Origin of the sequence: Citrobacter braakii (genome assembly GCF_002075345.1) — a bacterium.
Lineage (GTDB): Bacteria > Pseudomonadota > Gammaproteobacteria > Enterobacterales > Enterobacteriaceae > Citrobacter > Citrobacter braakii.
Window position 1 is genome coordinate 1 of the sequence record NZ_NAEW01000011.1, and the last position, 115,343, is coordinate 115,343.

106 protein-coding genes and 1 riboswitch (1 of these 107 running past the window's edge) are annotated in these 115,343 nt (G+C 52.8%); of the genes, 50 read left to right on the forward strand and 56 right to left on the reverse strand.

The window, feature by feature from the left end:
• The coding region (locus BZK42_RS19615; protein ID WP_046275486.1) for an IS3 family transposase at window positions 1-95 on the forward strand (95 nt) is incomplete at its 5' end.
• 62 nt (window positions 96-157) lie between these two features.
• On the opposite strand, the gene ompL is transcribed toward BZK42_RS19615, so the two are convergent.
• The 8 genes from ompL to yihU all read right to left on the reverse strand — a co-directional run bounded on the left by ompL (window position 158) and on the right by yihU (window position 9,835).
• Complete coding sequence (ompL, locus tag BZK42_RS19620; RefSeq protein WP_019077945.1) at window positions 158-850, reverse strand: porin OmpL; 693 nt, start codon at window positions 848-850, stop codon at window positions 158-160.
• Between the two features lie 66 nt (window positions 851-916).
• Complete coding sequence (locus tag BZK42_RS19625) at window positions 917-2,338, reverse strand: MFS transporter (protein WP_046275264.1); 1,422 nt, start codon at window positions 2,336-2,338, stop codon at window positions 917-919.
• Window positions 2,339-2,384: 46 nt separating this feature from the next.
• Window positions 2,385-3,767: an MFS transporter gene (locus BZK42_RS19630; RefSeq protein ID WP_016155166.1), complete on the reverse strand. Its 1,383-nt coding sequence runs from the start codon at window positions 3,765-3,767 to the stop codon at window positions 2,385-2,387.
• Window positions 3,768-3,812: 45 nt separating this feature from the next.
• Window positions 3,813-5,849 (reverse strand): alpha-glucosidase, encoded by a 2,037-nt coding sequence (locus tag BZK42_RS19635; protein ID WP_016155167.1) that lies wholly within the window; start codon window positions 5,847-5,849, stop codon window positions 3,813-3,815.
• A 52-nt stretch (window positions 5,850-5,901) separates the two neighbouring features.
• Window positions 5,902-6,777, reverse strand: a complete 876-nt coding sequence (locus BZK42_RS19640; RefSeq protein ID WP_080859873.1) for an aldose-1-epimerase — start codon at window positions 6,775-6,777, stop codon at window positions 5,902-5,904.
• 18 nt (window positions 6,778-6,795) lie between these two features.
• Window positions 6,796-8,037, reverse strand: a complete 1,242-nt coding sequence (gene yihS, locus BZK42_RS19645) for a sulfoquinovose isomerase (protein WP_080859875.1) — start codon at window positions 8,035-8,037, stop codon at window positions 6,796-6,798.
• Between the two features lie 12 nt (window positions 8,038-8,049).
• A complete protein-coding gene (gene yihT / locus BZK42_RS19650) occupies window positions 8,050-8,925 on the reverse strand; it encodes a sulfofructosephosphate aldolase (RefSeq protein ID WP_016155170.1) in 876 nt (291 codons plus the stop codon).
• A gap of 19 nt (window positions 8,926-8,944) precedes the next feature.
• Window positions 8,945-9,835 (reverse strand): sulfolactaldehyde 3-reductase, encoded by an 891-nt coding sequence (gene yihU / locus BZK42_RS19655; protein WP_047415632.1) that lies wholly within the window; start codon window positions 9,833-9,835, stop codon window positions 8,945-8,947.
• 166 nt (window positions 9,836-10,001) lie between these two features.
• Here yihU and BZK42_RS19660 point away from each other — a divergent pair, with 166 nt between their 5' ends.
• The 6 genes from BZK42_RS19660 to fabY all read left to right on the forward strand — a co-directional run bounded on the left by BZK42_RS19660 (window position 10,002) and on the right by fabY (window position 14,725).
• A complete protein-coding gene (locus tag BZK42_RS19660; protein WP_080859876.1) occupies window positions 10,002-10,898 on the forward strand; it encodes a sugar kinase in 897 nt (298 codons plus the stop codon).
• A 33-nt stretch (window positions 10,899-10,931) separates the two neighbouring features.
• A complete protein-coding gene (locus BZK42_RS19665) occupies window positions 10,932-11,735 on the forward strand; it encodes a DeoR/GlpR family DNA-binding transcription regulator (RefSeq protein WP_016155173.1) in 804 nt (267 codons plus the stop codon).
• Window positions 11,736-11,839: 104 nt separating this feature from the next.
• Complete coding sequence (gene yihX / locus BZK42_RS19670; protein ID WP_016157873.1) at window positions 11,840-12,439, forward strand: glucose-1-phosphatase; 600 nt, start codon at window positions 11,840-11,842, stop codon at window positions 12,437-12,439.
• Complete coding sequence (locus BZK42_RS19675; protein ID WP_019077938.1) at window positions 12,433-13,305, forward strand: virulence factor BrkB family protein; 873 nt, start codon at window positions 12,433-12,435, stop codon at window positions 13,303-13,305. Before yihX ends, BZK42_RS19675 begins: the two co-directional genes overlap by 7 nt.
• Window positions 13,302-13,739 (forward strand): D-aminoacyl-tRNA deacylase, encoded by a 438-nt coding sequence (dtd, locus tag BZK42_RS19680; RefSeq protein ID WP_016157874.1) that lies wholly within the window; start codon window positions 13,302-13,304, stop codon window positions 13,737-13,739. The genes BZK42_RS19675 and dtd overlap by 4 nt, the downstream gene beginning before the upstream one ends.
• A 44-nt stretch (window positions 13,740-13,783) precedes the next feature.
• Window positions 13,784-14,725, forward strand: coding sequence for a fatty acid biosynthesis protein FabY (gene fabY / locus BZK42_RS19685; RefSeq protein WP_003825286.1), 942 nt, complete (start codon window positions 13,784-13,786; stop codon window positions 14,723-14,725).
• 17 nt (window positions 14,726-14,742) lie between these two features.
• Here fabY and BZK42_RS19690 read toward each other — a convergent pair whose 3' ends face one another.
• From BZK42_RS19690 to BZK42_RS19700, 3 genes are all read right to left on the reverse strand, one after another.
• Window positions 14,743-15,195, reverse strand: a complete 453-nt coding sequence (locus BZK42_RS19690; protein WP_080859878.1) for a helix-turn-helix domain-containing protein — start codon at window positions 15,193-15,195, stop codon at window positions 14,743-14,745.
• The gene (locus tag BZK42_RS19695; protein WP_019077936.1) at window positions 15,192-15,503 is read right to left on the reverse strand and encodes a type II toxin-antitoxin system HigB family toxin; all 312 of its coding nucleotides are present in this window, start codon (window positions 15,501-15,503) and stop codon (window positions 15,192-15,194) included. The genes BZK42_RS19690 and BZK42_RS19695 overlap by 4 nt, the downstream gene beginning before the upstream one ends.
• A gap of 84 nt (window positions 15,504-15,587) precedes the next feature.
• On the reverse strand, window positions 15,588-16,517 hold the full coding sequence (locus BZK42_RS19700) for an alpha/beta hydrolase (protein ID WP_080859881.1): 930 nt from the start codon (window positions 16,515-16,517) through the stop codon (window positions 15,588-15,590).
• Between the two features lie 204 nt (window positions 16,518-16,721).
• On the opposite strand from BZK42_RS19700, the gene BZK42_RS19705 reads away from it, so the two are divergent.
• Together BZK42_RS19705 and BZK42_RS19710 are read left to right on the forward strand one after the other, a co-directional pair.
• Complete coding sequence (locus tag BZK42_RS19705) at window positions 16,722-16,964, forward strand: ribbon-helix-helix domain-containing protein (protein WP_016155181.1); 243 nt, start codon at window positions 16,722-16,724, stop codon at window positions 16,962-16,964.
• Window positions 16,964-17,338 (forward strand): type II toxin-antitoxin system VapC family toxin, encoded by a 375-nt coding sequence (locus BZK42_RS19710; RefSeq protein ID WP_016155182.1) that lies wholly within the window; start codon window positions 16,964-16,966, stop codon window positions 17,336-17,338. Before BZK42_RS19705 ends, BZK42_RS19710 begins: the two co-directional genes overlap by 1 nt.
• Window positions 17,339-17,374: 36 nt before the next feature.
• Here BZK42_RS19710 and fdhE read toward each other — a convergent pair whose 3' ends face one another.
• Genes fdhE through fdnG form a run of 4 tightly spaced genes read right to left on the reverse strand, consistent with a single transcriptional unit; the run spans window position 17,375 to window position 22,898 of the window.
• A complete protein-coding gene (fdhE, locus tag BZK42_RS19715; protein WP_003028685.1) occupies window positions 17,375-18,304 on the reverse strand; it encodes a formate dehydrogenase accessory protein FdhE in 930 nt (309 codons plus the stop codon).
• Window positions 18,301-18,936 carry a formate dehydrogenase cytochrome b556 subunit gene (gene fdoI / locus BZK42_RS19720; protein WP_003028686.1) on the reverse strand — a complete coding sequence of 212 codons (636 nt, stop codon included), beginning with the start codon at window positions 18,934-18,936 and terminating at the stop codon, window positions 18,301-18,303. Before fdoI ends, fdhE begins: the two co-directional genes overlap by 4 nt.
• A complete protein-coding gene (gene fdoH / locus BZK42_RS19725; RefSeq protein WP_003028691.1) occupies window positions 18,933-19,835 on the reverse strand; it encodes a formate dehydrogenase O subunit beta in 903 nt (300 codons plus the stop codon). The genes fdoI and fdoH overlap by 4 nt, the downstream gene beginning before the upstream one ends.
• 12 nt (window positions 19,836-19,847) lie before the next feature.
• Window positions 19,848-22,898: a formate dehydrogenase-N subunit alpha gene (fdnG, locus tag BZK42_RS19730; RefSeq protein WP_131405487.1), complete on the reverse strand. Its 3,051-nt coding sequence runs from the start codon at window positions 22,896-22,898 to the stop codon at window positions 19,848-19,850.
• Between the two features lie 194 nt (window positions 22,899-23,092).
• Here fdnG and fdhD point away from each other — a divergent pair, with 194 nt between their 5' ends.
• Both fdhD and BZK42_RS19745 read left to right on the forward strand, forming a co-directional pair.
• A complete protein-coding gene (gene fdhD, locus BZK42_RS19740; RefSeq protein WP_080859883.1) occupies window positions 23,093-23,929 on the forward strand; it encodes a formate dehydrogenase accessory sulfurtransferase FdhD in 837 nt (278 codons plus the stop codon).
• Window positions 23,930-24,057: 128 nt separating this feature from the next.
• Window positions 24,058-24,270: a YdgH/BhsA/McbA family protein gene (locus tag BZK42_RS19745; protein WP_003825262.1), complete on the forward strand. Its 213-nt coding sequence runs from the start codon at window positions 24,058-24,060 to the stop codon at window positions 24,268-24,270.
• 56 nt (window positions 24,271-24,326) lie between these two features.
• Here the strand turns inward: BZK42_RS19745 and BZK42_RS19750 are convergent, their stop codons facing one another.
• The 6 genes from BZK42_RS19750 to BZK42_RS19775 all read right to left on the reverse strand — a co-directional run bounded on the left by BZK42_RS19750 (window position 24,327) and on the right by BZK42_RS19775 (window position 30,199).
• Window positions 24,327-26,072, reverse strand: a complete 1,746-nt coding sequence (locus BZK42_RS19750) for a putative frv operon regulatory protein (RefSeq protein WP_080859885.1) — start codon at window positions 26,070-26,072, stop codon at window positions 24,327-24,329.
• A complete protein-coding gene (locus BZK42_RS19755; RefSeq protein ID WP_080859887.1) occupies window positions 26,072-27,142 on the reverse strand; it encodes an aminopeptidase in 1,071 nt (356 codons plus the stop codon). The genes BZK42_RS19750 and BZK42_RS19755 overlap by 1 nt, the downstream gene beginning before the upstream one ends.
• Window positions 27,132-28,577 carry a PTS fructose-like transporter subunit IIBC gene (locus BZK42_RS19760; RefSeq protein ID WP_047357775.1) on the reverse strand — a complete coding sequence of 482 codons (1,446 nt, stop codon included), beginning with the start codon at window positions 28,575-28,577 and terminating at the stop codon, window positions 27,132-27,134. The genes BZK42_RS19755 and BZK42_RS19760 overlap by 11 nt, the downstream gene beginning before the upstream one ends.
• 10 nt (window positions 28,578-28,587) lie before the next feature.
• The gene (locus BZK42_RS19765) at window positions 28,588-29,034 is read right to left on the reverse strand and encodes a PTS fructose transporter subunit IIA (RefSeq protein ID WP_080859889.1); all 447 of its coding nucleotides are present in this window, start codon (window positions 29,032-29,034) and stop codon (window positions 28,588-28,590) included.
• A gap of 182 nt (window positions 29,035-29,216) precedes the next feature.
• Window positions 29,217-29,540, reverse strand: a complete 324-nt coding sequence (locus tag BZK42_RS19770; RefSeq protein WP_016155190.1) for an AzlD domain-containing protein — start codon at window positions 29,538-29,540, stop codon at window positions 29,217-29,219.
• Window positions 29,540-30,199 carry an AzlC family ABC transporter permease gene (locus tag BZK42_RS19775; protein ID WP_016155191.1) on the reverse strand — a complete coding sequence of 220 codons (660 nt, stop codon included), beginning with the start codon at window positions 30,197-30,199 and terminating at the stop codon, window positions 29,540-29,542. The genes BZK42_RS19770 and BZK42_RS19775 overlap by 1 nt, the downstream gene beginning before the upstream one ends.
• Window positions 30,200-30,300: 101 nt before the next feature.
• Here BZK42_RS19775 and BZK42_RS19780 point away from each other — a divergent pair, with 101 nt between their 5' ends.
• Both BZK42_RS19780 and BZK42_RS19785 read left to right on the forward strand, forming a co-directional pair.
• Window positions 30,301-30,849, forward strand: a complete 549-nt coding sequence (locus BZK42_RS19780) for a helix-turn-helix domain-containing protein (RefSeq protein WP_016155192.1) — start codon at window positions 30,301-30,303, stop codon at window positions 30,847-30,849.
• Between the two features lie 336 nt (window positions 30,850-31,185).
• The gene (locus BZK42_RS19785) at window positions 31,186-32,586 is read left to right on the forward strand and encodes a carbohydrate porin (RefSeq protein WP_080859891.1); all 1,401 of its coding nucleotides are present in this window, start codon (window positions 31,186-31,188) and stop codon (window positions 32,584-32,586) included.
• A 292-nt stretch (window positions 32,587-32,878) separates the two neighbouring features.
• Here BZK42_RS19785 and rhaM read toward each other — a convergent pair whose 3' ends face one another.
• The 5 genes from rhaM to rhaB all read right to left on the reverse strand — a co-directional run bounded on the left by rhaM (window position 32,879) and on the right by rhaB (window position 38,161).
• The gene (rhaM, locus tag BZK42_RS19790; protein WP_080859893.1) at window positions 32,879-33,193 is read right to left on the reverse strand and encodes an L-rhamnose mutarotase; all 315 of its coding nucleotides are present in this window, start codon (window positions 33,191-33,193) and stop codon (window positions 32,879-32,881) included.
• Window positions 33,190-34,338: a lactaldehyde reductase gene (gene fucO, locus BZK42_RS19795; RefSeq protein WP_016155196.1), complete on the reverse strand. Its 1,149-nt coding sequence runs from the start codon at window positions 34,336-34,338 to the stop codon at window positions 33,190-33,192. Before fucO ends, rhaM begins: the two co-directional genes overlap by 4 nt.
• A gap of 126 nt (window positions 34,339-34,464) precedes the next feature.
• The gene (gene rhaD / locus BZK42_RS19800; protein WP_016155197.1) at window positions 34,465-35,292 is read right to left on the reverse strand and encodes a rhamnulose-1-phosphate aldolase; all 828 of its coding nucleotides are present in this window, start codon (window positions 35,290-35,292) and stop codon (window positions 34,465-34,467) included.
• Window positions 35,293-35,435: 143 nt separating this feature from the next.
• A complete protein-coding gene (gene rhaA / locus BZK42_RS19805) occupies window positions 35,436-36,695 on the reverse strand; it encodes an L-rhamnose isomerase (protein WP_049269666.1) in 1,260 nt (419 codons plus the stop codon).
• A complete protein-coding gene (rhaB, locus tag BZK42_RS19810; RefSeq protein ID WP_016155199.1) occupies window positions 36,692-38,161 on the reverse strand; it encodes a rhamnulokinase in 1,470 nt (489 codons plus the stop codon). The genes rhaA and rhaB overlap by 4 nt, the downstream gene beginning before the upstream one ends.
• Window positions 38,162-38,461: 300 nt before the next feature.
• Here rhaB and rhaS point away from each other — a divergent pair, with 300 nt between their 5' ends.
• Together rhaS and rhaR are read left to right on the forward strand one after the other, a co-directional pair.
• On the forward strand, window positions 38,462-39,310 hold the full coding sequence (rhaS, locus tag BZK42_RS19820) for an HTH-type transcriptional activator RhaS (protein ID WP_016157890.1): 849 nt from the start codon (window positions 38,462-38,464) through the stop codon (window positions 39,308-39,310).
• Between the two features lie 105 nt (window positions 39,311-39,415).
• Window positions 39,416-40,264 (forward strand): HTH-type transcriptional activator RhaR, encoded by an 849-nt coding sequence (rhaR, locus tag BZK42_RS19825; RefSeq protein WP_016155201.1) that lies wholly within the window; start codon window positions 39,416-39,418, stop codon window positions 40,262-40,264.
• Here the strand turns inward: rhaR and rhaT are convergent.
• Window positions 40,261-41,295: an L-rhamnose/proton symporter RhaT gene (gene rhaT / locus BZK42_RS19830; RefSeq protein WP_046276208.1), complete on the reverse strand. Its 1,035-nt coding sequence runs from the start codon at window positions 41,293-41,295 to the stop codon at window positions 40,261-40,263. The genes rhaR and rhaT overlap by 4 nt on opposite strands.
• Before the next feature lie 289 nt (window positions 41,296-41,584).
• Between rhaT and sodA the strand changes: the two genes are divergently transcribed.
• Window positions 41,585-42,205, forward strand: coding sequence for a superoxide dismutase [Mn] (gene sodA / locus BZK42_RS19835; protein ID WP_049269681.1), 621 nt, complete (start codon window positions 41,585-41,587; stop codon window positions 42,203-42,205).
• A 235-nt stretch (window positions 42,206-42,440) separates the two neighbouring features.
• Window positions 42,441-43,424: a 2-keto-3-deoxygluconate transporter gene (gene kdgT, locus BZK42_RS19840; RefSeq protein WP_016155204.1), complete on the forward strand. Its 984-nt coding sequence runs from the start codon at window positions 42,441-42,443 to the stop codon at window positions 43,422-43,424.
• 41 nt (window positions 43,425-43,465) lie between these two features.
• On the opposite strand, the gene BZK42_RS19845 is transcribed toward kdgT, so the two are convergent.
• On the reverse strand, window positions 43,466-44,362 hold the full coding sequence (locus BZK42_RS19845; protein ID WP_049269685.1) for a dihydrodipicolinate synthase family protein: 897 nt from the start codon (window positions 44,360-44,362) through the stop codon (window positions 43,466-43,468).
• A 152-nt stretch (window positions 44,363-44,514) separates the two neighbouring features.
• On the opposite strand from BZK42_RS19845, the gene yiiM reads away from it, so the two are divergent.
• From yiiM to BZK42_RS19865, 4 genes are all read left to right on the forward strand, one after another.
• On the forward strand, window positions 44,515-45,189 hold the full coding sequence (gene yiiM, locus BZK42_RS19850) for a 6-hydroxyaminopurine reductase (protein ID WP_080859896.1): 675 nt from the start codon (window positions 44,515-44,517) through the stop codon (window positions 45,187-45,189).
• 229 nt (window positions 45,190-45,418) lie between these two features.
• Window positions 45,419-46,123, forward strand: a complete 705-nt coding sequence (locus BZK42_RS19855; RefSeq protein ID WP_019077919.1) for a GntR family transcriptional regulator — start codon at window positions 45,419-45,421, stop codon at window positions 46,121-46,123.
• 8 nt (window positions 46,124-46,131) lie between these two features.
• Complete coding sequence (locus BZK42_RS19860) at window positions 46,132-47,088, forward strand: sugar phosphate isomerase/epimerase family protein (RefSeq protein WP_080859899.1); 957 nt, start codon at window positions 46,132-46,134, stop codon at window positions 47,086-47,088.
• A gap of 118 nt (window positions 47,089-47,206) precedes the next feature.
• Window positions 47,207-48,457 carry an MFS transporter gene (locus BZK42_RS19865; protein WP_094761768.1) on the forward strand — a complete coding sequence of 417 codons (1,251 nt, stop codon included), beginning with the start codon at window positions 47,207-47,209 and terminating at the stop codon, window positions 48,455-48,457.
• A 40-nt stretch (window positions 48,458-48,497) separates the two neighbouring features.
• Here the strand turns inward: BZK42_RS19865 and cpxA are convergent, their stop codons facing one another.
• A complete protein-coding gene (gene cpxA / locus BZK42_RS19870) occupies window positions 48,498-49,871 on the reverse strand; it encodes an envelope stress sensor histidine kinase CpxA (RefSeq protein ID WP_016155210.1) in 1,374 nt (457 codons plus the stop codon).
• Window positions 49,868-50,566, reverse strand: a complete 699-nt coding sequence (gene cpxR, locus BZK42_RS19875) for an envelope stress response regulator transcription factor CpxR (protein ID WP_006686193.1) — start codon at window positions 50,564-50,566, stop codon at window positions 49,868-49,870. Before cpxR ends, cpxA begins: the two co-directional genes overlap by 4 nt.
• Before the next feature lie 150 nt (window positions 50,567-50,716).
• Between cpxR and cpxP the strand changes: the two genes are divergently transcribed.
• The 6 genes from cpxP (at window position 50,717) to BZK42_RS19905 (ending at window position 56,843) form a co-directional block, all read left to right on the forward strand.
• A complete protein-coding gene (gene cpxP / locus BZK42_RS19880; RefSeq protein ID WP_016155211.1) occupies window positions 50,717-51,217 on the forward strand; it encodes a cell-envelope stress modulator CpxP in 501 nt (166 codons plus the stop codon).
• A gap of 147 nt (window positions 51,218-51,364) precedes the next feature.
• Window positions 51,365-52,267 carry a CDF family cation-efflux transporter FieF gene (gene fieF, locus BZK42_RS19885; protein ID WP_016155246.1) on the forward strand — a complete coding sequence of 301 codons (903 nt, stop codon included), beginning with the start codon at window positions 51,365-51,367 and terminating at the stop codon, window positions 52,265-52,267.
• Between the two features lie 185 nt (window positions 52,268-52,452).
• Complete coding sequence (gene pfkA, locus BZK42_RS19890; protein WP_003028778.1) at window positions 52,453-53,415, forward strand: 6-phosphofructokinase; 963 nt, start codon at window positions 52,453-52,455, stop codon at window positions 53,413-53,415.
• A 206-nt stretch (window positions 53,416-53,621) separates the two neighbouring features.
• Entirely contained in the window at window positions 53,622-54,611 is a 990-nt protein-coding gene (sbp, locus tag BZK42_RS19895; RefSeq protein WP_016155247.1) for a sulfate/thiosulfate ABC transporter substrate-binding protein Sbp, read from the forward strand.
• A 104-nt stretch (window positions 54,612-54,715) separates the two neighbouring features.
• A complete protein-coding gene (locus BZK42_RS19900) occupies window positions 54,716-55,465 on the forward strand; it encodes a CDP-diacylglycerol diphosphatase (RefSeq protein ID WP_080859901.1) in 750 nt (249 codons plus the stop codon).
• 73 nt (window positions 55,466-55,538) lie between these two features.
• The gene (locus BZK42_RS19905; protein WP_080859904.1) at window positions 55,539-56,843 is read left to right on the forward strand and encodes an SLC13 family permease; all 1,305 of its coding nucleotides are present in this window, start codon (window positions 55,539-55,541) and stop codon (window positions 56,841-56,843) included.
• A gap of 81 nt (window positions 56,844-56,924) precedes the next feature.
• Here BZK42_RS19905 and tpiA read toward each other — a convergent pair whose 3' ends face one another.
• Together tpiA and BZK42_RS19915 are read right to left on the reverse strand one after the other, a co-directional pair.
• Window positions 56,925-57,692 (reverse strand): triose-phosphate isomerase, encoded by a 768-nt coding sequence (tpiA, locus tag BZK42_RS19910; RefSeq protein WP_003028783.1) that lies wholly within the window; start codon window positions 57,690-57,692, stop codon window positions 56,925-56,927.
• A 111-nt stretch (window positions 57,693-57,803) separates the two neighbouring features.
• Entirely contained in the window at window positions 57,804-58,400 is a 597-nt protein-coding gene (locus BZK42_RS19915; protein ID WP_016155250.1) for a YiiQ family protein, read from the reverse strand.
• Window positions 58,401-58,500: 100 nt separating this feature from the next.
• On the opposite strand from BZK42_RS19915, the gene BZK42_RS19920 reads away from it, so the two are divergent.
• On the forward strand, window positions 58,501-58,932 hold the full coding sequence (locus tag BZK42_RS19920; protein WP_046276397.1) for a DUF805 domain-containing protein: 432 nt from the start codon (window positions 58,501-58,503) through the stop codon (window positions 58,930-58,932).
• 38 nt (window positions 58,933-58,970) lie between these two features.
• On the opposite strand, the gene fpr is transcribed toward BZK42_RS19920, so the two are convergent.
• From fpr to BZK42_RS19940, 4 genes are all read right to left on the reverse strand, one after another.
• Window positions 58,971-59,717, reverse strand: coding sequence for a ferredoxin--NADP(+) reductase (fpr, locus tag BZK42_RS19925; protein ID WP_016157907.1), 747 nt, complete (start codon window positions 59,715-59,717; stop codon window positions 58,971-58,973).
• Between the two features lie 95 nt (window positions 59,718-59,812).
• Entirely contained in the window at window positions 59,813-60,823 is a 1,011-nt protein-coding gene (glpX, locus tag BZK42_RS19930) for a class II fructose-bisphosphatase (RefSeq protein WP_016155253.1), read from the reverse strand.
• Between the two features lie 135 nt (window positions 60,824-60,958).
• Complete coding sequence (glpK, locus tag BZK42_RS19935; protein ID WP_016155254.1) at window positions 60,959-62,467, reverse strand: glycerol kinase GlpK; 1,509 nt, start codon at window positions 62,465-62,467, stop codon at window positions 60,959-60,961.
• Window positions 62,468-62,489: 22 nt separating this feature from the next.
• Window positions 62,490-63,335 carry an MIP/aquaporin family protein gene (locus BZK42_RS19940; protein ID WP_016155255.1) on the reverse strand — a complete coding sequence of 282 codons (846 nt, stop codon included), beginning with the start codon at window positions 63,333-63,335 and terminating at the stop codon, window positions 62,490-62,492.
• Between the two features lie 428 nt (window positions 63,336-63,763).
• Between BZK42_RS19940 and zapB the strand changes: the two genes are divergently transcribed.
• Window positions 63,764-64,009, forward strand: a complete 246-nt coding sequence (gene zapB / locus BZK42_RS19945; protein ID WP_019077914.1) for a septal ring assembly protein ZapB — start codon at window positions 63,764-63,766, stop codon at window positions 64,007-64,009.
• Between the two features lie 220 nt (window positions 64,010-64,229).
• Here the strand turns inward: zapB and rraA are convergent, their stop codons facing one another.
• The 7 genes from rraA to priA all read right to left on the reverse strand — a co-directional run bounded on the left by rraA (window position 64,230) and on the right by priA (window position 72,216).
• Window positions 64,230-64,715 (reverse strand): ribonuclease E activity regulator RraA, encoded by a 486-nt coding sequence (rraA, locus tag BZK42_RS19950; RefSeq protein WP_008787034.1) that lies wholly within the window; start codon window positions 64,713-64,715, stop codon window positions 64,230-64,232.
• Window positions 64,716-64,807: 92 nt separating this feature from the next.
• On the reverse strand, window positions 64,808-65,737 hold the full coding sequence (menA, locus tag BZK42_RS19955) for a 1,4-dihydroxy-2-naphthoate polyprenyltransferase (RefSeq protein WP_016157915.1): 930 nt from the start codon (window positions 65,735-65,737) through the stop codon (window positions 64,808-64,810).
• 67 nt (window positions 65,738-65,804) lie between these two features.
• On the reverse strand, window positions 65,805-67,136 hold the full coding sequence (hslU, locus tag BZK42_RS19960) for an ATP-dependent protease ATPase subunit HslU (protein WP_003028803.1): 1,332 nt from the start codon (window positions 67,134-67,136) through the stop codon (window positions 65,805-65,807).
• A gap of 9 nt (window positions 67,137-67,145) precedes the next feature.
• Window positions 67,146-67,676, reverse strand: a complete 531-nt coding sequence (gene hslV / locus BZK42_RS19965; protein ID WP_003028805.1) for an ATP-dependent protease subunit HslV — start codon at window positions 67,674-67,676, stop codon at window positions 67,146-67,148.
• Between the two features lie 91 nt (window positions 67,677-67,767).
• A complete protein-coding gene (gene ftsN / locus BZK42_RS19970; protein ID WP_072034356.1) occupies window positions 67,768-68,742 on the reverse strand; it encodes a cell division protein FtsN in 975 nt (324 codons plus the stop codon).
• A 93-nt stretch (window positions 68,743-68,835) separates the two neighbouring features.
• On the reverse strand, window positions 68,836-69,861 hold the full coding sequence (gene cytR / locus BZK42_RS19980; RefSeq protein WP_016157916.1) for a DNA-binding transcriptional regulator CytR: 1,026 nt from the start codon (window positions 69,859-69,861) through the stop codon (window positions 68,836-68,838).
• Window positions 69,862-70,017: 156 nt separating this feature from the next.
• On the reverse strand, window positions 70,018-72,216 hold the full coding sequence (priA, locus tag BZK42_RS19985) for a primosomal protein N' (protein WP_016155264.1): 2,199 nt from the start codon (window positions 72,214-72,216) through the stop codon (window positions 70,018-70,020).
• 257 nt (window positions 72,217-72,473) lie between these two features.
• Between priA and rpmE the strand changes: the two genes are divergently transcribed.
• The 3 genes from rpmE to BZK42_RS20000 all read left to right on the forward strand — a co-directional run bounded on the left by rpmE (window position 72,474) and on the right by BZK42_RS20000 (window position 75,218).
• Window positions 72,474-72,686, forward strand: coding sequence for a 50S ribosomal protein L31 (gene rpmE / locus BZK42_RS19990; RefSeq protein WP_008787040.1), 213 nt, complete (start codon window positions 72,474-72,476; stop codon window positions 72,684-72,686).
• A 339-nt stretch (window positions 72,687-73,025) separates the two neighbouring features.
• Window positions 73,026-73,706 (forward strand): oligogalacturonate-specific porin KdgM family protein, encoded by a 681-nt coding sequence (locus BZK42_RS19995; RefSeq protein ID WP_046276401.1) that lies wholly within the window; start codon window positions 73,026-73,028, stop codon window positions 73,704-73,706.
• 87 nt (window positions 73,707-73,793) lie between these two features.
• Window positions 73,794-75,218 (forward strand): MFS transporter, encoded by a 1,425-nt coding sequence (locus tag BZK42_RS20000; RefSeq protein WP_053388904.1) that lies wholly within the window; start codon window positions 73,794-73,796, stop codon window positions 75,216-75,218.
• 53 nt (window positions 75,219-75,271) lie between these two features.
• Here the strand turns inward: BZK42_RS20000 and metJ are convergent, their stop codons facing one another.
• Window positions 75,272-75,589 carry a met regulon transcriptional regulator MetJ gene (gene metJ / locus BZK42_RS20005; protein WP_003825168.1) on the reverse strand — a complete coding sequence of 106 codons (318 nt, stop codon included), beginning with the start codon at window positions 75,587-75,589 and terminating at the stop codon, window positions 75,272-75,274.
• Between the two features lie 265 nt (window positions 75,590-75,854).
• On the opposite strand from metJ, the gene metB reads away from it, so the two are divergent.
• Both metB and metL read left to right on the forward strand, forming a co-directional pair.
• Entirely contained in the window at window positions 75,855-77,015 is a 1,161-nt protein-coding gene (gene metB / locus BZK42_RS20010; protein WP_016155267.1) for a cystathionine gamma-synthase, read from the forward strand.
• 2 nt (window positions 77,016-77,017) lie between these two features.
• A complete protein-coding gene (gene metL / locus BZK42_RS20015) occupies window positions 77,018-79,450 on the forward strand; it encodes a bifunctional aspartate kinase/homoserine dehydrogenase II (RefSeq protein WP_080859906.1) in 2,433 nt (810 codons plus the stop codon).
• Here metL and BZK42_RS20020 read toward each other — a convergent pair.
• A complete protein-coding gene (locus tag BZK42_RS20020; RefSeq protein ID WP_080859908.1) occupies window positions 79,425-80,600 on the reverse strand; it encodes a cytoplasmic protein in 1,176 nt (391 codons plus the stop codon). The two genes, metL and BZK42_RS20020, sit on opposite strands and share 26 nt — an antisense overlap.
• Window positions 80,601-80,733: 133 nt before the next feature.
• Here BZK42_RS20020 and BZK42_RS20025 point away from each other — a divergent pair, with 133 nt between their 5' ends.
• The gene (locus BZK42_RS20025) at window positions 80,734-82,290 is read left to right on the forward strand and encodes a bifunctional metallophosphatase/5'-nucleotidase (protein WP_080859910.1); all 1,557 of its coding nucleotides are present in this window, start codon (window positions 80,734-80,736) and stop codon (window positions 82,288-82,290) included.
• A 37-nt stretch (window positions 82,291-82,327) separates the two neighbouring features.
• Here the strand turns inward: BZK42_RS20025 and BZK42_RS20030 are convergent, their stop codons facing one another.
• Entirely contained in the window at window positions 82,328-82,705 is a 378-nt protein-coding gene (locus BZK42_RS20030) for a carboxymuconolactone decarboxylase family protein (RefSeq protein WP_016157923.1), read from the reverse strand.
• 88 nt (window positions 82,706-82,793) lie between these two features.
• Between BZK42_RS20030 and BZK42_RS20035 the strand changes: the two genes are divergently transcribed.
• The 3 genes from BZK42_RS20035 to katG all read left to right on the forward strand — a co-directional run bounded on the left by BZK42_RS20035 (window position 82,794) and on the right by katG (window position 87,096).
• Window positions 82,794-83,702 (forward strand): LysR family transcriptional regulator, encoded by a 909-nt coding sequence (locus BZK42_RS20035; protein WP_080859912.1) that lies wholly within the window; start codon window positions 82,794-82,796, stop codon window positions 83,700-83,702.
• Between the two features lie 157 nt (window positions 83,703-83,859).
• Window positions 83,860-84,747 carry a methylenetetrahydrofolate reductase gene (gene metF, locus BZK42_RS20040; RefSeq protein ID WP_016155273.1) on the forward strand — a complete coding sequence of 296 codons (888 nt, stop codon included), beginning with the start codon at window positions 83,860-83,862 and terminating at the stop codon, window positions 84,745-84,747.
• 168 nt (window positions 84,748-84,915) lie between these two features.
• Complete coding sequence (gene katG, locus BZK42_RS20045; RefSeq protein WP_016155274.1) at window positions 84,916-87,096, forward strand: catalase/peroxidase HPI; 2,181 nt, start codon at window positions 84,916-84,918, stop codon at window positions 87,094-87,096.
• 84 nt (window positions 87,097-87,180) lie between these two features.
• Here katG and gldA read toward each other — a convergent pair whose 3' ends face one another.
• From gldA to ptsP, 3 genes are read right to left on the reverse strand one after another with little or no spacing between them, the layout of a single operon-like run.
• Entirely contained in the window at window positions 87,181-88,284 is a 1,104-nt protein-coding gene (gldA, locus tag BZK42_RS28410; protein WP_049040568.1) for a bifunctional L-1,2-propanediol dehydrogenase/glycerol dehydrogenase, read from the reverse strand.
• Window positions 88,285-88,296: 12 nt separating this feature from the next.
• Window positions 88,297-88,959 carry a fructose-6-phosphate aldolase gene (fsa, locus tag BZK42_RS28415; protein ID WP_016157926.1) on the reverse strand — a complete coding sequence of 221 codons (663 nt, stop codon included), beginning with the start codon at window positions 88,957-88,959 and terminating at the stop codon, window positions 88,297-88,299.
• Window positions 88,960-88,974: 15 nt separating this feature from the next.
• Window positions 88,975-91,476, reverse strand: a complete 2,502-nt coding sequence (gene ptsP / locus BZK42_RS20055) for a phosphoenolpyruvate--protein phosphotransferase (protein ID WP_080859922.1) — start codon at window positions 91,474-91,476, stop codon at window positions 88,975-88,977.
• Between the two features lie 308 nt (window positions 91,477-91,784).
• Between ptsP and BZK42_RS20060 the strand changes: the two genes are divergently transcribed.
• The 5 genes from BZK42_RS20060 (at window position 91,785) to BZK42_RS20080 (ending at window position 96,802) form a co-directional block, all read left to right on the forward strand.
• A complete protein-coding gene (locus tag BZK42_RS20060; RefSeq protein ID WP_003825153.1) occupies window positions 91,785-92,864 on the forward strand; it encodes a PTS fructose transporter subunit EIIC in 1,080 nt (359 codons plus the stop codon).
• A gap of 14 nt (window positions 92,865-92,878) precedes the next feature.
• Entirely contained in the window at window positions 92,879-93,199 is a 321-nt protein-coding gene (locus BZK42_RS20065) for a PTS fructose-like transporter subunit IIB (RefSeq protein WP_016155279.1), read from the forward strand.
• 103 nt (window positions 93,200-93,302) lie between these two features.
• Complete coding sequence (locus tag BZK42_RS20070; protein ID WP_016157928.1) at window positions 93,303-95,600, forward strand: formate C-acetyltransferase; 2,298 nt, start codon at window positions 93,303-93,305, stop codon at window positions 95,598-95,600.
• Complete coding sequence (locus tag BZK42_RS20075) at window positions 95,566-96,444, forward strand: [formate-C-acetyltransferase]-activating enzyme (protein WP_075848799.1); 879 nt, start codon at window positions 95,566-95,568, stop codon at window positions 96,442-96,444. Before BZK42_RS20070 ends, BZK42_RS20075 begins: the two co-directional genes overlap by 35 nt.
• A 1-nt stretch (window position 96,445) precedes the next feature.
• The gene (locus BZK42_RS20080) at window positions 96,446-96,802 is read left to right on the forward strand and encodes a PTS fructose-like transporter subunit IIB (RefSeq protein ID WP_016155282.1); all 357 of its coding nucleotides are present in this window, start codon (window positions 96,446-96,448) and stop codon (window positions 96,800-96,802) included.
• Here BZK42_RS20080 and BZK42_RS20085 read toward each other — a convergent pair.
• The 4 genes from BZK42_RS20085 to argE all read right to left on the reverse strand — a co-directional run bounded on the left by BZK42_RS20085 (window position 96,789) and on the right by argE (window position 103,823).
• Window positions 96,789-97,649, reverse strand: a complete 861-nt coding sequence (locus tag BZK42_RS20085) for a helix-turn-helix transcriptional regulator (RefSeq protein ID WP_032932217.1) — start codon at window positions 97,647-97,649, stop codon at window positions 96,789-96,791. The two genes, BZK42_RS20080 and BZK42_RS20085, sit on opposite strands and share 14 nt — an antisense overlap.
• Window positions 97,650-97,735: 86 nt before the next feature.
• Window positions 97,736-99,469, reverse strand: coding sequence for a phosphoethanolamine transferase CptA (locus tag BZK42_RS20090; RefSeq protein WP_080859914.1), 1,734 nt, complete (start codon window positions 99,467-99,469; stop codon window positions 97,736-97,738).
• Window positions 99,470-99,678: 209 nt separating this feature from the next.
• A complete protein-coding gene (ppc, locus tag BZK42_RS20095; protein WP_016157932.1) occupies window positions 99,679-102,330 on the reverse strand; it encodes a phosphoenolpyruvate carboxylase in 2,652 nt (883 codons plus the stop codon).
• A gap of 341 nt (window positions 102,331-102,671) precedes the next feature.
• Window positions 102,672-103,823, reverse strand: coding sequence for an acetylornithine deacetylase (gene argE / locus BZK42_RS20100; RefSeq protein WP_080859915.1), 1,152 nt, complete (start codon window positions 103,821-103,823; stop codon window positions 102,672-102,674).
• A gap of 155 nt (window positions 103,824-103,978) precedes the next feature.
• On the opposite strand from argE, the gene argC reads away from it, so the two are divergent.
• From argC to argH, 3 genes are all read left to right on the forward strand, one after another.
• Window positions 103,979-104,983: an N-acetyl-gamma-glutamyl-phosphate reductase gene (argC, locus tag BZK42_RS20105; protein WP_080859917.1), complete on the forward strand. Its 1,005-nt coding sequence runs from the start codon at window positions 103,979-103,981 to the stop codon at window positions 104,981-104,983.
• A 10-nt stretch (window positions 104,984-104,993) separates the two neighbouring features.
• A complete protein-coding gene (gene argB, locus BZK42_RS20110; protein WP_016155288.1) occupies window positions 104,994-105,767 on the forward strand; it encodes an acetylglutamate kinase in 774 nt (257 codons plus the stop codon).
• Between the two features lie 116 nt (window positions 105,768-105,883).
• Window positions 105,884-107,257, forward strand: a complete 1,374-nt coding sequence (gene argH / locus BZK42_RS20115) for an argininosuccinate lyase (RefSeq protein WP_046276416.1) — start codon at window positions 105,884-105,886, stop codon at window positions 107,255-107,257.
• A 64-nt stretch (window positions 107,258-107,321) separates the two neighbouring features.
• Here argH and BZK42_RS20120 read toward each other — a convergent pair whose 3' ends face one another.
• The gene (locus BZK42_RS20120; protein ID WP_080859920.1) at window positions 107,322-109,493 is read right to left on the reverse strand and encodes a ricin-type beta-trefoil lectin domain protein; all 2,172 of its coding nucleotides are present in this window, start codon (window positions 109,491-109,493) and stop codon (window positions 107,322-107,324) included.
• Between the two features lie 489 nt (window positions 109,494-109,982).
• On the opposite strand from BZK42_RS20120, the gene oxyR reads away from it, so the two are divergent.
• Entirely contained in the window at window positions 109,983-110,900 is a 918-nt protein-coding gene (gene oxyR / locus BZK42_RS20130; protein WP_003028858.1) for a DNA-binding transcriptional regulator OxyR, read from the forward strand.
• Here the strand turns inward: oxyR and sthA are convergent.
• A complete protein-coding gene (sthA, locus tag BZK42_RS20135) occupies window positions 110,883-112,283 on the reverse strand; it encodes a Si-specific NAD(P)(+) transhydrogenase (RefSeq protein ID WP_016155291.1) in 1,401 nt (466 codons plus the stop codon). The genes oxyR and sthA overlap by 18 nt on opposite strands.
• Window positions 112,284-112,474: 191 nt before the next feature.
• Between sthA and fabR the strand changes: the two genes are divergently transcribed.
• Both fabR and BZK42_RS20145 read left to right on the forward strand, forming a co-directional pair.
• Window positions 112,475-113,110 (forward strand): HTH-type transcriptional repressor FabR, encoded by a 636-nt coding sequence (fabR, locus tag BZK42_RS20140; RefSeq protein ID WP_003028862.1) that lies wholly within the window; start codon window positions 112,475-112,477, stop codon window positions 113,108-113,110.
• Window positions 113,111-113,125: 15 nt separating this feature from the next.
• On the forward strand, window positions 113,126-113,485 hold the full coding sequence (locus tag BZK42_RS20145) for a YijD family membrane protein (protein ID WP_016155292.1): 360 nt from the start codon (window positions 113,126-113,128) through the stop codon (window positions 113,483-113,485).
• Between the two features lie 45 nt (window positions 113,486-113,530).
• On the opposite strand, the gene trmA is transcribed toward BZK42_RS20145, so the two are convergent.
• The gene (gene trmA / locus BZK42_RS20150; protein WP_019077891.1) at window positions 113,531-114,631 is read right to left on the reverse strand and encodes a tRNA (uridine(54)-C5)-methyltransferase TrmA; all 1,101 of its coding nucleotides are present in this window, start codon (window positions 114,629-114,631) and stop codon (window positions 113,531-113,533) included.
• Between the two features lie 115 nt (window positions 114,632-114,746).
• Window positions 114,747-114,933: riboswitch (cobalamin riboswitch) on the forward strand.
• A gap of 65 nt (window positions 114,934-114,998) precedes the next feature.
• Between trmA and btuB the strand changes: the two genes are divergently transcribed.
• Window positions 114,999-115,343, forward strand: the beginning of a protein-coding gene (btuB, locus tag BZK42_RS20155) for a TonB-dependent vitamin B12 receptor BtuB (protein ID WP_080859921.1). Its footprint extends 1,494 nt past the window's final position; the window shows 345 of its 1,839 coding nt (coding positions 1-345); it begins with the start codon at window positions 114,999-115,001; its stop codon lies off the right edge, out of view.

The window sequence follows — 115,343 nt, forward strand, 5'->3', positions numbered from 1 at the left end:
ACTATATCCATTATTATAACAACGAGCGGATCAGCCTGAAATTAAAAGGCCTGAGTCCGGTAGAATACCGAACCCAGGCCCTGAAAGCCGCTTAATATGAACTGTCCAACTTTATGGGGTCAGTCCATTTCAGCGGCTTTTTTTATCATCAGGAGAATTAGAAGAAATACTTTGCCCCAACACGAATCTGGTTTTGTTCGCGATGATAGGGTTCAACATTGCGATCTAACCAGCGTAATTCAAGGTAGGGTAACCAGTGTTCATTGATACGATACTTAAAGGTATTGGTAATTTCCCAGTGATGATCTTTTCCATTGCTGCTATTGAAGTCATTGACTCGCATAAAATAGTGCGGTTCAAAGGTATAGGAAAATTTATCGGTAATGGTAAAGTTCCAGTAGTTGCCTATTTCATAGGTATCATTATTATCCAGCTCACCGTTTAGGTCGGTTGAACTGTAGTTATTATGGTTATATCGATTACGCACGGTAAGATTAAACCACGGAGTAAATTTATAGTTAACATCCAGATAAACAGCACCACCTGAGCCAATACTCTTATCGTTTATTAACCCTCCAGGCTGGATTGTTAATTTATCTGTCGGTTTAAATAACGGGTACCAACCCTCTATTTCGTTATAGCCGTGTTTTAACTCATCCTTGCGCTGCATAGTGTAGGTATTCGTGAGCATGATACCTGCGCCCATATCGGAGTTATAGCCAACGCGCAGCATGACCTCCATTTGGTCGGAGGCCAGGTTATATGCTTCGCGGTTTTCTACATAGGCTCCAGCGAAAGCAGAGGTTGATACCACAGAGGATAAGAGAATTATTGTCGTTAATTTTTTCATGATAAATCCATTTTTTACGCGTAGGGAGGCCGCCATCCATTGGGATGGAATAGGCGGCAATTATTTTTATACGTTTACAGCAGAGGTGTTCTTTTTATTAGTAATAGGGTCCGGTTGGATGTTGTTTTTCTTCCGTTGGCTGATTTCCTCAATAATAAAAGCAAAACGAGTTTCGTTGAGCTTATAAAAGAAGCCCATCGTGAGTGCTGCAATAATTGCAAGTCCGCAAGGCCAGAGGAAAATAAGCTGACGTAAACCGAGCAGTGTGGCATCACTCTGGACTATGTTGGGGATATAACCGATTTGCGTCAGCATGATGCCCGGCAGGAAGCCTGCGAGCGCAGCAGAAATTTTGCGAGAAAAGGTATAACCCGTATACACCGAACCTTCTGCACGGATCCCCGTTTTCCATTCGCCATAATCGACCGTATCCGGAACCAGTGCCCAGTTTAGACTGTTAACAAAAGCGGTTCCGAAGAAGGCCATGCAAGAGAACGTGACGAATAAAAATGACGTACTGCCCCAGAAAAAGTTCAGCACATCACCGATAGCCCATAGCGCCAGGCCACCGAGGTAAACCTGCTTTTTACCGAAGCGTTTTACAGCTGTGGGAACCAGCAGTACCCCAACCAGAATGCATCCCATGCTGAAGAAACCCATCCACGACAGCAGATGAATATCGTTGAGCACGTACTGGGTGTAATACACCTGGATCGCCAGCTTGATGTTGAATGCCGCCAACGTGCACAGATTGGCGACACACAGCACCAGCAGTGGAGGGTTACGGAAAATGGCGCAGAACGACTTGAGAATGCTGGGCTTATGGTGATCCGGCACGATTTCGATATAGCGTTCCTTCACACCGCTAAAGCACCACCACATGCTGAACAGTCCGCAGACGGAGAAGATCAGTGCGGCAATCAGATAACCCAGCGAAGGTGAACTAACAAATAGCGCCTGAATAGGCATAAAGCCAACAGTACACAGTAACAGGCCTACGGTAGCGCCGCCCTGACGCCAGGCGGCGAGCTGAGCTCGTTCATGCGGGTTCTTCGTGATCGCGGGCACCATCGCGCCGTAGGAGCAGTTCATCAGGCTATAGAACAGCCCGAACAGCATAAACAACACTGTCGCCAGTCCGGTTTTCACCGTTAGCGTAAAATCTGTCGCTAAAAACTGCGCGCTGGCAACGACAGCAACAGGAAATGATGCATACAAAATAAAGGGCCTGAATTTCCCTTTTGCGCCAATATTACGCCTTGAGTCCAGCAACACACCGGTCAACATATCAGTGAAAGCGGTGAAGAACTTCGCCACCAAAAATATAATCCCACCGTAATACGCCGGCATCCCTAGTTCATCGGTATAAAATTTAAGTAGATACAGCGTGCCGATACACAGCATCAAATTTGAGCCGAAGTCACCCACTCCGTAGGAGAATTTTTCACGCAGGCTCAGTTTTAGCGTTAGCGGATCATGAAAAGACATAATCGCTCCTCAATAGCGCCCCGTAGAGCGCTATTCATTATTATTATCAAACGGGTTGTTTACGTGCTTCTATCTCTTCAACGATGCGGACATACATCTTCTCGTTAAGGTTGTAGAAACAGCCCATAGCTACAATGGTGATCACCGCCAAGGCGCAGGGATAAATAAAGATCAACTGACGCAATCCTTCGACCGTACTTGCAGATTGCACCACATTGGGGACGTAGCCGATTTGCGTCAGCATCCAGCCCGGGAAGAATCCTGCCAGCGCTTGTGACACTTTACGGAAGAAGGTGAAACCGGTGTATACCGTACCTTCAGAGCGTACGCCGGTACGCCATTCGCCATATTCCACGGTATCGGAGACCAGCGCCCAGTTCAGGCTGTTGACGAATGCCGAGCCGAAGAACGCCAGGCAGGAGAAGGCGACAAAGCTGACGGAGCCGCCGCCAAAGAAGTAGTTAAGCAGATCGCCCGCCACCCAAATCAGCAAACCGCCGATGTAGACTTTTTTCTTGCCGAAACGTCTGACCATGCCAGGCATCAGGAAGACGCCGATGAAGATACAACCCATGCTAAAAAAGCCCATCCAGGAAAGGAGGATCGGGTCATTAAGAACGTACTGGGTGTAGTAGACCTGAATCGCCAGCTTGACGTTAAACGCGCCAAGCGTGCAAAGGTTGGCAATGCACAGAATAAACAGCGGGCGATTACCGGCGATGGCGCGAAAGGATTGCAGCAATCCCGGTTTTTGCGCGGCATCAACGGGTTTCACTTCCACGTAACGTTCTTTTACCCCGGCATAGCAGAGCCACATAAACAGCAGGCCAAACAGAGAAAACAACGTGGCAGCGAAGATATAACCCAGCTGCGAGTTGCCTTCGATCAGGTTCATTACGGGAACAAAACCGACGGTACACAGCAACAGACCAAGGGTTGCGCCACCTTGCCGCCAGGCGGCAAGCGACGCGCGTTCGTCAGGATTTTTCGTAATCGCGGGAACCATCGCACCATAAGAACAGTTCATCATGCTGAAAAACAATCCGTACAGCATAAACAGCACTGTTGCCATGACCGTTTTACCGGTTACTTCAAACGGTGTACCGACAAAGTTTGCAATCGCCAGCAAGGTAACCGGAAATGCGGCATAAAGAACGAACGGACGGAATTTTCCCTTCGGGCCGATTTTGCGGCGGGAATCAAGCATAATCCCGGTGCCCATATCGGTAAACGCGGTAAAAAACTTGGCGATGAGGAAAATGATACCGCCATAAGTTCCAGGTAAACCAAGGACATCGGTATAAAACTTGAGTAAATAGAGCGTACCAATATCCAGCAGGATATTGGAGCCTAAATCACCCATCCCATAGGCGAGTTTTTCTTTGAACGGCAAGCGTAGGGTTGCCGGATTAGAGGAAGTCTGACTCATTATTATTCTCCATGTGCCCGCGAGTTTCCCCACGGGCGAGCCGCATTAGATGTTGCGTAAAGTGGCAAACAGTGACGCCCATTCACTCTTCGCGCGATAAAACACCGGAGGCTTGCCAATAGGCGCATCCACGGTAATTTCACCGCCCTGGTAAGTTTCCCCGGTCCAGATGTTGACCCAGCTATCCTCCGGCAGATACAGAGTCCAGTTTTGCTGGCCTTGTTCGTGAACCGGCGCAACCAGCACATCCTGTCCCAGCAGGTACTGATATTTCAGGGTGTAGGTCCGCGCATCGTCTTCGTAATGTAGGAATAGCGGACGCATCACCGGCAGACCGGTGGCGCTGTTTTGCGCGACCGCCTGTTTCAGATACGGTTTAAGGGTGGTAAAGACGGTGGTCATACGAGCAAAGTGAGCGATGGTTTCAGCATCACCATCAAACTGCCAGTTATCGCCAGGGCGGTTACCTTCGTGGGTGCGCATCATCGGCGTGAAGGCGCTAAAGTCACACCAGCGCAGCAGCAGCTCTTTGCTGCGTTTCATTTCAAATAGGGTGGTGTAGCCGCCGATATCGCTGTGGTGCAGACCATGGCCGCTCATCGCCAGTGACAGCGCAGCAGGCACGACCGAGGCCAGACCGTCGTCAAGGCTCCAGTCAACGTTCTGATCGCCTGCCCACATCATGGTGGAGTATTTCTGGCTGCCGGTGTAACCCGCACGCATAAAGAACAGGATCTCGCCGAGCTTGCCAGTCTCCTGTAACGCTTCGTAGTTACATTTCGCCCACAGCGCAGGCCAGGCGTTATGCATAATTTCAGCGCTAATGCCATTGTGCAGGTAAGTGTCGGTTGGCAGGTATTCGCCAAAGTCGGCCATCCAACCGCCGCATCCCAGCTCAATCATGTTCTTTTTGATGACTTCTTTGAACCAGGCGTAGGCTTCAGGGTTGGTCAGGTCCACCACGCCGCCGTAAAACTCGCCAAACTCAACCAGATAGTCAGCGCCAGAAGCATCTTTCGCCAGATAACCGTGCGCAGCCGCTTCGGCGCAGAGATCTTTATCGCTGGCGACGTACGGGTTGATGTAGGAGAGGAATTGCACGCCTTCTTCTTTCCACTGCTTAATACGGCTATCCAACTGAGGATAGTTGTCGCTGTTCCACTTCCAGTTCCACATCACGCGTTTGCCAAAGGAGGTCATGCGGATCCCGGACCAGTCCTGCGCCCAGATGCCGTTTACTTTCACGCCTGCGTTACGCATGGTGTCCAGTTTGTTCTGGCAAACCTCAGTACCGCCTTGAATACCGAGCGTGACGCCATCGTAGATCCAGTCCGGCAGCTCCGGCTGGCGTCCTAACAGCGCGGTCAGTTTTTCCAGTAAAGAGATGTAGGTGTCAGCGCATTCAAATCGTAGGGTGGTTTTGTCCTCCCACAATGCCAGTTCGTGATACTCCGGCGCGCTGAAGTCGAAATTCATATAGCAGCTGTTATCAACGTGGCAGTAGTACTTCTGCGTGCTGACGAAGGTCGGCTGCGGGAAAAAGGTCCAGTAGTAGTCACCACCGGCATTTTCTTTGCAGTCTGCCTGCCAGGTGACATAGCTATTTTTGTTACGGCCCACGCCCTGTTCGCTGGTCCACAGTGGGAACGGTTTACCGCGTAAGTCGAAATAAGAGAACTGTTCACCGCAGCCGTAAATATGATCGTCCGGGTTGGCAGCCAGACGCAGCCAGATGCGGTTATGGCTGAGGTCATCGTTGTGCAGATCCAGCTTCAGGCGACCCTGTTCATCGGTGGAGATGTGCAGCGTGGCGTTGATGGTGTTACCGCGACTGAAATGCACCTGCCAGCCGTCAGGCGACTCGCTGACCGTGGCGTCGGTCAGGGCAATCTTCTCATTGAGTTTGTCTTTAATGCTGAAGTTGCCGCGGAACATATCAATATCGGCAACGCCAGCGCCGATCCACAGGCAAGGTGTTTCTGTGCTGTGACGTAAAATCAGGCGCTGGTGGTATGTCAGCGTAAAGCCATTCTGTAACGTCGTTAGTTCTAAAGCGGTTGACCGTTGTTGTAGCGAATTCATTATCGTCTCCGTAAAAATAGGGTAATTCGGTAATTTTTGTTTTGGGATAAGGTTATTCGGCACCGATTAAAAAATGCATCCGATGCATCTCGCCGGGTGCCAGAGAGATAAGACTGATGCCTGAATTAAAGGCATCTGGCGGGCAGGTCATGGGTTCTACGGCAATCCCCAGACGGTGTAATTTCTCGCCGCTGTAAATCTGTAGCCACGGCTGGTCGCAACGTAAGTACGTCGTCATATTTTTCGTTGCACTGAACATGCTGACTTCCCATTCACGCCCGGACACAGGGGTTTTAAAGGTGTGATCGATCTGCGTTGCAGCGACAGGGCGCGGCGTGGTGAAATTCAGCGCGGTATTCTCAACGCGATGCGTTTCCAGGGGATCAATGTCAAAGACCTCATCTGTCGGAAGAGTGAGCGTACAGCTATCTATCTTCTCAAGACCACAGGTCAAATAGGGATGAGCGCCAGAACCATAAGGCGCTGATTCATCACCAATATTCAGCGTAGTAATAAAAATGTGCAGACCGCTTATTGCATCAAGGCGATATGTTGTTTCAACCAGTAATGAAAAGGGATAACCATAAGAGGGCGGCAGAAAAATCATCAGCGACACTTCCGATGCCGACTGCTGGTTAATCTGCCAGTCCCGCCAGGCCAACAGCCCGTGAATGGCGGTATGCGAAATAGGGTCGTTAACGGCAAGCTGGAAGGTCTTGCCGTTATGTTGATAGCTGCCGTCTGCAACGCGGTTTGGCCATGGGACTAACACTTTTCCTAAATGCGCCTGCGGCATCTCTTCCGGCTTATGTGGAATAACGATGTGACGCCCACAATGCATCAATTCTGCCAGCCCAGCGCCAACCGTGACGATTTTCGCCTCGTAGTGTCCGGCCTGAAGATGAATGGTTTTTCCACCACTATGCATGGCTGCTATCCTTGTGACTTATTTGGCGTTGATATCCAGAAGACCGGCAGCAACCGCCGGAGCAAGGCCCGGAGCCAGCGGTAGACGCGGGATTACCAGGCAGTGCAGCAGGTGATAAATGTCCTGCTTACCGTCCCAGACTTTGGTGGTCACTTTGTTATCGGTGTCCAACTCCTGCCACCATGAACCGGTCTCGTAGTCCATCAGATAGGTGATGCAGTAATCCCACCACTTCTGGTACCAGGCTTCGTACTGGCTGTCGCCGGTGAGGGTATACAAGGCATAGGCGGTACCCATGGCTTCGACTATCGGCCAACGCACTCTTTCGCGAACGATTGGTTTACCGTCCCAGTCCACCGAATAGACAAAACCATCCGCACCGTCCGGTGCCCAGGCATCACGGATGGTGGCGTGGAACAAGCCTTTGGCATCTTCCAGCAGCCAGGCGGGAGGCGTTTCGAAGCGGGCTTCCAACGCGGCATGCAGATGCAGCATCAGACGGCCCCATTCGATCCAGTGGCCCGGCGTGCCGCCGTATGCGCGGAAACGGTGAGCAGGGTTATCCTTGTTGTAATCGCGGATTGGGTTCCACTGTGAATCGAAGTGCTCGTTGACGCGATACTCCCCGCTGCGGGCCACGTCGTGAATAATCACCGAAGCAATTCGCAGTGCGCGATCGAGCCATTTACGGTCATGGGTAACGTCATAAACGATCAGGAAAGCCTCGACCGCGTGCATGTTGGCGTTACCGCCACGGTAATCTTCCGTCTGGCTGAAGGCTTCGTCCCAGGACTCCAGGCACATCTGCTCGTCTTCGCTCCAGAAGTACTTTTCAATCACCTCGATGGCATCATCCAACAATTGTCTGGCCTGTGGATGACCGGTAGTGACCGCGCTTGCCGCGCCGAGCAAGACGAAGAAATGCTGATAACCCTGCTTGGAGGCGTCCATCACGCCTTCGTCATTTACGCAGGCGTACCAACCGCCGAAGCGTGTGTCGCGTAGCGCACCGTTCAGCGCTTTAATGCCGTGATCGACGAGTTGGTATGCGCCAGGCCGACCCATCGACGCGGCAACGGAGTAGACGTGCAGCATGCGGGCGGTGATCCACAGATGTGTCCCCATATCTGCTCTGACCTGACCACTGTTTCCCAGCCAGCCAAATCCGGTAGGTACCGCAGCGTTCTTACCAAAGTTAAAGATGCGGTCTGTTTCCTGCTCCAGCCAGCGGTTGTGGCTTAGGGTGTTAAACCATTTCATTCTGAGATCCTCTTAGCGCCGGGCCATCATTTCATCGACGATATCGCCCAGACGCTGCAACTTAGGTGCGGAAACATCACGCAGCATCAGTTCGGTATCCGGCAGGCCAACCACGGATGACCAGACCGCACGTCCGGCCAGGAAGCCGGATGCGCCAGCGGTCATTGCTACGCTGACCGCGCGTGGGAACAGTTTTTCATCCACACCGGAGGAGAGAATGACCCACGGCATGTTGATGTTTTCATTCAGGCGCTGAGAGGCGCTAAGCAGCTCTTGTTGGGTTCCTTTGCCGTACAGAGGCATTTCGACCTTGTAGAGATCGGCACCGCTATCACCCAGTTCTTTCGCGGCATCGATAATGGCCTGTTCACGATCGAACTTATCGCCACGACGTGGCGGGCGAACAACCGGCTCGATGATGCTCAGCAGACCATTGGAATGGCATAGTTCATTGAATTCTCCCACCATATCAAGACGTTGTTGGGCATCTTCATCGCTACGCCACAGCACCAGCAGTTTGAGGGCCTTGGCACCATCTTGCTTCACGGTCTGCGGGTCGATTTTTTTATCAATCACCACGCTATCGACCGGAATACCGTTACCCGGAATGAACTCATCAGCGGCCACAATCATGGCGCAGTTTTTGGCGACCGCGTTTTGCTCTACAACCTGGCGGTAGCAGAACTGCTGATCGACCAGAATGGCGGAGGCATAGGGGGAAAGGATCTTCGCCGCATTGACTTTGAAATCGGTCAGCACGCTGTCATTGACCGGGGATTTTGCACCCGCGGCGGCAAACATTAAGCGCATGGCTTCGCGCTGATCGACCGCCAGCATGGCAAACCCGCCGGAAGCTCGGGTGATATCTTTCAGGGTGTACTTGGTCATTGTTCAGTCCTTTTACTTATCAAAGTTGGGAATTCAGTCCGGCAGATGTCCGAACCTGCTCGAGTATTGCGGTCCAGTCTTCCCGGCCACGGCCAGCGGCGCGTGCCTGGTTATAGACTTCGCGGGAAGCGGCGCCGAGCGGCATCGGCACGTGCAATTGGTTGGCAACGTCCAGGGCGATGCCAAGATCCTTGTGAGCTAAATCGATCATGAAAGCCGGGGAAAGATCGCCTTTCAGCACTTTGTTCGGCCAGGAGGTAGTGAAGTGGCCCTTTCCGGCGGGGGTGCCGCTCATGACTTGCAAAGCCACATCGAAGGAGAGACCAAGTGCCTCGCACAACACGGCGGCTTCGGCAGAGAGGGCGTTTAGCGCGATACTCATGTAGTTGTTGATGAGCTTCACGCGGATCCCCATGCCGGGACCACCTGCATTGATCAATTCATTACCCATCGCCATCAGAACCGGTGTGGCGCGTTCTACCTGCTGTGCCGTTCCACCTGCCAGCAGCAACAGCGTTCCCGCTATGGCGTGATCGGAGGTGCGTCCAACCGGGCAATCCATCATATCGAAGCCTTTGGCACGCATATCGGCGATGAGTTTATCGGTTTGCAGTGGGTGAATAGTCGACATATCAATTACTAACGCCTGCAGGGAGAGGCTTTCGCAAATACCCTGCTCGCCGAACAATACGCTGCGCACCAGATCGCCGTTTGGCAGCATGGTGATGACAAATTCTGCACCTTTTGCTGCCTGAGCCGGGCTACTGGCAGGCTGTGCTCCTTTTTCCACCAGGCGCTGAACGGCATCCGGGTTAACGTCAAAGACGCTGAGTTGATGACCCTGCTTCAGCAAGTTGCTCGCCATGGGTGAACCCATCTGACCTAATCCGATAAATGCTATAACTGCCATAACGTTCTCCTGAGACGTGGATGTCATTTTTTGTCATTTAAGGTCGTTTGTTTCTGTCTGTTTTTGATCGTATTTGTAATTTATGGTCAAAAAATTGACAGCCGTCACTTTTTAAACATTTTGTGAAATTAAAATGATCCCATCTTGAAACGCCTAAGGAACAACCATGATTCGTATTGCTTGTGTAGGTATTGCCGTGATGGATCGCATCTATTACGTGGAAGGTTTACCGACTGAAGGAGGTAAGTATGTAGCGAAGCGTTATACGGAAGTGGGCGGCGGGCCTGCTGCAACGGCCGCAGTGGCTGCAGCGAAGCTGGGCGCGCAGGTGGACTTTATTGGCCGTGTGGGCGATGACGACACCGGAAATAGCTTGCTGGCGGAGCTGGAGTCCCTGGGGGTAAATACCCGCTATTCCCGGCGCTACGCGGGGGCGAAGTCTTCACAATCGGCAATTATGGTTGATGCGCAAGGGGAAAGGATTATCGTTAACTATCCCAGCCCGGATTTACTGCATGATGCTGACTGGCTCAATGAGATCGATTTTACCCAGTGGGATGTGGTGTTGGCGGATGTTCGCTGGCACGAAGGGGCCAGGCAGGCGTTCACATTGGCACGTCGGGCGGGAGTGATGACGGTACTGGATGGTGACGTAACGCCACAAGATATCCGCGAGCTGGTGGCGTTAAGCGATCATGCTGCGTTTTCTGAACCCGGTCTGGCGCGTTTAACCGGGATAAACGATCCTGAAGCCGGACTGAAAAGAGCGCAAACGCTCACAAATGGTCACGTGTATGTAACGCGGGGCAGTGCAGGCTGCGACTGGATAAAAAATAATACGTTGCAGCATCAATCTGGATTTAAAGTCAACGTTGTTGATACAACGGGGGCGGGGGATGTTTTCCATGGTGCGCTCGCGTTTAGCCTGGCCGGGGGCGACCTCCCGGAAGAGGCCGTCAGGTTCGCCAGCGGGGTTGCTGCGCTAAAATGTACGCGTCCGGGAGGAAGGGCCGGAATCCCTGACTGTGATCAAACCCGATCTTTTCTGTCACTTTTTGTATAAAATGCCAGGGCAATGGTTTTTCGAGGAAATTTCATGAGTCTTACCGAACTGACCGGTAACCCGCGACACGATCAACTGCTTATGCTGATTAGCGAGCGCGGTTATATGAATATCGACGAGCTGGCCAGCCTGCTGGACGTGTCCACGCAGACCGTGCGTCGTGATATTCGTAAACTCAGCGAGCAGGGATTAATTACGCGTCATCATGGTGGCGCGGGCAGAGCCTCCAGCGTGGTGAATACGGCGTTTGAGCAGCGTGAAGTCTCCTGGACGGAGGAGAAAAAAGCCATCGCGGAAGCGGTGGCGGACTACATTCCCGATGGGTCAACGGTGTTTATTACCATTGGCACTACCGTTGAGCAGGTGGCCCGCTCGCTGTTAAACCATAATCATTTGCGCATTATCACCAACAGTCTGCGCGTGGCGCACATTCTTTATAACAATCCACGTTTTGAAGTCATGGTGCCGGGGGGAACGTTACGCCCGCACAACAGTGGCATCATTGGTCCTTCTGCCTCGGCATTTGTCGCTGATTTTCGGGCCGACTACCTGGTAACCAGCGTTGGCGCGATCGAAAGTGATGGCGCGCTGCTGGAGTTTGATGTCAATGAAGCCAGCGTAGTGAAAACGATGATGTCGCACTCAAGACACATTCTGCTGGCAGCGGATCATACGAAATATACGGCTTCTGCCGCGGTAGAAATTGGTAACGTCTCTCAGGTGACAGCGCTGTTTACCGATGAATACCCAGGTCCCGCATTGCATAATTTACTCCAGTCACAACAGGTTGAAATTGTGCAGGTGAGTCCTTCACAAGATGATGCTCTGGCCGTGTAATTCCTCAGATGATGGCTCGATAAGTTCGAAGCCATCACTCTCACATAGTCAAACTTCTCCTTTCCCGCTACAGTTATTCATCCACGGCGAATAAGGAGAAGGGCATGCTCTATATCTTTGATTTAGGTAATGTGATTGTCGATATCGACTTCAACCGCGTGTTGGGCACATGGAGCGATCTGAGCCGTGTACCGCTGGCCTCGCTGAAGCAAAGTTTCACCATGGGGGAGGCTTTTCACCAGCACGAGCGAGGTGAAATAACGGATGAAGCCTTTGCCGAGGCGCTATGTCATGACATGGCGCTGCCGCTAAGTTACGAGCAGTTCTCTCACGGCTGGCAGGCCGTTTTTGTGGCATTGCGCCCTGAAGTCATCGACATCATGCATAAGCTGCGTGAGCAGGGGCATCGGGTGGTCGTCTTGTCGAATACTAACCGTCTGCACACAACATTTTGGCCGGATGAATATCCTGAAATTCGTCAGGCTGCTGACCATATTTATCTTTCCCAGGATCTGGGCATGCGAAAACCGGAAGCGCGGATTTACCAGCATGTCCTGCAGTCTGAAGGTTTTTCTGCGGACGATGCGGTCTTTTTTGACGACAACGCCGATAATATTGAAGGAGCTAACCGGTTAGGGATTACCAGTATCCAGGTCGTCGATAAAACGACCATTCCTGACTATTTCGCGAAGTTGTTATGCTAAAAAATGTTCAGCAACAAGCCAGGCACCATACGCGTCCTGTACGGGCCTGGCTGAAGCTACTATGGCAGCGGATTGATGAGGACAACATGACGACGCTGGCAGGGAATCTTGCCTACGTTTCACTGCTCTCATTAGTGCCGCTTATCGCCGTTGTGTTTGCTCTTTTCGCCGCATTTCCGATGTTTTCCGACGTCAGTGCCCAGCTACGTCATTTTATTTTTGCAAACTTTATCCCGGCGACGGGAGACGTCATCCAGCGTTATATCGAACAGTTTGTCGCCAACTCGAACAAAATGACGGCCGTTGGGGCATGTGGGCTGATTGTCACGGCGTTATTGCTGATGTATGCCATTGATAATGCTCTGAATACTATCTGGCGCAGTAAGCGCACTCGTCCCAAAGTTTACTCTTTCGCCGTCTATTGGATGATTTTAACGCTGGGGCCGCTGCTGGCGGGGGCCAGTCTGGCGATCAGCTCTTATTTGTTGTCATTGCGCTGGGCCAGCGATCTCAACTCGGTGATTGATGACGTCTTGCGTATTTTCCCTCTGGTGCTTTCCTGGCTCTCGTTCTGGCTGCTTTACAGCATTGTGCCAACTACGCGTGTGCCCAATCGTGATGCTGTTATTGGCGCCTTTGTGGCCGCCGTGTTGTTCGAGGCCGGAAAGAAAGGATTTGCACTCTACATCACGATGTTCCCGTCGTATCAGCTCATTTACGGTGTCCTGGCGGTGATCCCCATTTTATTTGTCTGGGTATACTGGACGTGGTGTATCGTCTTGCTTGGCGCGGAAATAACTGTCACTCTCGGGGAATACCGCAAACTTAAACAAGCCGCAGAACAAGAAGAAGCAGATCAACCATGATTGCATTAATTCAGCGCGTAACCCGTGCCAGCGTCACCGTGGAGGGCGAGGTGACGGGTGAAATTGGCCCAGGACTTTTGGTCCTGTTAGGTGTCGAAAGGGATGATGACGAACAGAAAGCGAACCGTCTGTGCGAGCGCGTACTCGGCTATCGAATCTTTAGCGATGCCGAAGGAAAAATGAACCTCAACGTGCAGCAATCAGGTGGCAGTGTGCTGGTGGTTTCACAGTTCACGCTGGCGGCAGATACCGAACGTGGCATGCGCCCGGGGTTTTCGAAAGGCGCTTCGCCCGAGCGGGCAGAAGCGCTGTATGAATACTTTGTTGAGCGTTGCCGCCAACAGGAAATGAATACGCAAACCGGTCGATTCGCTGCGGATATGCAGGTTTCACTGGTTAATGATGGCCCCGTGACGTTCTGGTTACAAGTATGAACCAGCTACCGGTGTGGCCGCGGGCAACAAGAGAGAATACGACTATGTATCACCTTCGAGTACCGCAAACAGAAGAAGAGTTGGAGCGTTACTACCAGTTTCGCTGGGAGATGTTGCGTAAACCGTTGCACCAGCCCAAAGGCTCCGAACGGGATGCCTGGGACGCGATGGCGCATCACCAGATGGTGGTGGACGAAGAGGGAAATCTGGTCGCGGTTGGGCGTTTGTATATCAATGCGGATAACGAAGCCTCCATACGTTTTATGGCCGTTGACCCCTCTGTGCAGGAGAAAGGGTTGGGCACGCTGATGGCGATGACCCTGGAGTCTGTGGCGCGTCAGGAAGGGGTAAAACGCGTAACCTGTAGCGCCCGTGAAGATGCGGTCGAATTTTTCGCCAAACTGGGGTTTGTGAGTCAGGGCGAAATTACCACGCCGCAAACCACGCCGGTGCGCCATTTTTTGATGATTAAACCCATCGCAACGCTGGACGACATTCTCCATCGCGGGGACTGGTGCGGACAGCTACAGCAAGCCTGGTACGAACATATTCCATTGAGTGAGAAAATGGGCGTGCGCATTCAGCAGTACACCGGGCAGAAATTTATTACGACGATGCCAGAGACTGGCAATCAGAACCCGCACCATACGCTGTTTGCCGGAAGCCTGTTTTCACTGGCGACGTTAACGGGCTGGGGGCTTATCTGGCTGATGCTGCGCGAGCGCCATCTGGGGGGGACGATAATCCTCGCCGACGCGCATATCCGATACAGCAGGCCAATTACCGGGAAACCTACCGCTATTGCCGATCTGGGCTCGCTGAGCGGTGACCTGGACCGTCTGGCAAGAGGCCGCAAGGCGCGCGTTCAGATGCAAGTCGGGGTGTTTGGCGATGACACGCCGGGCGTCGTGTTTGAAGGTACCTACATTGTGCTACCCGCGAAACCGTTTGGCGCATATGAAGAGGGCGGGAATGAGGAAGAGTAGGTCAGAGGGGATCCTCTTTACTCGATGAATGCGTCTGCCGGAAGGTTAAAGCGTTCTGCGAGCATTTTAATATGACTTACAGTCAGTGCTCTGCGACCATTCAAGATGTTGCTGACATTGGATTTTGAACCAAGTTCGTTGGCAAGATCTGCTGCTTTGAGACCATATTGATCCATGAGCGTACGCAGTAACGCAACGCCATGAGGAGTATGTTCCAGTTGTTGGTTGAGGGCACTGAACTCAGGCGCATGTTTTTCGTAGTCGCGGATCCGAGCTGAAAGCAGCTCAAACAACGGGTTTTCCAGGTCGTTACGATCAACCAGAAACTCCACCAAAGCGAGTGCTTTTCGGTACTCTGCCTCATTTTGTTCTTTGCCTAACAGGGGGATTTTTTTCACTGCATCGGTAAAGGTATCGATCATCAATTTTACACTGGCTGTGTCTATCTGATGGCTTTCATGCGTTCTCATTCTTTGTGACCCCGATAGTATGTGGTTAGTCTGTCATACTCGGCATGGTGAACGATATGCTTCACAAATACCTTTTGCAGTTTGAAATCAATATAGGCAATAAGTCTCAAGCAGTTACCTGAAACATTAATCACCCACCATTTATTTCTGTATTTAAAATTATCCAGTGAAGGTATGTACTGCTTCATCTCTTCAGGAGTGTGGAACATTTTTTTCTCTAAAATATTCAGCAAATCAACGAGTGCTGCCATGTGGTTTGGAAAACGGAGTATTGCCTCGTTGAAAGGTTTTCGGCTGATAACATGCATGGTGTAGTTCCATTACAAGGTTTTCAACCTGAAAACAAAATAACGCAAGGTAATTAAGTTTTCAAGATGAAAGCAAAATATTAATCAAGCATGTCTTCCTGATACAGGATTTACGACGCGCCAGGCCACATCTCGCATAACATTTCGTGCCGCCTGGCTCACTCCTGCCAGCTGGAAAAATCCGTGGATAACGCCAAGATAGCGTTGGCAGGTACACTCCACGCCCTGCTCCTGGAACCGTTGATACAGGGCCTCACCCTCATCGCGCAGTGGGTCGAATTCGGCTGTAATGATGTGCGTGGGCGGCAGACCGTTGAAGTCTTCACGCCAGACAGGGCTGGCTTCAGGATGCCGCAGGTCGGTTTGCGGCAAATACATCTCGTAGCCCGAAAGCAACGTGTCACGCGTGATAATGTAATCCTGCCCATTTCGATCGTAGCTCTCAAACCTGGCGGTTGCGTCCAGCATCGGGTAAATCAGTATTAGCTGCGCAGGTTGCCATTGATTGGCAGCTTTCAGGCGCAGTGCGGTGACCAGCGCCAGATGCCCGCCCGCACTGTCGCCAGCAAGCGTAATCCTGCCGCGGTCGACACCCAGTTTCTGGGCATATTTCCAGATAATATTGGCTCCCGTTTCAGCGTCGTTATGTGCAGCCGGGAAAGTATGCTCTGGTGCAAGGCGATACTGCACCGCAATGACTCGACAGCCGCTGTACCAGGCGAGCTGCCTTAGCTGGTTATCATGCGTCGCGAATCCGCCACTGACAAAGCAGCCGCCGTGATAATAGATAACGCAGGGTAGATTTCCCGTGGCGCCCCGCGGCGAAACAACGCGAAATGTCATTGCATCGAGTTCAATATCTTCAACCTGTACGCGGGTTTCAGTTTCTCCTGCCAGTACCGTGCTGGCAATGTAGCCAGCTCTCCGGTCATCAATATTTTGCTCGCGCGAAGAAGGGCGTCCCGCCGCGATAAATGCCTCAACCAACTGTGCAATCCCGATTTCCAGTGCCATTTATTATTTTCCTTATCTGTATGGATATACAGTTTTATAACCTGGATAGCCACGAATGAGAATGGGAAAAGTGACGGGTGTACGATTCTGGAAAGCGGCTCGCAAAAGTAAAAATCGTTCGCGTGAAGGCTATTTTCTCGCTTTTCTCGGGTGTATGTTGTGTGGAAATTAATCGCCAATGATATACTGGAGGTATATGTGAGTATGATGGCTGGGATGGATATGGGCAGAATTTTACTCGATTTATCAGACGAAGTGATCAAACGTCTTGATGATCTCAAGGTGCAGCGTAATCTGCCGCGGGCCGAGCTTTTGCGGGAGGCTGTTGAACAGTATCTTGAGAGGCAGGATCAAGCTGAAACGACAATTTCACGTGCTCTTGGGCTATGGCAAGGTTGTGAGGAAGATGGCGTTGATTATCAGCGTAAACTCCGTGAGGAATGGTAATGGTCACAGGATCTGCGCTTTTTGATACCAACATCCTCATCGACCTGTTTAGCGGGCGAAGTGAAGCAAAACTAGCGATAGAAACATGGCCGCCGCAGAACGCAATCAGCCTCATTACATGGATGGAGTTGATGGTGGGCGCAAAAAAATATCATCAGGAATCTCGCACACGCGTTGCGCTAGGCGCTTTTAATGTGATCGGTGTTTCACAGGATATTGCTGAACGAAGCGTGAGTATCAGGCAGGAATATGGGATGAAATTGCCGGATGCCATCATTTTGGCCACTGCGCAGATTCATCGTCTTACACTGGTTACGCGTAATACCAGGGATTTTGCAGGCATATCCGGCGTGGTCACACCGTATACGTTATAACCCGGGCGACCTGCGCCGCCCGGTAGTGCGAAGAACTTACTCCCCTTCACCCGGGAACAGGAACGGGTTGATGGAGCTGCGGGCAAAGCCCTCTTGCTCCATGTGTGCGTCCAGCATCAGTGAAGCGAGATCGTCGGCTACGGCCTCGACTTTCGGGTCTTTTTCCTGATAGAGAATCTTCAGGTAAGTCCCGCAATCGCCGCAGCTTTCAGCTTTAATGGCCGCCTGTTCGTTATCCAACGACCAGTAGTTCAAATCACGGCTCTGCTCGCAGTTGCTGCACTTCACGCGCACCACGTGCCACTCGGTTTCGCACAGGTTGCAGTGCAAATAGCGCAGCCCCTGAGTGGTACCGATTTGCACCATGCTGGAGACCGGCATTGAACCACACACCGGGCAGTACTGACGCTGTTCGCCGTATTCCGCACGGGCTTTGCCGGGGATCAGGCTCGCCATCTGCGCCCAGTAGAGCGACAGGGCAGCCCAAATGAACGGTGCTTTGTCGCTGCTGACGGAGGCGAAATCGGAGGCAAACAGCGCGCTGGCCATCAGTTCCAGCTCCTGCTCCGAGGCTTTTTCCAGATTCTCGATCACGGCCAGCGCAGGGCCGCTCATTTCCGGCTTCAGCTCAGCAATTAGCGATTGCAGCAGTTTTTGCCAGTGCTTGTCGCGTGGCAGAACGTGGATATCCAGTGGCGGTTTGCCCTGATCGTTCGCTTCTTTGATGCGAGCGGTCAGATCCATCTGCAGCGGATGGTCGTACAACACCACTTCCTGCGCGTGAGCGATCAGCGCGGCAAAACGCAGGTAATCACCCAGCGGGTTGTTCTCGGCCAGCTCGCGCAGACGTTCAGCGCGGCGGTTATACAAATTTTTGAGTCTGGGGAATAATAACGGCGGAATCATATCCGCCGTGCGTTTCTCGCTCTTCTCCAGCTCATCTTGCGGGATTATGCGAATACTCATTCAGATGACTTTTCCTGTTTCTGGCGGACTTCACGGTACCAGCGCGGGTGATGTTTCTTCGCCCATGAGCTGGTAACCCATCCTTCCACCATCGCGGTAATGGTGCCTTTCACCCAAAGGGCGGCGTAAATGTGCACCATGATAACCACAATTAACGCTACTGCGGCAAATGAATGCAGCATTAACGCGAATCGGATCACCGGGATTGAGAAAGCAGGCGCAAAATACGGACGCCAGATGACCACTCCGCTCACCAGCAACAGGACCAGGAAGATAATCGCCGCCCAGAATACGCATTTCTGGCCGAAGTTATAACGTCCAGTGTCACCTACTTCCTCGTTGACGACAATCTTACGAATATTCTTCGCCCAAAAGATATCATCCCGATTGATTAGATTGTGGTGCCAGTAACGGAAAAACATGATGATAAACGAGGCAAACATGATCACGCCGACAAACGGGTGCACAATTCGCGCCAGTTGCGGCGTGCCCATGATGTGCATCAGCCAGTTAAACGACGGGAAGAGAAAACCCATCCCGCTCACTGCCGCCAGAATGAAGCAGAAGGCGGTGATCCAGTGGTTGATGCGTTCCGGCGCCGTGTAGCGCACGATGGTGTCACGTCGTTTCATTTGCGCACCTCGTCTTTTTCTTCATGCAGATTGTCTTCTTCCTCTTCCGCACGGTTCGGGCCTACGCCGACGTAGTGGAAGATACTGGCCGCAAATGTCGCTGCAAAGCCGACGGCTGCGAGAGGTTTCCAGATGCCTTTCCAGAACTTCACGGTGGCGCTGATTTCCGGGTTCTCCGGCAGACCGTGGTACAGATTCGGCTTGTCCGCATGGTGCAATACGTACATCACGTGCGTACCGCCAACGCCTGCCGGATCGTACAGACCCGCGTTTTCGTAACCACGCGTTTTCAGCTCCGCCACGCGCTCACCGGCCAGCGTTTTCATCGACTCTTTGGTGCCGAAATGAATAGCGCCGGTTGGACACGTTTTCACGCAGGCTGGTTCTTGTCCGACCACTACACGGTCAACGCACAGCGTACATTTGTAAACGCGATTGTCTTCCGGGTTGAGGCGCGGCACGTCGAACGGGCAGCCCGCGATACAGTAGCCACAGCCGATGCACTGCTCGGACTGGAAGTCGACGATACCGTTGGCATACTGAATGATTGCTCCTTCGGCCGGACACGCTTTCAGGCAGCCCGGATCGGCGCAGTGCATACAGCCATCCTTGCGGATTAGCCACTCCAGTTTGTCGTTTTGTTCCACTTCCGAGAAGCGCATTACCGTCCAGGATTTAGCGGTCAAATCAGCCGGGTTGTCGTACACCCCAACGTTGTTGCCCACTTCATCACGGATGTCGTTCCATTCTGAACACGCCACCTGACACGCTTTACAGCCGATACAGGTGGTGACGTCGATAAGCTTCGCCACCTCTTCCTGATGGTCCCGCGCCTGAGGCGCGGGGGTGAAACCGTTAGTGGCGGAACGACGAATGATGTCTTGCGATTGATAAGCCATAGGTCGTCTCCGTTACACCTTTTCCACGTTCACGAGGAAGGACTTAAATTCCGGCGTCTGCGTGTTTGCATCACCGACGAATGGCGTTAACGTGTTAGCGATAAAGCCTTTTTTCGCCACACCTTCGTAGCCCCAGTGAATCGGGATTCCGATAGTGTCGATATCCTGACCGTTGGCCTTCAACGTGCGAATACGTTTAGTCACCACCGCTTTGGCTTTAATGTAGCCACGGTTAGAGGAGACTTTGACGGTATCGCCATGAGAGATACCGAGCTTATTCGCCAGCTTCTCGCCAATTTCCACAAACTGCTCCGGCTGGGCGATAGCGTTAAGCAGCGCATGCTTAGTCCAGTAGTGGAAGTGCTCGGTCAGACGGTAGGTCGTACCGACGTACGGGAACTTATCCGCTTTACCCAGTGCTTCCGCGTCACCTTTAAAGATACGTGCGGCAGGGTTAGAGATAACGTTCGGGTGCAGCGGGTTAGTCCCCAGCGGCGTTTCAAACGGCTCGTAGTGTTCCGGGAACGGACCTTCTGCCATCTTATCGATAGCAAACAGACGTCCCATCCCTTCCGGCTGCATGATGAACGGCCCAACGTTGCTGCCCGGCGCGGCGGCACTGTAGTCTGGAATATCCATCCCGCTCCATTTCGCCCCGTCCCATTTCAGGATCTGACGTTTTGGATCCCACGGATTCCCCTGCGGGTCTGCGGAGGCGCGGTTATACAGAATGCGGCGGTTGAGCGGCCACGCCCATGCCCAGCCCAGCGTATTGCCAAGGCCTGACGGATCGGCGTTATCGCGACGTGCCATCTGGTTGCCTTCCGGCGTCCAGCTACCGGCAAAAATCCAGCAGCCGCTGGAGGTGGTACCGTCGTCACGCAGTTGGGCGAACGAGCTAAGCTGTTGGCCTTTCTTGACGATAACGGCACCGGTGGCCGGGTCGATAATGTCGGCCAGGGCTTTTCCGTTGCTCTCCATCGCCACTTCTTCCGAAGCCGGTTCGTGCGGTGTGGAGTAGTTCCAGGTCATGCTCAGTACCTGTTCCGGGTTCGCGCCACCCTGTTCGGCATACATCTTGCGCAGACGCAGGAAGATACCGGCGAGGATTTCACCATCGGTAACGGCAATCCCCGGGGCATCCGCACCTTTCCAGTGCCACTGCAGCCAGCGACCGGAGTTGACGATAGAACCGTTCTCTTCGGCGAAGCAGGTGGACGGCAGACGGAATACTTCGGTCTGGATTTTCGTCGGGTCAACATCGTTCGACTCACCGTGGTTCTGCCAGAAGGTGGAGGTCTCTGTGTTGAGCGGGTCGATGGTAACCAGGAACTTCAGTTTGGACAGTGAAGCCACAACCTTGTTTTTATTCGGGAATGATGCGACCGGGTTAAAGCCCTGGCAGATATAGCCATTCACTTTGCCCTGGTTCATCATCTCGAAGTACTGCAGGACGTCGTACCCTTTATCCCACTTCGGCAGCCAGTCGAAGCCCCAGCTGTTTTCCGCTGTCGCTTTATCGCCAAAGAAGGCTTTCATCATCGAAACGAAGAATTTCGGGTAGTTGCCCCAGTAGTTCACCTGGCCTTCCAGCAACGGTTTTGGCGTGTTGGCGGCAAGGTAAGTTTGCAGGTCAGTTTGTTTCTCGCTTGGCAGCGTCATGTAGCCCGGCAGGCTTTGTGACAGCAGACCTAAGTCGGTCAGACCCTGAATGTTAGAGTGTCCGCGCAGGGCGTTAACGCCGCCGCCTGCCATCCCCATATTGCCAAGCAGCAACTGGATCATCGCCATGGTACGGATGTTCTGCGCACCAACGGAGTGTTGCGTCCAGCCCAGTGCGTACAGGAACGACGCGGTTTTATCTGGGCGGCTTGTTTCTGCGATGTACTCACAGACCTTCAGGAAGTCGGCCTTTGGCGTACCGCAGATATTTTCTACGACGTCCGGCGTGTAGCGGGAGACGTGCTGTTTCAGCAGGTTCCATACGCAGCGCGGGTGTTGCAGGGTGACATCGCGTTTGGCGAAGCCTTTTTCATCCAGTTCGTAGTTCCAACTGGTTTTGTCATACTTGCGTTTGTCCGCGTCGTAGCCGGTAAACAGGCCATCTTCGAAACCGTAATCCTCACGCACGATCAGGCTGGCGTTGGTATAGGCTTCAGTGTATTCGCGGTTGAATTTTTCGTTGTTCAGCAGGTACAGCAAAACGCCTGACAGGAAAGCAATGTCAGTACCGGAACGAATCGGAGCATAGAAATCAGCCACCGCCGCGGTTCGCGTAAAGCGCGGATCGATAACAATCAGCTTCGCGCCGTTGTGAATTTTGGCTTCCATCGCCCAGCGGAACCCGACCGGGTGAGCTTCAGCGGCGTTACCGCCCATTACCACAACGAGGTTGGCGTTTTTAATGTCGACCCAGTGGTTGGTCATCGCACCGCGACCAAATGTTGGAGCAAGACTTGCTACCGTTGGTCCGTGTCAGACGCGTGCCTGGTTGTCGACCGCGAGCATACCAAGCGCGCGGGAGAATTTTTGTGTTAAATAGCCGGTTTCGTTACTGGAAGCGGAAGCACACAGCATCCCGGTGGAAAGCCAGCGGTTAACGGTTACGCCTTCGGCGTTTTGTGCAACGTAGTTAGCGTCGCGATCTTCTTTCATCAGCTTAGCGATGCGGTCAAATGCCTCATCCCAGCTAATCTGTTGCCACTTATCAGAGCCAGGTGCGCGGTATTCCGGGAATTTCAGGCGGCTTTCAGAGTGGATGAAGTCCACAAGTCCTGCCCCTTTCGGGCACAGTGCGCCACGGTTCACCGGGTGATCCGGGTCCCCTTCGATATGGAAGATGGATGCTTTGGCGTTTTTTGCTCCGTCACCGAGACTGTACATTAACAGTCCACAGCCAACGGAACAGTAAGTGCAGGTGTTACGGGTTTCGCGGGTGCGCAGCAATTTATATTGCCGTGTTTCCGCTAGCGCTACGCCGGGTGCAAAGCCCAGTGCCGCTGCCGTGGTGCCTGCCATACCGCCAGCGCAGATCTTAAAGAACTGCCTTCTGCTGACCTGCATGGTTCGCTCCTTGTTTCGACATTGTCACGTTCCCTTCGTTTTCCTATAACGCGAACGCGAGGGAAGTGGTTGTTATTTTTCTTTGCGGACGGGACCGCAAAGGTCCAGAATTGGGTGAATTTCCCTCCGTCCAGGAGGGATTTGTAAAGAATACCACAATGTTGGTATGCGTGTTCCAATACGGTTAAAAGAAAGTGAATAAGATTATTCAAGAAAACATCAAGAATGTGACATCTCCGACAGGATCTCGTCAGTTGACCCTCTGGAAGCGCGAGGACTTGCAACATCCTCAGCCAGATGAGGTAGCTGAAGAAGTGCCTGTGGCACTGGTATACAACGGGATTTCACACGTGGTGATGATGGCATCCCCGAAAGATCTTGAGCACTTCGCGATGGGTTTTTCACTTTCTGAAGGCATTATTGAGTCCTCGCAAGATATTTACGGGATGGACGTGGTGCCTTCCTGCAACGGATTAGAAGTGCAGGTTGAGCTGTCCAGCCGGCGCTTTATGGGGCTGAAAGCGCGTCGTCGCGCACTGGCCGGTCGGACTGGCTGCGGTGTTTGTGGCGTGGAGCAACTTAATGATATTGGCAAACCGGTCCAGCCGCTGCCGTTTACCCAGACATTCAATCTGGCGCATCTTGATAACGCCTTAAGGCATCTCCCTGATTTCCAGCCTGTTGGGCAACTGACAGGCTGCACGCACGCGGCTGCCTGGGTACAGCCGTCAGGTCATCTGGCGGGCGGGCATGAAGATGTTGGACGTCATGTTGCGCTGGATAAACTGCTGGGACGACGTGCGATCGAAGGGGAAACCTGGCAGCAGGGCGCGGTATTAGTCTCCAGCCGCGCCAGCTACGAGATGGTGCAGAAGTCGGCAATGTGCGGCGTGGAAATCCTGTTTGCTGTTTCTGCGGCGACAACGCTCGCTGTGGAAGTTGCCGAACGCTGTAACCTGACGCTGGTGGGTTTTTGCAAACCGGGCCGGGCGACGATTTATACACATCCCGAGCGTCTGATAACTGAGTAACCAGTATTCAATTAATTTGAATAAGACTGGCAAATCCTTCCGCTTTTAGTTGTGCGATGAGATGGCTATTATTTATCACATCAAGGCACGGTGCCTTAATCAAACAACTAAGTTAAAGGGTTTATATCATGAAAAGCATCAAAACTTTTGTCGCAGTTATCGCTCTGGCTACTTCTTTCGGTTCTTTCGCTGCTCAGACAGTTACCGCAACTGGTTCTACACTGGAAAGCGCTGAAGCAAAAATTGCCGCTCAGGCTGAACGTGCAGGTGCCAGCGATTATAAAATCACTCAGGCATACACTGGCAACCGCGTGCACATGACCGCTGAACTGCTGAAATAAAATACCTCAGTACTGTCGAAAGAGCGCCCTTGAGGCGCTTTTTTCATTTCCGGCATTCACTGCCTGAGCAATGCGATAAACGCGTTATAGTCTTTCAATCCCGCAATAGTTTCTGCCGGATGGCTGCTCAGCACGCTGGATAAATAACTGAAGATTTTTAGCTCATGCCGCGCCTCGGCGGCGGCACAGGCGATCAGGACATGGCTGACCGGTTCGTTATTCACCAGAATAGGGTGTGCGAGGGTAATAAAGAAACCACGAAAGCGGCGCTCCTGTTCGCTCCAGCAATGAGGAATCGCCAGGCGATTCACGATCAGGTTTTCACCTTCATGCTCCCGGGCGCAAATGCGCAGCGCTTCGTCCTCGGTGATATGGCTCTGTGCCACAAGCTGGCCGCAGATCCGGCCGATGATACTCTGCCAGCTTTCGGCCTTCATATTGGCGTAATGGAAGCTGCCCGGCTGTAAAAAGAAACGTTCGGGCTGCTGGCGGATAAAGGCCGTCGCGAGGAAGTGTTTAATCTGCTCGGTACCCGCAGCGGTGATGATGTTCTTGATGGTTAAGGTATTTTTTATAGATTCATCAAGTAAATAGTGACTATTGTTGATGATTAACAGTGGGGTGATTTCTTCACTGATGGCGCTGACTTCACTCGTATTTCGCGCAATGATCACCCGACAATTCAGAACATCTCGCTCAATGGCCTGTTGGTTGATGGTGGCGATAGCATTCTGGTCGGATAACAAAATGACCGGCTGGCGCTCGTTTTGATGGCGCTCCAGTGCGCAGGCGAAGTAAAGCCCGATGAGGTCGCTATCGAACAGTGGGATATCCAGTTTTTCACGCAACAGGGCAATAAAACGCAGACTCAAATCGAAGGCGGCAGGCCAGGTCGATTTCAGGTTGTGCATACTGCTCTGGCGATGTTCTGGTACCCAAACTGGGGCAGAGACGCATCTCAGCAGGTGGCCGGTAATATTATCAACCAGTTGGGTATCGATAACGTTCAACGCAGCGATGCCGGGAACGCTTTTTAACAACAAGGTCACCGCATCTGCAGAGATTGTCATTGCCTGCCGTTGTCTGATTTCCAGAAGGCCGGTCAGTGTTCTGAAGGCGTTCTCGCCCAGGTAGACTCCTCCTTGTTCCACCGCATTTTTCAGTGATACATACCGACACTCCGGCCATGACCCGGAGAGTTGGTTACGCAGGGCATAGACGGCCAGCACCAGACTTGCCAGGTACTCTCCCGAGATGAGCGGGAATTCATTAAGTTTTTCACATGCTGCATTGAGCCTGTCGATATTGTCCCGGGTAATACCCGGCAGTGGAATTAAGAGGGGATCTTTTTTAAGCAGATTCGCCAACAGGATAATGCGCTTTTCTTCCGGTTCATCAATGAAATGACCGACGCCCGGGCGGCTGGCAAGACAAAAGGCGCGCTCATAGCGCTGCTTCAACCGTGGGAGACGATCGGCCACCCAGGTTTCAGGTAAATTGAGCGCCGAAGCCAGCTGTACACGCGGTGTAAAGGTATTGAGCAGAAGAAAGGCCAGCAACCGGTCATCATTATCATGGCGTTGCAGAAGCTGAAAATAACCGCGTCTGTCGACAATTTCCAACTGATAGCCCGCACTGCCGCCGGGCTGAATGCGGGCCTTACCGCTGAGGGTAAAATTGAGGTAGTCAATATCGCGCAGGATGGTTCTGCCTGAAACGCCAGTTTGCCGCGCCAGGTCGCCCAGCAAACACGGCTGCTGTTCAAGAAGATCCACCAATTTTAACTGGCGTTCCGAAAGCATTAACTCTCCCGGCGAAAGTCAGTAAACGCGCGGACCTTTTCGGTCGACAGCGAGGTGAGCAGTTCGTGCACCAGCGTAAACAGCGCGTTGTAATCCGATGCGGAAATCATGCCGCTGTTGGCGTGGAGATAGCGAGTCGGCAGGCATAGCGCCGCCACAGGACGACCGCCGCCCATAACGTTATAGCGTCCACCGTCCGTCGCCCCGGTTTTCATGGTGCAAAACTGCAATGACGCGCCGCTGCTTTCTGCACACGCTTTTAATGTGGCAACCAACTGCTGATTAGGGAAATAGCGCTTATCGAACAGCATCAGCCCTGGGCCCTCGCCAAGCTTGAGTGGGTATTTAATGCTGTCGATTCCGGGCACATCGCCCGCAACCGCAGTATCCAGCACGATCACCACATCGGGCTTGATATGCTCCGCTGAGGTTTGCGCCCCGCGTAGACCCACTTCTTCTTCCACGCTGCCCACGCCGTACAGGGTAATTTCAGGGTTATTCACGGTTTGTAAAAGCTCGGCCATCAGGGCGCAGCCGACGCGATTATCCAGCGCTTTGCCGACGATCTTATCTTCGCCCCAGCGAGCGAAATTGGCTTCCGGGCTAACGAAATCACCGATCGCAATTCCGCGGTTTTCTACTTCTTCGCGGCTGTTGGCACCAATATCGATGAACATTTCGTCAAATGTCAGAGGTTGCTGTTTCTGCTTTTCCGTTAAGGCGTGCGGTGCTACGGAGCCGATTATGCCAGGGATTTTAACGCCCTTGCGGGTACGGATGGCGACCCGGTGGTTCAGCATCGACTGGCTCCACCAACCGCCAATGGTGGTGAAGCGCAAAAAGCCGCTTTCGTCGATATGCGTGACCATAAAGCCCACTTCATCCATGTGACCGACGATGGCAACCTTCGGCCCACGGTTGCCCTTGCGTGCGACAAAGCTGCCGAGGCCGTCAAAAGTGATTTCATCGACGCTGGAATCCAGCGCATTAATGAGAAGAGTGCGAACTTCCTGCTCATCACCGCTGACGGCGCTGGCTTCGCATAACTGCTGAAGTAACTCAATGTTCATGGGCAAGCTCCTGCTGTGCGGCTTTACGTTTCAGCCACAATCCTTTCAGGATGATAATTAACGAAATGTTCAGCGCCAGACCGATAGCCAGCACCAGGTAAAATGACCCCACCGGGGACATCAGGCCAATCAGCGGATCAAAGATACCTAAACCCGGCGCGAGACGTTTGATTCCAAAGGCGATGACCAGCATGCCGGTAATACCACCGGAGAGCGTATTGGCGGTAATCATCGGCAGCGGCGCGGCCAGCGCATAGGGGATTGCCGGTTCGGTGGCGACGGTGGCACCCACCACAATCGCACTGCTGGCGGCGGCCTTCTCCTGCTGGGTAAACAGTTTTGGCGCTAAATAGGTAGCGATACCTGCCGCGACGGGCGGCATCAGCGCCACCACGCCGACGATGGCGTACCAGTCATAGATATGTTTTTCCAGCAGTGAGAAGCAGAAGAACCAGGCCGTTTTATTGATTGGCCCGCCCATATCAAATGCCAGCATTGCGCCAACGAGGAAGGCTGCGCCCATTTTCATTGATGGCGGAATGGTGTTCAGGAAGTGCAGCAGCCCCCCCATGATGTCGGACATCACCGGGCCGATGACGTAATAAGTCAGTACGCCAAACACCAGCAAAGTGACAAACGGGATCAGCATGGAGCCGAGCAGCGGCTGCAACGCTTTGCCGAGCCGAACCTTGCGAAACCAAAGCACAAAGTAGCCAATTGCCAGCCCGAGTACGACCGCGCCGAGAAACCCCGCGCCGGACTGGGTGCCGAGAAGACCTTTATCGTTCGCCAGGTAACACACCAGAAACGCCGGGGCAAAAGCGGGCTTATCGGCAATCGACCACGCGATGTATGCCCCCATTATGGGGATCATAAAGGTGAAGCCCAGATAGCCGATGGATTCAACAACCCAGGTGAACGATGGCGCACCTTTCGACATATCGGCATAGGGCAAACCGAACTGCACCAGCATATTAGCGATGGCGACCAGAATACCGCCGCCAATAACAAACGGCAGCGCGGCGGAAACGCCAGCCATCAGGTGGCTCATCACGCTACCGTGCTGGACCTCCTGTTTTCCCAGCTTCACGCTGCTATCAGTGGCAAAAAGTTGTGAGTGAGTCGGTAACTGCGTAAAAATCAGGTCGATATTTTTCAGCGCCTGGGAAATGGCTATTTCATAGACTTTTTTCCCGGCGAAACGCGCCCGGTCTTCACCGCTCAGGCCGCGACCTGTAGCCAGAATAACGTAATCGGCAGCGGCAATTTCTTCACTGGTCAGTCGGTTTTCGACGCCGCTTGAGCCCTGGGTTTCGACTTTAATCGTATGGCCGAGCGAGCGCGCTTTTTGCTCCAGCGCTTCTGCCACCATATAAGTGTGGGCGATACCCGCCGGACAGTTGGTAATCGCCACTAAACGCAAGGATGACTCCATAGCCGCTTCCTTATGAGGTTAAGGTCTGATTGAGCAGGGTGAGCACCTGGTTGGTGTCGCCTTGCTTCAGTTGGTTGATGAAATCTTGATGGATAATTTTGCGGCACAGGGTGCCGATAATTTTGACCTGATCGTCCTCGCCCGTTTGTGGCACGCCGAGGCAGATCCAGCAGTTAACGTCCTCGCCGTCGCTGGCTTTCCAGTCCACTTTTTTTGATTTGCGCGCGAACAAGACGAAGGGGCGTGTGATACAGGCGCTTTTACCGTGTGGGACGGCAATGCCCGAACCAAAGCCGGTGGAATGCAGCTTTTCGCGTATCAGCAGCGTTTGCAGGAAGGCGCTGCGGTCAGAGACGTAGCCATTTTGAAGCGCCATATTCGCCAGTTGCTTGAGGATGGCATAAACGCTATTCCCCTGAATATTCAGGTCAATGCAGTTAGCTGTAAGGGCTGTCATGGTGGGACTCCGTTAAAAACTGTTTGATTTGATTTTAACGGTGAGATGGTGAAGAGATGAGCAGCAATATGCCAGCGGGAAGTGACAATTTGAGGCAGAGTTAGCGCCTGGTTTTGTGGGGTAAAACACATAACGCTACAGGTGATTACCCTGATGAATATTGCGCCAGGGTAATTATATTCTTAGTGTATACCCACCATTCGTAACAGCGCGGTTACCACCGCAGCGGCAACGATCACCACGATCAGCGGCATCTTACGCCAGGCGAGAAATACCGCAAAAGCCACGCCGAGTACGCGCGCCATCCCGGCAAAGTGTTCGCCCTCGTAAAAGGTGGTCGCCAGCGCAACGGAGAACAGTAATACCGTTGCGGCGTCGGAAAGCAGCGCCTGCGAGCGTTCTGAGAACGCTAAACGGCTTCCAAGCTTGGCTCCCCCTAAACGCATTAAATACGTTCCCAGAGATAACATGGCGATACCGACGATAAACAGCGTCATGTTGCCCATTATTTTTTCCTCGTCAGTAAGCCAAAGAGTGAGAGCAAAACCGGTAAACCGACCGGCGCAAAGGGAATGGCGGCAAGCGACAACGTGGCGCCGCTACAGGCACGAATCAGCGTAGTGCGGTTTTTGAATGCCGGGACGACCAGAGCCAGCAGAATGGCAGGGAAGACGGCATCCAGACCGATGGTTTCCGGGGCAGGGAGCAGTTTGCCGACGCCTGCGCCGATCAGGGTGCCAACAGGCCAGAAAATTGCGACGCCCAGACCGCACAGCCAGTAGGCGGCTTTACGTTGCTCAGGCGTTTTTTGCGACAGGCCAAAGACCACGCTTTCGTCGTTCATAATATGACAGCCGAGGAAACTGGCAGCCCGGGTGCCTACCAAATCGCGCACGGTGACGCCGAACGGCACGTGTCGGGCGTTAACCAGTAAACCCGCAGCCGCAGCCGCCAGTGGATTACCACCGCTGGCGATAATGCCGATAAACATAAACTCGGACGCGCCCGCCAGCACAGTAATAGAGAGTACAAACGGTACCCACAGCGGGAAGCCGTACGCCATCGCCAGCGAGCCGTATGACATGCCGACTACACCGACGGCCAGACAGACTAAAAATATTGCTTTTATCGTGTCGCCTTTGAGACTGGAAAAATAATGTTTCATACCGTTTTAGCCATATCGAACGAGTTTCCATTATAATGAACGCGACCAATTGGCTTTACAAGTCGAACAATTCGTTCGATATAAAAAACATGGAGTCGTGAATGACCCAGCCCATCAGTATGATCGCGAAAAGTCTGGTGCGTGAACGTCAGCGCACCGGTTTGTCGCTGGCGGAGATTGCCCGTCGCGCGGGGATTGCAAAATCGACACTCTCGCAATTGGAAGCGGGCAATGGAAATCCTAGCCTGGAAACGCTCTGGTCGCTGTGTGTGGCGTTAGATATTCCCTTTGCGCGCCTGCTGGAACCGCAGGAGCAAAAAACGCAGGTGATTCGCCGCGGCGAAGGGACAAAAGTCGTGGCTGAGCAGGCCCACTATCAGGCCATTTTACTGGCCGCCTGCCCACCAGGCGCGCGGCGGGATATCTATCTGCTGCTGACGCAGCCGGGCGCGGATCGTATTTCACAACCGCATCCACCGGGATCGGTTGAACATATTATCGTAACGCAGGGTAAGGCGATGGTGGGATTGACGGAAGCGCCGGAGGAGTTAGGTGAGGGCGATTATATTTGTTACCCTGCCGATCAAGCGCATATCTTTAAAGCACTGGAGCCTGACACTCAGGCGATTCTGGTTTCTGAGCAGAGTTAATTGAACGCTTATTAAATAAAGGCGCGGCGATTGTCGTTCGCGCCTTTATTATTTTTAATTATATTTTATTGTTATTTATATAAAATTGTTTTTATTATTTTTCGTTAATTTCAGCACTATTGTTATATCCCTCACATTCTTAATTATATCTACGTTACACATAATAAAATCAGTATAATAATAAATATTAGCCTGCACTGGTGCCACGTTTTAATGTTCTGAGTTTATTTCAGTCATCGGTATCGTATTACCTATAAAAATATTTTTTGGATTTGCATGTTGCGCGTCTTCCGGTCGGAAGACGTTGGACGATCTTTATTTCAAGGAAAGCAAATAATGAAGAAATCGACGTTAGCTTTAGCAATAGGTCTATTATTAGTGGCAAATAATGGCTTTGCTAAAACGCAAAAAATGACTCTGGAACAGCGGCTCGAACAGCTGGAGGCTCGGCTGGAAGCTGCGGAAAACCGCGCGGCAAAAGCGGAAAATCAGGTGCAGCAATTGCAGGTACAGCAGGCTGCGGAGATCCAGGAAATTAAAGTTGCTCAGGGGAATACGCCAGTCAACGGCACTACGCCCGCGCAAGAGACCAAAAAGAACGCCACCACCCCTAACCTGGTGCTCTCCGGCTATGGCGATCTGAAAATCTACGGCGACGTGGAATTCAACATGGATGCGGAAAGCAACAAAGGCGTGCTGGCGGCAACCAATTCGAATGTGGGCGACCCAACCAATGAACGCTGGGATCTGAACGGACGTATCCTGCTGGGCTTTGACGGTATGCGTAAGCTGGATAACGGCTATTTCGCCGGTTTTTCAGCGCAACCGCTGGCTGACATGACGGGTTCGGTCAATCTTGATGACGCCGCTTTCTTCTTCGGTCAGGAAAATGACTGGAAAGTAAAAGTCGGTCGTTTCGAAGCTTACGATATGTTCCCGCTGAATCAGGATACCTTTGTTGAGCATTCAGGGCATACCGCCAACGATTTGTATGATGACGGTAGCGGCTATATCTACATGATGAAAGAAGGTCGTGGCCGTTCAGATTCCGGCGGCAGCTTCCTGATGAGCAAACAGCTCGATAACTGGTATTTCGAGTTAAATACCCTGCTGGAAGATGGTACCTCGCTTTATCAGGATAGCCGCTATCATGGTCGTGAAATGTCGCAGGAGAAAAACGTGGCTTATCTGCGCCCGGTCGTAGCCTGGACGCCGGTGGATGCGCTGACGATTTCTGCGGCCATGGAATCGAACGTTATCAATAACGCCTATGGATATACCGATCCGCTATCAGGCAAGTTTGTCGATCAGTCCGATCGTACCGGTTACGGTATGACGATGACCTGGAACGGTCTGAAAGCCGATCCGGAAAATGGCCTGGTGTTTAACCTGAACACCGCTTATCTCGATGCGGATAACGAAAAAGATTTTACGGCGGCGGCCAACGCTCTGTGGAAGCGCTTTGAACTGGGCTATATCTATGCTCATAACAAGATCGACGAATTTAACGGTCTGATCGATCACGATGATAATGACTGGTTCTACAATGAGGGCACTTACGATATTCATACCATTCACGCGTCTTATTTAATTCCGAACGTGATGGATATGCAGAACTTTAATATTTATCTCGGCGCTTATTATTCGATGATTAACAGCGATAACAGCAATCCGGAGAATTATACCGACGACGACGACCGTTACGGCGCGCGTCTCCGTTTCAAATACTTCTTCTGATTTTCCGTTCTCAGGCGCCTGGATTCAGGCGCTTTTTTCTTAGAGCCTGGTCATCAGGCTTTTATTTTCCCACCCAGTTATTTTTGATTTTGAACTTGTCGGCGCGGTTGTAGCTACACGAGTAGTTAAATGCCGTCCCGTCTTCCAGTTTGGTGACGCCCGGAGACTTTCAGCATCGGTATGCCTGAGCAGGTGCCGGGTTGTGGGGAAAAGGCGTGGATGACAAAACGAACGCAATGCTGCTGACGGGAGAAAAAGGTTTCCTCCCCCGTCAGGGGAGGAAACAGAGCGTTTAAGGCAGATAAAACACTTCTTTTAGCTCAGCGCTGACCGGGCTGTTGTCCAGGTTTGCCGGCATTACATCACGCATATGCTTCCACCAACGCTGGCAAACATCGGTGCTGGCAACGGCGTTCCAGCGCTCTTCTGACTCAATCTCGACGGTGGCGAACAGCAGGTTGCGTTCCTGATCGAGATAAATCGCGTAGTGATGGGCACCGTGCTCTTTCAGCACCGCTTCCAGTTCTGGCCAGATGGGATTGTGCCGACGTTGATACTCAACGTGCGCGTCGGCATTCACCTGCATCACAAAGGCCTTGCGGATCATAACGCCTCCAGATACAGCTCGCGGACTTCGTCGCGGCTGGCGGTGCGTGGGTTACACGGCGCGCATGGATCGGCCAACGCTTTATCCAGCCAGCCTTCAATATCCTCTTTCGTCACGCCAAGGGAACTAAAACCAGCCGGAATACCTACACGCTTGCTCAGGGCACGAATCGCGGTGATGGCCTCCATGCTTGCCGCTTCGTCGCTCATCCCGCGGGTGTCCACTCCCATCGCCTGCGCCACTCGGGCAAAACGCGCCACGGCGTTAGGGCGGTTAAAGTTTTCGATGATCGGCAGCAGGATAGCATTGCAGACGCCGTGCGGCAGGTTGTGGGTCGCGCCTGGCTGGTGTGCCAGCGCATGCACCAGACCCAGACCAGCACTGTTGAATGCCATACCCGCCAGATACTGACCAAACGCCATTTGTTCGCGGGCTTCGAGGTTATGACCATCGTCGACCGCTTTCGGCAGCCACAGGTTGATCAGGCGAATCGCTTCCAGGGCGTTGGCGTCGGTGAGCGGATGTGCGCCAACGGAAACATAGGCTTCCACCGCGTGAGTCAGGGCGTCCATGCCGGTTGCGGCGGTAACGGAGGCTGGGATTTCCAGCATCACGCTGGCGTCATCCACGGCGATATCCGGGATGATGTTCGGGTCGATGATCACCTCTTTGACCTTGCGGGCAGAGTCGATAATGACCGCGTTGCTGGTCATCTCTGCTGCTGTACCAGCAGTGGTATTGATGGCAACCAGCGGCACGCCCGCATTTTTCACTTTGCCCACGCCGGAGTAAGCGGTAGAAGGGCCAGGGTTGGCGGTCAGGATCTTCACCGCTTTGGCGGTATCGATCGGGCTGCCTCCGCCGAAGGCGATAATATAGTCACATTCTGCCCCCTGATATGCCGTAAAACCTTTCTGTACCAGCTCTTCTGTCGGATTCGGGAACACCTCATCAAACAGGTGGTAAGACATTTGATGTTCATCCAGTGCGGCAAAGAGGCTATCCAGCAGGCCCAGCTTCACCAGTTGACCATCGGTGACGATCAGCGCTTTGCCCCATTGTTTATTCGCCACGAGATTCACCATATCGGCAATCGCGCCGGCGCCATGCAGGCTAATTTTTGGCAGTGCCAACATAAAGCTCATCACTATTCTCCTTAAAAAAAATCCCTGGTGCCCGATGGCATTACGCTTATCGGGCCGACGGTGAAACGTGCATCGTCATGTAGGCCGGATAAAGCGAAGCCGCATCCGGCGTTGAGTTGGCAGGTATCAGTACAGCTCTACGGCGCTTGCCAGCGGAGTCACGCCAAAGCGTTTAGCCAGTGCTACCAGCTCTTCACGCGTGATGGTCTGCTTCATACCGCCCATCGAATAGATTTTGACTAAAACTTCGGCGGATTTTTCTGCGGTATCTATCAAGCCAAATGCTTCGTCGAGGGAGGGGCCGCTGCCGAACACGCCGTGGAACGGCCACAGTACCAGCGAGTGTTTCTGCATTTCCTCGGCGGTTGCCTGGCCGATTTCATCCGTACCCGGCACCATCCACGGCAGAATGCCGACGCCATCCGGGAACACCACCAGACACTCGGTGCTGCCTTCCCACAGTTTGCGGGTAATCAGCGGGGTGTTGTTTTCCAGCACGTAGGTCAGGGCGATCAGGTTGGTAGCATGGCAGTGCATGATCACGCGGTCTTTGCCGTTCGTCGCTTTAATACGCTCGCAATGGGAGAGGAAGTGAGCCGGCAACTCGGAGGTTGGCACCGCTTCGTGGGTCAGGCCCCAAAGGATGTGGTAGCCCGCGCCGTCGCTGTCTACTTTCACCACGCCCAAATTTGCCGCGGGATCGAGCTGAACGTTACGGAAAAATTTACCAGAACCGGTGACGATAAACGGCGTGTTCGCCAGCAAAGGCATTGGCTGACTTAGCGCGATATAGCGCGGTTTTTCGTGGAAATCGGCGCTAAATGGCGCAATGTCAGCCTCATCCAGACGCAGCGTCAGGTTGCCGCCGTTACGTTCGTCCCAGCCTTTCAGCCACGCGTCGGAAGTGGCTTTGATCATCCCCTGGACGAACCAGGAATTAGTCATGTTTTGCATATTCGGTGATCCTGTTGATTGCCCGATCGTTATCGGGTCTTACGTAGGCCGGATAAGTGAAGATCCATCCGGCAATCGTGTTTCATTCATTGCCGGATAGCGACGTGGGGCGTCTTATCCGGCCTGTAAGCCTGGTGTCACGGTTAGCTACGTTTGCTCAAAATCTCTTTCTCATAGGTGCGCACGCTGTCCAGCCACTGGCTTCCTGCTGGCGTGTCGTGACGCTGGCAATACATCTCCCAGACGGCCTGCCACGGCAGCGATTTTTGCTCTTCCAGCAAGGCCAGACGTGCGGTGTAGTCGCCGCTGGCTTCAAGCTGACGCAGTTGTTCGGTCGGTTCTAACAGCGCGCGCAGCAGGGCTTTTTTCATATTGCGAGTGCCGATAACCCACGCGGCGATGCGGTTAATAGAGGCGTCGAAGAAGTCGAGGCCGATGTGTACGCGGTCGAACAGGTTGTGGCGGACGATCTCGCTGGCAATCGCCTGCGTTTCATCATCCAGCAGCACCACGTGATCGCTGTCCCAGCGCACCGGACGGCTGACGTGCAGCAGCAGACGCGGTACGTACAGCATGGCGGCGGAGATTTTGTCGGAAATCACTTCAGTCGGATGGAAGTGACCCGCATCCAGGCACAACGCAGTCTGACGGCTGGTGGCGTAACCCATATAGAACTCGTTGGAGCCCACGGTGTAGCTTTCGGCGCCGATGCCAAACAGCTTGCTCTCGACGGCGTCGATATGGTGCGCCGGGTCGAGTTTTTCGCTGATCACTTCATCCAGTGCTTCAAGCAGACGTTGGCGCGGCGCTAACCGGTCAACGGTAATGTCTTTCATGCCATCCGGGATCCAGATATTCATCACCGATGGCGTACCCAACTGCTCGCCAAAATACGCTGAGACGCGACGGCTGGCTTTGCAGTGGTCAATCCAAAACTGGCGAATGGTGTCATCGGCGTGGGCCAGCGTGAAGCCGTCGGCGCTCAGCGGGTGAGAGAAGCAGGATGGGTTGAAATCCAGCCCTAACTGGTTTGCTTTCGCCCACTCAACCCAGTTTTTAAAATGTTCAGGTTTGATTTGGTCGCGGGCAACCGGCGTATCGGACTCCAGATAGATCGCGTGCAAATTCAGACGCTTTGGACCCGGGATCAGGCTCAGTGCCTGCTCCAGATCGGCGCGCAGTTCGGTGGCGTTACGCGCTTTGCCCGGATAGTTGCCGGTAGCCTGAATACCGCCTGTGAGCGAGCCTTCTGGATTCTCGAAACCGGCGACATCATCGCCCTGCCAGCAGTGCATGGAGACCGGCAGACGATCGAGCTGGCGTAAGGCCGCCTCGACATCAATGCCTACCGCGGCGAAACGCAGTTTTGCCAGTTCCCAGGCTTGTTCAAGTTGAGTGGTCATGCGCAAAGCTCCTTTGTCTGTCGTAGTGATGGAAACTGCGCCTGGTAGCGGGCAATTTCACTTTCAGGATTTGGAATGAAGGTGGTCAGGTCGTAGTTGGCACGCACCACCTGACGGAAATCATCGACGTTGTTGAGCTCGTCCAGCGTCATCAACTGGATGCCAATATTGCCGAGCGTGGAGGCCTCAATCGGCCCGGACATCACGCGAATGCCGCAGGCATCCGCGCACAGCTGGTTCAGTAGGGCGTTCTGGCAGCCGCCGCCAACGATGTGCAGTTGGCTAAATGCTGCACCACGCAGTTGTGCCAGTTCTTGCAGAATGTCAGCGTATAGCAATGCCAGGCTGTCGAAGATACAGCGCGCCAGTTCGGCGTTTTGCTGGGGAACGGGTTGACCCGATTCACGACAGGCCGCCTGAATTTCCGCGCTCATATCATCGGGGTTGATAAAGCGATCGTCGTTCGGGTTTATCAGGAATTGGCAGGCCGGCAGCGCTTGCGTTTGGGCAATAAGCGTTGGCAGGTCGGTAATCTGGCGCTCTTTTAAAACGCGCTGGAGCAGCCACAGTCCCATGATGTTTTTCAGTACGCGGTAGCGCCCTTCCGCGCCCCCTTCGTTGGTGATGTTCGCCGCCAGCGCCGCATCGTTGGTATACGGCGTTCTGCTCTCAAAGCCCATCAGCGACCAGGTACCGGAAGAGAGATACGCACTATTTTTATCGGCCAGCGGTGAAGCGATGACCGCGCTGGCGGTGTCGTGACTGGCGACGGCCACAACCGGAATTTGGTTTTTCTGCGGGCAAATCCAGTGACCAATGACGTTCCCCGGATGCGTCGGGCGACCAAACCAGGCTTTGTCTGCCCCGGTCCACGCCAGCAGCGTGTCATCCCAGTCGTCGGTGTTGATATTGACTAACTGGGTGGTGGTGGCGTTGGTGTATTCCCAGTTCAATTTGCCGGTCAGGCGAAAGCTGAAGTAGTCGGGGATCAGCAGAGCATGTGCCACCTGCGCAAGCAGTTCTGGCTGCTGTTCAACCAGCGCACGCAGCTGATACAGGGTGTTAAACGGCAGAAACTGAATGCCGCTACGGCGGTAGATTTCACCTTTACCTGGCTGCGCCATCGCCTGTGACATAATGCCGGTCGTGCGGCTGTCACGGTAAGAGACCGGCAGACCAACACGTTGGCCGGCGTTATCGATCAATACGTAATCCACGCCCCAGGTATCAATGCCAATGCTGTCTATCCGAATGCCTTCATCACAGACTTTTTTCAGGCCAAGGCGAATATCGTTTTCCAGGCTGTCGATGTCCCAGGTGTCAAAACCGTCCGTTTTTTGCAGACAGTTAACGAAGCGGTGGATTTCACGCAGCGTCAGGGTGCGGTGTTTACTGTCGTAACGTGCGAGCATTACGCGCCCACTGGATGCGCCGAGATCGACAGCGACACAATGGCGAAAAGTCATGGCGAGGTCCTTCTGAGTTTTATTGCACTCAGTCTAAGAACCCCGAATAAAGCGTACCTTCTTGACAGTGACAGCCCCAATTAGCGGCTGGCAACATGGCAAAGGTGAACGTGATGTTGTTCACAGTTTCCACTAATAGCGCGGATTTTGGCGGATGTGACGCCTTCCGCATTTCCCGATCTTTCCCGCCATTTCTTGAAGAATTAACCGTGTTTACGCACTTTGGCGTCAAAAAATTAAGGTGAGGGTAGGAACCCTTAATTACTATTCAGCCATATTCGTTAATCAGGGGGAGCCGTCATGACCGTACTGCATTGCGTGGATTTTTTTCCGACAGGTAAAGCGCCAGTGGCTATTGAACCGCGGCTTCCTCAGCCCGCGTTTCCTGAACATCATCATGATTTTCATGAAATTGTGGTGGTCGAACATGGAACGGGGATCCATGTGTTCAACGGACAGCCTTACACCATCAGCGGTGGTACGGTGTGTTTCGTCCGCGATCATGACAGGCATTTATATGAACATACTGACAATCTGTGTCTGACCAATGTGTTGTATCGCTCTCCGGATGCGTTTCAATTTCTGGCCGGGCTGAATCAGCTTTTGCCTCAGGAACAAAATGGGCAGTATCCCTCCCACTGGCGCGTAAACCAGGGCGTACTGCAGCAGGTTCGTCACCTGGTGGGGCAGATGGAGACGCTCGGCGAGGAGATGGATACGCCCACGGCGGCAAATCGCGAGATCTTGTTTATGCAGTTGCTGGTACTGCTACGTAAAAGCAGCCTGATGGAAGCGGCGACCGATAACGATGCGCGGCTTAACCTTTTGATGGCATGGCTGGAGGATAACTTTGCCGAAGAGGTGTGTTGGGAGGCGCTGGCCGAGAAGTTTTCGCTCTCTTTACGCACTCTGCATCGCCAGCTTAAACAGCAAACAGGATTGACGCCGCAGCGCTACCTTAACCGTCTGCGACTGATTAAAGCCAGACATCTGCTCCGCCACAGTGATGACAGCGTGACTGATATCGCTTATCTCTGCGGTTTCGGTGACAGTAACCACTTTTCGACGCTTTTTCGCCGTGAGTTCGAGTGGTCGCCACGCGATATTCGTCAGGGGCGTGACCTTATAGCGGGAAGCAGCCTTCAGTAACGCGAAAGCTATCAACGTTTTTTACCGTCCGTTTGCTGATAATCATACCCTTTCATGCCGGATGCGCTGCGCTTATCCGGCAAGCGTACAGGTTGAGGTGATATGATGGCGAATCATCTGGTTCTTTTGAAATCAGACTTTTTTGCGCATGAGCAGCAGGCTGTCGCCGTGGCCGATCGTTATCCGCAGGATGTCTTTGCTGAGCATACCCACGAGTTTTGCGAGCTGGTTCTGGTCTGGCGCGGCAATGGTCTGCATGTCCTTAACGATCGTCCGTACCGGATAACCCGTGGCGATCTGTTTTATATTCGCGCCGAAGATAAACACTCCTACACCTCCGTTAACGACCTTGTGTTGCAAAATATCATCTACTGCCCGGAGCGGTTAACGCTGAATGTTGACTGGCAAGGGGCGATCCCCGGATTTGACGGTACGCCGAGGCAGCCGCACTGGCGACTTGGCAGCGTTGGCATGACCCAGGCCAGACAGGTGATAAGCCAGCTTGAGCATGAAAGTAATCAGCGCGATGCGCAGGCCTTTACCATGGCTGAGCTGCTGTTTGGTCAACTGGTAACTCACCTTAAACGTCATCGTTATGCCACGGATACGCTCCCGGCGACGTCAAGTGAAACGCTGCTGGATAAACTGATCACCGCGTTAGCCGGTAGCCATGAGCATGCGTTCGAACTGGATACATTTTGCGAGCGTGAACGGTGCAGCGAACGCGTTTTGCGCCAGCAGTTTCGCAGCCAGACCGGGATGACGATCAACCAGTATCAGCGCCAGGTGCGGGTGTGCCATGCACAGTATCTGCTCAAGCATAGTCGGTTGATGATTAGTGAGATTTCCATGCGCTGCGGCTTTGAGGATAGTAACTACTTTTCGGTGGTATTCACGCGCGAAACCGGGATGACGCCGAGCCAGTGGCGTCATCTCAGTACCCAACATGATTAGCTGGCCATTCCCAGACCAACAATGTTTGCCGCGACAATGATCACTACGCAGCCAAGACTTAGCACGCTGACCGGACGGCGACCCGCGTTTTTCCACTCTTTCAATACCAGTCCGACAATTCCGCCGCACAGAACATAGAAGCTCATGTGCAGCATCCAGCTTACATAGTCATACTGTGCCGGAATACGAGCGTGGCCCCAGGCGTAGAAGAAGAATTGCAGATACCACATCAAGCCACCAAGTGCGGAGAGCAGCACGTTGGTGATAATTAGCTGTTTGGCTAACGAGAAGTCAGCTTTTATCGACAAGTTTTTCACTTTTGCCAGACGAATGAAGCAGAAACCCAGGTTGACTAGCGCGCCACCGCCCATGATAACCACATAGCTTGGCAGGGCGACATACAGCGGATCAACGCCCAACGCGGCGGCGGCATCGTGCATTGGTTTAGCAGCGTTCATCGCAAATGACATCCCGGCAGAGAAAATGCCGCACATGACCGCCAGAACCAGCCCTTTTTTCAGATTGAACTCTTCCGCTTTGATGCCCATTTTGCGTTCTTTTAACTGACCCGCACGGGTAACAATGCCCACGCCAATCAGCGCGACCAGCACGCCAAGCAGCGTCATGCGTCCGCCAGAGGTGTTGATCAGTACATCAAAGTTGCCGTTAATAATCGGGGTCATCAGCGTGCCGACAATCAGCGTAATACCAATCGCAATGCCGATGCCCATCGACATACCGAGATAGCGCATGGTCAGGCCATAGTTGATATTACCAATCCCCCACATCGCACCGAACAGAAACACCGGCGCCAGCGTGGAGAGGCTAAAGGAGCTGAAGTAGGCCCAGAAATCGGGAAGTAACATGGCGCTGATGGTCCATGGGAGGATAAGCCAGGAGACGATCCCGCCAACCGACCACATCGTTTCCCATGACCAATGTTTGACTTGCTTGAACGGGGCATAGAAACAGGCGGCACTGGCTGCGCCTATCAAATGCCAAAAGATACCCATCGTAATCGCGTTACTCATGACTTAATCCTCGTTATTTTTTATCGTCGGTAATTACCCCTCCGACCAAACGAGTTTAAAAATTATGCAGGTAGTTAACCTTTTAACGATTGCCGCCATTTGGCGCATGTTGGCAATCATCACGTTAAGTGGGTGATTCGGCTCACATCTTTAGCAATGGACTTGAGTCATCAAAACCTTGTAAAAAGTACGGCATTGATAATCATTTTCAATATCATTTAATTAACTATAATGACCCAACTGCTTACGCGGCGTTAACACTGGCCGCCCGACAATACTGGAGATGATTATGAGTTATGCACTGCCATCCCTGCCGTACGCTTATGATGCCCTTGAACCGCACTTCGATAAGCAGACGATGGAAATCCACCATACCAAACACCACCAGGCTTACGTAAACAACGCTAACGCTGCGCTGGAAAGCTTACCTGAATTCGCGAGCCTGCCTGTTGAAGAGCTGATCACCAAACTGGATCAACTGCCAGCAGACAAGAAAACCGTACTGCGTAACAACGCGGGCGGCCACGCTAACCACAGCCTGTTCTGGAAAGGTCTGAAAACCGGTACTACGCTGCAGGGCGACCTGAAAGCGGCTATCGAACGTGACTTCGGCTCCGTGGACAACTTCAAAGCTGAATTTGAAAAAGCTGCGGCAACCCGTTTTGGTTCCGGCTGGGCGTGGCTGGTTCTGAAAGGTGACAAACTGGCTGTTGTTTCCACTGCTAACCAGGATTCCCCGCTGATGGGTGAAGCTATCTCTGGCGCTTCCGGCTTCCCGATCGTGGGCCTGGACGTTTGGGAGCACGCTTATTACCTGAAATTCCAGAACCGTCGCCCGGACTATATCAAAGAGTTCTGGAACGTGGTGAACTGGGACGAAGCTGCCGCGCGTTTCGCAGCGAAAAAATAAGTTCTACGCTTTAGTAAGCCCCTGCAAGCGATGCTTGTGGGGGTTTTTTTGTGATCAAAATCAATATAAAAACAATGATCCACTTAAATTGAAACAAGGTTTTATTATGCGAGTGGGATCACTTTTATAGTCTCTATGAATGTCTATCTTCGTTTCATCAAGACGGGCGCATCTCATAAGCAAGATGCAATCGCCCATAAAAATTGCCCCATTTTTATGTCTACAGGTGATGGAAATGCAGATCAAACGAACGATAGAGAAAATCCCAGGCGGCATGATGCTGGTGCCGCTTTTTTTGGGCGCGTTGTGTCACACCTTTTCCCCCGGCGCCGGGAAATACTTCGGCTCCTTTACCAACGGTATGATCACCGGTACGGTGCCTATTCTGGCGGTCTGGTTCTTTTGTATGGGGGCGTCGATCAAGCTAAGCGCCACCGGTACCGTGCTGCGTAAATCAGGCACGCTGGTCATAACCAAGATCCTGGTAGCGTGGGTGGTCGCGGCGATTGCTTCACGTATTCTGCCGGAACATGGTGTAGAAGTTGGTTTCTTCGCCGGCTTGTCTACGCTGGCGCTGGTGGCCGCCATGGATATGACCAACGGCGGGCTGTATGCCTCGATTATGCAGCAGTACGGCACCAAAGAAGAGGCCGGGGCGTTTGTCCTGATGTCGCTGGAGTCTGGCCCGCTGATGACTATGGTGATTCTGGGAACCGCCGGGATCGCTTCGTTTGAACCACACGTGTTTGTGGGGGCCGTATTACCGTTCCTGATTGGCTTTGCGCTGGGAAATCTGGACCCTGAGCTGCGGGAGTTCTTCAGCAAAGCGGTGCAGACATTGATTCCTTTCTTTGCCTTCGCGCTTGGTAACACCATTGATTTGAGCGTGATTGCGCAGACCGGTGTACTGGGTATTTTGCTGGGCGTGGCGGTAATTATCATTACCGGTATTCCATTGATTATCGCCGATAAACTGATTGGCGGCGGCGATGGCACAGCGGGGATTGCGGCCTCCAGCTCAGCTGGTGCGGCGGTCGCTACGCCAGTGCTGATTGCTGAAATGGTTCCGGCATTTAAACCGATGGCACCGGCAGCAACTTCCCTTGTCGCCACGTCGGTGATTGTGACCTCCATTCTGGTGCCGATTATCACTTCCATCTGGTCGAAAAGAGTTAAAGCCAGGGCGGCGGAAATTGATATTCGTAGCGCCGTGAAGTAAGTCTCTTTTGCCGGATGGTCTGTTCCATCCGGCTTAACGATTTACGCTTTGACGACAAATACCTCATCGATGGTCCGACACTCACCCTCGTTCAACTCTCCGCCGGCATTTCGTGACACGCCGGTGCAATAGCCAAACTTACGCGATACCACGGTTTTGATGGTGGTGACGAAATCTTCGCCGATGGCGTAGATGGACATGTAGGTGCCAATCTGGTCCTGAATGTCGCGAAGTGCTGTCAGGTCGCTCTGTTTAAATGCTTCCCGTGCGCTGACAAACAGTTCAGGCATGACGTTGTTTAATCCTGAAATCACCCCCGCGCCGCCTGCCAGCAGGTTAGGAATGTAGTATTCGTCATAGCCGGACAACACGGCAAAATCCTCCCGTACGGCGCGGGTGGTCTGGATCATACTGCGAGTATGGGACTGGCAGTCGACGGTATCTTTAATGCCTGCGAAGTTGGGGAACTCGGCGGCGAGGGTGGCAACCAGTTCGGGCGTTAAATCGCAGCCAGTGCGCGCCGGAAAGTTATAGGCAAACCATTTACCGCTGAGCTTCTGCCCCAACTGACGGAAGTAGCTCAGCAGCTGTTTTGCCGTTTGCCCATAGTAGTAAGGCGGCAGGATCATCACGGCGTCGTAATCGGCGCGATACGCTTCCTGCGCCATCAACAGCATATCATTCTGGCAGGTGGATGAGACGTTGGCGACCATCTTCAGCGAGCTCATAGCGCGGGCCTCGCGGATTAGTAACAGCTTTTCTTCGAGCGTAAAGGAGGCAAATTCCCCGATGCTACCCATCAGCAAAATCACGTCGATTTTGGCCTCGGTAAGGCGTTTGAGATGCTGGCTTAGACCGTTAAGATCGATCTTGCCGTCATTATCCATTGGCGTAATGGAAGGACACCAGACGCCAGCAAATTGCGATTGACCAGTCACGTTGTTGACTCCTTATTTGAAATGATGTTTCAAAACCAGATTACATTGATAGCATGTGTCCCTAAGTTTCATGTGAACCGTGCTCTCATTTTGAGCGACTGGGGTAAAATAAATGTGGTGTAATGGGGGAAATTTATCGGGAGAGGGAACAGATGCGATATCCGGTCGATGTTTTTACAGGCAAGGTTCGGGACTACACGGGAAGCCGTCCCAGCGCGATTGCTAAGGTCCAGGTTGACGGCGAGCTGACGCTGACCGAACTGGGGCTGACGGGTGATGAACAGGCGGAAACGAAAATTCACGGTGGGCCGGATCGCGCGCTGTGCCACTATCCGCGTGAACACTATCAGCACTGGAGACAAGAGTTTCCGGAGCAGGCAGAGCGCTTTGTCGCGCCCGCGTTTGGCGAGAATCTCTCTACTCAGGGGCTAACGGAAGAGAATGTATTTATTGGCGACATTTTCCAGTGGGGAGATGCGCTGATTCAGGTCACGCAGCCGCGCTCGCCGTGTTTTAAGCTGAATTTCCATTTTGGCATCAGCGATATGGCCAGCCAGATGCAGGAGGCAGGCAAGACGGGCTGGCTGTGCAGCGTCATCGCTCCAGGTCTGGTGTCGGCGGACGCGCCGTTGATCCTGGCTTCACGCGTCAGCGACGTCAGCGTGCGGGAGGCGATTGCCATTGCCTGGCATATGCCGTTTGATGACTCACAATATCACCGTTTACTCTCGGCTGCCGGGTTATCGAAAAGCTGGACCAGAACGATGCAAAAGCGTCGTTTAAGCGGCAAGATCGAAGACAATTCCCGACGTTTGTGGGGAAAATAAAGCCATTCTGGCCATGCAATTAAATCAGGTGGTAACACCTGATTTGCCTCTCTCGTGGTTCTTATCTCTGCATACTAAGGCAGGTTAAAAAAACCTGCCTGTCACGCCATGTTTTCAGTCCATTCTTGATACCTGGCCCACAAAAAGAAACTCTGCGTTGAAAAAAAACTTGAGTATTTCCTGCACTCAAATATCTTAGCTTTAAATTGGTTTAAACCAGATGAGTAAGATGAAAAAGAAAAACAATGTTGATGTGCTTAGAGAGCGCTTTGAAAGCTGGTTAAACGAGAATAATTTGCCAGCGGGCTCTAAATTGCCTTCGGAGAGAGAGTTATGTGAGTTGCTGGATGCGAAGCGCATGACTTTACGTCAGGTTCTGATTGAGCTTGAGATCGATGCGCGTATCTTCCGAAAGAACCGCAGTGGTTGGTTTATTTCATCGAAGCGATTTATTTATAATCCCAAATCACTTTCCAGCTTTAATGCTGAAGCCTGTGCTCAGGGGCGCAAGCCTTTTTGGGGTTATTTAACCAAAGAAACGATTGCGACGGTTCCGCACCATGTTGATGATGTTTTTCTCTCCTCCGGTGATCGCTATTTAGTTACCGGTTGGTGTGGTCTTGATTCGCATAAAGTGTTTTACCATGAGTCCTATATTGATGCTGATGTTGCGCCAGGATTCATTAATAAATTGGGCAATCAGTCTTTTGCCAGCGTCTGGGAAGATGCGTTTGGTCATGCTTTAAATATCAAAGAAATGATTTTTAAACCGGTCAATATGCCAGAAGTGGCCTGCAAAGAGTTGGGCGTTGCGCCTAATACTTATGGAATTTTAGTAGAAAAACATCGGGCTACCCGAGATAAAAAAGTGGTTCAGGTTGATTTTGAATACTGGCGACTTGAATCTGTGGAACTTGTTATTCGTGATGAATGAGAAAAATAATGGGAAAATGCAACCAAGAACTTCTCGCTGAACGTGCGAGAAATATACCACTGTACCTACATGCTTATGCCTTTCATCTGAATATGCGCTATGAGAGAGTCCTTCCGAGCGATCTTCTGGATATTGCGCATCAGCAACAATTAAAGGGAGTGAAAATACATGTTGAGGATGGTGAGTCCCAATCGCTGCAGAAACTAAACGATCGGCAGTTGCACGATTTTAAAGAAAAGGCCAAAAAATATAACCTCGATGTACATATTGAAACGAGCGCATCGGACAAGGCGACATTGACGGATGCGATCCGTATTGCTGTGGCAACTGGCGCAACTTCAGTACGTTTCTACCCGCGCTATGAAGGACATCTCAACGATGTCATGGCAAAGATTGCCAATGATATTGCGTGGTTGTCTCAGTATGACGATTGCGGACTAAGCTTTACTATCGAACAGCATGAAGATCTGCAAGGCCATGAACTGGTGACGCTGGTTAATAATAGTGGAATGAAGAATCTCTCTATTCTATTTGATTTTGGCAACATGATTAATGCCAATGAGCAGCCGCTTTCTGCGTTAGAGGTCATGTCCCCTCTAATCACTCAGGTACATATCAAAGACGCAAAAATTATTAAAGAAGGTAAAGGCTGGGGGCATGAGGCTTGTCGTTCAGGATACGGTGACTTACCAATGGAAGAGATGCTTAAGGCATTATTACTTTTAGGTGAGGATAAACCGCAAGTAAATGCTTTTGGTCTGGAAGAGGAAGTTGAATATTATGCTCCGGCATTTCGTTTTGATGATGAAGGTGATAATCCCTGGATCCCATGGCGCGATGCAAGCTATACGCCGCTGCCCGACAGTAACATGATTGATGCGCGACTGGCGCAGGAAAAAGAACATGCTCTTGCTCAAATAAAGTATATCCGTGATTTATGCGACAAGTTTACAAGTAATAAATAAACTTCTTTTAATATTATTAAATGCGAAAAGGGTTATGAAAATAACTCTCTTAATTTATTAGTTATATGATTTAATTTAAATATTTCTCTCAACAAGCAATGAGGGTTTAATTATGTTCATGAACAAATGGGCAAGGCTCTGTTTTTTAATTTTAGGCGGCGGCACAATATTCAAACTTTCAAGTATGAAAGACGTTTTCTATGTGCCAATGCAAAGTGACTGGGGTTTAACCAATACGCAAATTGGTTTAAGTTTTACTGTTTATACGATTGTTCAGACAACCGGGCTTTTTCTGTCGCTCTATATCGCAGACCGTTATTCCAAGAAAATATTATTACCATTTGGTCTGATCGGCGTTGGGCTATGCGGTTTATATTTGGCGACGCTACCGTCATTTACCGGTTATCTTATTTGCTTTGCCGCAATGGCGTTCTTTGCCGATGTGGTTTATTGGCCGGTGTTATTGAAAGCTGTGCGTCTGCTAGGTACGCAAGAAGAACAAGGGCGCATGTTTGGCTTTTTAGAAGCCGGACGTGGCGTGGTGGATGTTATCGTCGCTTCTGGCGCTCTGTTTGTTTTCGTCCAGTTTGGTGAAGGTAAAGCGGGGATGCAGGCGGGTCTGTTGTTTTATACGGTCATTACGCTTGCGGCAGGTATTGTGACGTACTTTATTGTCGATGATGACAAAGTGAAAGGCGGCGAGAAAACCAGTGCAAACATGGAAGTCTTAAAGGGTATCAAACATGTGTTGTCCTGCCCTAACGTCTGGCTGGCTTCTTTAGGGATTTTCTTTGTTTACGCCGCGTACTGTGGCCTGACTTACTTCATCCCATTCTTAAAAGATATCTACATGCTGCCGGTAGCACTCGTCGGCGCGTACGGCATCATCAACCAGTATGCATTGAAAATGGTGGGAGGGCCGATTGGTGGGCTGCTGGCGGATAAGGTTGCTAAATCACCTACGGTTTACCTGAAGTGGACGTTTCTGATCTCTGCTGCTGCTATGGTTGTTTTTATGCTGTTGCCACATCAAACGATGAATGTGTATATCGGTATGGCGGCGACGCTAGGATTTGGGGCGATTATTTTCTCACAGCGCGCCATTTTCTTTGCACCAATGGATGAGATTGGTACCCCGCGTGAATATGCCGGTTCGGCGATGGCATTTGGCTGTATTATCGGTTATATGCCCGCCATGTTTGCGTATACGTTATACGGCTATTTACTGGATACCAATAGCGGCATCACGGGCTATAACTATGTCTTTAGCGTGATGATTGCGTTCAGCTTAATGGGCTTTATCTGTTCGACCATTCTGGTGAAGCGGATTAAAAAGCAAAAGCTAGCGGCTGCGACTGTGGCAGCATAATGTGAGAACTTCCCCGGCATTACGTTACCGGGGAAGCCTGTTAAGCGCGTTTATACAGCGGCAACCAAATTACCAGCCGTAAACCACCCAGCGGGCTGTCTTCGGCTTTCACCCAGCCACGATGCTGTTGGATTGCGGTTTCAACAATCGCCAGACCCAGACCTGTTCCGCCAGACTCGCGATCGCGCGCCTCATCGGTACGATAGAACGGACGGAAAATCTGTTCTCGGTCTTCAGGGCTAACGCCCGGGCCATCGTCGTCGACGGTGATGGTAATCCCATCGATATCCACCGCGAAGCCAACTTCAATCTGCGTGTGTGAATAACGCAGGGCATTGCGCACAATGTTTTCCAGCGCGCTTTCCAGCGCATTTGGGTTGCCGTACAGCGGCCACGGGCCCGGCGGGAAATTCACCGTGAGTGATTTACCCATCTGCTCGGCTTCAAAGGCGGCGTTATCCAGCACTTCGCCCCACAGCTGATTGGCTTTCACCGTTTCACTGACCAGCGCGTTTTTCTGCTGATTGCGTGACATCACCAGCAGGTCGTTGATCATGCTGTCCAGCCGATGCGCTTCTGTTTCAATACGCTCCAGCTCTTTGCTTTCACCGCTACGACGGCGCAGCAGCGCGGTGCCCAACTGCAGACGCGTCAACGGCGTTCTCAACTCGTGAGAGATGTCCGACAGCAGGCGTTGCTGCGAGGTCATCATTCGCTCCAGCGCCGTCACCATCTGGTTAAAGCTGGCGCCTGCCGCCAGAAACTCCTGCGGACCGGCTTCCAGTTCCGGATGCTGACGCAGGTTGCCCTGGGCCACTTCATCCGCCGCGTTTTTCAACTTACGCGCCGGTTTCGCCAGACTCCAGGCAAGCCAGAGCAATAGCGGAGAGCTGACTAACATGGTGACAATCAGCAACAACAGCGGTCGGTCGAACAACAGATTGATAAAGTCAGATTGTGAGCTGCTGGCAGGTCGAATGAGATACAGCTGGTAGTTATCTTCGCCGTCTCTGACGGAGAAAGGCCCGACCATCTCAACGCGACCGTATTTTTTCTTTTGCGGATGGTCGGCGTTATCAGCCTGACCAATAAAGTTACGAATGATCTGCATTTCGTTGCGTTCTGCGCCGATCACGCGTCCTTCCGTCGTAACAAGCAATAACCGCTGTCCTGGCGGCGCCCACTTGTCTATCGCCCGAAACAAGCGACGCCACCACATCAAATCGTTGGGTGGATCGTTCGCCAGTTCAGCTTCAACGTGTTGCTCAATCATCAACCCCTGGCGCTGCTCGCTGTCCAGTAGCTCGGTCATCTGGCGTGAATCAAGCTTGGGTAACATCAGTACCAACATCAACACCAGTGCCAGCGTCAACCAGAAGATGGCAAAGATGCGTGCGGTTAAGCTCCCTATCATGAAGCGGAGACCATCAGGTAGCCGCGACCGCGCAGGGTTTTAAACCACGGGTGTCCGTCTTTACGTTCTGGCAGCTTACGACGCAGGTTCGAGATATGCATGTCGATCGCGCGATCGAAAGGTGTCAGGCGTTTGCCCAGCACTTCCTGGCTCAGGTGTTCACGCGAAACCACCTGACCGAGATGCTGTGCCAGCAAATAGAGCAGGGTGAATTCGGTGCCGGTTAACTCCAGGGTTTGCCCGTCAAAGCTGGCTTCCTGGCGACCCGGATTAAGGCTTAACGCATCCACTTCCAGAGTGGGCGAACCGTTGTCGCTGTTCTGCTGCTGTTCGCTCCAGTGTGAGCGACGCAAAATAGCGCGGATGCGCGCGACCAGTTCACGGTCGTTAAACGGTTTGGGTAAATAGTCGTCCGCGCCCAGCTCAAGGCCAAGTACGCGATCCAATTCGCTGCCGCGAGCGGTCAGCATGATTACGGGTGTCTGGTGTGTCTGACGAAGTGCTTTCAGCGTATCAATGCCATTTTTCTTCGGCATCATGACGTCGAGCAAAAGTAAATCGATGCTGTCATCCAGAAGCTCAAGCGCCTGTTCCCCATCATAGGCAACCAGCACATCGAAACCTTCCATTTCGAGCAACTCCTTTAACAGGGAAGTCAGCTCTCGGTCATCATCAACTAACAGGATTTTATTCATTGTTTACGTACCTCCGAGGCAGAAATTACGTCATCAGGCGTCGCTAATCTATGACTTTACGTTGTTTTACACCCCCTGACGCATGTTTGCAGCCCGAATCGTAAACTGTCTCTCGTTGAATCGCGACAGAAAAGATTTTGGGAGCAAGTGATGGGCAAAGTTACCGCTGCCGTCATGGCCTCAACGCTGGCACTGAGTACTTTAAGCCATGCAGCTGAAGTCGTCACAGGCGATCACTGGCACCTGGGTGAAGGCTCCGCGCAACGCAGCGTTCAGAGCCACATGTTCGACGGTATCAGTTTAACCGAACATCAACGTCAACAGATGCGAGATTTAATGCAGCAGGCAAGACACGAACAGCCTCCTGTTAATGTTAGCGAAATGGAGACAATGCATCGCCTTGTCACCGCAGAGAAATTTGATGAACGCGCTGTGCGCGCTCAGGCAGAAAGAATGGCGCAAGAACAGGTTGCCCGCCAGGTTGAAATAGCCAAGGTTCGCAACCAGATGTATCGCCTGTTAACGCCCGAGCAGCAAGCGGTTTTAAATGAGAGACATGAACAACGAATGGAGCAACTGCGCGACGTAGCGCACTGGAAAAAAAGCTCATCGTTGAATTTATTGAGTAGTAGCAACTCACGTTCCCAGTAGTAACCCTGTTTTCCTTGCCATAGACACCATCCCTGTCTTCCCCCACATGATGTGGGGGTTTTTTTTGCCCAAAATTTGTCACTCGGTTATTGCCTGACTGTTTTACTTCATCCGTTATACTAGCGGCATATCCTGGCAGGAGTGTTTATGAATCAAACCTATGGGCGGCTGGTTAGCCGGGCGGCAATCGCGGCGACCGTGATGGCATCGCTGTTACTTTTGATCAAAATTTTTGCGTGGTGGTACACCGGATCGGTCAGTATTCTGGCAGCGCTGGTGGATTCTTTGGTGGACATCGCCGCGTCGTTAACCAACCTGTTGGTGGTGCGCTATTCTTTGCAACCGGCCGATGATGAACATACGTTCGGACACGGAAAAGCGGAATCGCTGGCGGCGCTGGCGCAAAGCATGTTTATTTCCGGTTCGGCGCTGTTTTTATTCCTGACCGGGATTCAGCATCTCATCCAACCCACGCCAATGAAAGATCCTGGCGTCGGGGTGGTTGTCACCATCATTGCGTTAGTGTGTACAATCATTCTGGTCTCGTTTCAGCGCTGGGTGGTGAAGCGCACGCAAAGTCAGGCCGTTAGGGCGGATATGCTTCATTATCAGTCTGATGTTATGATGAACGGTGCGATTCTCGTGGCGCTTGGGCTGGCATGGTACGGCTGGCATCGCGCAGATGCCTTGTTTGCGCTCGGGATTGGCATCTATATTTTATATAGTGCATTACGCATGGGTTATGAGGCGGTACAGTCTTTGCTGGATCGCGCTTTACCCGATGAAGAACGTCAGGAAATTATTGATATTGTGACGTCATGGCCTGGAGTCAGCGGCGCTCACGATCTTCGCACGCGGCAGTCAGGGCCGACCCGCTTTATTCAGATTCATTTGGAAATGGAAGATAATCTGCCGCTCGTTCAGGCGCATTTAGTGGCTGAACAGGTAGAGCAGGCAATTTTACGGCGTTTCCCGGGATCGGATGTCATCATTCATCAGGATCCCTGTTCGGTCGTACCCAAGGAAGGCAAGATGTTTGAGCTTTTATAATTCGTTGTAAAAAAAGTGAACCGGGCCAGCATTTTGTGTATAAATTACCACCATTTGGCCTGACCTGAATCAATTCAGCAGGAAGTGATTGTTATACTATCTGCATATTCGTTGGATCGTTTCGATATGCGGAATCGACTTCCGGCAGCAGATTTCATTTTGCATTCCAAAGTTCAGAGGTAGTCATGATTAAGAAAATCGGTGTGTTGACAAGCGGCGGTGATGCGCCGGGCATGAACGCAGCAATCCGTGGTGTTGTACGTGCAGCGTTGACGGAAGGGCTGGAAGTCATGGGGATCCATGATGGCTACCTGGGTTTGTATGAAGACCGTATGGTTCAACTTGACCGCTACAGCGTGTCCGACATGATCAACCGTGGCGGTACATTCCTCGGTTCTGCCCGCTTCCCGGAATTCCGCGACGAAAACGTGCGTGCCGTGGCTATCGAAAACCTGAAAAAGCGTGGCATTGACGCGCTGGTTGTTATCGGTGGTGACGGTTCATACATGGGGGCAAAACGCCTGACTGAAATGGGCTTCCCATGCATCGGTCTGCCGGGCACTATCGACAACGATATCAAAGGCACCGACTACACCATCGGTTATTTCACCGCTCTGGGTACCGTAGTCGAAGCGATTGACCGTCTGCGTGATACCTCTTCTTCTCACCAGCGTATTTCCATCGTTGAAGTGATGGGCCGCTACTGTGGCGATCTGACCCTGGCGGCTGCCATTGCTGGCGGCTGTGAGTTCGTGGTGGTTCCGGAAGTGGAATTCAGCCGTGACGATCTGGTTGCTGAAATCAAAGCAGGCATCGCGAAAGGTAAAAAACACGCGATTGTGGCGATCACTGAGCACATGTGTGACGTTGACGAACTGGCGCATTACATCGAGAAAGAAACGGGTCGTGAAACGCGCTCAACCGTACTGGGTCACATCCAGCGTGGTGGTTCTCCGGTGCCTTACGACCGTATCCTGGCGTCCCGTATGGGCGCATATGCCATTGAACTGCTGTTGGCAGGTCACGGCGGTCGCTGTGTAGGTATTCAGAACGAGCAACTGGTTCACCACGACATCATCGACGCGATTGAAAACATGAAGCGTCCGTTCAAAGGTGACTGGCTGGACTGCGCGAAAAAACTGTACTGATTGTTTTTTCCGCGCCTGATGGCGCTAAGCGCATCAGGCCTACAGGTTGTAAAGACTTGTAGGCCTGATGAGCCGCTAACCACCATTCGGCACAATTCCCCGCATTTATTCCCCCAAGTTATAGCAAATCTTTTTTTATTCTTTAATGTTTGGATACCTTTCTGGCACGCTTTGCTCATCACAACACCACATAAGAGAGCTGGGCGATGAACAAATGGGGCGTAGGGTTAACATTATTGCTGGCATCGACCAGCGTTCTGGCAAAGGATATTCAGTTACTTAACGTATCGTACGATCCAACGCGTGAACTGTACGAGCAGTACAATAAGGCCTTCAGCGCGCACTGGAAGCAGGAAACGGGCGACAACGTCGTGATCCGCCAGTCGCACGGCGGTTCGGGTAAACAAGCGACCTCCGTCATTAACGGCATTGAAGCCGATGTCGTGACGCTGGCGCTGGCTTACGATGTGGATGCCATTGCTGAACGTGGTCGTATCGATAAAAACTGGATTAAGCGTCTGCCGGATAACTCCGCGCCATACACCTCCACCATCGTTTTCCTGGTCCGCAAAGGCAACCCCAAACAAATTCATGACTGGAACGATCTGATCAAACCAGGCGTGTCGGTCATTACACCAAACCCGAAAAGCTCAGGCGGCGCACGCTGGAACTATCTGGCGGCATGGGGCTACGCCTTGCACCACAACAACAACGATCAGGCCAAGGCACAAGACTTCGTGAAGGCCCTGTATAAGAATGTTGAAGTGCTGGACTCTGGGGCGCGTGGCTCAACCAATACCTTCGTTGAACGCGGTATCGGTGATGTGCTGATCGCCTGGGAAAACGAAGCCCTGCTGGCGACAAACGAGCTGGGCAAAGACAAATTCGAGATAGTGACGCCGAGTGAATCTATCCTCGCGGAACCAACCGTTTCTGTGGTCGATAAAGTCGTGGAAAAGAAAGACACCAAAACGGTGGCGGAAGCCTACCTGAAATATCTCTACTCTCCGGAAGGTCAGGAAATTGCAGCGAAAAACTACTATCGTCCGCGTGATGCAGACGTTGCGAAGAAATACGAAAATGCATTTCCGAAGCTGAAACTGTTCACCATCGACGAAGAGTTTGGCGGCTGGACGAAAGCGCAGAAAGAGCACTTCTCTAACGGTGGTACGTTTGACCAGATCAGCAAGCGCTAAATAAGTCTGTGATTTACCGACCCGGTGGCATAACGCGACCGGGTTTTTTATTTGTCATGGTTTTGCGTTACTCTTGCCCTTCAATGAGATACAGGGAACGCGTAATGAAAAAAGCAGGCTATCTTTTACTGGCGGTGATTGTAGTCGCCGCTGCTGCAGGTATCGGGTACTGGAAATTCACTGGTAACCCGGACGCATTACGCCAGATTGTTCTTCAGCAATGCCTGCCGCACCAGTTGCAGCAGCAGGATCCCACGCCGTGCGCCGAAGTGAAGCCGGATGCCGGATATGTGGTGTTCAAGGATCGTAACGGCCCACTGCAATACCTGTTGATGCCGACCTGGCGCATCAACGGAACGGAAAGCCCGCTGCTGCTGAAATCAGGTACGCCGAACTTTTTCTGGCTGGCCTGGCAGGCGCGCAGCTTTATGAGCCAAAAATACGGTCAGGAAATCCCTGACAAAGCGGTATCGCTGACCATTAACTCGCGTAGTGGGCGTACGCAAAATCATCTGCATATTCATATTTCCTGCCTGCGAACCGATGTCAGAAAACAGCTGGATGACAATCTGGCGAAAATCAGCCCCCGTTGGCTGCCATTACCGGGTGGGCTGCGCGGTCATGAATATCTGGCGCGTCGCGTCACGGAAAATGAACTGGCGCAACGCAGCCCGTTTATGATGCTGGCAGAAGAGGTGCCGGATGCGCGTGAGCACATGGGCAGCTATGCGCTGGCGATGGTGCGTCAGAGCGATGAGTCCTTTGTCCTGCTGGCGACCCAGCGCAATCTGTTGTCGCTCAATCTCGCCTCCGCTGAGGAAATTCAGGATCATCAATGTGATATTCTGCGTTAACCCCACCTAATCTGGCATTTACTCCGCATGTCTGTCCCCGTATTCTTGTTGAAAAAAATAACAGGAGACAGGCATGTCGCTCTGGCTTACACACCCTCTGTTTATCCCCTCTCTGGTGGTTGGCATTACTATCCTGCTCTGGGCGACGTCGCTACTGCCGGAGTTTATAACGGCGCTGCTGTTCTTTGCCGTGGCAATGGTTGCCAAAATCGCACCTGCGGATGTGATCTTTGGCGGATTTGCGTCTTCGGCATTCTGGCTGGTCTTTAGTGGTTTTGTGCTGGGTATCGCGATTCGCAAAACGGGGCTGGCGGACAGGGCGGCGAGAGCGCTGTCATCGCGATTGACCGATTCCTGGCCGTTAATGGTGGCGAGCGTGGTGCTGCTCAGTTACGCGCTGGCGTTTGTGATGCCGTCCAATATGGGGCGTATTGCGCTGCTGATGCCGATTGTTGCTGCAATGGCGAAGCGTGCCGGAATTAACGAGGGTACGCGCGCCTGGTATGGTCTGGCGCTGGCCGTCGGGTTTGGGACGTTCCAGCTTTCCGCGACGATTTTACCCGCTAACGTGCCAAATCTGGTAATGAGCGGCGCGGCGGAAGGCTCTTACGGCATCCACCTCAATTATCTTCCCTATTTGCTGCTGCATACGCCGGTTCTGGGCTGGCTTAAAGGCGCGGTGCTCATCATGCTTATCTGCTGGCTGTTCCCTGGCAAGCCCCACGCACCGCGCGATCTCACGCCAGCGGAACCAATGAGCCGGGATGAAAAACGCCTGGCCTGGATGCTAGCAGTGGTGCTGCTGCTGTGGGTAAGTGAAAGCTGGCACGGTATAGGGCCTGCGTGGACCGGGTTGGCGGCGGCGGTTATCACGCTGCTACCACGGGTTGGTTTTATCAATGGCGAGGAGTTTTCCTCCGGGGTAAATATCAGGACCTGCATTTACGTGGCGGGGATTCTGGGGTTGGCAATCACCGTTACCCAGACCGGCATTGGCAGTGCAGTGGGCGAGGCGCTGTTACAGGTGATGCCGCTGGATGCGGAAAAACCATTTACCAGCTTTCTCGCGCTGACCGGCATTACCACCGCACTCAATTTTATTATGACGGCGAACGGCGTTCCGGCGCTGTATACCACTCTGGCGCAAAGTTTTGCCGATGCGACTGGGTTCCCGCTGCTGTCGGTAATTATGATTCAGGTATTGGGGTATTCCACACCGCTACTGCCGTATCAGGCTTCGCCGATTGTGGTGGCGATGGCGCTTGGGAAAGTGCCTGCGAGGGCGGGGATGCTGCTGTGTATCGCGCTGGCGACGGCAACATATCTGCTTCTTCTGCCGCTGGATTATCTGTGGTTTAGCGTGTTGGGTAAGTTGTAAAAAAAGCCCGGTAGCGCTAACGCTTACCGGGCCTACAGTCTTGGAGGACGGGTCAGCGAAGCGCTACCCGCCTCAACAGCATTACGCCTGTTTAGCCGCTTCTGCTGCTTTAACGATGACCGCGAAGGCATCTGCTTTCAGAGAAGCACCGCCAACCAGCGCGCCATCGATATCCGGCTGAGCGAACAGTTCTGCTGCGTTCGCTGCGTTTACGGAACCGCCGTACTGGATGATAACTTGTTCAGCGATTTTCGCGTCAGCTTTAGCAATGTGGTCACGAATGAATTTGTGAACAGCCTGAGCCTGAGCAGGAGTTGCAGATTTACCGGTACCAATAGCCCAAACTGGTTCGTAAGCGATAACGACGCCTTCGAATGCTGCCGCGCCCTGAGTTTTCAGAACGGCGTCGATCTGACGTGCACAGACTTCTTCAGTTTTGCCCGCTTCGTTTTCTGCTTCGGTTTCACCGATGCACAGAACCGGAGTCAGACCTTGTTCTTTCAGCACGGCGAATTTTTTAGCGATCAGCTCGTCAGACTCTTTGTGGTAAGTACGACGTTCAGAGTGACCGATAATGATGTACTGCGCGCCGATATCTTTCAGCATTTCAGCACTTGTTTCACCGGTAAATGCGCCAGACAGGTTCAGGTCAACGTTCTGCGCGCCCAGGATAATGTGGCTACCGGCAGCGGCGTGTTTCGCCAGGTCGATATACATTTCCGGCGGAGCGATTGCTACTGCACAGCCAGCAACGCCAGCCAGTTCTTTACGCAGATTAGCAACCAGTTCGTTTACCATGTGGCGGCTGCCGTTCAGTTTCCAGTTACCCATCACTAAAGGATGTCGCATTTCATTTCTCCACGCTTGTCAGCGAATTAAGGAATATGGCCGCCCGTCAGGGCAGCATGGTCTGTGAAACAGTATAGAGATTCGTCTGCGGAAAGGCTTTGCTTTTTGTCATCAATTCGCCTTCTCAAGACTTTCTGATAGTGCCAGCTTAATCGGTTCAACAGCGAAGGTCAGCCCTTTTTCACCGTTATCTGCCACAACATAGCGAATTGCGCCTTCTGTTTCGGCGTAATAGTGTTTACCTTTGCCGGCAGCGAGCAGTTTTTGCAGCTTTTTCTGGCTCTGCTCTTTCGTCAGTAGCGGCGCGACGGTACGAATGACGGCGGTCATGTATTCCAGCGCTTTCGCTTTGGCCGCCTTTTGTTCTGGTCCCTGAATCGGCAACCAGGTTATCTGCATACTTTTGATTTTTAGCGTGCCGCGCTCAAGGGCGGAGGACGCATACAGGTTTTCATTGATTTTACTGGCCGCGCGGGTGAGGTTTGCCCGATCGCGGCTGCTGTCGATGGCGCGGAACTCATTCAGGATAAGCTTCGGATTCTGCGTATTAAAGTTTTCGCGAAACTGGCTAATCGACAGGTCAAAGGTCGGCGCACCCGCCAGTAAATAGGGGGCCGTGGTTGCCGTCGATGGCTCTTCCGCCCGTGCCGCAACGCTCGCGGTGAAGGCTGAAAACAATAATAAAAACAGTGTAAATCCTTGCTTCATCAATCGTACCTTTCGTTATGACTGCTCACGATTAAAACGGTAACTGTCGGGCTTGTCAAAAGGGTAAACTGTTCTGGAAGGTAATAATAAAGGAACTTACATGACCATACAGCAGTGGTTATTCTCATTTAAAGGGCGCATCGGGCGCCGTGATTTCTGGATTTGGATAGGTCTGTGGATCGTCGGAATGCTGGTTCTGTTCTCGCTGGCGAGCAAGCAATTACTCGATATTCAGACTGCGGCATTTTGTCTGGTTTGTCTGCTATGGCCGACGGCGGCAGTGACGGTAAAACGCCTGCACGATCGGGGACGTTCTGGAGCGTGGGCGCTGCTGATGATTTTGGCGTGGATGCTGCTGGCCGGAAATTGGGCGGTGTTACCCGGCGTCTGGCAATGGGCGGTTGGTCGCTTTGTTCCGACGCTCATTCTGGTCGGTATGCTCATCGATCTGGGCGCGTTCGTTGGCACCCAGGACGAAAATAAATATGGTAAGGATACGCAGGACGTAAAGTACAAAGCCGAGCGCCAGTAGTTGTCGACCGGAGAAGCGCAAGCGCCTCCCGGCAACCCTCACCAGTAGTGTTCAGCAGTCATATGGCCCGGTCGACGGCGCAGGTGTTTGGTCATCTGCCGGGTCTCTTTCAGCAGTTGCTGCGTGTCGCGTACCATTTGTGGATTTCCGCATAGCATCACATGGCTGGTTTCTTTATCCATTGGCAGCCCTACCGCCTTTTCCAGTTCACCGCTTTCAATCAGCGCCGGTACACGCCCGGTCAGCGAATCTACGGCTGTCTCACGGCTAACAACCGTCTGGATGCGTAATTTACCTTCGTAGCGCTTTTCCAGCGCCTGCATCAATGGCAGGTAGCTCAAATCGGCGGCATAGCGTGCGGCGTGGACCAGCACCAGATTTTTAAAGCGACCCAGATCTTTGCCTAGTTGCAGAATCGACAAATACGGGCCGATAGCCGTGCCGGTTGCCAGCATCCATAGCGTTTCGCAATCAGGGACTTCATCCAGCACGAAGAATCCAGCGGCCTCACTCACCACCTGAACTTCATCGCCAGGCTTTAGCGCCGCCAGTTGAGGGCTGAGTTTGCCGTCGGGAACCGTCACCAGATAAAATTCTAAGTCGGGGTTATCGGGCGCATTCACGTAGGAATAGGCGCGCTGGACGCGCTCACCGTCGATCTCAAGGCCAAGCTTGGTGAACTGACCTGCAGTGAAGGGAAGAACCGGAGCTCGCACGGTCAAACTAAACAGGGCATCGGTCCAGTTCTGCACCTTTGTGACTTTGCCTGTTACCCAATCTGCCATGGTTTTCTCCTGTCTGCTTTGATTGCCTTATCTTCGTTCGTTGGACGAAAGATTTCCAGCCCGGATGGGCTGGAAGGCTCTATTGATCAAATCAATTACAGGATGTGCGCCTGCACATCGGGATCTTTGCGATCGAGGTAGTGAATCGACTGAATGCGGCGGATCGTGCGTGATTTGCCGCGGATCAACAGCGTTTCGGTGGTTGCGATATTGCCTTTACGGCTAATCCCTTCCAGCAGATCGCCTTTGGTGATGCCGGTAGCGGAGAAAATGACGTTGTCGCTGCGCGCCATTTCATCCAGACGCAGCGCTTTGCCCGCTTCAATGCCCATCGCGGTGCAGCGGGCCAGTTCCTGTTCGCCAATACGACGGTTCTCTTCGCTGTCGCCTTTGACGTCATGGCGCGCCAGCAGGCGGCCCTGCATGTCGCCGTCCAGCGCGCGGATGACGGCCGCGGAAACCACGCCTTCCGGTGCGCCGCCAATACCGTACAGCACGTCAACTTCGCTGTCAGGCATACAGGTCAGAATCGAGGCCGCAACGTCGCCGTCAGGAATGGCGAAGACGCGCACGCCCAGTTTCGCCATCTCTGCAATAACCTCGTCATGGCGTGGTTTTGCCAGGATGGTGACGGTCAGGTCACTCAGTGGTTTGTTCAGCGCGGCTGCAATGTTTCGCAGGTTGGTTTCCAGCGACAGGTTCAGGTCGATGGACCCTTTTGCGCCAGGGCCGACAATCAGCTTTTCCATGTACATGTCTGGCGCGTTCAGGAAACAGCCTTTATCGCCTACAGCCAGCACCGCCAGCGCATTCGCCTGGCCCATTGCCGTCATACGCGTGCCTTCGATAGGATCGACGGCGATGTCGACCGCATCACCGTGGCCGGTTCCGACTTTCTCGCCGATAAACAGCATCGGCGCTTCATCAATCTCACCCTCGCCAATCACGATGGTGCCGTCGATGTTGACCTGGTTGAGCATAATACGCATGGCGTTCACCGCCGCGCCATCAGCGGTATTTTTATCGCCGCGGCCCAGCCATTTATAGCCAGCCAGCGCGGCCGCTTCGGTCACGCGTGAAAATTCAATGGCAAGTTCTCGTCTCATTGCAAACTCGTAGCTGAAAGGAATGGCGCGAAGTGTAGCACAGGGGAGGGGACTAGATTATTGATGTGTGTGCGGGGTTGCCCCCGCACGAAGATATTGCCGGACAAGGTAAAGTCGCCATCCGGCAATGACGAATTACTCGTCGTGATCTTCCCACGCCATGGCGCGTTTGACCGCTTTTTTCCAGCCGCTGTAACGGAAATTACGCTCGGTGGTTTCGATGCCCGGGCGGAATTCACGCTCGATGACCGCTTTCTCCTGCAGTTCATCCAGATTCTGCCAGAAACCTACTGCCAGACCGGCAAGGTAAGCCGCACCCAATGCGGTGACTTCGCGGACTTCCGGGCGCTCAACGCGCGTGCCGAGAATATCGGACTGGAACTGCATCAGGAAGTTGTTGGCGACCGCACCGCCATCAACGCGCAGGGCGTGCAGGCGAATACCGGAGTCAGCCTGCATCGCTTCCAGTACGTCGCGGGTCTGGTAAGCGATAGACTCAAGCGTTGCGCGGATGATGTGGTTGGAGTTTACGCCACGGGTCAGGCCGAAGATGGCTCCGCGTGCATACGGGTCCCAGTACGGTGCGCCAAGGCCTGTGAATGCCGGAACGACGTACACGCCGTTGGTATCTTTCACTTTGGTGGCGAAATATTCAGAGTCGAATGCATCGCTGATGAGTTTCATTTCATCGCGCAGCCACTGGATGGATGCGCCAGCCATAAATACCGCACCTTCCAGCGCGTAGTTCACTTCCCCGGTCGGTCCACAGGCGATGGTGGTCAGTAGTCCATTTTCGGACTTAACGGCTTTCTCGCCAGTGTTCATCAGCATGAAGCAGCCGGTACCGTAAGTGTTTTTCGCCATCCCTTCCTTCACGCACAGCTGGCCAAACAGAGCGGCCTGCTGGTCACCGGCAATACCGGAGATAGGAATACGAATGCCGCCTTTACCACCGATGTTGGTCTGGCCGTACACTTCAGAAGAACGACGTACTTCTGGCAGCATTGCACGCGGAATATCCAGCGCATCCAGCATCGTGTCATCCCAGTCCAGGGAGTGGATGTTGAACAGCATGGTACGAGAGGCGTTGGTGTAATCCGTTACGTGTACACGTCCCTGCGTCATTTTCCAGATAAGCCAGGTGTCTACCGTACCGAACAGCAGTTCGCCGCGACGAGCGCGCTCACGTGAGCCTTCCACGTGGTCGAGGATCCACTTCACTTTAGTGCCGGAAAAGTACGGGTCAATTACCAGACCCGTGTTATTACGGATGTACTCTTCCATACCGTCGCGCTTGAGCTTTTCGCAGATATCCGCGGTACGACGACACTGCCACACAATTGCGTTATAGATAGGTTTACCGGTCTCACGCTCCCAGACGATGGTGGTTTCACGCTGGTTGGTAATACCGATCGCTGCAATTTCATCGGAACTGATATCGGCTTTCGCCAGAACTTCTACCAGCGTGGAGCTTTGGGTCGCCCAAATTTCCATTGGGTCATGTTCTACCCAACCTGCTTTCGGGTAGATTTGCTCGAATTCGCGCTGTGAAACGCTAACGATATTCGCATCGTGGTCCATTACGACCGCGCGGGAGCTGGTGGTGCCCTGGTCGAGCGCAACGATATATTTTTTTTCAGTCATGATTATTTGTCCCGTAGTCACATTACTGCGAAGCTTTTTGTTGAGTGTTGGTCGCAACGTCTTTCTCTTCAATCGCGCAGACATCGCACGGTAAATGGCGACCAATCAGTTTGCGATATGCCCATGCGCCTAAAATCGCGCCGGTAATCGGGCCAAACACCGGGACCAGGAAGTAAGGGATATCACGACCACCCGTGAAGGCAATCTCACCCCATCCGGCCATCCAGGCGAAGAGTTTCGGTCCGAAGTCACGTGCCGGGTTCATCGCAAAACCTGTTAGCGGACCCATGGAAGCACCAATAACGGCGATCAACAAGCCGATCAGCAGTGGTGCCAGCGGACCACGAGGTACACCGTTACCATCGTCGGTCAGAGCCAGAATCAGCCCCATTAGAATAGCGGTAATGACCATTTCAACCGCGAAGGCCTGCACAAAATTGATATGCGGGTTCGGATAGGTCGAGAAAGTACCTGCCAGACCCAGGCTTTCGGTACTGCCGCGCACGATATGGTTAGTTTGTTCGAAATCGATGAAAAGATTGTAATAAAGCCCGTAAACCAGTGCCGCTGCGCAAAAGGCGCCGGCAATTTGCGAAATAATAAAAGGAGCAACTTTGCGTTTATCAAAACAGGCGAACAGCCAGAGTGCGATGGTTACCGCTGGATTCAGGTGTGCACCAGAAACGCCTGCAGTCAGATAGATAGCCATCGCTACCCCCAGACCCCAGATGATACTGATTTCCCACTGACCAAAAGTAGCCCCAGCAACTTTGAGTGCAGCGACACATCCCACACCGAAGAAAATCAACAACCCGGTACCGAGGAATTCAGCAATGCACTGGCCTTTTAAGGTTGATGTTTGACTCATAATCGGATCCTGAAGAGAGTTTAATGTTTATTGTATGCGAGAAGGTCACTGACATCCCCGGAGCCGGTAGGCACACTGTTAATTTATCGTTAACGCTCAAAAACGAGAAATATCGAAATTGAAATGTGTGTACTCCATCAACAAAATGAGCGTTATCGCGCCATTTCGCGGTATTTGTTATACAAAAATAGTGTGAGCTGAATCATTTCAATGATCAATTCGTTAACACTTAAGAGTTATGATAGTAATGTCACCAGGAGAAAGACGAAAAGTGTTGCAAACCGCAATCTGCGCGGGATGCCGCTGGACAGGGATGACGCGGCTTCATACAATCGGTGTTAAGTAGAGTGCGCTCGTTTTTATTAAGGCGTCGCCGGTTATCGGGACGAGGATTTTTATCCATCAACGCCTTGCAATTCAGGAGAGGTATGACGATGTCATTAGAAGTGTTTGAGAAACTGGAAGCAAAAGTACAGCAGGCGATTGATACCATCACGCTGTTGCAGATGGAAATCGAAGAGCTGAAAGAAAAGAACAACTCACTGTCGCAGGAAGTTCAGTCTGCACAGCAGCAGCGTGAAGAGCTGGAGCGTGAGAACAACAACCTGAAAGAACAGCAGAACGGCTGGCAGGATCGTCTGCATGCCCTGTTGGGGCGTATGGAAGAAGTCTAATCCTCGTCATATTTCACGTTATGGCGGCGTTGGCTGCGTACATTCACCCCAGTCACATAGTGGCCTATGCTCCTGGGATTCACTTACTTGCCGCCTTGCCCTGACGCGAAATCTATAGAGGATGTAGACTGTGAGTGCCTGTAGGCCGGATAAGGCGTAAGCCGCCAACCGGCAATCAGTGACAACGCATAAAAAAGGCACCTTGCGGTGCCTTTTTCACTTACTCGATATCGAGCGGGTCTTCGGAGAGGATTATCCCGGTGTTGTCGGCGTACAGGTGGTCGCCGGAGAAGAATGTCACGCCGCCAAAGTTGACGCGCACATCGCTTTCCCCAATACCTTCTCCTGAAGCACCTACCGGAATTGCGGCAATCGCCTGAATGCCGATATCCAGTTCTTCCAGATCGTCTACCTGGCGGACTGAGCCGTAGATGACCAGACCTTCCCATTCATTCTGTACGGCCAGTCGTGCCAGTTCGGCATCGACCAGCGCACGACGGACAGAACCGCCGCCATCGACCAGCAGAATGCGACCACGGCCATTTTGTTCGAGCAGATCGTACAGCAACCCGTTGTCCTCGAAACATTTTACCGTGATGATTTGTCCGCCAAACGACGACCGTCCTCCAAAGTTAGAGAACAGCGGTTCCACGACGTTGACATCTTCCTGATAGATGTCACAAAGCTCGGATGTATCGTATTTCATAGGCTTAACGTTCAGTTGCTGCGAGAATTTTTAGTATATCGCGCTATGTGTACTGTTGGCAAAATCATCAATTGTTAATTGATATTTGTCAGTTAAAGAGACCACTGACTTAAGAAAATTCCAACGACAAACAGCAAGTTAGTTAATAGTGCCGCTTTTACGGTGCGTTCCAGCATCGGACGCATTGCCGCAGGATCCATTTCGCGCATCACGTAACGCGCCTGTTTGAAAAGCAGCGGAGCGGCAAGGATAAACAGCCATCCCCACAGACTTTGTAGCGAAAACAGGTTAAACAGCGCCAGACAAACCAGCGTCCCCATCAGCAGGCAGGCATGGTAGCGGCGGGCATTGACGGCACCTAAACGTACTACCAGCGTGTTCTTGCCGTTCTCTCTGTCGCTGTTGATATCGCGCAGGTTGTTAACGTTGAGCACGGCAGTTGCCAGCAGGCCACAGGCGGTGGCAGGCAGAATCAGCGCCGGAATCAGCGTATGCGCCTGCAGATACCAGCTTCCCATCACGCTAAGCCAGCCAAAGAATACCAGCACGGAAATATCGCCCAGACCGATATATCCGTAAGGGCGATTACCCACGGTGTAGGTGATCGCCGCGATAATCGACAGGCCACCAAGTACCAGGAAACCGACAAAATCCGCCAGCGTGTGACAGGCCACAGCAACCAGGGCCAGACCCGACAGACAGATCAACACCACGGTAACGATCAGCGCACGCTTCATCTGCTGTTGGGTGATAACCCCTTTTTGCATACCGCGCAGTGGTCCAATGCGGTCGGGCTTGTCGCTGCCTTTGACGGCATCGCCATAGTCGTTAGCGAGGTTGGACAGAATTTGCAGCAGTCCTGCCGTAATCAATGCCAACAGAGCAACCAGCGGATCGAAGTATCCTTGCCACCATGCTAATGCCGTACCGACGATGATCGCCGCGAAGGCGAGCGGTAAGGTCTTAGGTCGTAAACTTTCCAGCCAGGCTTGTGAGCGGCTAATTTTTTGTTGTTCAGTCATATTTAGCGCCAATAAAAATGGGGCTTTATCAGCCCCATCAACAGTGATGAAAATGCATTGAACGCGATTATAGGATAAAACGGCTCAGATCTTCATCTGCGACCAGCGCATCCAGATGTTTGCTCACATATTCGGCATCAATTGTGATGCTTTGGCCGTTTAAATCGCTCGCATCATAGGAAATATCTTCCATCAGACGCTCGAGAACGGTATGCAGACGACGTGCACCGATGTTTTCGGTGGTTTCATTGACCTGCCAGGCCGCTTCGGCAATGCGTTTAATGCCCGATTCGGTGAAGTTGATGTCCACACCTTCGGTCGCCATCAGCGCTTTGTACTGGACGGTGATGGAGGCATTCGGTTCGGTAAGGATACGCTCAAAATCGCTGGTGGTCAGCGCCTGCAGCTCGACACGAATCGGCAGACGACCCTGCAGTTCCGGGATCAGGTCAGACGGTTTCGCTACCTGGAATGCGCCAGAGGCGATAAACAGAATGTGGTCTGTTTTCACCATACCGTGTTTAGTGGAGACCGTGCAGCCTTCAACCAGCGGCAGCAGGTCGCGCTGTACGCCTTCACGGGACACGTCCGGGCCGGAGGATTCGCCGCGCTTACAGATTTTGTCGATTTCGTCGATAAACACGATTCCGTGTTGCTCAACGGCGTCGATAGCTTCCTGTTTCAGCTCTTCCGGATTCACCAGTTTGGCCGCTTCTTCTTCAATCAGCAGCTTCATCGCGTCTTTGATTTTCAGCTTACGCGGTTTTTGCTTCTGACCGCCCAGGTTCTGGAACATGGACTGTAGCTGGCTGGTCATCTCTTCCATTCCCGGAGGCGCCATGATTTCAACGCCCATCGGTGCGGCCGCGAGATCGATTTCGATCTCTTTATCATCCAGTTGGCCTTCACGCAGTTTTTTACGGAACGCCTGACGCGCTGCAGAAGGTTCCTGCGGCTGCTCTGACTGTCCCCAGTTATTTTTAGCCGGTGGGATCAGCACGTCGAGAATGCGCTCTTCCGCCATCTCTTCGGCACGGAAGCGGTTTTTCTCGATGGCCTGAACGCGGACCATTTTGATGGCAGCATCGGTCAGATCGCGGATGATAGAGTCAACTTCTTTACCAACATAGCCGACTTCGGTGAATTTCGTTGCTTCAACTTTGATGAACGGCGCGTTGGCCAGTTTTGCCAGACGACGGGCGATTTCGGTTTTACCGACGCCGGTTGGGCCAATCATCAGAATGTTTTTCGGCGTAACTTCATGGCGCAGCTCTTCGTTGAGCTGCATGCGGCGCCAGCGGTTACGCAGGGCAATCGCCACGGAACGCTTAGCGTTGTCCTGGCCGATGATGTGTTTGTTCAGTTCGCTGACAATTTCGCGTGGGGTCATTTCAGACATGGGGGATCCTTACGCTTTGGAGTTCAATTCTTCGATGGTATGGAAGTGGTTGGTATAAATGCAGATATCCCCTGCAATATCCAACGCTTTCTCAGCAATCTCGCGTGCGCCAAGCTCGGTGTTTTCCAGCAAAGCGCGTGCAGCAGCCTGGGCGTAGGGACCGCCGGAGCCGATGGCAATCAGATCGTTTTCTGGCTGGATGACGTCGCCGTTACCGGTGATGATGAGTGATGCAGTTTCATCCGCAACGGCCAGCAGCGCTTCGAGTTTGCGCAGCATACGGTCGGTACGCCAGTCTTTTGCCAGTTCAACGGCAGCTTTCACCAGGTGACCCTGGTGCATTTCCAGCTTGCGTTCAAACAGTTCAAACAGCGTGAATGCATCCGCAGTACCGCCCGCAAAGCCCGCGATGACTTTGTCGTTGTACAGACGGCGGACTTTCTTCACGTTGCCTTTCATTACGGTGTTACCCAGTGTGGCCTGACCATCACCGGCGATTACCACATGGCCGTTACGGCGTACGCTTACTATTGTTGTCACGAGCAGACCCCTTGGTTACAAATGCAAAACACAGGCCCCGCGCAGTATGCGGGGCGTAATGCAAGTATAGATGGGGGGGATTTTGGGGGTTTCAACCCCCAGTGGCGAGTCGAATGCAGTTTGTGTGACCAGCAACTTTCAGGCGGCTGATGGTGTTGTCGGCATTCTCTTTGCCTTTGACCGGGCCAATGACCACGCGATTCCAGCCGTTATTGGTGGTAATACGTGAGTTGAAGCCTTCAAAAGCCAACTGCGCGCGCACGGTTTCTGCCTGCTCAGCGCCTTTAAATGAGCCGCACTGTACCATCCAGCGGCGTTCATCTTTTTTCTCCGCCGTCTGTTTTGGCGGCTGCGTTTCATTTGTTATCGGCGCGGCCGGCTGCGTTTTCGGCTGAGCGGCGGTGGTATGCGCAGGTGTTTGCAGTAGATCCTGATACGGCTGTTGGGCCGCCGGTTTTGGCTGCGCCTTCGGCTGCTGTACCGGTGCGGCTTGCGCAGTACGCGTTTGCTGCTGCTGGTACGGCTGTTCTGTTACCCGTTGGCGCGGCTGTTGAGCCTGCTGTTGGGTGTTATTCCACTGCTGCTGTTGCACCTGACGTTGACGCTGCAGCGTTTGCTGGCGTTGTTCCGCAGTTTGTTCGTTCCACGGTACTTCGTTGAGCTGCGTTGGCTGTTGGCGCATATCGGCCTGCATTTGCGCCAACAACTGGCGCTGCTCATTGGTAAGCTGATCGGCGTTCAGTACCTCGCCGCCTGCAGACGGTTCGGTAGGCGCACGTACGCCAGGCTGACGGCTTTCCAGCTCTTTGATGTATCGCCAGCGCTCTTCCGGTTTTGGCGGGATGCCATTACCGGTGACTTTCTGGTTTTGCAGCGTTTCGGACTCTTCTTTCTTGTGATGCGTAATGAAGTACAGACCACCGATAAAGGTCACGAGTACGGCTGCAGCAATAGCAACCATAGCGGGCGATACCGCAGGCGTATTGCGTTGTTTTTTCCGTGATGTGCTCTTCTTGCGCCGCGAAGGTGCCGGTTGGCCGCGACGTACATAATCTCGTTGTGCCACTATCGTTTCGCTGTATTTATTCGTTCGTCAGCCCGCCATGTTACTTAAGCGGCGGGCCTTTGACCAGACAGGGGAGTCCGAAAGCACTTTACTTTACGTCAGTGCCCGGGTAGTGCCCCGAATAATAAGCTCGCAGTCCAGTAAACGTGAGCCACTGCTGACGTTCTGACCTTGTAGTTGATCGAGCAGTAACAGCATAGCTTCACGTCCGATATCGAAACGCGGCTGTGCGACGGTTGTCAGGGGTGGATCACAAAATTCCGTGAGCGAAATATTATCAAAGCCAATGATGGATAAATCGTCAGGTACCTTCAGACCCTGACGTTTGGCGTAAGAGAGTGCCCCCAGCGCCATGACATCGCTGTGGCAAAAGACCGCAGTAGGTGGCTGTGGAAGCTCAAGGAGTTGCTTAAGCGCATTGGCTCCCGCTTCATAGGTAAAGTCACCACGCGCGATGAAATGCGGATCGACCGTAATTCCACTGCGGCGCAATGCCTGAACGTAACCTTGCAGACGGTAATGGCACAGCGGCATATCCTCTGGTCCGGCGATACAGCCAATGCGTTTATGCCCCAGTTCCAGCAGATAGTTCATCGCGTTGAAGGCGGCGGTGAGATTATCAATGTGCACGGTGGGGAGTTCCAGCTCTGGCGCGAACTCGTTGGACATGACCATCGGCGGCAAGTTGCGCTGCTCTTCCACGCTGGCATCAAACGGCAGTCGCGAACTGAGCAGCACCATGCCATCGATCTGTTTGGTGATAATGAGGTTGAGGAAGGTCTTTTCCTGCTGATTCTGGTGGGCGCAGTCGCCGATAAGCACCAGATATCCCTGCTCAGCGGCGGTCACTTCTATGCCGCGAATCACTTCGCTAAAAAACGGATCGCAGATATCCGGGACAATCACCAGAATGGTACGTGATTCATTACGCTTAACGTTGCGTCCCATTGATTGGGGTAAATATCCCACTTCCAGCGCAGCCTGTTCAACCTTGTTACGGGTTGACTGCGAGACTTTGTCCGGGTTCATTAATGCGCGGGATACGGTTGCCGTTGAGACTTTCGCCTTCAGAGCAACATCTTTCATCGTAGCGGCGGCAACCTGCTTATTCGGTTTCACTCTTTCTCCTCGCCAGAGAGCTGCTGGCACAGACTCGTCCTTGAATAGCCTTCATCTGAAACATTTTTATCAGATAGTTAATGGAAGCGGTTACAGAATTTTCATAAAAAGTGTGATGGATCTTTAATTTTACGATCCGCCTCGCATCGTGAGGGATTATCCCTCGATGGGATCGACATCCAGCACCCATTTAACCTTACGTGCATCGGGTAACGTATTGATCAGCGCCAGCGTGCCGCTGACGATATGCTGCAGGCGAATTCGCGACGGATGTTGCAACAAAATTTGCCAGCGATAGCGACCGCCGCGCTTGGGGGCCAGAGCGGGAACCGGGCCGAGCACCCACAGTTTGTCATCGGCAAGCGGACTGGCCTGGATCAGATTTCGCAACTGTTGTAAGAACATTGGCGCATGCTGGTTGTTATGATCTTCTGCCCGCACGATCACATGGCTGGTCCACGGTGGAAGCTGGAGCGTTTGTCGCTCGGCCAGCGCCTGCTCGGCAAACGCGTCATAACCTTTGTACAGCAAAGTTTGCAGCAGCGGATGCTCAGGATGGTGCGTTTGTAGCACCACTTCGCCCTGTTTCCCGGCGCGTCCTGCTCGCCCGGAGACCTGCGTGTAAAGCTGGGCGAAGCGTTCTGCCGACCGGAAATCTGCAGAAAATAGTGCGCCGTCAACGTCCAGAAGCGCCACCAGGGTGACGTCCGGGAAGTGGTGGCCTTTGGCCAGCATTTGCGTGCCGATCAGAATTCGTGCGCCGCCGCGATGTACTTCCGCCAGATGCTGCTCCAGCGACCCTTTACGGCTGGTGGTGTCGCGATCGATGCGTGAGATTGGCACACCGGGGAAAAAAGGGGCCAGAGCCTGCTCAAGCTGTTCGGTGCCGAGTCCAACCGGAACCATATGCGTTGAGCCGCAGGAAGGGCACTGACGTGGTATTGGGCGCTGGCTGTCGCAGTGGTGGCAGCGTAAATGGTGCTGTGCCTGATGCAGCGTGTAGTAGTGATCGCAGCGCGGACATTCGGCAATCCAGCCGCAGTCATGACACAGCAGCGCAGGAGCAAAGCCCCGGCGGTTCAAAAACAGGATCACCTGGTTATCCGCCTGCAGGTGCTGACGCATACGGGTGATAAGCGCAGGGGCGAGTCCGGCCTGCACCTGCTGACCTTTGAGATCCAGCACGTGCTGAGTGGCTGGGCGCGCATTTCCGGCACGGCGCGTCAGGCGCAGCATGCGATATTTTTTCTGTCGCACGTTGCACAGCGTTTCCAGAGCCGGAGTGGCTGAGCCGAGAATAATCGGGATCTGCTCGCTGTGGGCGCGATAAACCGCGAGATCGCGCGCATGATAGCGCCAGCCTTCCTGCTGTTTATAAGAGCTGTCGTGCTCTTCGTCGATGACAATCACGCCGAGATTTTTAAACGGTGTAAACAGCGACGAGCGCGTGCCGATAACAATCGCCGCTTCGCCATTTTTTGCTTTCAGCCAGGCCGAAAGACGTTCGCTGTCGTTCAAACCGGAGTGCAGGACTTCGACCGGCGCATTGAAGCGTTCGCGAAAACGGGCAATAGTTTGCGGCGTCAGGCCAATCTCCGGCACCATCACCAGCGCCTGCTTGCCCTGGGCCAGGACATTTTCCAGTACGCTTAGATAGACCTCTGTTTTGCCTGAGCCCGTCACGCCCGCTAATAGCCAGGCGCTAAAACTGTCCGCGGCGCTGTGAATCGCCCCGACGGCGGTGGCTTGCTCGGTGTTCAGTCGAAGACGCTCACCGGAAACCGCGTAGTGGGTACGCCAGTCGCTAAAACCAGGCGTTTCGCTCGCCAGATCGCACAGCCCTTTTTTCCGCAGCGCCTGTAATGCGGCGTCATTAAATTCGAGCTCAGCCACCTGGTCGCGCCAGATTTTTCCCTGGCGTAGCGCAGCCAGCGCCTGCTGTTGCTTGGGAGAGCGCTTGAGGCTGTTGAGATCAATAACCTGACCTTCTTCAGTGGCAAACCAGTACCATATGGGCGCGTTTGTCGCCGGGCGTCCCTGGCGCAGCAGAATCGGCAGGGCGTGAAACAGTACGTCGCCGATAGGATGGTGATAATAGTCAGCCGCCCACAGCAGCAGACGCCAGACGGAGGTCGAATAAACCGGCTCGCTGTCCAGCACTTCGAGAACGGCTTTCAATTCGCTCAGCGGCAGTTCGCTGTGCTCGCTGACGGATAAAACGATGCCCACGCGCTCCTGTTGCTTGCCAAAGGGCACGCGTACACGACACCCGGCTTTGGCGCTCATGCCTTCCGGCAGCAGGTAGTCAAAGGTGCGAGGTAGCGGAACGGGTAAGGCAACGTGCGCAACGGGCATTGAATCATCCTGACTTGAAATCTGGCGGGTTAGTATACACATTAGTGAAGGGTAGAATGCGGATCAGTTTGCATGAGCAGGTTAATTTCTGTATGATTCGCCGCCTTTGATGCAAATTGATTGCGTCAAACAATGACCATTACCCGAGAGTTTCAGGCTGTTGATGCAGCGTGAAAGGTGACGGGGAATAATTAACATCGCGTGGTGTCTGGCGTTAGGGCTGGAAGAGCGACGCGGCCTTAAACCGAGGTTTTCCCATGAAAAAAGATATTCACCCGAAATACGAAGAAATTACTGCAAACTGCTCTTGCGGTAACGTCATGAAAATCCGCTCTACCGTCGGTCACGATCTGAACCTGGACGTGTGCGGTCAGTGCCACCCGTTCTATACTGGCAAGCAGCGTGATGTTGCTACCGGTGGCCGTGTTGATCGCTTCAACAAGCGTTTCAGCATCCCAGGCAGCAAGTAAGTTTCAGCTGTCAGAAAAAAGCGCCTTATGGCGCTTTTTTTGTATCTGCGCCTGCAGACTGAAATTCGTATTGATGTATTGAATGATGTCTTTTATTTAATAAATAAAACAGCGTTTTTATTTTTACGATAAAATGTTTCAACTGGTGATCTGCGTCCTTTTTATCTTCTTGTTTTTGCCACTTATGCCAATCTTTGGCAAAATACCAAAGGTTTCTTCCTTCTTTCTAAAATACACTTTCGTGGAAATATAAAATTATTCTTATTCCTTCATCGTTTCTTCATTTATGGACGGAGCGAGATGGGCAATTTCCTAGATTTAGTGTGAAGAGGGATGGTCATGAAATTTAAATCCGCGTTATTACTGATTTCATTATTCTCTGCGGCCGCGCAAGCGGGTTATGTTGATTATCGACATGAATATTATGATGATGGTCGTAATTACGACCGTGTTTATATGTCGCATCGTTTTGCTACTGGTTTTGGTGTGGCAGTCGAGGCCATTTCACGTTCCGAAAATACGCAATCTAATGATGCGTGGAATAATATGGAAAGTAATGGCAACGAGTATACGGCGAGCTACCAGTTCACCTGGAATGACCTTGTCTGGCAGCCGGGTATTGCGATCGAAACGGGCGATAACATCGCGATTTATAAGCCTTATATTCGCGTGCAGTATAACATCAATGACAATTGGTGGACCGCGTTCCGCTATCGTCAGGAGTACATGCGCAGAAACACTGACGGCAAGGATGACCGCATGGTCTATCGTCCGGAAGCATGGCTCGGTTATAACATCAATGACTGGATGTTTGAGCTAAATGGCATTTATAAAATTGCCGATAGCGAAGATTTATATAACAACCGAAAAGACGATTACGAATATAACTTCCGTGTGGCGTATAAAATAGGCTCATGGGTTCCATTTGTTGAGGTGGGTAACGTTTCCTCGGGGTATAACACCACAACCACAGACGATCGTCAGACCCGCTATCGCGTTGGTCTCGGTTATAACTTCTGACCGTTAATACACTTCGTATCGATTTATTATGCTGAGCATCGGTATACGCATAGTTTGCGTGAATAATGTGTCTAAGGAGTTAACATCATGTCTAATGATGGAACAATGATCGGAAGCAATCAAAATATTGCTGTCAGGCCTTTCGGATTAAGAGATAAATTCGGTTATTTATGTGGTGACCTCGGAACCTGTTTTATTCTTGGACTGGTAAATAGTTTTTTAATGATTTATTACACCAACGTACTCGGTATTTCCGGTGTTATTGTTGGTTCACTCTATTTTGTGACCAAACTCTTTGATGCGTTTGTCGACGTTGGCGTAGGGCGCTTATGTGATACCTCTAAACTGACGGTACATGGGCGATTTAACCCCTGGGTGCGCCGCATGAAGTACCCGTTTTGCATCATTGCGGTCGTTCTGTTCCTGCCGTTTGTGCATGATTTTTCTTATACGGCGAAAATTATCTACATCTGCTGTTCCTATTTTATTTACGGTTCGCTGTTATCGACAGTGAGTATTCCGTATGGTGCCATGTCTGCGGCGATTAGCTCGAATCCGGAAGATCGCGTATCGCTGTCAACCTGGCGCAGCGTTGGGTCCGCCATCGGCGGCGGGACAACCGGCTTTTTTATTCCGATCCTGATGTACACCACTCTGGTGGACGGAAGCCAGGTGATCTCTGGACAGCATTTCTTCTGGATTGCCATTGGTTGTTCTGTGCTGGGGTTTATCTTTTTAACGTTGACCTGTCAGTTAACGACGGAACGCGTGCGGGTGGAAAGAAAAGAGAGCATGCCGGTTTCTGTGCTGCTGAAGGGGCTGATACGCAATAAAGCGCTAATTGTTTTAGTGGTTGTGGATCTGCTGATTGTGATTAATCAGGGGTTGTCTGGTACCAACATGACTTACCTGTTTAATGACTATTTCCATAACAAAGAGGCCATGTCCGTTGCATTGCTATTCACCTTTGGCTCTCTGGTTTTGCTGGCACCCTCGGCATCCTGGCTCACGAAGCGCTTTGGTAAGAAAGAAGCCAGCGTAGGCGCGCTGCTCTTTGCGGTAGCCATGTATGTGATTATGTACTTCACCCACATTACCGACGCGAAGGTTTATTTGGTTTTCCTGTTCCTGGCGACGCTGGGTGCCGGGTTATTCAACCTGATGATTTGGGCGTTTATGACCGATGTGTGTGATTATCACCAGTATGTCACCGGCGATCGTGAAGATGGGACCGTCTATGGCGTGAACTTCTTCGCCCGCAAGGTTGGCCAGGCGTGCGCTGGGGCTATTGGCGGCTTTATGCTGGCCATCATTGGTTATCAATCTTCGTCAACGGGCGGCGCTGTGCAAACCAGCATTGTGCAGGAAAACATCTATACGATGGCAAATCTGTTACCGGCTTTATGCCTGTTTTTGGCAGCAGTCATTCTGATTTATTTCTATCCATTGAACCGTAAAGAGACGCTCAAAATGGAAGAAACATTGAATAAGCTTAATGGTATCAGTAAGTAACGTAGTGAGAAGCGGCGGGAGTAATCCCGCCTTTTCTCATCTGTCTTGAAAAATCAGTATTCCCACGTTTCCGGGTTGATACCCAGTTCACGCATGATTACCTTTGCTTCTTCCGGGATTTCATCGCTGCGCTCTTTACGCAGGTCGTCATCGTTGGGTAATGGTTGCCCGGTAAAAGCATGCAGAAACGCTTCACACAGCAGTTCGCTGTTGGTGGCGTGACGCAGGTTGTTAACCTGACGACGCGTGCGTTCATCGGTAAGGATTTTTAACACCTTCAGAGGAATGGAAACCGTAATTTTTTTGACTTGCTCACTCTTCTTACCGTGCTCAGCGTATGGGCTGATATATTCGCCGCTCCATTCAGCCATGAGATACCTAATCCTCTTTGTCATTAATATTGAGGCCAGAACCTGAGCCCGGACCATAATTGCGCGTAGTTTATCGTAGTGGCGTGGCCCTGACACGAAGTAAGCCGACGCAGATGTACGCTAATGCATATAATTTTAACGGCTATTTCCGGTTTGCTCAATCTATACGCAAAGAAGTTTAGATGTCCAGATGTATTGACGGCTATCGTAACTATGATTACTCTGGTGTCTGACTTTTCACCGACTCAGCCAGGATCTCCTCAATATGACGCGTAAACAGGCCACCATCGCAGTGCGTAGCGGATTAAATGACGACGAACAGTACGGTTGCGTTGTCCCGCCGATCCACCTCTCCAGCACCTATAACTTTACCGGTTTTAATGAGCCTCGCGCCCATGACTATTCGCGTCGCGGTAACCCAACGCGTGATGTCGTTCAGCGTGCGCTGGCGGAACTGGAAGGTGGGGCGGGGGCAGTACTGACCAATACCGGCATGTCGGCGATTCATCTGGTGACTACGGTATTCCTCAAGCCTGGCGATCTGCTGGTCGCACCGCACGACTGCTACGGCGGAAGCTATCGTCTGTTTGACAGCCTGGCAAAGCGTGGCTGTTATCGCGTACTGTTTGTCGATCAAGGAGATGAGCAGGCGTTGCAGGCGGCACTGGCGGAAAAACCGAAGCTGGTGCTGGTAGAAAGCCCAAGCAACCCGCTGCTGCGCGTGGTGGATATCGCGAAAATCTGCCAGCTGGCGCGCGAGGCTGGTGCGGTCAGCGTGGTGGACAACACTTTTTTAAGCCCGGCACTGCAAAATCCACTGGCATTAGGCGCCGATCTGGTGTTGCATTCATGCACGAAATATTTAAACGGTCACTCCGACGTAGTGGCTGGTGTGGTGATAGCAAAAGATCCGGAAATGGTCACTGAACTGGCATGGTGGGCGAATAATATTGGTGTGACCGGCGGCGCGTTTGATAGTTATCTGCTGTTGCGCGGCCTGCGTACTCTGTCACCTCGTATGGAGGTGGCGCAACGTAATGCTCAGGCGATTGTGGATTATCTGCAAACTCAGCCGCTGGTGAAAAAATTGTATCACCCGTCATTGCCGGATAATCAGGGCCATGAGATTGCCGCGCGTCAGCAAAAAGGGTTTGGCGCGATGTTGAGTTTTGAGCTGGATGGCGATGAGCAAACGCTGCGTCGCTTCCTCGGCGGGTTGTCATTGTTTACGCTGGCGGAATCGTTAGGGGGCGTTGAAAGTCTGATCTCCCATGCCGCAACCATGACACACGCGGGAATGGCGCCAGAAGCGCGTGCTGCTGCCGGAATTTCGGAAACGCTGTTGCGTATCTCCACCGGTATTGAAGATGGCGAAGATTTAATTGCCGACCTGGAAAATGGCTTCCGGGCTGCAAACAAGGGGTAAACATGAGTGTGATTGCGCAGGCAGGGACGAAGGGTCGTCAACTGCACAAATTTGGTGGTAGTAGTCTGGCTGATGTGAAATGTTATCTGCGTGTTGCAGGCATTATGGCGGAGTACTCGCAGCCTGATGACATGATGGTTGTTTCAGCCGCAGGCAGTACCACTAACCAGTTGATTAGCTGGCTAAAATTAAGCCAGACCGATCGTCTGTCTGCGCATCAGGTTCAACAGGCGTTACGTCGCTATCAGAGTGAGCTTATCAGCGGTTTGTTACCTCCTGAGGTGGCGGATGGGCTGATCGGCGCGTTTATTCACGATCTGGAGCGTCTGGCCGGGTTACTCGACAGCGGCGTGAATGATGCCGTCTATGCTGAAGTCGTCGGGCATGGCGAGGTGTGGTCGGCGCGTTTGATGTCTGCCGTCCTTAACCAACAGGGGCTGGAGTCAGCCTGGCTGGATGCGCGCGATTTTTTACGTGCCGAGCGCGGCGCTCAGCCGCAGGTGGATGAAGGTCTTTCTTACCCATTGCTGCAGCAACTGCTGGCGCAGCATCCGGGCAAACGCCTGGTCGTTACCGGTTTCATTAGCCGCAGCAACGCCGGTGAGACGGTACTGCTGGGGCGTAACGGCTCCGACTACTCGGCGACGCAGGTTGGCGCGTTGGCGGGGGTTTCCCGCGTAACCATCTGGAGCGATGTCGCCGGGGTTTACAGCGCGGATCCGCGTAAAGTAAAAGATGCCTGTCTGCTGCCGCTGCTGCGTCTGGATGAAGCCAGCGAGCTGGCGCGTCTGGCGGCTCCGGTTCTCCATGCCCGCACCCTCCAGCCGGTTTCCGGCAGCGATATCGATCTCCAGTTGCGTTGTAGCTATACGCCGGAGCAGGGATCGACGCGTATTGAACGCGTGCTGGCTTCCGGTACCGGGGCACGTATTGTGACCAGCCATGACGACGTTTGCCTGATTGAGTTTCAGGTTCCCACTGGCCAGGACTTTAAACTGGCCTATAAAGAGATTGATCAGATTTTAAAACGCACCCAGGTGCGTCCGCTGGCAGTGGGTGTGCATCCTGACCGCCAGTTGCTGCAATTTTGCTATACCTCCGAAGTCGCTGATGGCGCACTGAAAATTCTGGATGAAGCTGGCCTGCCGGGCGAACTGCGTCTGCGCCAGGGGCTGGCGCTGGTGGCGATGGTTGGGGCGGGCGTCACCCGTAACCCGCTGCACTGCCATCGCTTTTGGCAACAGCTGAAAGGTCAGCCGGTCGAATTCACCTGGCAGTCGGAAGAGGGCATTAGCCTGGTCGCCGTCTTGCGTACCGGGCCAACGGAGAGCCTGATTCAGGGTCTGCACCAGTCAATCTTCCGCGCGGAAAAACGCATTGGTCTGGTGCTGTTCGGCAAAGGTAACATTGGGTCGCGTTGGCTGGAGCTGTTTGCCCGCGAGCAGAGCACGCTCTCGGCGCGTACCGGATTAGAGTTCGTGCTGGCAGGAGTGGTTGATAGCCGCCGTAGCCTGCTGAATTACGAAGGGCTGGATGCCAGCCGCGCGTTGGCCTTCTTCGATGACGAGGCGGTAGAACAGGATGAAGAGTCATTGTTCCTGTGGATGCGTGCCCACCCGTATGATGATTTAGTGGTGCTGGACGTCACTGCCAGCGAGCAGTTGGCGGAGCAGTATCTGGATTTCGCCAGTCATGGCTTCCACGTTATCAGCGCCAACAAGCTAGCGGGGGCGAGCAGCAGTAATAATTACCGCCAGATTCATGACGCCTTTGAAAAAACCGGTCGCCACTGGCTGTATAACGCCACCGTCGGCGCAGGCTTGCCGATCAACCATACAGTGCGCGATCTGATTGATAGCGGAGATACTATTCTGTCGATCAGCGGGATCTTCTCCGGCACGTTGTCGTGGTTGTTCCTGCAATTTGATGGCACGGTCCCGTTCACCGATCTGGTGGATCAGGCGTGGCAGCAGGGTTTGACTGAACCTGATCCGCGCGTGGATCTTTCCGGCAAAGATGTGATGCGCAAGCTGGTGATTCTGGCGCGTGAAGCGGGTTACGACATCGAACCGGACCAGGTGCGCGTAGAGTCGCTGGTGCCTGTGCACTGTGAAGCAGGTTCTATTGACCATTTCTTTGAAAATGGCGATGAGCTGAACGAGCAGATGGTGCAACGCCTGGAAGCGGCACGTGAAATGGGACTGGTGCTACGTTATGTGGCGCGTTTTGACGCTAACGGTAAGGCACGCGTTGGCGTTGAAGCGGTACGCCCTGAGCACCCGCTGGCGGCACTACTGCCGTGCGATAACGTCTTCGCCATTGAAAGCCGTTGGTATCGTGATAACCCGCTGGTCATTCGCGGACCGGGGGCGGGCCGCGATGTGACCGCCGGGGCGATTCAGTCTGATATCAACCGCCTGGCGCAACTGCTGTAGTTTTTGTTGCCGGATAACATGTGTAAACATCGCCCTCAATGAGGGCGTTGTATTTATCTGCCAGCGATCTTATCGCCTGAAACACCGAATGGGCAGAGTAACGGGTACTTTGCTCAAATTCCGTCTGTTGCCGCAACCAGGCGAGAAAACGATGGCTTGCCGCCAGGGTTATTGACGCGCTTTCTTCAACCCGCCCCTGCGTTAACAAACACACCATTTTACGCATATCGCCTCGTTGCCAGATTTGCCACTGATTTCGCCACCATCCCTGATACGTTTTACCCAGCAATTGCCAGGGCAGCGTGCGCTTATCGTTATTCATTTCTTCATCAATAAACCACAGCGAGGCGCGATGATGGCGAAACTGTTCCGCCCATGCGGTAATCGCTGCGCCGCGCAGGAAGCATTCGTGGGCAATAATATGGGTTTTTACCTCTGGCCACAGATGGCTCAGCAGGCGGAAATGCCCATGGGCAGTAATGACCGGGCGTAAAATCGCGCCGCTGGCATTCCGTTTGAGTATGGCGCTGCCGTACTGGATTTCATCAAACTGGCTGCGGCGTAAAAACTGGGTTTCCCGCTGACTCACTCGCTCAATGATATCGTCGTGAATGACTGTTGGCTCAGCACTGCCACGCCAGCGGTAAAGCAATGATATGCCGGCAGTGTGCGGCGTGAAGTTGCTGGAAATATGCAGAACATTGCCGCGAATAGCGTCAAAAGAGAGTAATACATAGAGTTGCTGGCCTGCACTAACGCCCTGAAAAGGGACGAGCAAGGGAATCGTCGCTATTTGTTCTGGCAAAACGATGCCGGTGGGAGGCGCCTGCTTTGGTGTCCACACTTTTTTGCAGTTTCGGCACTGGACGCGCTGGCTGCCCTGGGGATTATGCCCATAGCGGATGATTTCTCGTTGGTAGCAACATGGGCAAAACTGACCACGATTAGCGGCAAAATCCGCTAAATATGCCGACAACCAGCAACGGAACTGTTCCTCATCAAACAGCGGTGGAAGGCTGCCGCATGCCCGACAATGCAGTGCGGCATAACCCAGCCGATATTCTGGCCAGCTGTAATCAGCTGAGCTTGCCAGCCCCAGATTTTTGCAGCCAAAGGATTTGCAGCAATTGATAGTGAACAGTGACGTCATCCTGTTACCAACGATTTTTAATGGTCGTTGATTTTGGCCTGCAACTATCACCGATGGATGTGAGTTTTCTCACATAAAAAAACCTTTCAGAACGTAACGTAGCGAATCTTTATATGACTGAAAGGGATTGGTTATGAAGCTAAAAATGCTTGCTGTCGGTGTTCTGGTATCTTTGCCGCTCTGGGCAAGTGCCAAAGATGTCACGATTATTTATACCAACGATCTCCATGCCCATGTCGAACCTTATAAAGTGCCATGGATTGCCAATGGCACACGAGATATTGGCGGTTGGGCCAATATCTCGGCGATGGTGAAGCAGGAGAAAGCGAAAAATAGCGCCACCTGGTTTTTGGATGCTGGCGACTATTTCACCGGGCCATATATCAGCAGCCTGACCAAGGGGAAGGCGATTATCGATATCATGAACACCATGAATTTTGACGCTGTCACCATGGGTAATCATGAATTCGATCACGGTTGGGACAATACGCTGCTGCAACTGAGCCAGGCAAAGTTTCCGATCGTGCAGGGCAACATCTTTTACCAAAACAGCAGCAAAATGTTCTGGGATAAGCCTTACACCATTATTGAAAAAGATGGCGTGAAGATTGGCGTGATTGGCCTGCACGGCGTGTTTGCTTTTGATGATACGGTTTCCGCTGCGACACGTGTCGGGATCGAGGCGCGGGATGAAGTGAAGTGGTTGCAACGCTATATCGATGAGCTGAAAGGCAAAGTCGATCTCACCGTGGCGCTGATCCATGAAGGCACGCCAGCGCGTCAGTCCAGTCTGGGGGGCACCGATGTACGCCGTGCGCTGGATAAAGACATCCAGACCGCAGGCCAGGTGCAGGGGTTGGACATCCTGATCACCGGTCATGCGCATGTGGGCACGCCGGAGCCGATTAAAGTAGGTAACACCCTGATTCTGTCTACCGACAGCGGCGGCATTGATGTGGGTAAACTGGTGCTGGATTACCAGCAAAAACCGCATCAATTTACCGTGAAGAACTTCGAGCTGAAAACCATTTTTGCTGATGAGTGGCAGCCAGACCCGCAGACGAAACAGGTCATTGATGGCTGGAATAAAAAGCTCGATAAAGTGGTGCAGCAGACGGTTGCCAACGCGCCGGTTGAGCTGACGCGTGCTTACGGTGAATCTTCTTCGCTGGGAAATCTGGCGGCAGATGCGTTGCTGGTTGCGGCGGGTAAAGATACCCAGTTAGCGCTCACTAACTCAGGCGGCATTCGGAATGAAATCCCTGCTGGAGTCATCACCATGGGCGCAGTCATTAGCACCTTCCCGTTCCCGAATGAGCTGGCAACCATGGATCTCACCGGGAAGCAGTTACGTAGTCTGATGGAGCACGGCGCGAGTTTAACCAACGGTGTATTGCAGGTGTCCAAAGGACTGGAGATGAAGTATGACAGCAGTAAACCGGTTGGTCAGCGGGTTAGCGTATTGACGTTAAACGGCAAACCCATTGAGGATGCCACGGTTTATCACATTGCCACCAATAGCTTTCTGGCGGACGGCGGTGATGGTTTCACGACATTTACTGAAGGTAAAGCGCGTAACACATCCGGCGGTTACTATGTCTCTAATGCGGTCGTGGATTATTTCAAAGCGGGAAATACGCTGACGGATGAACAACTCAAAGGCATGCGTGTGGAAGATGTAAAACCGTAGTGAGGTCAGGCCAGCAGATATTCCGCTGGCCTTTGTTTTAACCTCTGTGGGAGGCAAACACCTCTTTTGCGGCGAACAGGCCGTTTAGTGCTGCCGGGAATCCCGCATAAACAGCCATCTGCATCATCACTTCAATAATCTCTTCCTGTGTTAAGCCAACGTGCAGCGCGGCGGCGATGTGTACCTTAAGCTGCGGTGCGGCGTTACCCATGGCGGTGAGCGCGGCGACGGTGGCAATTTCTCTACTGCGTAAATCCAGCCCCGGCCTTGAATAGATGTCGCCAAAAGGAAATTCAATCAGGTATTGGGCGAAGTCTGGCGCAATATCCTGCAGACTTTCGACTACCGCATCTCCGCCTTTTCCATCAACCTGTTGCAGCATTCTCTGACCGGTTAAATAGCGTTCTGAATCCATGATAATCACCTCGTGAGTTCGTGTACGGCATGAGGATAGAGCGCGCAGAATGATTGGGGTAATACCGTTTCCGTGATACCTTTTCGGTATGACAACATCGCCTTTGCACTCTCTGGATATCCGCCTCCTACGCTATTTTTCCGTGGTGGCGGAAGAGAACAACATGAGTCGAGCGGCGCTGCGTTTATTTATGTCGCAGCCGCCGCTGAGTCGCCACATTCGCCAGCTTGAAGAGCGCCTGGGGGTGACGCTTTTTGTCCGTCATACCCGTGGACTTACGCTGACGGAGGACGGCCAGCGCGTACTTGAAATCGTGCGCCCGCTATTGGCGCTACAGGATAAAACCTGGGCGGCGTTGAGTCAGATAGCGAAAACGGGAGAGCAATCTCTGCGCTTAGGGCTAAGTACAGCGTTTGAGCAGGGTGTTTTTGCGGCGCTTGAGTCGCAGCTTGCTACGCGTGTACAGAAGCTACATATTGTCCGTCATGGTTCGCCTGAACTGGCGCGTCAGGTGCGTCGGGGAAAACTGGATGCAGCGCTGGTGGCGCTACCGCTTGAGAATTCGGGTCTTAGCGTCACGCCGCTCGGCTGGCAAGAATCGATGATCGCCGCCTTACCCGCGCTCTGGCCAGAGGCGGCTCTGCCTTCGCTCTCGTTAACGTCGCTGAACCACCGACCGCTGTTCTGGTTCAAACGTGAACGTAACCCTGCTTTTTTTGATTACACTCGACACATTTTTCGTCGTGCTGGTTACTCTCCTGCACTTATTGAGGAGCCAATGGAACATGACGTGCTGCTGGCACGGATCGCGCAGGGTGACGGTCTGAGCCTGGTTCCGGCCTCCTTTTCCGCTATCCAGCGTCAGGGTGTGATCTTCCTTCCGCTTACTGATACAGAATTGCGGCTTAGCATGGGGTTAGCGACGCTGCCTGAGAACGTAATAAAAGTAGAGTGGCTACAGACGGTCGTGACGCAATCCCTCACCATTTCAAGCTGATGTGAATTTTTTTCACGTTGGCTGAGTATTCCTCACCTTTAACGATGATTTTTGTGTTGACGCCAGCATGCTTTTCCGTCATTTTTACATCTAGACGTCTAAACGTATAGCAGTTCACAACACAACATATAACGACAAAAGATTGATGAGGTAAGGTATGAGCTTTTTTCACGCCAACCAGCGGGAAGCCCTGAATCAGAGCCTGGCAGAAGTGCAGGGTCAGATTAACGTTTCGTTTGAGTTTTTCCCGCCGCGCACCAGTGAAATGGAGCAAACCCTGTGGAACTCCATCGATCGCCTGAGCAGCCTGAAGCCGAAGTTTGTATCAGTCACTTACGGTGCAAACTCTGGTGAGCGCGACCGTACGCACAGCATTATTAAAGGCATTAAGGATCGCACAGGTCTTGAAGCGGTCCCGCACCTGACATGCATTGATGCGACCCGTGATGAGCTGCGTACCATTGCTCAGGACTACTGGCATAACGGTATTCGTCATATTGTTGCCCTGCGCGGCGACCTGCCGCCGGGAAGCGGTAAACCGGATATGTATGCTTCCGACCTGGTGACTCTGCTGAAAGACGTTGCAGACTTCGATATCTCCGTTGCGGCTTACCCGGAAGTGCACCCGGAAGCGAAAAGCGCTCAGGCGGATTTGCTGAACCTGAAGCGTAAGGTTGATGCCGGTGCAAACCGCGCGATCACCCAGTTTTTCTTCGATGTAGAAAGCTATCTGCGCTTTCGCGATCGCTGCGTGTCTGCGGGAATCGATGTGGAAATTATTCCGGGCATCCTGCCGGTATCTAACTTTAAGCAGGCGAAAAAATTTGCTGACATGACCAACGTCCGCATTCCTGCGTGGATGTCGACCATGTTTGATGGTCTTGATGATGACGCGGAAACCCGCAAGTTGGTAGGCGCGAATATCGCCATGGATATGGTGAAAATTCTCAGTCGCGAAGGGGTGAAGGATTTTCACTTCTATACCCTCAATCGTGCCGAGATGAGCTACGCTATTTGTCACACACTGGGTGTAAGACCTAACTAAACAGATGCCCCAGCCCTCTACGGAGGGCTTTTTGTTGATCATTTTGATCTACATCTCTGTAACTTAAAATATAAAAGGAATTAGCTATCGAATCTGTGGGTTATTTCGACTATATCTTATCTCTGGTGGTGTATATCGTAGTCAGAACACTGTAAAGGGAGCATATAGATGAGCATGTCCGACGATAGCCAAAACGCATCAACTGCCGGTAAGTGTCCTTTTCATCAAGGCGGTCACGATCAGAGCGCGGGAGCAGGAACGAATAACCGCGACTGGTGGCCAAATCAACTCCGCGTTGATCTTTTAAACCAACATTCCAACCGTTCGAACCCGCTGGGTGAGGACTTCGACTACCGCAAAGAGTTTAGTAAACTCGACTATTCTGCCCTGAAAGGGGATCTCAGAGCCCTTCTGTCCGAATCTCAACCATGGTGGCCCGCTGACTGGGGAACCTATGCCGGATTGTTTATCCGCATGGCATGGCACGGCGCGGGAACCTATCGCTCTATCGATGGACGCGGTGGAGCGGGTCGCGGACAGCAGCGTTTTGCACCACTGAACTCCTGGCCGGACAACGTCAGCCTTGATAAAGCGCGTCGTCTGCTGTGGCCAATCAAGCAGAAATATGGTCAGAAAATTTCCTGGGCCGACCTGTTTATCCTCGCGGGTAACGTGGCGCTGGAAAACTCAGGTTTCCGTACCTTTGGCTTTGGTGCCGGTCGTGAAGATGTCTGGGAACCGGATCTCGACGTAAACTGGGGTGATGAAAAAGCCTGGCTGACTCACCGTCACCCGGAAGAGCTGGCAAAAGCGCCGCTGGGCGCCACCGAAATGGGCCTTATTTATGTGAACCCGGAAGGGCCGGACCATAGCGGCGAACCGCTTTCTGCGGCAGCGGCTATTCGCGCGACCTTCGGTAACATGGGGATGAACGACGAAGAAACCGTGGCGCTGATTGGCGGCGGTCATACGTTGGGCAAAACCCACGGCGCAGCAGCGGCATCGCACGTTGGCGCCGATCCAGAATCCGCACCGATTGAAGCGCAGGGCCTGGGCTGGGCCAGCAGCTACGGTAGTGGCGCGGGCGCGGATGCAATTACTTCTGGTCTGGAAGTGGTGTGGACGCAGACGCCTACCCAATGGAGCAACTATTTCTTCGAGAACCTGTTCAAATATGAGTGGGTGCAGACTCGCAGTCCGGCAGGCGCGATTCAGTTTGAAGCGGTTGACGCGCCAGAAATTATTCCCGATCCGTTTGATCCGTCGAAAAAACGCAAGCCGACGATGCTGGTTACCGACCTGACGCTGCGTTTCGATCCTGAGTTCGAGAAGATCTCTCGCCGTTTCCTGAACGATCCGCAAGCGTTCAACGAAGCGTTTGCCCGTGCGTGGTTTAAACTGACGCACCGCGATATGGGGCCAAAATCGCGTTACATTGGCCCGGAAGTGCCAAAAGAAGATCTGATCTGGCAAGACCCGCTGCCGCATGCGTTCTTCAACCCAAGCGAAGAAGATATCCTGAAGCTGAAGGCGACCATCGCTGCTTCCGGACTGTCCGTGGGCGAACTGGTATCGGTAGCGTGGGCTTCGGCATCGACTTTCCGTGGCGGGGATAAACGTGGCGGCGCTAACGGTGCGCGTCTGGCGCTGGACCCACAACGCGGCTGGGATGTGAATGCCACCGCGGCACGCGTTCTGCCTGTGCTGGAAGGTATTTATAAGTCTGCCCATACTGCCTCGTTGGCCGATATTATCGTGCTGGCCGGTGTTGTCGGTATCGAGCAGGCGGCTAGCGCTGCGGGCGTCAGCATCAAGGTACCTTTTGCGCCGGGTCGTGTGGATGCGCGTCAGGATCAAACGGATATTGAGATGTTTGAACTGCTTGAGCCGATTGCCGATGGTTTCCGTAACTACCGCGCTCGTCCTGACGTGTCGACCACCGAGTCGCTGCTGATCGACAAAGCGCAGCAGTTGACGCTAACCGCACCGGAAATGACCGTGCTGGTGGGCGGTATGCGCGTACTGGGCACCAACTTTGATGGTAGCCAGCACGGCGTCTTTACCGATCGCCCTGGCGTACTCAGCACTGACTTCTTCGTCAATCTGCTGGATATGCGTCATGAGTGGAAGGCGGTTGATGAGTCACAAGAGCTGTTTGAAGGCCGTGACCGTTCGAGCGGCGAAGTAAAATACACCGCAACTCGCGCCGATCTGGTGTTTGGTTCTAACTCTGTACTGCGCGCAGTGGCTGAAGTTTATGCCTGCAGCGATGCTCACGAGAAGTTCGTGAGAGATTTCGTTGCCGCATGGGTGAAAGTGATGAACCTGGATCGTTTCGATCTGCTGTAACAGACCATGCCGGATGTCGCTTGCGCGGGTCCGGCATAGTATGAACAAAAAATCCCCGCAATTGCGGGGATTTTTATTGGTCGGTTATTCCCACTCTTGCAGGTAACGTTGACCGTACTGGTCAGCCACCAGCAGGGCGGCATATACCTGGTCCGGCGTTGCGCCGCCAGGCATGTTGTGGATGGTTTCGCCTTCGGCACAGGCAGCTTCAGCCACAATGCGCATTTTCGCCGGAATATCCTGTTTGATGTCCAGTTGCGCCAGGGTAATCGGCAGGCCAACGGAATGACACAGCGCGGCAACAGTTTCAATTTCATCGATCGGCGCGTTTTCCAGTACCAGTTGCGTCAGCGTGCCGAAAGCCACTTTCTCGCCGTGGTAATAGTGATGCGCATCCGGGATTGCTGTCAGACCGTTATGGATGGCGTGCGCCGCTGCCAGACCGCCGCTTTCAAAACCGACGCCGCTCAGATAGGTGTTGGCTTCAATAACGCGCTCCAGCGCAGGCGTTACCACGTGCTGCTCGGCAGCCAGCATAGCTTTTTCACCTTCTTCTATCAGCGTATTAAAGCACAGCTCAGCCAGCGCCAGCGCCGCCTGAGTGCACTGACCGCCCGCCATGGTGGTTGCGCCGCTGCGTGAACAGGCGCGCGCTTCGAACCAGGTCGCCAACGCATCGCCGATGCCCGCGGCTAACAGACGCGCCGGTGCGCCCGCGACAATTTTGGTATCAACAATGACCCTGTCCGGGTTATTGGGCAGCAGCAAATAGCGATCGAATTCACCGGCATCGGTGTAAATAACGGACAGCGCGCTGCACGGTGCATCGGTAGAGGCGATGGTTGGCGCAATGGCGACAGGCACGCCCATAAAGTGCGCCAGCGCTTTGGCGGTATCCAGCGTTTTACCGCCGCCAATACCAAGTACTGCGCCACATTGCGCTTTTTCTGCCACGCCGCGCAGACGGTCGATTTCGTTTTGTGAACACTCGCCGCCAAACGGTGCAATCTCCAGCGCCAGTCCGGCATCCTGGAAGCTTTTTTCCAGTGCGCCCTGGGCAAAGCCTAAGACAAACTTGTCCCCAACGACCAGCCAGCGCTCTGCCAGTGGTTTGAGGTAGTTGCCAAGACGGGTAATAACATCGGCACCCTGGATGTACTTACCAGGTGATTGAATAATGCGATCCATACTTTATTTCCCTCACAGGTTGATGTGACCAAATGTATTGTTCCAGTCATGTTCAAACTTCTCTATTGCTGACTCTACCGCAGGGGTATTGAGCATTTGTTGCGCTACGTCTAATGGCAGGGTGATTGCTTCGCATCCTGCCAGTAAGCAATCCAGCGCCTGACGAGGGGTTTTAAAGCTGGCTGCCAGTACCATGCTGTTGGGCGCATGCAGTTCCAGTAACGTTTGCAGTTCTTGTACCGTGCGAATTCCGTCGCCGCCCTGCGCGTCAATACGGTTAACGTAAGGCGCGATATATTTCGCCCCCGCCAGCGCTGCCAGCAGCCCCTGAGAGGCACTGTACACGGCGGTTCCCAGCGTGGTGATACCCTCTTTTTTCAGCATCTTGATCGCGGCCAGACCTTCGGATGTCACCGGGATTTTTACCACCAGACCGGGGACCGCGTTGCTCAGACGTTTGGCTTCCTCCACCATGCCTTGTGCGTTGCGGCTCATGGTTTGGGCAAACAGAATGCCCTCTTCGCCAATGGCGTTTTGCAGGCGCGGCAGCACATCCCAGATGGATTCTTTGTTTGCTGCCACAATGCTTGGGTTGGTGGTGACACCCGCGATTGGGAAGATGCGTGCCAGACGTTCGACTTCCGCGACGTTGGCGGTATCAAGGTAAAGTTCCATACAAAAACACCCTCTTTAAAGTTCAAGTTCATGTTGCAGCAGGCTGGCGATAGCGTCGGCAGAGGCGGCGTTAACCAGCGCGTTACGGAATTCTTCATGCATAATGCGCCGTGCCAGACGCGAGAAAATACGCATATGCTGGTCGCCAGCGGCGTGTTTGTTGAGCGTCAGCATAATAATGAATTGCGCATCATCATCACCCCAACGTACCGGCGCTTGCAGGCGCGCTACGCTGATAGTGGACTGCTCAATATGTTCTGATTTGCTGTGTGGAATGGCGAAGCTAAAACCTAATCCGGTAGAGAAGACCGCTTCGCGCGCCCACAGATCGGCTTCCAGTTTACGCGGATAGCGGCAACGACCTGCCAGCAGGAGGTTGTCGGTCATCCCTTTGATGACCTCCTCTTTACTACGCCAGTCGCTATCCAGCGTGATGCACTCGGCGGTAACCAGAGGGGTATCCTGTTGAGTCATGCGGAACTGAGCCAGCAGATGTTCGACCTCCAGCGACGTTCGACACGCCATTGCTTGATTCAGCAACTGACGGCAGGCGCGGCTGTCAAGTTGCGCCATCCGCGCTTTGGCGGCGGGAATGGAGGGAGCGCTCATGCTGATCTCGTCCAGACCCAGTCCCACAAGCAGCGGTAGCACTGAACCTTTAGCGCCAAGTTCGCCGCACAGGCCAATCCATTTTCCCTGACGATGTACCGCCTGTACGGCGTAATCCAGTGCGCGCAAGAAGGCTGGATTCAGGCTGTTGTAATGGCGGGTAACTTTGGCGTTGTCGCGGTCGACCGCCAGCAGATATTGCGTCAGGTCATTACTGCCAATACTAAAGAAATCAATTTCTTCGCAGCATTGATCGATGATGAACATCACTGACGGAACCTCCAGCATGATACCGAGCGGGATCTTCTCATCAAACGGGATGTGTTCAGTACGCAGTTGATGTTTAGCTTCGGCCAGCTTCTCTTTGACCCACAGGATCTCTTCCATAGAGGAGATCATTGGGATCATGATTTTCAGGCAACCGTGCGCTGATGCGCGCAGGATCGATCGCAGTTGTGTGGTAAACAAAGCGGCGTATTCTTCATAGATACGCACCGCGCGATAACCAAGGAACGGGTTGGCTTCGGCAGGAATATTCAGGTAATCAACGGGTTTATCACCACCGATATCCATGGTGCGCACAATGATGCTGCGTCCCTGCGCGGGCTCCAGCGCCTGGCAGAAAATGTTGTATAGCTCGTTCTCATCCGGGGCGCAGGTACGGTCCATATACAGCATTTCCGTGCGAAACAGGCCAACCGCTTCCGCACCGTTGCCAAAGGCTGCTTGCGCTTCCACGGAATGGGCGATGTTGGCGGCGACTTCCATGCGGATGCCATCACCCGTGCGCGCCTCCTGGGTCAGCCAGATACGTTGTTGTTCTCGAATGGCATCCTGGATACGGGCTTCCTGCTGGTAGTAACGTACGACGGATTCATCAGGGGCAACAATGACCGCTCCTGCGTTACCATCGATATAAACCGTTTGCTGCAGCCATGGCATCAAGGATTCAATATCCACGCCAACCAGCGTAGGAATGTTGAATGACCGGGCGAGAATCACCGTGTGTGAAGTGGTACCGCCGCTTTTTAACAGCAAGCCTTTCAGCAATGTTTTGTCCAGTTCGAGGAACTGGCTCGGTGTGAGCTCGTCCGCCATACAGACCGTAGGCTGGGTTAGTTTTCCCGGCGCAGGGAAACGCTGCTCTCCATAAATTTGCTGCAGAAGCTGGAAGCAGACATCGCGCACATCCAGCGCACGTTCCTGTAAATAACTGCTGCTGGAGCGGGCGAATTCATCACAAAAATGTCCGGCACTTTCGACAATCGCCTGGGCGCAGCTTAACCCGCGAGATACTCCAGCGAGCAGGTGCTGACGCAGTGAGAGGTCGCTTGCCAGCGAGCGGTGTGCTTCCAGAATCGCACTGGTTGCGCCGTCGCTGTCGAGTAACCGAAACGCAATATTCTTCATCAGCAGCGTTAAGCCGTTATCCAGTGCCGCCTGCTCGGTTTCAATATCTTTAGCGGATGGGAGATTGTTAAGGGCGTTGAGATCCAGCGAAGAGAGCAGACTAAGTACGCCTCCCGCACTGCCGCTGCAGACGGTGCGAGCGCGAAAAAGCTGTGGGTTTAGATTGGTGAGGGATGCAGGAAGTGGCTCCAGCTCGTTGCTTTTGGCTTCCGCTAGCGGTGCATCGCAGTGTGGAAATTCATTACGTAACCATTGGGTTAAATGCTGGTGGGCTGCCTGTTCATCTGCACCGGAAATCAGCAACTGGCAGCTATCACCCGCCAGAGTATCGGTGCCAATCAGTGCCAATGCGCTCTTGGCGTTACCCCTACGTTCGGTACGCAGGTTGTGCCACTCAATGTGCGAAGTAAAGGTGTTGCACTGCGTTTCTATGTGACTTGCCGGGCGCGCATGTACGCCATTGGGCAGCTCACAGGTAAATTCCACAATCAGGGCCATAGCCTCATCTCCCATAACGATTTCTCGCTACAGGATAAAAGGGCAACGCCTGAACCTGCCATCTGACAAATCTGCCAAAAACTGGATAAATGTAATGTAACCATCAAAGTGAGATATCCCTCACAAGTCAGCATGTCCTCTATAAATTCCGAGAAACTACAAGTTATGAGGCGGATCGCATTTTTGCGCTGACATTACAAAAGTCCAGCAAATGGCCTTTTTATCCACTGTTTGCGCCGCGTCGGATTGCCTATTGTTTTCCGCAACAAGTTTATGGATATGGGCTTTAGGCAGCCTGGGAGCGACTTATGAAAGAGTTGGTACAAATCCTGAAAAATACCCGTCAGCACCTGATGACAGGTGTTTCGCATATGATCCCCTTCGTAGTCGCGGGTGGAATTTTGCTGGCGGTCTCCGTCATGTTGTATGGCAAGGGCGCGGTACCGGATGCGGCGACCGATCCTAATCTCAAGAAACTGTTTGATATTGGCGTCGCAGGGCTGACGTTGATGGTGCCATTCCTTGCCGCTTACATTGGTTATTCCATTGCTGAACGTTCTGCTCTCGCCCCTTGTGCGATTGGCGCATGGGTGGGAAACAGCTTCGGCGCAGGTTTTTTCGGCGCGCTAATTGCCGGGATTATTGGCGGTATCGTCGTCCATTATCTGAAGAAGATCCCCGTACATAAGGTGTTGCGATCGGTAATGCCTATCTTCGTTATTCCTATTGTCGGCACCTTTATCACCGCAGGCATCATGATGTGGGGCCTGGGAGAACCCGTTGGCGCGTTAACCACTAGCCTGACCGAGTGGCTGCAGGGTATGCAGCAGGGCAGCATCGTGCTGCTGGCGGTAATTATGGGACTGATGTTGGCCTTCGATATGGGTGGGCCGATTAACAAAGTTGCCTACGCCTTCATGCTGATTTGCGTGGCGCAGGGTGTTTATACCGTGGTGGCAATCGCCGCGGTAGGGATCTGCGTGCCGCCGCTGGGCTTAGGTTTGGCGACGCTGATTGGTCGTAAGAATTTCTCTTCTGAAGAACGTGAAGCCGGTAAAGCCGCGCTGGTGATGGGCTGCGTTGGCGTAACGGAAGGCGCAATTCCTTTTGCTGCCGCCGATCCGCTGCGCGTTATCCCATCCATTATGGTGGGTTCGGCCTGCGGCACGGTAACCGCCGCGCTGTTTGGTGCGCAGTGTTATGCCGGCTGGGGCGGGCTGATTGTTCTGCCGGTCGTGGAAGGAAAATTGGGTTATATCGCGGCGGTTGCCGTAGGGGCTGTAGTGACCGCAGTGTGCGTTAACGTACTGAAAAGTCTGGCGCGGAAAAAAGTGTCTCAGGTCGACCAGAAAGAAGACGACCTGGATTTAGATTTTGAAATGAATTAAGTGAGGAATGAGTCATGACCAAGATTATCGCAGTAACTGCATGTCCTTCTGGCGTTGCCCACACCTATATGGCCGCCGAAGCGCTGGAAAGCGCCGCTAAAGCCAAGGGGTGGGAAGTAAAGGTTGAGACTCAGGGGTCGATCGGTCTGGAAAACGAACTGACCGCGGCGGATGTGGCAGAAGCCGACATGGTGATTCTGACCAAAGACATTGGTATTAAGTTTGAAGAGCGTTTTGCGGGCAAAACTATCGTTCGTGTCAACATCAGCGATGCAGTGAAACGTGCCGACGCCATCATGAACAAGATTGGCGCACACCTTGCGCAAACCGCATAACGGTTTGTTTGCCGGAGGGGGGGGGCGACTTATCCGGCCTACTGATACGTAGGCCAGATAACCACAGCGCCATCTGGCATCAGTTTTTCTACAGGAGTTCCTCATGACTAACCGTATCCAACGTTTAAAAAACGCTCTGTTTCAGAATAACCGCGAAATTTCGCTTGAGCGTGCGCTGCTATATACCGCCAGCCACCAGCAGACGGAGGGAGAGCCGGTTATTCTGCGGCGGGCGAAAGCCACCGCATATATTCTTGAGCACGTTGAAATATCGATTCGTGATGAGGAACTGATAGCCGGGAACCGTACCGTTAAACCGCGGGCGGGCATAATGTCACCGGAAATGGATCCTTACTGGCTGCTCAACGAGCTGGAGCAGTTTCCAACCCGTCCGCAGGACCGTTTTGACATCAGCGAAGAGGATAAACATCTCTATCGCGATGTGCTGTATCCGTACTGGGAAAAGCGGTCGATGAAAGATTTCATCAACGGTCAGATGACCGATGAGGTAAAAGCCGCTGTCCGTACGCAGATTTTTAGCGTTAACCAGACGGATAAAGGTCAGGGGCATATCATTATTGATTATCCACGCCTGTTGAATCTCGGGCTTGGCGAACTGGTAGCGCAGATGCGGGCGCATTGTCTGCAGCAGCCGGATAACCACTTTTATCAGGCTGCTCTGTTGCTGCTTGAGGCTTCGCAAAGCCACATTCTGCGTTACGCCCTGCTGGCAGAACAAATGGCGGAAAACTGCCCGGATGCGCAGCGACGTCAGGAATTGCTGACGATTGCGGAAAACTCCCGGCATAACGCCCAGCATAAGCCGCAAACCTTCTGGCAAGCATGTCAGCTGTTCTGGTACATGAACATTATTTTGCAATATGAGTCCAACGCCAGTTCGCTCTCACTCGGACGCTTCGACCAGTATATGCTGCCGTTTTATCAGACCTCGCTGACGCAGGGGGAAGATCCTGCACTCTTAAAAGAAATCCTCGAATCGCTATGGGTGAAATGCAATGACATTGTACTGCTGCGATCCACAAGCAGCGCGCGCTATTTCGCTGGCTTCCCAACGGGTTACACCGCACTGCTTGGGGGATTAACGGAGAATGGTCGTAGTGCGGTAAACGTACTGTCGTTTCTCTGTCTTGATGCTTATCAGAGCGTACAACTGCCGCAACCAAATCTCGGTGTGCGCACGAACGCGTTGATCGATACGCCGTTCCTGATGAAAACGGCACAGACCATTCGCCTCGGGACCGGCATCCCGCAAATCTTTAATGATGAAGTGGTGGTGCCCGCATTTCTTAACCGTGGCGTCTCGCTGGAAGATGCGCGAGATTACGCGGTAGTCGGCTGTGTCGAGCTGTCTATTCCTGGCAGAACATACGGTTTGCACGACATCGCCATGTTTAATCTGCTGAAAGTAATGGAAATCTGCCTGCATGAGAACGAAGGCAATCGCGCGCTGACGTACGAAGACCTGTTGAAGCATATTCGTGCCAAAATCAGCCACTACATTACGTTGATGGTCGAAGGCAGTAATATCTGCGATATCGGTCATCGCGACTGGGCGCCGGTGCCGCTGCTCTCCTCGTTTATTAGCGATTGCCTGGATAAAGGGTGTGATATTACCGACGGCGGCGCGCGTTATAACTTCTCCGGCGTACAGGGGATCGGTATTGCGAACCTGAGCGATTCGCTGCATGCGCTCAATGGACTGGTATTTGAACAACAGCGCTTAACTTTTGACGAACTTTTGTCGGTGCTAAAAGACAACTTTGCTACCCCGGAAGGCGAGAAAATTCGCGCCCGGCTGATTAACCGCTTCGAAAAATACGGCAACGATATTGATGATGTAGATAACATCAGCGCCGAACTGCTGCGTCATTACTGCAAAGAGGTAGAGAAATACCAGAATCCACGCGGCGGGCAATTTACACCGGGTTCATATACTGTCTCTGCGCACGTGCCGCTGGGTTCGGTCGTCGGAGCGACACCAGATGGTCGCTTCGCCGGGGAACAGTTGGCGGACGGGGGGCTGTCGCCGATGCTGGGGCAGGATATGCAAGGGCCGACGGCGGTATTGAAATCGGTCAGCAAGCTGGATAACACATTGCTTTCCAATGGGACTTTGCTGAACGTGAAGTTTACGCCAGCCACACTGGAAGGTGAGGCTGGTTTACGCAAGCTGGCGGATTTTCTGCGGGCATTTACCCAGCTCAAGCTCCAGCACATCCAGTTTAATGTGGTGAATGCCGACACATTGCGAGAAGCGCAGCAGCGCCCACAAGATTTCGCCGGGCTGGTGGTGCGCGTGGCGGGTTACAGCGCCTTCTTTGTCGAGCTGTCGAAGGAGATCCAGGATGACATCATTCGCCGCACCGCGCATCAGCTGTGAGGTTATTGACCCACGTGGCGAGGACGTCGCGCGTATATTTAATATTCAGCGTTACTCACTGAATGATGGACAAGGTATTCGTACGGTAGTCTTTTTTAAAGGTTGTCCGCATACCTGCCCGTGGTGCGCCAACCCTGAATCTCTCTCCCCACGTATTGAAACAGTACGGCGGGAGAGTAAATGCCTGCACTGTACACCCTGCCTACGTGATGCTGATGAGTGTCCCTCCGGTGCGTTTGAACGTATCGGTCGTGATATCTCGCTGGACGAGCTGGAACGTGAAGTGATGAAAGATGATATTTTCTTTCGCACCTCTGGCGGGGGGGTGACGCTTTCCGGTGGTGAAGTGCTGATGCAAGCGCCCTTTGCCGTACGATTCCTGCAACGTCTGCGGCGCTGGGATGTTCGCTGCGCGATTGAAACGGCTGGCGATGCGCCAGCCAGTCGTTTGTTATCGCTGGCAAGAGAGTGCGATGAGGTGCTGTTTGACCTCAAAATTATGGATGTCCATTTGGCGCGTGAGACCATTAATATGAACCTGCCGCGCGTGCTGGCGAATTTACGACTAATGGTCGCTGAAGGGGTTAATATCATACCTCGCCTGCCGCTGATTCCGGGCTTTACGATGAATGTAGAGAACACGCAGCAGGCGTTGACGCTGTTGTCATCATTAGGCATAAAGCAGGTACACCTGCTACCGTTTCATCAATATGGCGAACCGAAATACAACCTGCTCGGATTACCCTGGTCGATGAAAGAAGTGCCCGTCCCGTCGGCGCAAGAGATAGGTTTTATACGTAAGATGGCAGAATGCGCCGGATTTCAGGTAACAGTAGGAGGATAGTATGGCCATCGCACCTGTACGATATCTGGTTGCTGTCACCGCGTGCGTAAGCGGCGTGGCCCATACTTATATGGCCGCTGAACGGCTGGAGAAACTCTGCCAGCAGGAGAAATGGAGCATCAAGATTGAAACTCAGGGCGCGTTGGGTACCGAAAATCGCCTGACGGAAGAGGATATTAACCGTGCTGATGCGGTGTTGCTCATTACCGATATTGAACTGGCAGGAGCAGAGCGATTTACGCAGAGCCGATACGTCCAGTCGGGCATTAGCGCATTTCTGCGTGAGCCGCAGCGGGTGATGAGCGCCGTGCGAAAGCTGCTTTCTGCACCACAGCACACACATCTTACTTTGGATTAGCTTTTATCTCCGTCAGTTGGCTGTGGTATTGCCGACGATATTCTGACGGCGAACGTTCGGTATTTTTGCGAAACAGGCGGCAGAAATAGTTGCTGTCAACAAACCCACAGGTGTGCGCCACTTCTTTGATCTTCAGTTCATAACCCTTCAGCAGCGTTTTCGCGTGTTCCAGTCGCGTGTGATTCAGGTATTCGTTAAACCCGATAGCGCCCGTTTTTTGAAACAGGTGGGAGAGGTAATTGGGTGAGATGTAAAACGCCTGCGCGACAGATTCTCGGGTGAGCGGCGAAGCGTAGCGTTCATCAATATAGTCGCGAATGGCTTCGAAAAGCGCCTGACTGCGTGATGCGGTCTGGATCTGGCTGCCCAGCAGATCGCGGCAGTGGCTCAGTAAGCTCGCAACGATTAGCCTGGCGGTTTGTTGCTCCTGCGGTTGCATCTGCATTTCATTGAGCGTTTGCAGCAGGAAAGAGCCAATTCGTGGCCCACGCCGCGCGACGTGCTGGCGGGTAAGATTATGATATTGCTTGCCGTCCCACTGGACGATGCTGAAACCAAGTTGCTGTTTGCCGAACAGAATGCTGAGCGTGGTGACCGGTGTGAGCCACTGCGGAAAGTTCCAGCTGCCAGCCGGAACGAATAGCACATCGCAAGGCAGTAACGTCGCGGATGCGCCAGTAACTCCGTTATCGATGAACTCACCTTCCAGCACAATTTCCAGCCGGGGAAAATCGACCTGATACGCCAGCTCCGGCGTTGAGCTACTGGCGCTGGCAAAATAAACCTGGCGCAGCGGCGTGGGGCCGTTAATCAGGCGGGAGAGAAGATGGCTGACGTCGTGATACATGTTAATCCCTTGCAGGCAGCAGACAGGGGAAACAGTAACCGCCATCATAAAAAAAGGCCACTCTTTAAGAGTGGCCGATACGAGTATTACTGATTACCGATTTGATCGCCGTACGGCAGGCTATCGTAATCAATCAGGGCATTCTTTTTGTACGGATTGCCAATCCAGCGGGTCGTCTCTTTGAACTGCGGGCTGGTAATGGATCGGGTCGGATCGAAACCGTCGTAGGTGAATCCCGCTAAATCAGACCAGGTGTGGATAAGCTCTGAACTGCTGTATTTACGATTCACATCCTGTGAGAAGTCACGCGGGTGTGCAGCCTGCCATTTTTCAGAGGTCCACAGCAGGAACGGTACCGTATACATATGGCGCGTCGGGTTGTCTTCATTACGACCCTGCGTTTTATGCGGTGGCGTATCGTATACCTCCTCCCCGTGATCGGAGAAGTAGAGCAGGAAGCCGTTCGGATCGGTCGCTTTATAGTCTTTGATCAGAGTGGCAATGATATGGTCATTGTAGACATTCGCGCTGTCGTAATCGTTGTATGCTTCCAGCTGATCATCATCCAGGCCGGGGGGAACGTTGTCGACATTGTTATCGAATTTACCCTGACCATCCGGATAGCGGAATTTGTACTTAATATGCGTACCCAGCAGGTGCACGATGATGAACTTTTTCGGTGCCGGGTCGGCCAGTACTTCTTTAAATGGCGCCAGCACATTGCTGTCATATTCGCGCGCACTTTGCGTACGCTGCTGATTCATATAGAACTGCTTATCCGTCTGCTTAGAGAACACGGTCAGCATGGTGTTGCGAGCCGTCATCGTCTGCTGATTGGTGATCCAGAAGGTTTTATAACCTGCCTGTTTCATCATATTCATCAGAGACGGTTGAGTCAGGTACAGGTCCGGATTCTTCTCGTTGGCGAAGGTCAGCGCCTGCTGCAGGATTTCAATGGTGTACGGACGTGACGTCACGACATTATTGAATACGGTGAAGTTAGGATCGGATTTATGCAATGCATCCAGTTCTGGCGTCGTTTCGCGCGGGTAACCATACAGGCTCATGCGACCACGCTGCGTTGACTCGCCAATGACCAGCACCAGCGTACGTGGGGCATCGCCGGAGTTATCTTTGAAGTTAGCCAGTGGCGGCAGGGCATTGTTCTCATTCAGCAGGCTATTGAGTGAGGTCAACTGCTGACGGTACTGATAATACCCGGAGATGAATTGCCACGGTGCGGCAGGCTCCATACGTGAGGCGAGACCATCCAACGTTTTTTCAAACGGCTTGTGTTTGATGAAAGTGTTAACGGCTATCGGATGCAGAATCAAACCGTACAACAACGCAAACGACACCAGATAGCGCCAGGGCGATGGAATATGAACAGGGCGCAGACGCGTCCACAGCAGAATAGCGATAGCTGTATAGGCCAGGGCGATAAGAACAATTTTTAGGCTGAAATACTGGCTGAGATATTCGCTGGCTTCGTTCGCATTGGTTTCAAACATCACATACAGAACGCTTTGCGAGAACTCTTGTCCGTAGATGACGTAATAGCTCAGAGCAGCCAGCGAGGCCGCCCATAGCACTACGCCAATGACGGCAGCAATAATACGGATACGGTTTGGAAATAAAAATACCGGGATCAACCACAGCGAACTGAATAGCAAGGAGTCGCGTAAACCTGTAGAACCGCTGTAGCCGCTAAAATAGATAACGCCCTGCAGTAATGAGGAAAAAAACCAAAAATAGAGGAGCGCCCAACCCAGGGCTTTCCAGCTAAATTTAGGTTTAGACTGGAGTTGTAAGGATTGCATAATGTGAGCCTGTCTTTAATCGTAGCGCCAAGAGTAGCGACTTAATATTAAGAGGAACTTAAGCATCAAGATCTTAGGATCGTGTTTTGCTGTTGATATATTCACAATGTGAATATATTCAGGCGGGAATATATTGAAAAAGAAGCGGTTATGACAGCAGTTTTTGTTGTCGCCTTCGTACAATAGCACGAAGGCGACGAGGGGGGACGTTAGCCTGTATTACGCATGCCGGCTGCGACACCAGCGATTGTCACCATCAGCGCTTGTTCAACGCGCGGATCCGGTGCATTGCCTTGCTCTTCCGCCAGGCGTGAGCGGTGTAACAGCTCAGCCTGTAAGACATTCAGCGGGTCAGTATAAATATTTCTTAACTGAATGGACTCGGCAATCCACGGCAGGTCGGCCATCAAATGTGAGTCGTTGGCAATCGCCAGCACGACATCGATATCGGCTTCCAGGCGCTGACGCAGCTCTTCACCCAGCGGCCACAGCTCTTTTTTGACCAGGCGCTGATCGTAGTATTCTGCCAGCCACAGGTCTGCTTTGGCGAAAACCATTTCCAGCATGCCAAGACGTGTGGAGAAGAATGGCCAGTCGCGGCACATTGCTTCGAGTTCGCTTTGCTTACCGTCTTCAACCACTTTTTGCAGTGCGGTGCCTGCACCCAGCCACGCCGGGAGCATCAGGCGGTTCTGCGTCCAGGCAAAAATCCACGGAATGGCGCGCAGAGACTCTACCCCGCCGGTTGGGCGACGTTTTGCCGGACGTGAGCCGAGCGGTAATTTACCCAGTTCCTGCTCTGGCGTTGCGGAGCGGAAGTAAGGGACGAAGTCTTTGTTTTCACGTACATATCCACGATAGAGCTCACAGGAAATATCGGAAAGCTCATCCATGATATGACGCCAGTTATCTTTCGGCTCTGGCGGCGGTAACAGGTTGGCCTCCAGAATTGCTGCGGTATACAGCGACAGGCTGCTGATGGTCACTTCCGGCAGGCCGTACTTAAAGCGGATCATCTCCCCTTGTTCTGTCACGCGCAGACCGCCTTTCAGGCTGCCTGGTGGTTGAGAAAGCAGCGCCGCATGCGCAGGCGCGCCGCCGCGACCAATGGAGCCACCGCGACCGTGGAACAGCGTCAGTTCGATACCGGCTTTTTCGCAGGTTTTGATCAACGCGTCCTGCGCCTGATATTGCGCCCAGGAGGCCGCCATCACGCCTGCATCTTTTGCGGAGTCAGAGTAGCCAATCATGACCATCTGTTTGCCCTGAATAAAGCCACGGTACCAGTCAATGTTCAGGAGCTGGGACATGACGTCATCGGCGTTGTTGAGGTCGTCCAGCGTTTCAAACAACGGGGCAACCGGCATAGCAAAACCGATACCGGCCTCTTTCAGCAGCAGATGTACGGCCAGTACATCCGATGGCGTTTTCGCCATTGAGATAACATAGGCGGCAATGGAGCCATACGGGGCTTCAGCAATGACCCGGCAGGTGTCGAGCACTTCGCGGGTGTCGTTGCTCGGCTCCCAGTTACGTGGGAGCAGCGGACGCTTGGAGTTCAGCTCGCGGATCAGGAAAGCCTGTTTATCCGCTTCCGACCAGTTTTCGTAGTCGCCAATGCCCAGATAACGGGTCAGTTCGCCAAGGGCTTCAGTGTGACGGGTGCTTTCCTGACGAATATCAATACGTACCAGCGGTACGCCGAAACATTTCACGCGGCGTAGGGTGTCGAGCAGTTCGCCATTGGCGATAATGCCCATGCCACAGGCCTGCAGAGACTGATAGCACGCATATAGCGGGTCCCAGAGTTGTTCGTTTTGGGTGAGAAGTCCCGCAGGTTTCGGTAATTTCTCGCCTTTCAGACGGGCTTCCAGCCAGGCCTGGGTTGCCATCAGACGTGAACGCAGGGTTTTCATCAGATAACGGTAAGGTTCTGCTGCGCCTTCTTCGCCCACCAGCGCCAACAGTTCCGGTGTGGCATCCACCATCGACAGCTCAGAAATCAGAAACTGAATGTCTTTCAGGAACAGATCGGTCGCTTTCCAGCGGCTGAGTAGCAGCACGTGACGGGTGATATCCGCCGTTACGTTCGGGTTGCCATCGCGGTCGCCGCCCATCCAGGAGGTAAAGCGAACCGGGACAAAATCAACGGGCAGCTTATAGCCCAGATGCTCTTCCAGTTGTTCGTTCAGCTCGCGCAGATAATTTGGTACGCCTTCCCACAGGCTATTTTCAACCACCGCGAAGCCCCATTTGGCTTCATCAACCGGGCTTGGGCGCAGCTTGCGGATTTCATCCGTATGCCAGGACTGGGCAATCAACTGGCGCAGACGGCGCATCAACTGATGGCGCTCGTAATCGACGAGGTCTTTGTTATCAAGTTGCTTGAGACAGGCGTTCACTTCACCCATTTTATGGATCAGCGTACGGCGGGTGATCTCGGTCGGGTGGGCGGTGAGAACCAGCTCCAGGGAGAGAGATTCGACGGCTTTTTTGATGGTGGCTTCATCGAGGTTGGGCTGCTCTTTCAGTTTACGCAGAGTGCGAGCAATCACTTCCGGGTTGCTGGCTGCTTCGCCTTTTGGCGAAATGCTGTGGTACTGCTCGGCGGTGTTGGCCAGGTTCAGAAACTGGCTAAACGCGCGGGCAACCGGCAGCAGCTCGTCGTTAGACAGGTTTTGCAGCGTAGTGAGCAGCTCCTGGCGATTGACTTCATTGCCGGCGCGGGATGATTTGGACAACTTACGGATTGTTTCTACGCGGTCAAGAATGTTCTCTCCCAGCGCATCCTTGATGGTCTCCCCCAGCACTTTGCCGAGCATACTGACATTACTACGCAACGCGGAATATTGTTCGTTCATATTAACCCAGACACCCCATCTTTAATTTATGCGTCCTGTATCTTTCGCGCGACATCGGCGTTGGCTGCGCTCGCCCACCCGTCACTTACTTATGTAAGCTCCAGGTATGAGCTCGCTTGCCGCCTTGCTGTGACACGAAATATCTCGGACTTTGTTTGTTAGCCGTCTTTTATAAAGCCACGTAAAAGTCGTGACGTCAATTGCTGCGAAATCGGTTCAGCAAACGAAAAAATGGCGGGAATTTACGTTATTTAATTCACATCGAATCAAATAAGCTTTGCTTATGGAAATGTTAATAAATTACCTCGCTTACCACTAAGGGTTAGCGAGGCGATAAGCGGTTAATGCCAGCAGAAATGATGCACAACCTGGGTGATCAATTCGCGGGTTGGCTTAATAAAACGAGTTTCCAGATACTCATCCGGCTGATGCGCCTGATTAATGGAGCCAGGCCCTAACACCAGCGTCGGGCAAAGCGTCTGGATAAACGGCGCTTCGGTGCAGTAGTTCACCACTTCTGTCTGTGCGCCCAGCAGTTTCTCAACCACTTGTACCAGTTGATGATCCGGTGGGCACTCATAGCCTGGAATTGGCGGATGCAGCTCCGACACCGTCAGGCGACCCGGCCAGCGCTCGCTGACCGGGGCCAGCGCGTCGTTAAGTAAGCCATTGAGATCGTTAAGCGTCATGCCGGGCAGTGGGCGAATATCCATATGCAGCTCGCAGCAGGCGCAGATTCGGTTGGCGGCGTCGCCGCCATGGATGTGACCCAAATTTAACGTCGGATACGGGACGGTAAAAGCATCATGGTGATAGCGCTCTTTCAGGTCATCGCGCAGATTCATGATATGGCCGATGGCATCATGCATCAGTTCAATGGCATTCACGCCACGAGCCGGATCGCTCGAGTGACCCGATTGTCCCAAAATGCGAATCGCATTAGAGATATGACCTTTGTGCGCGCGGACAGGTTGCAAAGAAGTGGGTTCGCCAATGATCGCGCAGTCCGGGCGTAAAGCGGTGGTTTCAGAGAAATAACGCGCTCCCGCCATGCTGGTCTCTTCATCGGCAGTGGCCAGAATGTACAGGGGCTTTTTCAGTTGAGTGACGTCGACGTCACGCAGCGCGTCGAGGATAAAGGCGAAGAAGCCTTTCATATCTGACGTACCCAAACCGTAGAGCTTATTGTCATGCTCGGTCAGGGTGAACGGATCGCGCGTCCAGCGTCCGTCGTCAAAGGGGACGGTATCGGTATGGCCCGCCAACAACAAACCACCGGCTCCCTGTCCAATGCTTGCCAGCATATTGAATTTATTGCGCGTGTCGGGAACCGGCTGGACCTCCACATTAAAGCCTAAATCTTTGAACCAGTCCGCCAGCAGAGTGATTAAACCTGCATTACTTTGGTCGAGCGCTTCTTCGGTGGCGCTAATCGACGGCATGGCAATCAGAGCGCGGTATATCTCGATAAATGGCGGTAAATTGTTTTTCATTGTTGACACACCTCGGGTCATGATAGTATCAATATTCATGCAGTATTTGTGAATAAAAATACATTAACGTTGAGCGTAATAAAACCCACCAAGTGTAAGGTGAGGTGATAAAGGCTTATATCTGGCAACAGAATCTAAGAAGGTGAGCAGCCCCGATGTTGAATACGCTGATTGTGGGCGCCAGTGGCTATGCCGGCGCAGAGCTTGTGACCTATGTAAATCGCCATCCTGATATGACCATAACCGCTTTGACCGTCTCAGCGCAAAGCAATGATGCAGGAAAATTAATCTCCAATTTGCATCCGCAGTTGAAAGGCATTGTCGATTTACCGTTACAGCCAATGTCAGATATCAGCGAGTTTAGCGCAGGGGTGGACGTTGTGTTCCTCGCAACGGCACATGAGGTGAGCCATGACCTGGCCCCGCAGTTTTTGCAAGCCGGATGCGTGGTGTTTGACCTCTCGGGCGCGTTTCGCGTAAACGACGGCGCGTTCTATGAAAAATATTACGGCTTTACCCATCAGCATCCCGACCTGCTGGAGCAGGCGGTTTATGGACTGGCGGAGTGGAGCGCAGACCAACTGAAAGACGCGAATCTGATTGCCGTGCCGGGTTGCTACCCGACGGCGGCGCAGCTGTCGCTGAAACCACTGATTGATGCCGGGCTGCTGGATCTCAGCCAGTGGCCGGTAATTAACGCCACCAGCGGCGTGAGCGGCGCGGGACGTAAGGCGGCTATTTCCAACAGCTTTTGTGAGGTGAGCCTGCAGCCGTATGGCGTGTTTACCCATCGCCATCAGCCGGAAATCGCTACTCACCTTGGTGCGGAGGTGATCTTCACCCCGCATCTGGGCAACTTCCCGCGCGGAATTCTGGAAACCATCACCTGCCGTTTGCAAGCGGGCGTAACCCATGCGCAAGTGGCTCAAACGTTGCAACAGGCGTATGGCGATAAGCCACTGGTGCGTCTGTATGACAAAGGCGTTCCGGCGCTGAAGAACGTGGTTGGCTTACCGTTCTGTGATATCGGGTTTGCCGTACAGGGTGAGCACCTGATCGTGGTGGCAACTGAAGACAACTTATTGAAAGGCGCGGCGGCACAGGCGATGCAGTGCGCAAATATTCGTTTTGGCTTTGCTGAAACGCAGTCTCTTATTTAAGGGTGCAACGATGAATCCATTAATTATCAAGCTGGGCGGCGTTTTACTGGATAGCGAAGAGGCGTTGGAGCGTCTGTTTACCGCACTGGTGAATTATCGTGAGTCGCATCAGCGACCGCTGGTCATTGTGCACGGTGGCGGCTGCGTGGTTGACGATCTGATGAAGCAGCTGAACCTGCCGGTGAAAAAGAAAAATGGTCTGCGCGTCACGCCAGCCGATCAAATTGACATTATTACCGGTGCCCTGGCGGGAACAGCGAATAAAACCTTACTGGCCTGGGCGAAAAAGCACCACATCGCATCCGTGGGTCTGTATCTTGGTGATGGCGATAGCGTAAAAGTGACGCCGCTCGATAAAGCGCTGGGTCATGTTGGACTGGCGCAGCCGGGTTCGCCTAAGCTGATTAACACACTGCTGGAAGGCGGTTTTCTGCCGGTAGTTAGCTCCATTGGTGTTACTGAAGACGGACTGCTGATGAACGTTAATGCCGATCAGGCGGCAACGGCGCTGGCGGCAACGTTGGGTGCGGATCTGATCCTGCTCTCTGACGTAAGCGGTATTCTGGATGGTAAAGGCCAGCGTATTGCCGAAATGACCGCCGCGAAAGCGGAACAACTGATTGAACAAGGTATTATTACTGACGGCATGATCGTGAAGGTCAATGCGGCGCTGGATGCCGCGCGCACGCTGGGTCGCCCTGTGGATATTGCCTCCTGGCGTCATGCCGAGCAACTGCCGGCGCTGTTTAACGGCATGCCAATTGGCACGCGGATTTTAGCGTAAACTATTTTGTACCCGATGGCGGTTATGCCTTATCGGGCCTACGTGAACCGAACCTGTACGCCGGATAAGCTAAGCGCCATCCGGCGTTGAAATTCAAGATATTAAGGAAGCAAGTTATGGCACTTTGGGGTGGGCGTTTTACACAGGCAGCAGATCAGCGGTTCAAACAGTTCAACGACTCGTTGCGTTTTGACTACCGCCTGGCAGAACAGGATATTGTCGGCTCTGTGGCCTGGTCTAAAGCGCTGGTAACGGTCGGCGTACTAACTGCCGATGAACAGCTGCAATTGGAAGAGGCGCTGAACACTCTGCTGGAAGAGGTTCGCGTTAATCCGCAGCAGATCCTGCAAAGCGATGCCGAAGATATTCATAGCTGGGTGGAAGGTAAGCTGATTGATAAAGTCGGCCAGCTTGGTAAAAAACTGCATACCGGACGTAGCCGTAATGACCAGGTCGCCACCGATCTTAAACTGTGGTGTAAAGACACGGTTATTGAATTACTGTCGGCCAACCGTCAGCTGCAAAGTGCGCTGGTGGTGACGGCAGAGAATAACCAGGACGCCGTCATGCCGGGTTACACCCACCTGCAACGTGCGCAGCCGGTGACGTTTGCTCATTGGTGTCTGGCCTATGTCGAAATGTTGGCGCGTGACGAGAGCCGTCTGCAGGATTCGCTCAAGCGTCTGGACGTCAGTCCACTGGGCTGCGGCGCGCTGGCGGGTACGGCGTATGAAATCGATCGCGAGCAGCTGGCCGGTTGGCTGGGCTTTGCCTCGGCGACGCGTAACAGTCTGGACAGTGTTTCTGACCGTGACCACGTGCTGGAGTTACTCTCCAACGCTTCTATCGGCATGGTGCACCTGTCGCGTTTTGCTGAAGACCTGATTTTCTTTAATACCGGCGAAGCGGGCTTTGTCGAGCTGTCCGATCGTGTAACTTCGGGTTCATCTCTGATGCCGCAGAAGAAAAACCCGGATGCGCTGGAGCTGATCCGTGGCAAATGCGGTCGCGTGCAGGGTGCGCTGACCGGCATGATGATGACCTTAAAAGGTCTCCCGTTGGCATACAATAAAGATATGCAGGAAGACAAAGAAGGGCTGTTCGATGCGCTCGACACCTGGCTGGACTGTCTGCATATGGCTGCGCTGGTGCTGGATGGCATTCAGGTGAAACGTCCTCGTTGTCAGGAAGCGGCGCAGCAGGGTTATGCTAACGCCACCGAGTTGGCGGATTATCTGGTAGCAAAAGGCGTCCCGTTCCGCGAAGCACACCATATTGTGGGTGAGACGGTGGTCGAGGCGATTCGTCAGGGCAAACCGCTGGAAGCGCTGTCGCTTGCTGACTTACAAAAGTTCAGTCAGGTGATTGGCGATGACGTTTATCCGATCCTCTCGTTGCAATCGTGCCTGGATAAACGTGCGGCGAAAGGCGGCGTGTCGCCACAGCAGGTGGCGCAGGCGATCGACTACGCGAAGGCGCGGCTGATTTAACGTCGGTAATAAAAGAGGCCATCCCGAAGGATGGCCTTGTTATGTTTCTATCCTGGATAGCAGTTTACGGACGATAAATCTCAAATTCCTGGGCGACGTTATTGTCGGTGCAGGTACTTAAGGTGACATAACCGTCGTTACCCACCGTCATACAACGTTGCGTGCCTTCCTTCTGTGAGACGAACTTGTTGTTTTGCCAGGTCCATGTCTGATTTTTGTTGGTATCAGTCGGGGTGTGGCAGGTGTAAGAAATAATATTTCTGCCTTCAACATTATAACCGTTTTGAATATCCAGGCAGCTCTGGCTATTGCCAATTACCAGACGTTCACGGGCATCAAATTTAAAGGTCTGGTTGTTGGAGCCGGAGCAAGCATAGGTGAACAAACGATCGCCATTCCGGATTTGACCGTTTTTGACATCCAGGCAGAGGTTGTTTTTCCGTGATTTATAAACACCGGTGACGACCTCTTTTTCATCTGCGTGAGTAAACGGCGCAAATACCTGGCTGTATGCGTACATCGGTGCCTGCTGTGCGGTCATACCGCTGTGCTCCGGGCTGACCTGCTTCGCCACGCCCGGCTGATCGCGTGCCATTGACCACGCGCCAATCATGCCGAGGTTGCGTTTTTTCGCGTCGTCCATCACCAGTTTCGCATCGGACAGATAGAACACTTCGCCCTGTACATCGTTGTAACCGATCATCGGGGTGGTGCCCATCATGGCGTTGATCTCTTTGTCAGATTTCTCTGGCCAGATTTTTTTCAACTGGGTGAACATGTTGTCGATGGCGGACGTGGCGCATTTACCGTGGATGTTCTGCCCTTCGGTACCGTCTGACTGGCAGACGGCATTACCGTAGTCCATGGTCATTACGTTAATACCAGCCAGCTCAACGCCGACATGGCGCGCATTTTCCAGCACATACAGACCTTCAGCCGTCAGACCGGTCGGCAGAATTGGCAGGGTGTACCAGATACCGACTTTGCGACCTTCCTCTTTCCACTGAGCCTGAACCTCTTTTACTGCCTGGTTGCGGCGATCGATGGAATCCTGATCGGCCACCCATGTGCCTTCGATGTCAAAATCCAGCACGTTCAGGTTCAGGTTATCAACAATGTCGTAGTAGAGTTTTTGCAGATCTTTCACATTCTTACAGGCAGCCGCCAGCGGGGAGTTATTTGCTCCGCCAATGGAAACCATCACATCGCCACCGGCTTCACGCAGCGCTTTTATTTTGCTGTACTGTGAGTAATCCTGCAGATTATAGGCCGTACCCCAGGTTGGGATGCACTGCTCGCCACTTTTCGCGACGACAAACGCCATGGTGAAGTGGGTAATGTTTTGCTCTTTCGCCAGTTTCGCCAGATCCGGAATGCTGTTCAGGCTAAAGTCGACGTATGGTGCATAAACGTGGGCAGGCCATGGATTCTTCGGCGTCCCTACGCGTTCTTTGGTGCCAGCCCAGTTGGTATAAATCGCCCATGGGTTTTTATCATACGGCATAACGCCTTTGACTTTCGTCTGGGCGACATAAGGCGTTCCTTTATACACCGCCAGTTTGCCAGGTTCGTAAAGCGCAATGGAGTTGATCTGTGGGGCATTATTAAATTGTTCCTGGGTGAATTCGACCGTTGGACCTAATGGTTTCCACGGACGGCCATTGGTGCCGGTCGGATTCTGGTTACCTGCAATAGAAGGGTTATCGCCAACGGTATAGTACAGTGCTTCATAAGACTGTCCGTCAACTTTGACCTCATCCCCTTTGTTGTAAACCTGGCTGGAACGCCAGTCGGATACTGGCGTATAGAGTTTCCACGGATTGTCGGCACCTGGGGTGAAGGAATAAGCCGGAATGGGCCTGGACGCTTCATATGTCACATCCTTATAAGCGACAATATCATCTTTGGCATAATCTTTTTCTGCGCTGAATGCGTCGTGGGCAACAGGCGTGGCGCTCCCGGATTCACAAGTGGTTGGGTTGCCATATTGATCGATTTCCGCTTTTGTGGCATCGCGCACATAACTCCACGGATTATCCCAGTTTTCAGCTGACGCGCCCTGTGGGCAATTATCGGCATTTACATACCAGCGGTTACTATAAACTTTACTGTCAAAAATAACTTCAATGGTGTTTCCACCTGCCTGACCGCTCCAGGCTTCCAGAGCGAATGCGTTTGCGGCGCACGACATCAGACCTGCCGCGAGAAAATATCGCGAAATAGTATTGAGTTTCATAAAAGATTCCATTCGATAAATATTAGAAAAATATGGGTGAATGTACTCTAAATAATTAGAGTGGCGAAGAAACGAGTGTTCTTGCGATTTGCCATATATTGAATATCGCGCGGTTATTATTTATGAACCTGATAGGGCGTCAAATATATAAATGATACAAAATGTTTTTGATTATTTTAATTTAATATGATTTTAATTTAAATAATCGAATGGAAATATCTAATTTATATTTTGTATATATTTTTTTGAATGTATTCGCGCGGGCGCAAAAAAAATGCGGACTCAAGGTCCGCAAAAGTTCACGTTGGCTTTAGTTATTTCGAGTATGAGAGAAACTCTCAAAACGGACAGTAGCTTCAAGGGTTAAAGGGTTAAAGGGGTACCGTTCCGTTTCTGTGGTGCATTATTAAACAGAAAGCTTGATAGGGATAATCGTTCGTTGCTATTCTACCTATCGCTACGAACTATCGTGGCGATGGAGGATGAATAATGAATATTCGTGATCTTGAATACCTGGTGGCGCTAGCCGAACATCGTCACTTCCGACGAGCGGCAGACTCCTGTCACGTTAGTCAGCCAACGCTGAGCGGACAGATCCGCAAGCTGGAAGATGAGCTTGGCGTCATGCTGCTGGAGCGTACGAGTCGCAAAGTGCTGTTCACTCAGGCAGGTTTACTGCTGGTGGATCAGGCGCGCACCGTGCTGCGCGAGGTCAAAGTGCTCAAGGAGATGGCAAGCCAACAAGGCGAGACAATGTCTGGACCGCTGCATATTGGTTTGATCCCAACGGTGGGGCCATACCTGCTGCCGCATATTATTCCTATGTTGCACCAGACCTTCCCAAAACTGGAAATGTATCTCCATGAGGCGCAGACGCATCAGCTGTTGGCGCAACTGGATAGCGGTAAGCTCGACTGCGTCATTCTGGCGCTGGTGAAAGAGAGTGAGGCGTTCATCGAAGTACCGTTATTTGATGAGCCTATGCTGCTGGCGATCTATGAAGATCACCCATGGGCAAACCGCGACTGTGTGCCGATGTCCGATCTGGCGGGTGAGAAACTGCTGATGCTAGAGGATGGCCACTGCCTGCGCGATCAGGCGATGGGCTTCTGCTTTGAAGCGGGTGCTGATGAGGATACCCATTTCCGGGCGACCAGTCTGGAAACGCTGCGTAACATGGTGGCGGCAGGTAGCGGTATTACCTTACTGCCCGCGCTGGCCGTGCCGCCGGAGCGTAAGCGTGATGGCGTTGTCTATTTGCCCTGCATCAAGCCAGAACCGCGCCGTACGATTGGCCTGGTGTATCGTCCAGGTTCGCCGCTGCGCAGCCGTTATGAACAGCTGGCAGAGGCCATCCGTGGGTCAATGGATGGCCATTTCGACAGTGCGTTAAAACAGGCGGTTTAAGCCATTTAGCGCTGCTACCCGATAGGCTTCCGCCATGGTTGGGTAGTTAAAGGTGGTGTTAACGAAGTATTCGATGGTGTTACCACCACCTTTTTGCTCCATTATCGCCTGACCGATGTGAATAATTTCGGCCGCGCGTTCCCCAAAGCAGTGGATCCCCAGAATCTCTTTCGTTTCGCGATGGAACAGGATCTTCAGCGTTCCGACACTCATACCCACGATTTGCGCACGTGCCAGATGTTTAAACTGGGCGCGGCCAACCTCGTATGGAACTTTCATGGCCGTGAGCTGCTGCTCGGTTTTACCGACGGAGCTGATTTCCGGAATGGTATAAATCCCGGTCGGGATATCTTCGATCAGATGCGCGGTAGCTTCGCCTTTTACCAATGCCTGGGCGGCAATGCGTCCCTGATCGTAGGCCGCCGATGCCAGACTCGGATAGCCGATCACATCTCCTACGGCATACACGTGCGGCAGCGCCGTCTGGTACATGCTGTTGACCTTCAACTGTCCGCGGCTGTCGGTTTTTAGCCCAATATTTTCCAGCGCCAGCGAATCGGTATTACCGGTACGGCCATTGGCGTACAACAGGCAGTCGGCTTTCAGTTTCTTACCGGATTTCAGATGCATGATGACGCCGTCATCGCAACCTTCAATCTTCTCGTACTCTTCGTTGTGGCGAATGACCACTCCGCTGTTCCAGAAGTGGTAAGAGAGCGAGTCGGACATCTCTTGATCGAGGAACGCAAGCAGGCGATCGCGAGTGTTGATTAAATCGACTTTGACGTCCATTCCACGGAAGATCGACGCATATTCGCAGCCAATTACTCCCGCGCCATAAATCAAAACATGGCGGGGTTCATGGTGCAGGCTCAGGATAGAGTCGCTGTCATAAACCCGGGGATGGGAAAAGTCGACATCTACCGGATGATAGGGGCGTGAACCACAGGCGATGATGAACTTATCCGCGGTCAGCGTTTCCACCGTGCCGTCGTGGCATTCAAGGGCGAGTGTGTGTTCATCAACAAAACGGGCATTTCCCTGCAAAATTTCACAGTGGTTGCGCTCGTAAAATCCTTGCCGCATACGCGTTTGCTGATTAATAACGTTATCAGCGTGGTTGAGAATATCGGCGAAAGAAGAACGAAGGAGTCGGGAGTGGTCGCTGTAAAGTGGGTTCTGATTGAATTCAATAATACGGCTGACGGCGTGGCGGAGGGCTTTCGACGGGATGGTCCCCCAGTGGGTACAGCCTCCGCCGACGTTATGATAGCGCTCAATCACCGCGACGCGCGCTCCTTGCTTAACCAGACCCATTGCAGCGCCTTCGCCGCCGGGACCGGAACCTATTACTATTGCATCGTAATCGTAGGAATGTGACATGGTCAGGCTTACCTGTTCTTATACATAAAAGCAACAGAATAGTAACATCGTTGTCAGGATAACCCAATTATCGTTGTGCTTTTTTGCGAACTCGAAGCACAAACTGCGCGTAAACAATCATTCACAAAGCCATGCCAACCGCCTAATCTCTGGTATAGTGCCAGCAAGGTATGTGGAAGGATTCAGACATCGTGATGGGCGTTAGAGCGCAACAAAAAGAAAAAACCCGGCGTTCGCTGGTAGAAGCCGCATTTAGTCAACTCAGCGCTGAGCGTAGTTTTGCCAGCCTCAGTTTACGCGAAGTCGCTCGTGAAGCGGGCATTGCGCCAACCTCGTTTTATCGCCATTTCCGCGATGTGGATGAACTCGGCCTGACGATGGTGGATGAGAGTGGTTTGATGCTGCGTCAGTTGATGCGTCAGGCGCGTCAGCGTATCGCGAAGGGCGGGAGTGTGATCCGCACCTCGGTCTCAACATTTATGGAGTTCATCGGCAACAATCCCAACGCCTTCCGTTTATTATTGCGCGAGCGTTCGGGAACCTCCGCGGCGTTTCGCGCAGCGGTCGCTCGTGAAATTCAGCACTTCATTGCGGAGCTTGCGGACTATCTCGAACTCGAAAACCATATGCCTCGTGCGTTTACTGAAGCGCAGGCCGAAGCCATGGTCACCATTGTGTTCAGCGCCGGGGCAGAAGCACTGGATGTTGGCGCCGAGCAGCGTCGACAGCTGGAAGAACGGCTGGTATTGCAACTGCGCATGATCGCGAAGGGCGCATTTTATTGGTACCGCCGTGAACAAGAGAAGATGACGCATCACTCCGAGTAACGAGAAGGACGAGCAATGAAACAGTCAGGTCAAGATAAAGGTACGCTGCTGCTGGCGCTGGTTGCTGGCTTATCGATCAATGGCACATTTGCGGCGCTGTTTAGCTCCATTGTGCCATTCTCAGTATTCCCAATTATTTCGCTGGTGCTGACGGTTTATTGTCTGCATCAACGCTATCAAAATCGTACGATGCCTGTGGGGTTACCGGGCCTGGCCGCCGCCTGTTTTATTCTCGGCGTTCTGTTGTACAGCACTGTGGTGCGCGCTGAATATCCGGATATTGGCTCAAACTTCTTCCCAGCGGTTCTGTCTGTGATTCTGGTGTTCTGGATCGGCTTTAAAGTGCGTAACCGTAGACAGGAAATCGTGGAGTAATATTTGTAGGCCGGGCAAGCGAAGCGCCCCCGGCCAGGACATCATTTACTTGGCGGTCAGTAATACTCCGCACTCCATATGGTGCGTATACGGGAACTGATCGAACAGAGCCAGGCGTGAAACATTGTGCGTCTGGCTTAACGTTTCCAGGTTCTTACACAATGTCTCCGGGTTACAGGAGATGTACAGAATTCGCGGGTACGCCTGCACCATTTTCTCTGTTTCGCTGTCCAGACCGCTGCGCGGTGGGTCAACGAAAATGGTTTCACACTGGTAACTCTTCAGATCGATTCCCTGCAAACGGTTGAACTCGCGAACCCCGTTCATCGCCTGAGTAAACTCTTCGGCCGCCATGCGGATAATTTGTACGTTATCAATATGGTTAGCCGCAATGTTGTATTGCGCAGCAGCCACGGACGGTTTAGCGATTTCAGTGGCCAGCACGCGGTTGAAGTTTTGTGCGAGGGCTAACGAGAAATTGCCATTGCCGCAGTACAGCTCAAGCAGGTCGCCTTTTGATCCCCTGGTGACATCAATCGCCCATTCCAGCATCTGAATATTCATGGCGGCATTCGGCTGGGTGAAGCTGTTCTCAACCTGGCGGTAGATAATCTCTTTACCCGCAACCGGCAAGCGTTCGTCAATGTAATCCTGGTCCAGCTCGATTTTGGTTTTGGTTGCCCGGCCAATCAGATGCACGTTCAGGTTTTGCGCCCGTAACGCATCCCGCAGCGCTTCAGCTTCCTGACGCCATTCATCATCCAGCTTTTTATGGTACAGCATCGATACCACCGCCTGATCGCTCAGGGTAGTGAGGTAATCAATCTGGAACAGTTTGTGGCGCAGGACGTGGTTGTTGCGAACACCGTCGATCATTGCCGTCATCAGCGTGTTGATAAGCTCGCTGGCCGCCGGGAAACTGTCGACGCGGATACGGCTTTTGGTCTGGCTGTCGAACATGATGTGGTACAGATCATCCCCGTCATGCCACAGACGAAATTCCGCGCGCATACGGTAGTGGCTGACCGGCGAGCGAAACACTTCCGGAGCCTGTGCATAAAATGGCGTCATTAAGCTCTGCAGACGCACTACTTTTTCAGCTAACTGGGCGTCGTACTGTTCTGTCGGAAGGTGTTCGGGGGTCATGATGCGTCCTGAAAAATAAAAGTACGCGGGGATTGTAGGGATTGCTCAACAGATGTCCAGTCATTGATGATTTCCGATATTGTGATGCGCGGTCTGGACACCAGGTTGTAACAAACTGTAGCATCCGTTTTCCGGTCCTGTGAGTTAAAAGGGAATCCAGTGTGAATCTGGAGCTGACGCGCAGCGGTAAGGAAGGTAGGGGATGAGCGCACCTGGTGCAGACACTGCGGCTTGCCGTGGGAAGTCATCATCTCTTTAAGTTGCCTCCAAGCCCGAAGACCTGCCGGCTAACGTCGCATCTGGTTTTCATCATCGCGTACTATCGGTGGGACCTGCGGCATCCTTCTTATATTGTGGATGCTTTACAATGATTAAAAAAGCTTCGCTGCTGACGGCGCTCTCCGTCACGGCATTTTCTGGTTGGGCACAGGATTCAGGCCCGGATACCCTTGTCGTTACCGCTAACCGTTTTCAACAACCTCGTAGCGCTGTACTTGCCCCTATCACCGTTGTTACGCGTCAGGATATCGATCGCTGGCAATCCACTTCCGTCAATGATGTGCTTCGTCGCCTGCCGGGCGTGGATATCGCCCAATACGGTGGTATGGGACAAAATTCGTCTATTTCTATTCGCGGCACCAACGCCAGCCATGTGCTGGTGTTGATTGACGGCGTGCGTCTGAACCTGGCAGGGGTTAGCGGCGCAGCCGAT

Excerpts from the sequence above, each read along its gene's own strand:
- fdoH (WP_003028691.1), bottom strand. The coding sequence starts at position 19,835 with ATGGCTTATCAATCGCAAGACATCATTCGTCGTTCCGCCACTAACGGT.
- BZK42_RS20065 (WP_016155279.1), top strand. The coding sequence starts at position 92,879 with ATGACCAAGATTATCGCAGTAACTGCATGTCCTTCTGGCGTTGCCCAC.
- argE (WP_080859915.1), bottom strand. The coding sequence starts at position 103,823 with ATGAAAAACAATTTACCGCCATTTATCGAGATATACCGCGCTCTGATT.
- rhaM (WP_080859893.1), bottom strand. The coding sequence starts at position 33,193 with ATGATCCGCAAGGCCTTTGTGATGCAGGTGAATGCCGACGCGCACGTT.
- BZK42_RS19750 (WP_080859885.1), bottom strand. The coding sequence starts at position 26,072 with ATGCTTTCGGAACGCCAGTTAAAATTGGTGGATCTTCTTGAACAGCAG.
- BZK42_RS19940 (WP_016155255.1), bottom strand. The coding sequence starts at position 63,335 with ATGAGTCAAACATCAACCTTAAAAGGCCAGTGCATTGCTGAATTCCTC.
- sthA (WP_016155291.1), bottom strand. The coding sequence starts at position 112,283 with ATGTCACATTCCTACGATTACGATGCAATAGTAATAGGTTCCGGTCCC.
- BZK42_RS20085 (WP_032932217.1), bottom strand. The coding sequence starts at position 97,649 with ATGTATCACGACGTCAGCCATCTTCTCTCCCGCCTGATTAACGGCCCC.
- BZK42_RS19640 (WP_080859873.1), bottom strand. The coding sequence starts at position 6,777 with ATGCATAGTGGTGGAAAAACCATTCATCTTCAGGCCGGACACTACGAG.
- yihX (WP_016157873.1), top strand. The coding sequence starts at position 11,840 with ATGCTCTATATCTTTGATTTAGGTAATGTGATTGTCGATATCGACTTC.
- menA (WP_016157915.1), bottom strand. The coding sequence starts at position 65,737 with ATGACTGAACAACAAAAAATTAGCCGCTCACAAGCCTGGCTGGAAAGT.
- argH (WP_046276416.1), top strand. The coding sequence starts at position 105,884 with ATGGCACTTTGGGGTGGGCGTTTTACACAGGCAGCAGATCAGCGGTTC.
- BZK42_RS20075 (WP_075848799.1), top strand. The coding sequence starts at position 95,566 with ATGACATCATTCGCCGCACCGCGCATCAGCTGTGAGGTTATTGACCCA.
- BZK42_RS19710 (WP_016155182.1), top strand. The coding sequence starts at position 16,964 with ATGGTCACAGGATCTGCGCTTTTTGATACCAACATCCTCATCGACCTG.
- BZK42_RS20035 (WP_080859912.1), top strand. The coding sequence starts at position 82,794 with ATGACAACATCGCCTTTGCACTCTCTGGATATCCGCCTCCTACGCTAT.
- BZK42_RS19690 (WP_080859878.1), bottom strand. The coding sequence starts at position 15,195 with ATGAGAACGCATGAAAGCCATCAGATAGACACAGCCAGTGTAAAATTG.
- yihT (WP_016155170.1), bottom strand. The coding sequence starts at position 8,925 with ATGACCAAGTACACCCTGAAAGATATCACCCGAGCTTCCGGCGGGTTT.
- rpmE (WP_008787040.1), top strand. The coding sequence starts at position 72,474 with ATGAAAAAAGATATTCACCCGAAATACGAAGAAATTACTGCAAACTGC.
- rhaB (WP_016155199.1), bottom strand. The coding sequence starts at position 38,161 with ATGACTTTTCGCCATTGTGTCGCTGTCGATCTCGGCGCATCCAGTGGG.
- BZK42_RS20080 (WP_016155282.1), top strand. The coding sequence starts at position 96,446 with ATGGCCATCGCACCTGTACGATATCTGGTTGCTGTCACCGCGTGCGTA.
- fdoI (WP_003028686.1), bottom strand. The coding sequence starts at position 18,936 with ATGAAACGACGTGACACCATCGTGCGCTACACGGCGCCGGAACGCATC.
- BZK42_RS20020 (WP_080859908.1), bottom strand. The coding sequence starts at position 80,600 with ATGACGTCACTGTTCACTATCAATTGCTGCAAATCCTTTGGCTGCAAA.
- BZK42_RS20090 (WP_080859914.1), bottom strand. The coding sequence starts at position 99,469 with ATGCAATCCTTACAACTCCAGTCTAAACCTAAATTTAGCTGGAAAGCC.
- BZK42_RS19905 (WP_080859904.1), top strand. The coding sequence starts at position 55,539 with ATGTCGCTCTGGCTTACACACCCTCTGTTTATCCCCTCTCTGGTGGTT.
- BZK42_RS19665 (WP_016155173.1), top strand. The coding sequence starts at position 10,932 with ATGAGTCTTACCGAACTGACCGGTAACCCGCGACACGATCAACTGCTT.
- BZK42_RS19995 (WP_046276401.1), top strand. The coding sequence starts at position 73,026 with ATGAAATTTAAATCCGCGTTATTACTGATTTCATTATTCTCTGCGGCC.
- fsa (WP_016157926.1), bottom strand. The coding sequence starts at position 88,959 with ATGGAACTTTACCTTGATACCGCCAACGTCGCGGAAGTCGAACGTCTG.
- BZK42_RS20145 (WP_016155292.1), top strand. The coding sequence starts at position 113,126 with ATGAAACAGTCAGGTCAAGATAAAGGTACGCTGCTGCTGGCGCTGGTT.
- yihS (WP_080859875.1), bottom strand. The coding sequence starts at position 8,037 with ATGAAATGGTTTAACACCCTAAGCCACAACCGCTGGCTGGAGCAGGAA.
- BZK42_RS20025 (WP_080859910.1), top strand. The coding sequence starts at position 80,734 with ATGAAGCTAAAAATGCTTGCTGTCGGTGTTCTGGTATCTTTGCCGCTC.
- BZK42_RS19705 (WP_016155181.1), top strand. The coding sequence starts at position 16,722 with ATGATGGCTGGGATGGATATGGGCAGAATTTTACTCGATTTATCAGAC.
- BZK42_RS19660 (WP_080859876.1), top strand. The coding sequence starts at position 10,002 with ATGATTCGTATTGCTTGTGTAGGTATTGCCGTGATGGATCGCATCTAT.
- glpX (WP_016155253.1), bottom strand. The coding sequence starts at position 60,823 with ATGAGACGAGAACTTGCCATTGAATTTTCACGCGTGACCGAAGCGGCC.
- rhaT (WP_046276208.1), bottom strand. The coding sequence starts at position 41,295 with ATGAGTAACGCGATTACGATGGGTATCTTTTGGCATTTGATAGGCGCA.
- BZK42_RS20000 (WP_053388904.1), top strand. The coding sequence starts at position 73,794 with ATGTCTAATGATGGAACAATGATCGGAAGCAATCAAAATATTGCTGTC.
- BZK42_RS19630 (WP_016155166.1), bottom strand. The coding sequence starts at position 3,767 with ATGAGTCAGACTTCCTCTAATCCGGCAACCCTACGCTTGCCGTTCAAA.
- yiiM (WP_080859896.1), top strand. The coding sequence starts at position 44,515 with ATGCGATATCCGGTCGATGTTTTTACAGGCAAGGTTCGGGACTACACG.
- glpK (WP_016155254.1), bottom strand. The coding sequence starts at position 62,467 with ATGACTGAAAAAAAATATATCGTTGCGCTCGACCAGGGCACCACCAGC.
- oxyR (WP_003028858.1), top strand. The coding sequence starts at position 109,983 with ATGAATATTCGTGATCTTGAATACCTGGTGGCGCTAGCCGAACATCGT.
- BZK42_RS19695 (WP_019077936.1), bottom strand. The coding sequence starts at position 15,503 with ATGCATGTTATCAGCCGAAAACCTTTCAACGAGGCAATACTCCGTTTT.
- BZK42_RS19635 (WP_016155167.1), bottom strand. The coding sequence starts at position 5,849 with ATGAATTCGCTACAACAACGGTCAACCGCTTTAGAACTAACGACGTTA.
- fpr (WP_016157907.1), bottom strand. The coding sequence starts at position 59,717 with ATGGCAGATTGGGTAACAGGCAAAGTCACAAAGGTGCAGAACTGGACC.
- ptsP (WP_080859922.1), bottom strand. The coding sequence starts at position 91,476 with ATGGCCCTGATTGTGGAATTTACCTGTGAGCTGCCCAATGGCGTACAT.
- gldA (WP_049040568.1), bottom strand. The coding sequence starts at position 88,284 with ATGGATCGCATTATTCAATCACCTGGTAAGTACATCCAGGGTGCCGAT.
- trmA (WP_019077891.1), bottom strand. The coding sequence starts at position 114,631 with ATGACCCCCGAACACCTTCCGACAGAACAGTACGACGCCCAGTTAGCT.
- BZK42_RS19770 (WP_016155190.1), bottom strand. The coding sequence starts at position 29,540 with ATGGGCAACATGACGCTGTTTATCGTCGGTATCGCCATGTTATCTCTG.
- katG (WP_016155274.1), top strand. The coding sequence starts at position 84,916 with ATGAGCATGTCCGACGATAGCCAAAACGCATCAACTGCCGGTAAGTGT.
- priA (WP_016155264.1), bottom strand. The coding sequence starts at position 72,216 with ATGCCCGTTGCGCACGTTGCCTTACCCGTTCCGCTACCTCGCACCTTT.
- fieF (WP_016155246.1), top strand. The coding sequence starts at position 51,365 with ATGAATCAAACCTATGGGCGGCTGGTTAGCCGGGCGGCAATCGCGGCG.
- rraA (WP_008787034.1), bottom strand. The coding sequence starts at position 64,715 with ATGAAATACGATACATCCGAGCTTTGTGACATCTATCAGGAAGATGTC.
- zapB (WP_019077914.1), top strand. The coding sequence starts at position 63,764 with ATGACGATGTCATTAGAAGTGTTTGAGAAACTGGAAGCAAAAGTACAG.
- pfkA (WP_003028778.1), top strand. The coding sequence starts at position 52,453 with ATGATTAAGAAAATCGGTGTGTTGACAAGCGGCGGTGATGCGCCGGGC.
- sbp (WP_016155247.1), top strand. The coding sequence starts at position 53,622 with ATGAACAAATGGGGCGTAGGGTTAACATTATTGCTGGCATCGACCAGC.
- BZK42_RS19865 (WP_094761768.1), top strand. The coding sequence starts at position 47,207 with ATGAACAAATGGGCAAGGCTCTGTTTTTTAATTTTAGGCGGCGGCACA.
- argC (WP_080859917.1), top strand. The coding sequence starts at position 103,979 with ATGTTGAATACGCTGATTGTGGGCGCCAGTGGCTATGCCGGCGCAGAG.
- cpxP (WP_016155211.1), top strand. The coding sequence starts at position 50,717 with ATGGGCAAAGTTACCGCTGCCGTCATGGCCTCAACGCTGGCACTGAGT.
- dtd (WP_016157874.1), top strand. The coding sequence starts at position 13,302 with ATGATTGCATTAATTCAGCGCGTAACCCGTGCCAGCGTCACCGTGGAG.
- BZK42_RS19855 (WP_019077919.1), top strand. The coding sequence starts at position 45,419 with ATGAAAAAGAAAAACAATGTTGATGTGCTTAGAGAGCGCTTTGAAAGC.
- rhaR (WP_016155201.1), top strand. The coding sequence starts at position 39,416 with ATGGCGAATCATCTGGTTCTTTTGAAATCAGACTTTTTTGCGCATGAG.
- BZK42_RS19625 (WP_046275264.1), bottom strand. The coding sequence starts at position 2,338 with ATGTCTTTTCATGATCCGCTAACGCTAAAACTGAGCCTGCGTGAAAAA.
- metB (WP_016155267.1), top strand. The coding sequence starts at position 75,855 with ATGACGCGTAAACAGGCCACCATCGCAGTGCGTAGCGGATTAAATGAC.
- fabY (WP_003825286.1), top strand. The coding sequence starts at position 13,784 with ATGTATCACCTTCGAGTACCGCAAACAGAAGAAGAGTTGGAGCGTTAC.
- hslU (WP_003028803.1), bottom strand. The coding sequence starts at position 67,136 with ATGTCTGAAATGACCCCACGCGAAATTGTCAGCGAACTGAACAAACAC.
- BZK42_RS19920 (WP_046276397.1), top strand. The coding sequence starts at position 58,501 with ATGACCATACAGCAGTGGTTATTCTCATTTAAAGGGCGCATCGGGCGC.
- BZK42_RS19760 (WP_047357775.1), bottom strand. The coding sequence starts at position 28,577 with ATGGAGTCATCCTTGCGTTTAGTGGCGATTACCAACTGTCCGGCGGGT.
- ppc (WP_016157932.1), bottom strand. The coding sequence starts at position 102,330 with ATGAACGAACAATATTCCGCGTTGCGTAGTAATGTCAGTATGCTCGGC.
- BZK42_RS19915 (WP_016155250.1), bottom strand. The coding sequence starts at position 58,400 with ATGAAGCAAGGATTTACACTGTTTTTATTATTGTTTTCAGCCTTCACC.
- BZK42_RS19765 (WP_080859889.1), bottom strand. The coding sequence starts at position 29,034 with ATGACAGCCCTTACAGCTAACTGCATTGACCTGAATATTCAGGGGAAT.
- ompL (WP_019077945.1), bottom strand. The coding sequence starts at position 850 with ATGAAAAAATTAACGACAATAATTCTCTTATCCTCTGTGGTATCAACC.
- BZK42_RS20030 (WP_016157923.1), bottom strand. The coding sequence starts at position 82,705 with ATGGATTCAGAACGCTATTTAACCGGTCAGAGAATGCTGCAACAGGTT.
- metL (WP_080859906.1), top strand. The coding sequence starts at position 77,018 with ATGAGTGTGATTGCGCAGGCAGGGACGAAGGGTCGTCAACTGCACAAA.
- BZK42_RS20120 (WP_080859920.1), bottom strand. The coding sequence starts at position 109,493 with ATGAAACTCAATACTATTTCGCGATATTTTCTCGCGGCAGGTCTGATG.
- BZK42_RS20070 (WP_016157928.1), top strand. The coding sequence starts at position 93,303 with ATGACTAACCGTATCCAACGTTTAAAAAACGCTCTGTTTCAGAATAAC.
- argB (WP_016155288.1), top strand. The coding sequence starts at position 104,994 with ATGAATCCATTAATTATCAAGCTGGGCGGCGTTTTACTGGATAGCGAA.
- fucO (WP_016155196.1), bottom strand. The coding sequence starts at position 34,338 with ATGAGCTTTATGTTGGCACTGCCAAAAATTAGCCTGCATGGCGCCGGC.
- rhaS (WP_016157890.1), top strand. The coding sequence starts at position 38,462 with ATGACCGTACTGCATTGCGTGGATTTTTTTCCGACAGGTAAAGCGCCA.
- BZK42_RS19675 (WP_019077938.1), top strand. The coding sequence starts at position 12,433 with ATGCTAAAAAATGTTCAGCAACAAGCCAGGCACCATACGCGTCCTGTA.
- rhaA (WP_049269666.1), bottom strand. The coding sequence starts at position 36,695 with ATGACCACTCAACTTGAACAAGCCTGGGAACTGGCAAAACTGCGTTTC.
- BZK42_RS19755 (WP_080859887.1), bottom strand. The coding sequence starts at position 27,142 with ATGAACATTGAGTTACTTCAGCAGTTATGCGAAGCCAGCGCCGTCAGC.
- BZK42_RS19900 (WP_080859901.1), top strand. The coding sequence starts at position 54,716 with ATGAAAAAAGCAGGCTATCTTTTACTGGCGGTGATTGTAGTCGCCGCT.
- BZK42_RS19860 (WP_080859899.1), top strand. The coding sequence starts at position 46,132 with ATGGGAAAATGCAACCAAGAACTTCTCGCTGAACGTGCGAGAAATATA.
- fdhE (WP_003028685.1), bottom strand. The coding sequence starts at position 18,304 with ATGAGTATTCGCATAATCCCGCAAGATGAGCTGGAGAAGAGCGAGAAA.
- yihU (WP_047415632.1), bottom strand. The coding sequence starts at position 9,835 with ATGGCAGTTATAGCATTTATCGGATTAGGTCAGATGGGTTCACCCATG.
- kdgT (WP_016155204.1), top strand. The coding sequence starts at position 42,441 with ATGCAGATCAAACGAACGATAGAGAAAATCCCAGGCGGCATGATGCTG.
- metJ (WP_003825168.1), bottom strand. The coding sequence starts at position 75,589 with ATGGCTGAATGGAGCGGCGAATATATCAGCCCATACGCTGAGCACGGT.
- tpiA (WP_003028783.1), bottom strand. The coding sequence starts at position 57,692 with ATGCGACATCCTTTAGTGATGGGTAACTGGAAACTGAACGGCAGCCGC.
- BZK42_RS20060 (WP_003825153.1), top strand. The coding sequence starts at position 91,785 with ATGAAAGAGTTGGTACAAATCCTGAAAAATACCCGTCAGCACCTGATG.
- rhaD (WP_016155197.1), bottom strand. The coding sequence starts at position 35,292 with ATGCAAAACATGACTAATTCCTGGTTCGTCCAGGGGATGATCAAAGCC.
- BZK42_RS19700 (WP_080859881.1), bottom strand. The coding sequence starts at position 16,517 with ATGGCACTGGAAATCGGGATTGCACAGTTGGTTGAGGCATTTATCGCG.
- BZK42_RS19775 (WP_016155191.1), bottom strand. The coding sequence starts at position 30,199 with ATGAAACATTATTTTTCCAGTCTCAAAGGCGACACGATAAAAGCAATA.
- BZK42_RS19785 (WP_080859891.1), top strand. The coding sequence starts at position 31,186 with ATGAAGAAATCGACGTTAGCTTTAGCAATAGGTCTATTATTAGTGGCA.
- cpxA (WP_016155210.1), bottom strand. The coding sequence starts at position 49,871 with ATGATAGGGAGCTTAACCGCACGCATCTTTGCCATCTTCTGGTTGACG.
- metF (WP_016155273.1), top strand. The coding sequence starts at position 83,860 with ATGAGCTTTTTTCACGCCAACCAGCGGGAAGCCCTGAATCAGAGCCTG.
- BZK42_RS19780 (WP_016155192.1), top strand. The coding sequence starts at position 30,301 with ATGACCCAGCCCATCAGTATGATCGCGAAAAGTCTGGTGCGTGAACGT.
- cpxR (WP_006686193.1), bottom strand. The coding sequence starts at position 50,566 with ATGAATAAAATCCTGTTAGTTGATGATGACCGAGAGCTGACTTCCCTG.
- BZK42_RS19745 (WP_003825262.1), top strand. The coding sequence starts at position 24,058 with ATGAAAAGCATCAAAACTTTTGTCGCAGTTATCGCTCTGGCTACTTCT.
- sodA (WP_049269681.1), top strand. The coding sequence starts at position 41,585 with ATGAGTTATGCACTGCCATCCCTGCCGTACGCTTATGATGCCCTTGAA.